Here is an 87,127-nt window from a genome sequence, read left to right as displayed (position 1 = left end):
CGCGGCGCCGCCGGGGACGAGGCCCCGGCGGCCAGCCGCTGCGGAGCGCCGGTGCCGTCGGCGGGCACCGACCAGACCGCTCCCCCGTATCCGTACGCGAGGGTCTTCGCGTCCGTCCACAGCGCCTGGTCGTCGAAGCCGCGCCGCTCGGCGACGGGGTGCTCGCGCCCGGTGCGCAGCTCGTACACGTACAGCCGCCACGGCTCGCGCGGGCCGTCGGAGACCCGTTTCTTGAAGGCGATCAGGGTCCCGTCCGGGGAGAGCGAGGGGCATTCGACGTTCTCCCGCAGGGCACGGGCGGACCAGTTCCGCATGTCCCCCTCCACGAGGTGGGTGCGGCCGCCGGTCGAGACGGTGGCGTAGAAGCGGTTGTCGTCGGCGGCGAAGGTGACCCCCCAGTAGTTGACGTCGGGGGCGTGGTGGCGGCGTCCGTCGAGGGTGAGCGGGATCTGCTCGATGTTCTTCACCAGGTAGCCGGTGCGCAGGTCGAGGATCGAGGTGCGGGTGGCGAAGGACGAGCGGGCGTACGAGTCGCCGGTGGCGAACATCGTCCAGGCCAGCATGCGTCCCGAGGCGGAGACCCGGGCCCGGCTGGGGATGCCCGGCAGGCCGATGCGGCGGACCTCACGGAGGCGCCGGTCGAGCACGAGGACGTACGAGCGGACGGGGACGCCCGGCCGCCGCTGGAGGCAGAGGGCGGTGCCGCCGGCCGCGTGGAAGCGGTCGCAGGTGGGTCCTCCCGTCACCCGTCCGCCGGGTGCGGCCGGGTCCACGCGCGCGAGGCGGCCGGTGGCGGTGTCCCGGACGTAGAGCGCGCCGGTGCCGCCGTCGAGCGTGAAGCCGGGGTCGGCGGTGCCGGTGGCGGCGGCCCGTCCGGAGGCGGCGGCCCGCAGGGTGTAGGCGGTGGCTCCGCCGCCGAGCAGCAGGAGGGCGAGGACGAGGATCGCCACACGCGCGCGCGTGGACGCGGCGATGTTCATGTCGTGGTCCCTTCGGGGGTGGGGCCGTACGGCAGCAGGCGAGCGGCGCAGCACAGGGCGGCGGCGAGTGCCAGGAGCGCCGCGACGAGCGCCGTCTCGGGTCCGCTCGCCGTCCAGACGGCGCCGAAGGCGACGGCGGCACCGAGCCGGGCGAGGGCCTGCGCGGTCTGGACGACCGCGAGACCGCCGGCCTGCCGCCCCTCGGCGAGGAACGGTCCGGTGAGGGCCATCAGGACGCCGTCGGTGGTGGCGTAGAAGACCCCGAGCAGCAGGAGGACGCCCACGAGGGCCGCGGGGCCGGGCAGGGGCGCCAGGAGCAGGCCGTAGGCGAGGAGCAGGGCCCCGTGCCCGTACAGGAGCGGCCCGCGCCGCCCGAAGCGGTCGGCGAGCCGGCCGGCGGGGACGGCGAGCAGCAGGTAGACGCCCGCCGCGCCGAGCGGCAGGAACGGGAACCAGGTGGCGTCGAGGTCGAGGCGCCGCTGGAGCAGCAGGTAGAGGAAGGAGTCGCCGACGGTGGCGGCTCCGAGGAGGGCGGCGCAGAGCACGATCCGGCGGTACGCGGGCGAGTGCCGCAGGCTCGCGAGGAGTGCGCCACGCGCGCGTGGCTGCGCCATCTGCGTCGGCGACACGCCCCGCGCCTGACCGGGGACGAACAGCAGCCAGAGCAGTACGCCGAACGCGCCGACGCAGAAGCTGACGGCGAAGACCGCCTCGTACGTCTCGGCCGTCGCCCACAGCAGTGCGAAGGCGGCGAGGGGGCCGAGGAGGGCGCCGGTGGTGTCCATGGCGCGGTGGGTGCCGAAGGCGCGGCCGAGGTCCTCGGGCGGGCTGTGCAGGGTGATGAGCGCGTCGCGCGGGGCGGTGCGGACGCCCTTGCCCAGCCGGTCGGCGGCGAGGGCCGCGGCGATCCCGCCGGTCGCCCCGCCGGCGAGGAGGAGGCCGAGCCGGGAGCAGGCGGAGAGGGCGTATCCGAGTCCGGCGACCTGCTTGTGGCGGCCGCCGCGGTCGGCGGACGCGCCGCCGAGCAGCCGTACGAGCGCGGTGGCGCCGGTGGACAGGCCGTCGAGGAGTCCGAACTGCAGCGGGGAGAGGCCGAGTCCGAGGACCAGGTAGAGCGGCAGGACGGCGGTCACCATCTCCGAGGAGACGTCGGTGACGAGGCTGACCGCGCCGAGGACGAGGACGGTGCCGGGGACGCGCCGCCGGGTCCCGGTGGGACGGGGCGGCGCGTCGCGGCGACCGGTGGTCGCGAGGTACATCAGTGGCAGGTGTAGGTCGGGCCGGAGTCCTTGACCTGGTCGTCGGTGCCGACGTACTGCCAGGTGTAGGTGGTGTCGGTGAGGTCCAGCTTGAGGACGCCGTACGTGCCGCTGATCCGCTTCTGGCTGTTCGGCTGGACCGTCTCGATGGGGTAGGGCTCGGCGCCGCCCATGCCGCCGACGATCTCGACGATGCCGTCGGCGGTGGCCCGCCCGTCCGGGTCCTGCGGGGCGAAGCGCTCGTAGTGGTGGTCGTGTCCGTTGAGGACGAGGTCGGCCTTGGCCGCGTACAGGATCCGCCAGACGGGCTGGGAGACGGGGTCGTTGCCGTGGCCGCCGGAGGAGTACAGCGGGTGGTGGAAGTAGGCGGCGACGCAGCCCTTGGTGTTGCGGGCGAGGTCGTCCTTGAGCCACTGGATCTGCGCGGCGTCGTCGAAGGTGTTGGAGTCGAGGGCGACGAAGTGCCAGTTGCCCTGGTCGTAGCTGTAGTACGGCTTGCCCTGCGGGTAGGCGATGGCGCCGAAGTACGACTTGTAGCCGGAGAACGCGCCGGCCGGGTCGTAGGACTCGTGGTTGCCGGGCACGGGCCGGGTCTGCGCCTTGAAGACGCCCCAGGTCTTGTCGTAGTAGTTGCGGAAGTCCGACAGACGGGCGTCGTCGTACTGGTTGTCCCCCATCGTCAGGTAGAAGGACGGCGCGATCCGCTGGGCCAGGGCGGCGGTCTTCGGGTGGGCGCAGGAGCTGCTGGAGGCGGTGCACTGGGCGGCGATGTCGCCGGCCGCGACGACGGTGAAGGAGCCGGTGGGCGGGGGCGTGGTGCTGGTGGTGCCGTAGACCTCGACCGTCCAGAGGGAGTAGCCGTACGAGGTGCCGCGGGCGGTCCCGTAGACGCGCAGGTAGCGGCCGGTGCCGGTGAGGCCCGTCCAGTCGTCCGTGCCGCCGTTGCCGGCGGTCTCGGTGGCGAGCCGGGTCCAGGTGGTGCCGTCGGCGGAGATCTCGACGCGGTAGGCCTTGGCGTAGGCGACCTCCCAGACGAGCTTGACGCGGGAGACGGTGGCCGAGGGGCCGAGGTCGACCTTGATCCACTGCGGGTCGATGCCTTCGGCGCTGGCCCAGCGGGTGGTGGAGATGCCGTCGAAGGCCTTCTCGGGGCCGAAGGTGGAGTCCTCGACGGAGGAGGACGTGGCCGGCCTGCCCTGGGAGATCAGGGTGTCGGCGGCGGCTCCGGCCCGGTCCGGGAGGGCGAGCAGGAGTCCGCCGACGAGCAGCAGCACGGCGGCGAGGACGAGGGGCAGACGGTCGGTGGTGCGGCGGGGTGGGGCGGAGGCGAACGGGCGCATACCTGGGCTCCCTGGCCTGAGGGGTCGGCGAGAGCTGGACACCGGTGCGGGGCACCACGACCGCGCCGCGGGGCACGGACCGGGCGCCCGTGCCGCGTGGTGCGCGCACGGGCGACCGGCCGGGTGGCGATGCGGGGCGCCACGCGGCGGGTGGTGCTCGGCGGCCGGGTCAGAGCTCTCGCTGAGCGCGTCACGTCCCTGGGGTGGAGCTTGGGAGGGAACTGGGGTGGAGCTTGGGGCGCCGCGCCGAGCCGCTGCCGGGGAGGATAGCGGACAGGAAGGTTTCCTACCAGACCCCCAACACCCCGCCGTCCACCCCGACTTCAGGCGACGCGGGGAGGCCTCAGAGGCTGATGTGGTACGCCTTGCGCAGGGTCTCGTGCACGGTCCAGGTCGTGCGGTCGCCCTCCCGCAGCACGCACGCGTCGCCGGGGCCGATCTCCAGGGTCTCGCCGCCCTCGACGGCGACGGTCGCGCGTCCGGAGACCACCACGAACAGCTCGTTGGCCTCGGTGTCGGTGACGACGCCGGGCGTGATCTGCCAGATGCCGCGCAGCTGCCTGCCGTCGGGCGACTCCCACAGCACCTTGCCCGTCACCTCGGGCGCGCCGGAGACGATCTGGGCGGGGTCGAGGGGCTCGGCTTCGAGCTCCGCGTCGGGGATGTGCACGGCGAAGGAGGGCACGTCATGAGTGGTCATGGGCGGTGACTGTAGCGGGGGTCCGGGGGCGCTCCCAGGCCGGGACCGGGTGGAGGAACAGCCTCCGTTTCGGCTCCCACCAGGCGCGATGCCGAGAACCCACCGCGGCGACGAAATCCGCACCGGCTCGCGGTCACGGCGCCCCAAGGGCGTCGCGGCCGTCCCCGCCCTCACGGACCGGTGGCCCGTCACGGATTCCGCAGGCACCTGCCGGCGTGTGGCAGGAGGTCGCCAACGAGGTTTGCGGGGCCGGTGATCGCGCCAAGGAATGGGACATGTCCACACAGGTGTCCGAAGAGGTACGGGAGGCGCTCCACGAGGGCCGGCCCGTCGTCGCGCTGGAATCGACGATCATCGCCCACGGCCTGCCGCGCCCGCGCAACCTCGCCGTGGCGACGGAGCTGGAGGAGTCGGTGCGGGCCGGGGGCGCCGTCCCCGCGACGATCGCGGTCGTCGACGGCACGGCCAGGATCGGCCTCGACCGGGCGTCCCTGACGAGGATCGCCGAGGACCCGTCGGTGCGGAAGCTGGGCCACCGCGACCTGGCCCCGGCCCTGGCGACGGGGGTGACCGGGGCGACGACGGTCTCCGCGACGGCCTGGCTGGCCGACGCGGCCGGCATACGGGTGTTCGCGACGGGCGGGCTCGGCGGCGTGCACCGCGAATGGAGCGAGACCCAGGACGAGTCCGCCGACCTGCGGCTGCTCGCCCGGGTCGGGATCACCGTGGTGTGCGCCGGGGTCAAGTCGATCCTCGACGTGCCCGCGACGCTCCAGCGCCTGGAGACCCTGGGGGTGACGGTCGTCGGCTACGGCACGGAGCAGTTCCCCGGCTTCTACCTCTCCTCCTCGGGTGAGCCCGTCGACTGGACCCTGCGCACCCCGGCGGAGGTGGCCGGGGTGATACGCGCGCAGGACGCGCTGGGCGGTCCCAGGGCGGCGCTCGTCGTGGCCAACCCGGTGCCGGTGGCGGAGCAGTTGGATCCCGCGCTGCACGACCGGGTGCTGGCGCGGGGCCTGGCGGCGGCGAAGGAGAAGGGGATCACCGGGCAGGCGGTGACGCCGTTCCTCCTCGAATACCTGACGGTGCACACGGAAGGAGCGTCCCTGGAGGCCAATCTCGCGGCGGTACGGGGCAATGTGCGGCTCGCGGCGAGCATCGCGGGTGCGTACGCGTCGGGGGCGGGGCACGGCGCGCAGGCCCCGGACACGGAGGCCGTCCCCGAGACGGCGGCCCCTGACTCCGCGGCCCGGGGCTCGGCGGCGTCCGGCGACGGCGGCCGGTGACCCGGGCCGGGGGCGCGCTGCTCGTCGTCGGGGACGTGGTCACGGACGTCGTCGCCCGGCACCGGACCCCGCTCGCCCCGGCGACGGACACGGCGGCGGAGATACGGACCCTGCCGGGTGGCGCCGGTGCCAACGCGGCCTGCTGGGCGGCGCGTTCGGGCGGCGGGGAGGTGCGGCTGCTCGGCCGGGTGGGGACGGACGCGGCCGGCTGGCACGAGCGGGCGCTGCGGAGGGCGGGCGTGCGCCCGCTGCTCGTCCCGGACGCGGACGCGGCGACGGCTACCGTGATCGCGCTCGTGGACGGCTCGGCGGAGCGCACCTTCCTGACGGACAGCGGCGCGGCGCTGCGCCTCTCCCCCGCCGACTGGTCGCCGGGACTCCTGGAGGGCGTGGCCCGGCTGCACCTCTCGGGGTACCTGTTCTTCGCCGCGCCGAGCCGCGAGACGGCCTGCCGGGCGCTGCGGGACGCGCGGGCGGCGGGGGTCCCGGTGAGTGTGGACCCGGCGTCGGCGGGGTTCCTGGCGGAGCTGGGCGCGGACCGGTTCCTCGCGGCGGCGGACGGCGCCGAGACGCTGCTGCCCAATGCCGACGAGGCCCGTTCGCTCACCGGGTGCGGCGAACCTGAGGCGGCGGCCGCGGCGTTGAGCCGGCGGTTCCCGCTGGTCGTAGTGACCCTCGGGGCGGCCGGGGCGCTGGTCGCCGAGGGCGGAGCGGTCACCGCGCGGGTGACGGCGCCTCCGGTGCGGCCGGTGGACTCGACGGGCGCGGGCGACGCGTTCACCGGGGCCTTCCTGGCGGCGCGGCTCGCGGGCGAGGACGCGGTGCGGGCCGCCGGGGCGGGCTGCCGCGCGGGCGCGGAGGCGGTCACCACGGTGGGCGGCAGACCCCCGACCGGCCGGGGCGAGGACTGAGCGGGAGCGCGGCGTCGGCACCGCCCGGCCCCTGCCCCCGCGCGTCACGTCCGCAGGCCCGTCCAGGCCGGGTGGCGAGGGTCGTCGGCGCGCACGACCGCGTCCGCCGCCTCGGTGGGGCCGACCTCCATCTCGTACCGGGCGAAGGCGGGCAGGGTCCAGGCCTCCTCGGTGCGCCGGGCGAGGGCGCCGGGCGTGAGGCGCAGATGCACGGTGAGGTCGAAGGGGAACCAGTGGCCGAGCAGGAAGGGCCCGTGCAGCACGAGCACCCCGCGCGGCGGCAGCGTGACGTACGGGCTGCGGGTCGCCCGGTCCGTGACCGGGTCCCACAGGTCGGGGAGCACGCGCCCGGTGCCGCCGGGGTCCAGCGGCCCGAAGACCTCCCGCCACAGGGCCCCGGTGTCGGTCCACCCGCTGTAGTACGCGTCGGGATCCTGCTTCCCGTACTCGTACCGGAGGGAAGCCGGCCGCAGGAAGCCGCCGGTGCTCACGACCTGGACCGCCCGCCCACGCGTGCGCAGCGCCTCGGCGAGGAGCCCGGCGAGTTCGCCGCCCGGCGCGGCGGGCGGGCCGTCGATGCCGACCTTGAGCCAGTCGTCGCCCGCCCCGGCGGTCGACGCGTCGAGGTGGCCGGCGAGCGTCTGCGCCAGCCGGTCCCAGGTGATCGCCTCGTATCGCATGCGCCCATCCTGCCTGCCCCGCCCGCCCCTGACGTGTACCGGCCGACGTCTTCGGCCGTACGGTGGCCTGGCCGCGCGGCCGCACGGCAGCCACGGACGAGAGGACCGGTTCCCCATGAGCCGCCGTCAGGAAGCACTGCCCTACGAGACCACGGAGGCGACGACGCCCTTCGGCCTCGGGCTGCACCATGTGCAGCTCTCCCTGCCGCCGGGCGAGGAGGAGGTGTGCCGCCGCTTCTACGTGGACGTGCTCGGCATGACCGAGATCCGGAAGCCGCCGGTGCTCGCGGCGCGCGGCGGCCTGTGGGTGCGCTCGGACGCGCTGGAGATCCATCTGGGCGTCGAGGACGACTTCCGGCCGTCCCGCAAGGGGCACCCGGGCATCCTGGTCGCCGACATCGACGGCCTGGCGAAGCGGCTGGCGGGCCTGGGCGTCGAGGTGACGTGGGACGACAACTTCCCTGGTCACCGGCGCTTCTACGTCGCGGACTGCCACGGGAACCGGCTCGAGTTCCTCTGCCCACAGAGCTGACCCCTCGTCTCGGGCTTGACCTTGTCACTGGCGTCACGGTTCGACCCTCGGGGCATGGACACCACCACACCCACCAGGGTCGTCGTCGTCACCGGCGCGGGCACCGGCATCGGCCGGGCCACCGCGCGCTCCTTCGCCGGGCAGGGGGCCACGGTCGTCGCCGTCGGCCGCCGGGCGGAGCCGCTGCGGGAGACCGCCGAGGGGCATCCGGGCATCCGTCCGTTCACGGCGGACATCACCGCGGACGGCGCGGCCGAGGAGATCGTCCGCGCCACGCTGGCGCACCACGGCCGGCTCGACGTCCTCGTCAACAACGCCGGGATCTCCGCCGGCGGCCCGCTCGGCACCCTCGACCGTTCCGTCATGGCCCCGCTGCTCGAGACGAACCTCGTCGCCCCGGTCCTGCTGACCCAGGCGGCCGTCCCCGCGCTCCGGGAGTCCCGGGGCGTCGTGGTGAACGTGACGACGACGATCGGTCAGCGCGGCTGGCCCGCCAACTCCTTCTATCCGGCGACCAAGAGCGCCCTGGAGACCCTGACCCGCTGCTGGGCGGTCGAGCTCGCGCCGGACGGCGTCCGGGTCGTGGCGGTCGCGCCCGGCGCGATCGAGACGCCGATCGCCGACCACATGGGCCTCTCCCCCGAGCAGCGCAAGGCGGTGCGGGAGTGGCAGCTCGCGCACACCCCGCTGGGGCGGGTCGGCAGGCCCGAGGAGGTCGCCTGGGCGATCACCTCGCTCGCCGCTCCGGACGCCGCCTTCCTGACCGGCACCGTACTGCCCGTCGACGGGGGCGCGCTGGTCTCGTGATACGACCGCGCGAGGAGGTGGCGTCCTTGCGCATCGGTGAACTGGCCCGGCGGACCGGGGTGTCGGCCCGGGCGCTGCGGCACTACGAGCAGGCGGGGCTGATCGCGTCGGTCCGCGCGGCCAACGGGTACCGGGTGTACGAGGAGACCGCCGTCACGCGGGTGTCGAACATCCGGTACCTGCTGGACGCGGGGTTCACCCTCGACGACGTGTCGGCGTTCCGTACGTGTCTGGACGGGGACATCTCGGCGGCTCCGCCGTCCCCTCGCGCCCTGGAGATCGCCCGCGAGCGGCTCGCCGTGATCGACGCACGCATCGCGGCCCAGACGGCGGCCCGAGACCGCCTGGCGAAGGCCCTGGCGGCACAGTCCTGAGCTCAGGCTCTCCATCACAGCACCCGAGCTCAGGCCCTCATCGCGCCACCCGGGCCCAGGCCCCGGTCGCCCCGCCCCGTTCTCAAGCCGACGCGACGGCCGACACGTCCGCCCCCACCGGCCCTTCGAGTGTGGCGCGGCCCGACTCGACCGCCTCGCCGAGCGTCAGCTCTCCCGCCGCGAGGGCCCGGCAGGTCGCCGCGTCGGTCCGCAGCCGGGCGTCGGGGGCCTCCACCGCCCCGTCCCCGTAGGCCACGGCCCCGTCCGCCCCGAGCTGTACATGGAACTCGCCCTCGTCCAGCGTCACTTGGACGACCCCCGCGCCGAGCTCCGTCAGCACGCCGAGGAGCGGGATCGCGTACCAGTGGGCGCGCACCGCGTCGGTGGGTCGCGGCTCGCCGAGGTCGGGCGCTCCCCAGGCGGCGAGGGTGCGCAGGACGGGCAGCAGGTCGCGTCCGCGCGGGGTGAGTTCGTACACGTACGCCGAGACGGGCGGGGGCAGCCGGCGCCGGGTCACGAGCTCGGCGCCCTCCATGTCCTTGAGGCGGCCGGCGAGCATGTCGGTGCTGACGCCCGGCAGGTCGGCGTGGAGGTCGGTGTACCGGCGCGGTCCGGCGAGGAGTTCGCGGACGACGAGCAGGGTCCAGCGGTCGCCGACGAGGTCGAGGGCGCGCGCGGCGGCGCAGTGCTGGTCGTAGCTGCGGCGGCGTGGCTGACGTGGCATGCGACGCAGTCTAGACATGTTGTTGGACTTTCCAAGCTCGAACTTGGTAAAACCAAGCAACACTCATTCCGGGGACCTGGGAGGTCGGACATGGAGTTCCGGCAGTCGAGCAAGCTGAACGAGGTCTGCTACGAGATCCGCGGCCCGGTGATCGAGCACGCCAACGCCCTGGAGGAGGCAGGCCACAGCGTCCTGCGCCTCAACACCGGCAACCCGGCCCTCTTCGGCTTCGAGGCCCCCGAGGAGATCGTCCAGGACATGATCCGGATGCTCCCCAAGGCCCACGGCTACACCGACTCGCGCGGGATCCTCTCCGCCCGGCGCGCGGTCGCCCAGCGCTACCAGTCCATGGGCCTGCCGGACGTGGACGTCGACGACATCTTCCTCGGCAACGGCGTGTCCGAGCTGATCTCCATGGCCGTGCAGGCCCTCCTGGAGGACGGCGACGAGGTCCTCGTACCCGCCCCGGACTACCCGCTGTGGACGGCCGTGGTCACGCTCGCGGGCGGCAAGCCCGTGCACTACCTGTGCGACGAGTCCGCCGACTGGTACCCGGACCTCGACGACATGGCGTCGAAGATCACCGACCGCACCAAGGCCATCGTCGTCATCAACCCCAACAACCCCACGGGCGCCGTCTACCCGAAGGAGGTCCTGGAGGGCATCTTCGAACTCGCCCGGCGCCACGGCCTGATGGTCTTCGCCGACGAGATCTACGACCAGATCGTCTACGACGAGGTCGTCCACCACCCGGCCGCCTCGCTCGCCCCCGACCTGGTCGTCCTCACCTTCGGCGGGCTCTCCAAGACGTACCGTGTCGCGGGCTTCCGCTCCGGCTGGCTGGTCGTCACCGGCCCCAAGCAGCACGCGAAGAACTACCTGGAGGGCCTCACCATGCTGGCCTCCATGCGGCTCTGCCCCAACGCCCCCGCCCAGTACGCCATCCAGGCCGCGCTCGGCGGCCGGCAGTCGATCCACGAGCTCACCGCCCCGGGCGGTCGGCTGCGCGAACAGCGCGACCGGGCCTGGGAGAAGCTCAACGAGATCCCCGGCGTCTCCTGCGTGAAGCCGAAGGGCGCCCTGTACGCCTTCCCGCGCCTCGACCCCGCCGTGCACAAGATCCACGACGACGAGAAGTTCGTCCTCGACCTGCTGCTGCGCGAGAAGATCCAGGTCGTGCAGGGCACCGGCTTCAACTGGCCGCGCCCGGACCACTTCCGCATCCTGACCCTGCCGTACGCCGACGACCTCGACGCCGCCATCAGCCGCATCGGCCGCTTCCTCAGCGGCTACCGGCAGTGACGCCCGACCCCCTCTGCTGTCATGATCTAGAGGTCTGAAGGCCGAGGAGAACGGGAGGGCGGCCGGTCATGGATGCGGCGCTGATAGCCGTGGCGGGAACCCTGTTGGGCGTCGTCTTCACGCACTGGTTCCAGGGGCGGGCGACCGAGCGCACGGCCGCGCTCGCCCGCACCGAACAGCTCCGGCAGGAACGGATCGCGACCTACAGCGCCTTCGCGGGCGCCGTCGTCGACTACCGGCACAGCCAGAACGACCGCTGGTTCCGGATGCGGCAGCAGCCCGGCTCGGAGGAGGCGGAGGAGTCCCGGCACGCCTCCTACCGGCAGCGCACCGCCGCACGCCAGGCGCTCTTCCGCGTCCAGTTGGTGTGCGACGACCCGGAGGTCCGGCGGCTCGCCGAGGCGGCCTTCGTGGATTCCCACTGCATGCACGAGGCCGTCGACGAGGCGGACCGCGCCCGCCGCTCCGAACAGGCCAAGGAGGCGCTCGCCGTGTTCATCGCCGCCGCCGCGCCCGGCGTCCGCTGATCGGGGACCGGCCGTGGACCTCGTCGCGCCCGTCGTCGTCGAACCGCTCAGGCGCCGCCGCTGCTCCGAGTGCCACCGGGGGCCGCTGGAGCGGATGATCGTCGAGTTCAACGCTCCGGTCTGCCTGGACTGCGCCGACCTCGGCCATCTGGTCTTCCTGCGCCGGGGCGACACGGCGCTCACCCGCCGCGCCCGGGAGGCCAGCACCCTCTGGGCGGTGGTCGTACGGCACAACCGGCGCCGTACCCGGTACGAGCGCCAGGGCCTGCTCGTCGAGGAGGCCGCCCTCGCCGAGGCGGAACGGGCCTGCCTGGCGGACGCGGACGCCCGGGCCGCGCGGCGGGCCCGGGACGCGCTGCGGCGCGCCGCCCTCGACGCCGAGGTCACCCAGGTGCTCCGGGCGGAGATCCTGCGGCTCTTCCCGTCCTGCCCGGCGGACCGGGCCACGGAGATCGCCGTCCACGCCTCGGCGAAGGGCAGCGGACGGGTGGGGCGCACGGCGGCGGGCCGCTCGCTCGACCGCGGCGCGGTCACCGCCGCGGTACGAGCCTCCGTACGGCATGTGGACACGCCGTACGACTCCCTGCTGATGCAAGGGGTCCCGCGGCACCAGGCCCGGACTCGGATCGCGCCCGCCATCGAGGCGGTGCTCCGGACCTGGCGCCAGGACGGCGGAACCGTGAACGGCCGGGAACGCGGCTGACGGCTCGGGCGTCAGCCGCGTAGGGCGGACAGTCAGGCCTGGTCGGCGGAGCGGCGGGCGCGGCGGTACAGCAGGGCGCCGCCGAGGAGCAGCGCGGCGCTCGCGGGGACGGCGTAGCCCATGGCGTCCGAACCCGTGGCGGCCAGCGAGACGGTGCTGGTCTCGCCCTGCGGCGTGTGGACCGGGGCGGCCGGGGGCACGGTCTCGGCGCGCGGCGCCGGCACGTTGCGCACGGGGGTCTGCGGGCGCGGCGTCGGCGTCTCGATGGGCTGCTCGGGCTTGGCCGGGCCGTTCACCGAGGTGTTGCCGAAGACGGGGTTGAGGATGCCGACCACGTTGGCCGAGTTCCCGCTGAGGTTCACGGGGAGGTCGACGGGCAGCTGGAGGCCGTTCCCGGAAAGCACGCCGGGGGATCCCGCGGCGTGGGTCTCGGCGGTGGACCCGCCGCCGTTGGAGGAGCCTCCCCCGTGGGAGCCGCCGCTCTGGGAACCGCCGGCCTGCTCGCCGCCGCGCGGGGTGGCGGGCTGGTCCTTGTGGGTGCCGCTGCCGCCCTCGTCCCCGTAGCCCCCGGTCTCGGGCTCGGTGGAGTGGTTGGCGCAGCTGTTGCCGAAGGCCGGGTTGAGCAGCCCGACGACGCTGACGGTGTTGCCGCAGGCGTTGACCGGCACGTGCACCGGCAGCTGGATCGTGTTGCCGGAACCGACTCCCGGCGAACCGACCGCGGCGCCCTCGGCGCCGGCGTCGGCGTGCGCGGCGCCCGCCGAGAGGGCGAGCGCTCCGCCCGTGACCAACAGTGTGGCCAGACCACTTCGGCGAATCTGCCTCATGGCTTCCTGCCTTCCGGAGGTGTGCACGGGCAAGTGCCCGTACCGGAATCAACGCGACAAACGTGTGCGCCGGATCCGGCCGTTGACCGGATTCACTCCATCGAGTGGGAATCCGTTCGAGTGTCGGGTCAACCTCCGTCGGCGTCCGTCACACCGGCCGGCGTCCCTGAATGCCCGTCGGCGGGCGTCAGCGCCCCAGGAGGTCGGTGAGGGCGCCGACCGGGTCCGGGTCGGGGGCACCGCGCGGCCACCAGTCCTCGCGGCCGGCGTCCGACTCGTACCCGTACCAGAGACCGTCCCGGCCCAGCCGGAGCTGGAGGGACTCCCCGGAGAGCCGGTTGCGCCAGGGACGGAACGCCGGGAAGTCGGCGGCGAGCAGCGCGGGTCTGGCCCGGTCGAACGGGCCGGCCGGCGGGTCCCAGGGCTCTTCGAGGACGGCGAGGCCAGCCGCACCGCCCTGCCGCCAGGCGGCGACGGCGCGGGCGAGGTCCGTGGGCGTGCGGTCGAGGGCATACGCCAGGTCGCGGTAGAGGGCGCGCGACGAGGCGGTCAGTCCGGAGCCGGGGTGCGCGGCCGCCAGCCGGACCGCGTCCTGCCAGGGGGTGAGCGCGGCGACCGGGTCGTGGCCGGTGGCGAGGAAGACGTGGGCCCGGGCGGCGGCCTCGGTGGCGAGGAGGTCGAGGGCGAGCGGATCGGGGGCGTCCGGGTCCGGCGGGAAGACGGCGGGGCGGCCGGGCCGGTCCGGAACGGGCAGCTCGGGCGGCAGCGGCGGCAGTCCGGGCGCGGTGGCCGCGTCGAGCGCGATCCGGGCGGGGACCGTGGGCATCGGCGGGGCGGCGGCGCCCGCCTCGGCGGCGCCCCGGGCGGCGTTCCGCCGGGTGAGTTCGGCCAGGAGCTCCTGCTCCCCGCGGCCCCGCATCAGGAAGAGGACGAAGGGGTCCTCGTCGAGGAGACGGGCGGCCTGGTAGCAGAGGGCGGCGGCGTGCTTGCAGGGGTAGCCGTCGTCCGGGCAGGAGCAGTCGGGGACCAGGTCGCCCGGCGCGGGCAGCAGTCCGGTGACCGCCTCCAGGGCGTGCGGCACGTCCTTGTCGAGGAGGGCGGCGATGTGGTCCGGGCGGGCGGCAGCCTCGTCGAGGAACCGCTCCCAGCCGTCGTCGCCGAGGGTCCGCATCCTGATCTCGGTGCGGTACGGGCGGGGCCGGGTGCCGTGCACGTAGGCGACGACCCGGCCGGGGGTGACCGTGATCGCGTCGACGTGACCGCGCCCCGCGTACGCCTTGCCGCGGGCGAGCCGGGCCGGGTCGAGTGCGGTGTTCTCCAGGGCCGCGACCCAGGCGTTCCCCCACCAGGTGGCGGCGAACCGGCCGTCGGGGGCCGAGCGCGGCGCGAGCTGCGGGAAGCTGCGGCGGCGGTCGTCGTGGCGGGGTGCGGCGCCCCGTGCGGCCCGGGCGCCCCGGATGTGGTTCACGAGGGCCTCCTCAGGGACACCAGGTCGGCGAGCTCCCGGTCGGTGAGTTCGGTGAGGGCGGCCTCGCCGGAGCCGAGGACGGCGTCGGCCAGGGCCCGTTTGGCGCGGAGCATCTCGGCGATGCGGTCCTCGACGGTCCCCTCGGCGACCAGCCGGTGGACCTGCACCGGCTGGGTCTGCCCGATGCGGTAGGCCCGGTCGGTGGCCTGCTCCTCGACGGCCGGGTTCCACCAGCGGTCGTAGTGGACGACGTGGCCGGCCCGGGTGAGGTTGAGGCCGGTGCCCGCGGCCTTCAGGGAGAGCAGGAAGACGGGGACCTCGCCGGCCTGGAAGCGGTCGACCATCCGCTCCCGCTCGGCCACCGGCGTGCCGCCGTGCAGGAGTTGGGCGGGGATGCCGCGCGCGGCCAGGTGGTCGGCGAGGAGCCGCGCCATCGACACGTACTGGGTGAAGACGAGCACGGACCCGTCCTCCGCGAGGATCGTGTCGAGGAGCTCGTCGAGCAGGGCGAGCTTTCCGGAGCGGCCGGCGAGGCGCGCGGTGCCGCTGCCGCGCGGGGCCTGCTCCTTGAGGTACTGCGCGGGGTGGTTGCAGATCTGCTTGAGGGAGGTCAGCAGGCTCATGACGAGGCCGCGCCGGGCCATGCCCTCGGCGCCCTCGATCCGCGTCATGGTCTCGCGGACGACCGCCTCGTAGAGCGAGGCCTGCTCCCGGGTGAGGGCGACGGGATGGTCGGACTCGGTCTTCGGCGGGAGTTCGGGGACGATGCCGGGGTCGGACTTGCGGCGGCGCAGCAGGAAGGGCCGCACGAGCCGGGCGAGCCGCTCGACGGCCTCCTCGTGCTCGATCTCCTCGTGGTTCTCCACGGCCCGGGCGTGCCGGGAGCGGAAGGCCTTCAGCGGGCCGAGCAGGCCGGGGGTGGTCCAGTCGAGGAGCGCCCAGAGTTCGGAGAGGTTGTTCTCCACGGGGGTGCCGGTGAGGGCGACCCTGGCGGGCGCGGGGATCTCGCGGAGCGCCTTGGCGGTCGCGGAGAACGGGTTCTTGACGTGTTGGGCCTCGTCGGCGACGACCATCCCCCATTCCCGCTCGGCGAGGCGGGCGGCGCTGGTGCGCAGCGTGCCGTAGGTGGTGAGGACGAAGCCGCCCTCGGTGCCGTCGAGGTCCCGGTCCGTGCCGTGGAAGCGCCGGACGGTCACGTCGGGGGCGAACTTCCGGATCTCCCGCTGCCAGTTGCCGAGGAGGGAGGCCGGGCACACGACGAGGGTGGGGGCGCGGCGGGCACGGCGCAGGTGGAGGGCGATGAGGGTGACGGTCTTGCCGAGGCCCATGTCGTCGGCGAGGCAGCCGCCGAGGCCGAGCGAGGTCATCAGGTCCAGCCAGGCGAGGCCGCGGAGCTGGTAGTCGCGCAGGGTGGCGGTGAGGCCCGGCGGGGCCTGCACGTCCTCGGGACCGGCCAGGAGCCGGTCGCGGAGCGCGGCGAGGGCGCCGACGGGGACGGCGGGGACGGACTCGCCGTCCACCTCCGCGGTGCCGGTGAGCGCGGCGGCGAGCGCGTCGACCGGTTCGAGGAGGCCGAGCTCGCGCTTGCGTGCCTTGCGGACGAGGGCGGGGTCGACGACGACCCACTGGTCGCGCAGCCGCACGATGGGCCGGTGGGCCTCGGCCAGGAGGTCCATCTCGCGCTCGGTGAGCGGGTCGCCGTCGAGCGCCAGCTGCCAGTTGAACCGCAGGAGCTCCTCGCTGTCGAAGAACGAGGTGCCGTCGGTGGCGGAGCCGGGCGCGGCCTGGGCGGGGCGGACGACGGCGGAGGCGCTGAGCGAGCGGGCGAGCTCGCGCGGCCAGTGCAGGGCGACCCCGGCGTCGGCGAGCCGGGCGGCGGCCGGGCCGAGCAGTTCGTACAGCTCGTCCTCGGTGACGGCGAGGACGTCGGGCACGTCCCGCTCAAGGAGCCGGGAGAGCGGGGGCCAGACGCGGGCGGCCCGGCGCAGGGCGAGGACGGCGTCGATCCGGGCGCGGGGCCCGAAGTGCTCCCCGTCCCCCGCCCACAGGTCGGTGGCGTCGATGACGAGGGTCGGGTCGGCGAGGCTGTGGATCTGCAGGAGCGCTGCGGCGGCGTGCCGGTCCCCGTCGGCGATGCCGGAGGGGTCGGCGGCATCGGCGGTGTCGAAGAGTTCGTACGGCGAGAGGTCGAGGCGGAGCGAGACCCGCACCCCCGCGTCCATCCCCGCCGCGGCCTCGGCGGCCCAGGCACGCGCGCGGGGCAGGTGCTGTGGGGCGCGCGCCGCGAACGGCGCGCCGACGGCGTGGGCGGCGGCGGGCGTGCGGGGCAGCACGTCGGCGACCGCGTCGAGGAAGGCCCGCACCAGGGCCTCGGGCTCGGGCAGCCGCAGCGGACCGCGCCCCGGCACGGGCACCGCGTACCCCTCGTACGGCAGGGCGGCGGCGACGGCCCGCAGGTGGGCGATGTCCTCGGCGTCCAGGGGCCCGGCCCGCCAGGCGTCCAGGTCGTCCGCGGTCAGCCCCGGCAGGAGCCGCCCGCGCGAGGCGAGGTGCAGGGCGTGCAGGGCGGCTGCGCCCCAGCCGGCGGTGGCGGGGTGCGCGGCCGGATGGTGGCGGGCCGCGACGAGATGCGGCAGGGCGGCCTCGACGGGCAGGATCACGGCGGGCACCGAGCGGCCCCGGGCGCCGCTGCCGTGCCGCCGGGCCACGGTCAGCTCGGCCCGCTCCGCCCCGCTCGCCGCCGGGTCCGGCAGCGGACCGCCGTCGGGGGCCCAGAAGGCGACCCGGCCGTCGCGGGGAAGGGCGGCCGGCAGGAAGACGGCGGCGCTGCTCGTCCAGCTGGGTGTCACGGCTCCGCTCCCTTCCTGTCGGTGGTGCTTTCTCCTGGACCTCCGACCTTACGGGTGGGGTCTGACAACGGCGGTCGGACGGGTTCCCCCGGGCGGCCCAACAGCGGATGACAGCCGTCCGCGCGGGCGGCATGGTGGCCTGAAACGACTCGACAGAAGAGGATCCGCCATGTCCGTTCGCCGGCGTCTCACGACCGCCACCGGGGCCGTGCTGCTCACTCTCGCCGTCGCCGGCTGCTCGGGCCTCGGCCGCAGCACCGTGGGCACGATCGAGTACGAGACGCAGCGTGAGCTCGTGGTGACCGTCACCAGCCCCTCCGTGAACGGCTGCCACCGGCTGGCGCCGTCGGGCGTGACCAAGGTCCGGAACAACTCCCTGACCGACATCGTGATGTACCGGACCCGCGACTGCACGGGCGGGAACTCGATCTACGTGGCCACCAACACCGCGAACTGGACCGCTCCGGACACCCTGCCCTGGCGCAGCTACAGCGTCGTCCACTGAGAGGCCGGCCGGGCCGCCCGGCGCGCGTTCCCTTTCCCCCACCCCGGGTACATGCTGGAAGAGACCTCGGGGACCCGAGGGGAGATGCGACCGTCATGCGGAGCGGGAACGAGCCGGTGAACGCGCGCAGTGCGCTGCGCCTGCGGTTCTGGCTGAGCATGTGGGGGCTGCTCTGGGCCGCCTTCGGCACCACCGTGTTCTCCCTGCTGGAGCGCCCCGGCTGGGCGGCGGCCTGCGGGGTGCTGTTCCTGGTGGCCGCCGTCGACCTCATGGTGGTGCTGCACCACATCCACCAGGGCCCGCACTGGCAGCCGGGCCGGGGCATCCCGCCGTACGAACCCGACCACGGCCGTCCGAGACGCTGACGCCCGCGCCGGGTCCGCCCGCTCAGGCCCCGTCCGAGACGCTGACGCCCGCTCCGGGTCCGCCCGCTCAGTTCCGGGTGTCGAAGCCCGCCGCCTGGAGGTACTCCGGCTTCGGGTCCAGGGCCGCCGCCAGGCGGAAGTGCCGCGTGGCCTGGGCGGTCTGCCCGGAGCGCTCGAAGGTGCGGGCGAGTGCGAAGTGGGCGAAGGCGTTGTCCGGCTCGCGCTCCAGGACCAGCTCGAACTCCAGCTGCGCCGGACGGAGCTGGGCGGCGGCGAAGAACGCCCGGGCGCGCAGCAGGCGCGCCGCCGTGTTCTCGGGGTGGGCGGCGATCACCGAGTCCAGCAGCTTGACGGCCCCACGAGGGTCCCGCGCGGCCAGCAGGTGCTCGGCGGCGCGGAAGTCGATGACGTGCGTTTCCGGGTTGCTGTCGGCCACGATGGCATCCTTCCCCTCGACCGGTGGTTGAACACCGGACCCGGCGACCGCATTCCGCCGCCACCTGCCGGGGTGTGGCCTAGGCCTCTTCGGCGGGGGCCGCGGCGCGGCGCTCCAGCTCCTCCCACACCTTCCGTACCTGGGGCTCCAGAGCGCCGAGCGGTCCGTCGTTGTCGATCACAAGGTCGGCGACGGCCAGCCGCTGCGCGCGCGTGGCCTGCGCGGCCATCCGGGCCTCCGCCTCGGCCGCGGCCATGCCCCGCAGCCGTACGAGCCGGTCGAGCTGGGTCTCCGGTGACGCGTCCACGACCACGACCAGGTCGTACAGCGGGGCGAGCCCGTTCTCGGTGAGCAGCGGTACGTCGTGGACGACCACGTCGCCGGCGCCCGCACGGCTCTCCAGCTCCGCCGACCGGGCCCCGACCAGGGGGTGGACGATGGCGTTGAGGGTGGCGAGCCGCTCGGCGTCGGCGAAGACGATGGAGCCCAGCTTCGGCCGGTCGAGCGTCCCCTCCGCGGTGAGGACGCCGTCCCCGAAGGCCGCCACGACGGCCGCGAGCCCCGGGGTCCCGGGCTCGACGACCTCGCGGGCGATCCGGTCCGCGTCGATCAGTACGGCTCCGTACGAGACGAGCAGCCGTGACACTTCGCTCTTGCCGGCGCCGATCCCGCCGGTCAGGCCCACCTTCAGCATGAGCGGCAGCTTAGGGCCTGCCCCGGGAGGGCTAGGCGTCGCCCTCCCGCTCGGCGAGGAAGCGCTCGAACTCACGGCCGAGCTCGTCGGCCGACGGCAGGTCGACCGGCTCGGCGACGAGGCTGCCGCGCGTCTCGGCGCCGGCCGCCGCGTCGTACTGGTGCTCAAGACCCTGCACGAGCGCGACCAGCTCTTCGTCGCCCTCGCCGATCTGGCGGTCGATCTCGGTCTGGGTGCGGCGGGCCTCGGTCCGCAGGGAGTGGGCGACGCCCGGAAGGACGAGGCCGGTGGCGGCGGTGACGGCCTCCAGGGCGGTCAGGGCCGCGTCCGGGTACGGCGAGCGGGCCACGTAGTGCGGGACGTGGGCGGCGACGCCGAGGGTGTCGTGGCCGGCTTCGGTGAGCCGGTACTCGATGAGGGACTCCGCGCTGCCGGGGACCTGGGCCTCGTCGAAGGGGCTGCGGTGGCCGGGCATGAGGTCGGTGCGGCTGCCGTGCGGGGTGAGGCCGACCGGGCGGGTGTGCGGGACGCCCATGGGGATGCCGTGGAAGTTGACCGAGAGGCGCACGCCGAGCCGCTCGACGATCTGCCGGACGGCGACGGCGAAGCGCTCCCACTCGACGTCCGGCTCGGGGCCGGAGAGGAGGAGGAAGGGCGCGCCGGTGGCGTCCTGCACGAGGCGGACCTCGATGGACGGCGTCTCGTACGCGGTCCAGCGGTCACGCCGGAAGGTGAGCAGCGGGCGGCGGGCGCGGTAGTCCACGAGCCGGTCGTGGTCGAAGCGGGCCACCAGCTGGTGCGGGAGGGTGTCGAGCAGCCGGTCGACGATCTGCTCGCCGGTCTCACCCGCGTCGATGTAGCCGTCGAAGTGGTACAGCATGACCAGCCCGGCCGACTCCTGCGCCAGGGCGAGGTCGACGACGGCCACGCCCTTCGGGTCCCATTCGTACAAATCCTGGGGATCAAGCACGATTACCGCTCCTCCTCGTGTTCATTCTGGAAACGCCGCGCGGGGCACGGCCATTCCCGGCTCGCGCGATCTTCCGGCGGAGGAGGGTGCGGGGTGCGGAGAACGACCGAGGCCCGCTCCCCCGAAGGGGAACGGGCCTCGGTTTCGCTAGCGGCTAGCGCTCAGCGGAGAGCCTGTTCAGCTCTGGCCGCCGGCGAGCTTCTCGCGGAGGGCGGCGAGCGCCTCGTCCGACGCCAGGGCGCCGGAGTTGTCGTCCGACTCCGAGGAGTACGAACCGCCCGAGATGCCCGCACCGGCGTTGCCGGCGGCCGGGGCGGCAGCGCCCTCGGCAGCGGCGGCCTCGTCGGCCTCGCGGGACTTGATGACCTGAGCCTGGTGCTGCTCGAAGCGAGCCTGCGCCTCGGCGTACTGGGTCTCCCAGGCCTCGCGCTGAGCCTCGTAGCCCTCGAGCCAGTCGTTGGTCTCGGGGTCGAAGCCCTCGGGGTAGATGTAGTTGCCCTGGTCGTCGTAGGACGCGGCCATGCCGTACAGGGTCGGGTCGAACTCGACCGAGGCCGGGTCGGCACCGAAGGACTCGTTGGCCTGCTTCAGCGAGAGGCTGATGCGACGACGCTCGAGGTCGATGTCGATGACCTTGACGAAGATCTCGTCGTTGACCTGGACGACCTGCTCCGGGATCTCCACGTGGCGCTCGGCCAGCTCGGAGATGTGGACCAGACCCTCGATGCCCTCGTCCACGCGGACGAACGCACCGAACGGAACCAGCTTGGTGACCTTACCCGGGACGACCTGGCCGATCTGGTGGGTCCGGGCGAACTGCTGCCACGGGTCCTCCTGCGTCGCCTTCAGCGACAGGGAGACACGCTCGCGGTCCATGTCGACGTCGAGAACCTCGACGGTGACCTCCTGGCCGACCTCGACAACCTCGGACGGGTGGTCGATGTGCTTCCAGGACAGCTCGGAGACGTGCACGAGGCCGTCGACGCCACCCAGGTCCACGAAGGCACCGAAGTTGACGATCGAGGACACGACGCCGGAGCGGACCTGACCCTTCTGGAGGGTCGTGAGGAAGGTCTGGCGAACCTCGGACTGGGTCTGCTCGAGCCAGGCGCGGCGGGACAGGACCACGTTGTTGCGGTTCTTGTCCAGCTCGATGATCTTGGCCTCGAGCTCCTTGCCCACGTAGGGCTGGAGGTCGCGGACACGACGCATCTCGACGAGGGACGCCGGCAGGAAGCCACGGAGGCCGATGTCGAGGATGAGACCACCCTTGACGACCTCGATGACGGTACCGGTGACGATGCCGTCCTCTTCCTTGATCTTCTCGATGGTGCCCCAGGCGCGCTCGTACTGGGCACGCTTCTTCGAGAGGATCAGGCGGCCTTCCTTGTCCTCCTTCTGGAGAACCAGGGCCTCGATCTCGTCGCCGACCTTGACGACCTCGTTCGGGTCGACGTCGTGCTTGATCGAGAGCTCGCGGCTCGGGATGACACCTTCGGTCTTGTAACCGATGTCGAGCAGGACCTCGTCCCGGTCGACCTTCACGATGACGCCGTCGACGATGTCGCCGTCGTTGAAGTACTTGATCGTCTCGTCGATCGCGGCGAGGAAGGCTTCCTCGTTACCGATGTCGTTGACCGCAACCTGCGGGGTGGTGGCGGTGGTCTCGGTGCTGCTCGTCATGTGGGAAAGGGCTCCGGTTACGGACAGAAAGTCGTAGGTACTGCTACGCCGAGAGCCCGTATCGCACCAAGAAGCCGGACAGCCAATGAAGCGCCCTTCCGCGAACGGGAGGGAACCTCGAAAACCGAGGGGACATACAACAGGTGCGAGCACGGCCTGCTCCGTCTGAGGCGCGCAGGCCCGCAGCGCAACCTTTAGCATACGGGGGCAGCCGGACAGGGTCAATGCGCGAAGCGCGCACCCAGGGCAGATCTGCTCAATTCCGGCAGCACTCACGGCCCTTGCGTCACCACGGCGGGGGTCCGCCGCACGGCGGCACTGAGCGCAAACTACATCGGCGGGCGAGATGAACCAAGAGTACGGACACGAAGACGCGGTCGACGGGGACGCCGAGGAGGCCGAGGCGACCCGGCGTGACGCGGGGGACGCGGAGAGCAGCCGGGCGAGCCGGGGCTGGTGGGACCGGAACGCCGACGAGTACCAGAGCGAGCACGGCTCCTTCCTGGGCGACGACCGGTTCGTCTGGGGCCCCGAGGGGCTGGACGAGGCCGAGGCCGGGCTCCTCGGTCCCGCCGGCTCGCTGAAGGGCCTGGACGTCCTGGAGATCGGCGCGGGCGCGGCGCAGTGCTCGCGGTGGCTGGCCGCCCAGGGCGCGCGGCCCGTGGCCCTCGACCTCTCGCACCGGCAGCTGCAGCACGCGCTGCGGATCGGCGGGGAGGTGCCGCTGGTGGAGGCGGACGCGGGGGCGCTGCCCTTCCGGGACGGCTCCTTCGACCTGGCGTGCTCGGCGTACGGCGCGGTGCCGTTCGTCGCGGACCCGGTGCGGGTCTTCCGCGAGGTGCGGCGGGTGCTGCGACCGGGCGGCCGCTGGGTGTTCTCGGTGACGCACCCGATCCGCTGGGCGTTCCCGGACGAGCCGGGTCCCGAGGGCCTCTCGGTGGCCGCCTCGTACTTCGACCGCACGCCGTACGTCGAGCAGGACGAGCAGGGGCGGGCGGTGTACGTGGAGCACCACCGGACCATCGGGGACCGGGTGCGGGACGTGGTCGCCGGCGGTTTCCGGCTGGTGGACCTGGTCGAGCCGGAATGGCCGGCCTGGAACAGCCAGGAGTGGGGCGGCTGGTCCCCGCTGCGGGGGAACCTGATCCCGGGGACGGCGATCTTCGTCTGCGAGCGGGACGACTAGTCGGTTCGTCCTACTTATAGAGGGCCCTGTGGACAATGGGGCCCTCTCTTTTCTTCGCACGTACGAGACTGAGTGCGTGATCCGAAACGACGCACTCGACCGTCTCCCTGTCCGCCATGCCGTCCCCGAGCTGCTCGCCGCGCTCGCGGAGCGCGGCACGGCGGTGCTGTCCGCTCCTCCCGGCACCGGCAAGACGACGCTGGTGCCGCTGGCTCTCGCGGGGCTCATAGGGGACGGACCGGAGCGCCGGGTGCTGGTGGCCGAGCCGCGCAGGATGGCGGTGCGGGCGGCGGCCCGGCGGATGGCCTGGCTGCTCGGCGAGGAGGTCGGCGGCGCGGTCGGCTTCTCGGTGCGCGGCGAGCGGCGGAGCGGCCCCGCGACCCGGGTCGAGGTGGTGACCACGGGCATCCTGCTCCAGCGCCTCCAGCGCGATCCGGAGCTGGCGGATGTGGACGTGGTGCTGCTCGACGAGTGCCACGAGCGGCATCTCGACGCCGACACGGCCATGGCGTTCCTGGTGGACGTGCGCGCGACGCTGCGGCCCGAGCTGAAGCTGATCGCGGCCTCCGCGACGAGCGACGCCGAGGCCTGGGCGGAGCTGCTCACGGTCCTGGACGGCAGCGGGCCCGCGCCGATCGTGTGGAGCAAGGGCGAGGGGCACGGGTACCTGGTGCGGTTCGCCGCGCCGCCGGCCGGGATCAGGCCCGCGCACGGCACCTGGGTGGATCCCGCCCTGCTGCGCCATGTGGCGTCGACGGTCCGGCTGGCGCTGGAGCGGCACGAGGGCGACGTTCTCTGTTTCCTGCCGGGTACGGGCGAGATCGCGCGGACGGCGGCGCTGCTCGACGGGGTCGACGCGGAGGTGCTCCAGCTGCACGGGCGGGCTCCGGCGGCCGTGCAGGACGCGGTGCTGCGGGGCGGCGGGCCGGGCGGGCGGCGGCGGGTGGTGCTCTCGACGTCGGTGGCGGAGTCGAGCCTGACGGTTCCGGGGGTGCGGATCGTCGTGGACTCGGGGCTCGCGCGGGAGCCCCGGACGGACCACGCCCGGGGTCTCGGGTCCCTCGCGACGGTGCCGGTGTCGACGGCGGCGGCGACCCAGCGGGCAGGGCGCTCGGGCCGTGAGGAGTTCGGTGTGGTCTACCGCTGCTGGGCGGAGGCGGAGGACGGCAGCCGGGCGCGGTACCCCTCGCCGGAGATCAGGATCGCCGACCTGGCGGACTTCGCCCTGCGGGTCGCCTGCTGGGGCGACCCGACGGCCGAGGGGCTCGCGCTCCTCGACGCTCCGCCGGCCGGGGCGATGGCGGCGGCCCGGCAGGTCCTGGGGTCGATCGGGGCCGTGGACGGGGACGGCCGGGCCACGGAGCGGGGTGTACGGATGTCCCGGCTCGGGCTGCACCCCCGGCTGGGGCGCGCGCTCCTGGACGGCGCGCCGGAGGTCGGGGTCCGGCGGGCCGCGGAGGTGGTGGCGCTGATCGGCGAGGAGCCGCCGCGCGAGTACGGGGACGACCTCGTGGCTGCCTGGCGGACGGCTCGCCAGGGCTCCGACGGGTACGGCGCGCGATGGCGGACGGAGGTAAGGCGGCTGGAGCGGTCGGCCGGGGAGGTGGTGGCGCGGGGCGCCGTGAGCGGAGGCGCCGTGAGCGGAGGCGTCGTGGACGGGGCTGGGTCTAGGTCCGGGGCCGGGGCTGGCGCGGGGGCCGGGGCGGGGTCCGGGGCCGGGGCCTCTGTCGACGACGACGCGGTGGCCGGGCTTGTGACGGCGCTGGCGTTTCCCGAGCGGGTGGCTCGGGCGCGGGAGCAGGGGGGCTATCTGATGGTGTCGGGGAGCGGGGCCAGGCTTGCCGAGGGGTCCCGGCTGCGGTCGAGTCCGTGGCTGGCCGTGGCGGTGGCGGACCGCACCGCCAGGGACGCCACGGCGCGGGTGCGGCTCGCGGCGGTGGTGGACGGGTCCACGGCGTGCCGGGCGGCCGGGCATCTGCGGAGCACGGGCGAGGAGGTCCGTTGGGAGGACGGTGACGTGGTCGCGCGGTCCGTGGACCGTCTGGGCGCGGTCGAGCTGACGGTCCGGCCGCTGGGTTCCGGGGCCGAGCCCGCTCTCGTACGGGAGGCGCTGCTCGACGGACTGCGGCGCGAGGGGCTCGGGCTGCTGCGGTGGCGCCGGGAGGCCGGGGAGCTGCGCGAGCGGCTCGCCTTCCTCCACCGGGAGCTGGGAGAGCCCTGGCCGGACGTGTCGGACGGCGCGCTGGTCGACCGGGCCGGGGAGTGGCTGGAGCCGGAGCTGTCCCGGGCGTCGCGCCGGGCCGATCTCGGGCGGATCGACGCCGGGGAGGCGCTGCGGCGGCTGCTGCCGTGGGCTTCGGGCGAGGCGGTCCGTCTGGACGAGCTGGCGCCGGAGCGGATCGAGGTGCCGAGCGGTTCGCGGATACGGGTCGAGTACGGGGGCGAGCGGCCGGTGCTCGCGGTGAAGCTCCAGGAGATGTTCGGTCTGGCCGAGACGCCCCGGGTGGCGGGGGTCCCGGTGCTCGTCCACCTCCTTTCCCCCGCGGGCCGGCCGGCGGCGGTCACGGCCGACCTGGCGTCGTTCTGGCGGGACGGCTACCGCGCGGTGCGGGCGGAGCTGCGGGGGCGGTACCCGAAGCACCCGTGGCCCGAGGATCCGTCCGCGGCGGTGCCGACCCGGCACACCAGTGCCCGTCTCAGAGGGGAGCGCTGACGGGGGCCGGGACGGGGACGGCGGGGGGCTCCGGCTCGGGGCGCCGCCCGCGGGCCTCCAGCCAGAGGGCGAGGGCGAGGAGGGCGAGGGCCAGGACGGTGAGGCTCCAGGGAATGTAGGAGACGAGCATGAGGACCATGAGGCGGTTGGAGGAGACCAGTTCGCCGACGCTCTCGAGGTAGTCCTCGCGCATCTTCACGTGGCCCGCGAAGACGGTGAGGGTGTCCTGTCCCATCAGCTTCCTGGCGTTGCGGAGCTCCTCCTTGTGGATCTCCTCGCCGTTCACGGGGGCTCCGGTGACCGGCTCGATCCAGAACATGCGCTTGGTCGTGTACCAGCGGGTGAGGCCGGAGTCGGCGAGGACCTTCGGGGTGATGCCCTTGACCGGCATGGTCTTGGGCATGGGGACCTTGGTCCAGGGGATGGTCTGCTCGAAGTAGTAGACCTCCATGCCGCGGAAGGTGCGGGTGCCCTTGTAGTGGATGGGGGCGGCGGTGCGGGTCTGGGCGTCGAAGTACTGGTAGTCGCGCTTCTCGGTGAGGAAGGGGAACTTGAACTCGATGCCCTCGCGGCGGACCGGGTCGCCGTCGACGGATTCGCCGGTGGCGTGGACGGGGTCCTGGGTGTGGGCGTCGAAGACGTACCGCTCGGGGACCTGGGAGACCATCTTGCCGTCGGGGCCGGTGACGTAGGCGAGGGCGTCCCAGACGACGACGTCGCGCCCGGCGTCGCGTTCGATTCGCCGCGACTCCTCCACGTTGCCCTTGAGGGTCTGGATGATCGTGATCTTGTCGACCTTCTCGGCCTTGAGGGTGGAGTAGTTGAGGAGGGTCGCGGGCCGCGCCTCCAGAACGGTGTCCTGGTACTGGTTCGGCGGGATCTTCGCCAGGCGGGGGAAGGCGTACCAGCGCAGGGTCGGGGCCATCGCGGCGCAGAAGACGGCGAGGGCGAGCAGGACGAGGCTGGCTCGGCGGCGCACGGTCGTCCCCCTACTTCTTGGCGCCGGGGTCGGCGGTCAGGAGGGGCTTGGGCGAGGTGGGTCCGTCGGGCGGCAGATCGACCACGGAGAGGAGCAGGACGAAGAGGAGGACTGGGGCGAGTCCGATGGCGGCGGCGACGAGGGCGCGCATGGTCGGCCTCCCGGGGTGCGATCTGATAGGTCGTCAGGGCTGGGGCACCGTAGCAACGCGACCGCGAGATGAGAACACGTTGCACCCGGGTAACGCGAAGCGCCGTCCCCCGTCCGGTGCGGAGGGGAGACGGCGCGGGAGGAACGCGGCGCGAGGAGCGCGGCTCGGTGGAGCGCGGCTCGCTGGCGGGTTCGGTGGCGGGTTCGGTGGCGGGTTCGGTCAGGCCGAGGGAGAGGGGGTGGGTTCGGGCGAGCCGCTCTCGGAGGGCGAGGGCTCCGGCGTCGGCGTCGCGGGAGCCGCGACCGTGAGGTCGACGAAGGTGGTGCCGCCGCCCGGCGCGGTGAGCTGGAGGTAGAAGGTGCCGGCCATGCCGCCCGCGAGGATGTCGCCCGACTCGAAGGTGAGCAGTCCGTTCGTGCCGGTCTTCAGGGTGACCGTACGGACCGTCGTGCCGTCCGTGGTCTTGAAGGACGGGCCCTCGGTGCTCTCCTTGGGGTCCGTCTTCGAGGTGACGATCACCGCGGTGACGAGCACGCCGGGGGCGAGGGCTCCCTTGTCGGTGGCCTTCACCTGGACCTGCTGGGTGAAGGAGGTGCCGGTCGCGGCGGACAGGGCGTCTCCGGGGACCCGGGTGAGGGTGTCCGCCCGGCGCTCCGTGACGGTCGCGGCGAAGTCGGCCGGGCTCAGGGTCCGGCCCACGACGGTGGCCCGCACGGTGAAGGTGCCCGTCTTCTCGCCGGCGCGGAGGGCGGGCGAGGTGGCGAGGCCGGTCGACCCGGTGGTGACGGTGGCGGTGGTCGCGCCGTCGGCGAAGCGGGTGTCGGTGGTGCCGGTGATCTCGAAGCGGATGCTCACGCCGGCGACCGGCTTGCCCGAGGCGTCGAGCGCGGCGACCCGGGGGGAGCCCGTGAAGGCGCTGCCGGTGGTCGTGGTCAGCTGCTGGTTGGCCACGATCGCGAGCTGCGCGACCTTGGCGGCCGGCGGGACGGTGGGCGGCGTCACCGGCGGGGTGACCGGCGGCTTGGTGGGAACCGTCGGCGGCTTGACCGGACCGGGGGTGTTCGCCGGCGGCTTCGGCTGCTGGGTGCCCGGGTTCGGCGGCGGAGTCGTCGGCACGGTCGGGAGCTGAGTGGCGGGGTGGGAGCCGTTGCCCCGGTTGCCTTCGTCGCTGCGACCGACCGGCAGCACGCCCGTGCCGTCCGGGATCTGGTGGCTGCCGCGCTCGTAGAAGGCCTTCCAGGACAGGACCGTGTTCAGGTACTCCCTGGAGCGGTTGTAGCTGAGGATCGCCTGGTCGAGGTCGGCCTTGACCGCGAGGTTGCGGTCGTTGGCGCAGAGGTAGAGGGCGGCGGCCTGCGCCGCGTCGTAGATGTTGTTCGGGTCCTTCTTCCCGTCGCTGTTGGCGTCCTGGCCCCAGGTGGCCCAGGTGGACGGGATGAACTGCATCGGGCCGACGGCCCGGTCGTGGACCTTGTCGCCGTCGAAGGCGCCGCCGTCGGTGTCGGCGATCATGGCGAAGCCGTTGCCGTCGAGAGCGGGACCGAGGATCCGGGGCGACGCCGTGCCGTTGGCGTCGACCCTGCCGCCGTTCGCCTGGCCCGACTCGACCTTGCCGATGCCGGCGAGCAGCTGCCACGGCAGGTTGCAACCGGGGTCGGTCGAGCGTATGGACAACTCGGCGCGCTTGTAGGCGGAGTAGACGGACGCGGGTATGCCGGCCTCGGCGGGGCCGGCGATGACCGGCAGATTGGTGGTCGCGCCGGGCTTGTTCGGCGTGTTCAGCGGCGGCAGCTTCGTGTAGTACGGGGAATCGCCGGTCGCCGAGCCGTTCCCGGACGGCGGGGCCGTGTCACCGGCACCGATGGCGGTGTCTCCGCCGGCGTTGTCCGCGGCCGGCGGTATCGCCTCCGGCCCCTGCGAGGCGGCGAGCGCGGCGACCGCCGCGGCCATCACGACACCACTGGTGGCTCCCTTGCGCAGCCGGTGGCCGATGTGCGCTGCCATGTCCGTCGTCCCCTCCCCATCGACGCGGTTCCGCGCTCCCCGCGTGAAACCTCTGGCGACCCTATGCCAACTCCGGACCGACGAATACCGGCAGCTGACCGTGTTTCACGGTTTCGTCACCTCTTGGCCGCCTGCCGACCAGGTGAGCCAGGGAACCGACCGGAGCCTCGCGCCCCTCTTGCACTCCGGCCGACCGTGCGCACCGCTGCCTCACGGACGCCGGCCGCCGTCGCCACCGGACCCTGGGGGAACTCCCGTTGCCGTTCACGCTGAGCCATGCCGCCGCCGTGCTGCCCGCGCTGCGCCGGGACGGGACCGCGCGCGGGCCGCTCGTCGCGTCCGCGCTCGTCGCCGGGTCCTTCTCGCCGGACATGACCTACTTCGCCGCGACCGCGTTTCCCGGGGTGATGGTCCTCGGGGACGTCACCCACTCCCCCGTCGGGATCGTCACGGCCGACGTACTGATCACCGGCGCGCTCGTGGCCCTGTGGCTGACCGTGCGAGAGCCGCTCGTCGCGCTGCTGCCCGCCCGTTGGCGCGGCAGGGTGTACGGGCTGGTGCGCGGCCGCCCCTGGCGGGAGCGGCACCCGGCCGCGCTCGCCGGGTGGTTCTGCCTGTCGGCGATCCTCGGCGCCACGACCCACGTCGTATGGGACTCCTTCACCCACCTGGACCGCTGGGGCACCCGCGCGATCCCCTACCTCGGCGACATCGTGGCCGGGTTCCCGGTCTATCTCTACGCGCAGTACGGGGGTTCGGCGGTGGCCCTCGTGCTCCTCGGCTGGTGCACGGCGCGGGCGTTGCGCTCCTCCGTGCAGGGGGCGGAGCTCCCGGCCGGGGTCCCGGTCCCGGGCCGGCGCGGGCGGCTGCTCGCCGCCGGGCTGATCGGCGGCTGCGTCCTCGCGGGGGTCGCCCACCGGGTGCTGCGCTGGGCCGCGTACTGGGGCTGGGACCGGATCGGGACGCCCCTCGCCGTCATCCCGACGGCCTGCTTCGGTGCCGGCGCGGGGCTCGCCGTGGGGCTCGTGCTGTACGGGACGGGGGTGCGGGTCCTCGGGTCACGGCGGGCCCGGACGAACCCGGCCACGCCGGCCCCGGAACCGGTCCTTCGGCCGGAGCGCTCCCGTCGGGGATCTCGCTGATCTTCTCCGGCGGGGTGAAGCCGCGGGCGGCCGCGCCGCCGGAGAGTCTGCGGTGGACGGCGAGGGAGATGCGCTCCAGGGTGCGGACGCCGTAGCGCATGGTGGGGTTGTCGTGGCTCAGGAGGACGATGCGGTAGTCGACGGCGGGGGTTTCCGTCGCGTCCGTGGCGGTGTCCGTGCCCGTCCCCGTGTCCGCGGCAAGGTCCTTCTCCGTGTCGGTGCTCGTGCCCGTGCCCGTCGCCGCCGCCGGGCGCACGATGCCGACGCTGTGGACCCGCCACGCGTGGGTCGCGCGGGGCAGCCAGCCGTTCTTGAGGTGCACCTTGACCGTGCGGGGCGCCCCCGCCGTCACGCCCCACGCCTGGGCCCGGACGACCTGCCCCATCAGCGACAGGGCCTCGGTGCGGTGCGACACCGCGGCGAGGAGGGCGAGTTGGTCGCGTGCGGTGGTGCGGGTGAGGCCCCAGTAGCGGCCGTGGCCGAGGACGGTGTCCTGGGCTCCGGCCTCCCGCAGCACCCTGTTCAGCCGGGCGCGTGACAGTCCGTCCCACAGCTCGGTCGCGGCCTTGTTGTCGGAGCGGGTGATCATCGCCTTCAGCCGCCGCGCCTCCAGCGGGGTCGGCGCGCGGCCGAGCTCCTCCGCCCGGCCGAGCACGGCCTGCATGATCAGGACCTTGGCGATGCTGGCGGAGTCGTACGCGAGGGTGTCGTCGAGCCGGCAGCGCAGTCCGCGCGCGGGGTCGTGGATCGCGAGGGAGACGGTGCTGTCGCGGCCCTTGAGCGCCGCGGTGATGTCCTGGGACAGGTGGGCGGCGAGGGCGGGTTCGCGGGGCGAGGTGCAGAGGGCGGGCGCGGGGTGTGCCTCGGCGGGGCTGGGAAACGCGGTGCCCGACGCGCCTAGGAGGGCGCCGAGGAGGGTCCAGGCGCGGAGGCGGGAGCGGTGGATCATGCCCACCAGTTTCGGGAGCGGTGCGTGGGGGGCGCCCCTCGACTGGTCCACCTGGACGCACGCCACGCCCGGGCGGGCGGCGCCGGCCTCGCCCCGTGTGGCCCGCGCCCTGAGTAGCGGCCCACGCCCGTGTGTGCCCGCGCCCCGGCGGGCGGTGCCCCACCGCCGTGTGTGCCCGCGCCCGCGTCGGGGCGGTGCCCCCGCCGTGTGGGCAATCGTCCCGCAGGGCGATGGGGGTCCCCCAAGCTCTCGGCTTCGCTCGAGCAGGGGGCCCCCATCGCCCCTTGCGGAACGCCTGCCCACAACGGGCGTGGGCGCCGTTCCGTTGCGGGTGGGCACCGCCCCGGCGGAACGCATGCCCACAACGGAACGACTGGCGCGGAACGCCTGCCCACAACGGGGGGGCGCGTCAGTGGGCCGCTGAGTCCCAGTTCGGGCCTACTCCGACCGAGACGTCCAGGGGCGCGCGGAGGTCGGCCGCGGCTGACATCTGTTCGCGGACCAGGGTCTCGACCCGCTCGCGCTCGCCGGGGGCGAGTTCGAGGACGATTTCGTCGTGGACCTGGAGGAGCATCCGGGAGGCGAGGCCCGCCTCCGTCAACGCCCGGTCGACGTTCAGCATGGCGACCTTGACGATGTCCGCCGCCGTGCCCTGGATCGGGGCGTTGAGCGCCATCCGCTCGGCCGCCTCGCGGCGCTGACGGTTGTCGCTGTTCAGGTCCGGGAGGTAGCGGCGGCGGCCGAGCATCGTCTCGGTGTACCCGGTCGCGCGGGCCTCGTCGACGACGCGCCGCAGATAGTCCCGTACCCCGCCGAAGCGCTCGAAGTAGGTGTCCATCAGGCCGCGGGCCTCGCCCGGGTCGATGCTCAGCTGCTGCGAGAGGCCGAACGCCGACAGGCCGTAGGCCAGGCCGTACGACATGGCCTTGATCTTGCGGCGCATCTCGGCGTCGACGGCGGACCGCTCGACGCCGAAGACCTGGGAGGCGACGGTGGTGTGCAGGTCCTCGCCGGAGGCGAAGGCCTCGATGAGGCCCTCGTCCTCGGAGAGGTGGGCCATGACGCGCAGCTCGATCTGGCTGTAGTCGGCGGTCATGAGGGCCTCGAAGCCCTCACCGACGACGAAGCCGTGCCGGATGGCGCGGCCCTCGTCCGTCCGCACCGGCACGTTCTGCAGGTTGGGGTCGGTGGAGGACAGGCGGCCGGTCGCCGCGACGGTCTGGCTGAAGGTGGTGTGGATCCGGCCGTCCGCCGCGACCGTCTTGATCAGGCCTTCGACCGTGGAGCGCAGGCGGGCCTGCTCGCGGTGGCGGAGCATGATCACGGGCAGTTCGTGCTCGGTCTGGCCGGCCAGCCAGGCGAGCGCGTCGGCGTCCGTCGTGTATCCGGTCTTGGTCTTCTTGGTCTTCGGCAGGTTCAGCTCGCCGAAGAAGACCTCCTGGAGCTGCTTGGGCGAGCCGAGGTTGAACTCGTGGCCGACGGAGGCGTGGGCCTCCTTCACGGCCTGCTGGACCGCGCCGGCGAACTGCTGCTCCATGGCCTCCAGGTGGTCGCGGTCGGCGGCGATGCCGTGCCGCTCCAGGCGGGCGAGGAGCGCGGAGGTGGGGAGCTCGACCTCGTGGAGGAGCTCGCGGGCGCCGACCTCGGCGAGCCGCTCGTCGAAGGCTCCGCCGAGGTCGAGGACGGCCCGGGCCTGGCTCATCAGGGCCTCGGCCTCGGCGGTGTCGTCGGCGCCGAAGGCGAGCTGACCGTCGGCGGCGGCCGCCGGGGCGAGCTCGCGGCCGAGGTACTCGACGGTGAGCGCGTCGAGGGCGAAGGAGCGCCGGCCGGGCTTGACCAGGTAGGCGGCGAGGGCGGTGTCCATGGTGACGCCCGCGATGGACCAGCCGTGCTCGGGGAAGACCCGCATGGCGCCCTTGGCGTTGTGCATGATCTTCGGCCGCTCGGGGTCGGAGATCCACGCGGCCCAGGCCTGCTCGTCGGCCTCGTCGAGGGCGCTGGGGTCGAACCAGGCGGCGGCTCCCCCGGCGGCGGCGAGGGCGATCTCCGCGACGTTCCCGGTGCCGAGGGCCCAGCTGTCGACGGTGGCGATGCCGAGGGGCTCGGTGCCGTGCTCGGCGAGCCAGGGGGCGAGCTCGCCCGCGCCGAGGACGGTGAAGTCGAGGTCGACGCCCGCGGCGGGGGCGGGTGCGGCCTCCTCGGCGGCGCCGGGGTCGACGGCGAGGAGCCGCTCGCGCAGCGAGGGGTTGCGGATCTCCAGGGTGTCGAGGACGAGGGCGACGGCCGTGCGGTCGTACGGCTCGCGGGCGAGTTCCGTGACGGTCTTCGGCAGCTCGACGTCCCGGACCATCTCGGTGAGGACGCGGTTGAGCTTGACGGACTCCAGGTGGTCACGGAAGTTCTGGCCGGCCTTGCCCTTGACCTCGTCGGCGCGCTCGACGAGCTCGGCGAAGGAGCCGAACTGGTTGATCCACTTGGCGGCGGTCTTCTCGCCGACGCCGGGGATGCCCGGCAGGTTGTCCGACGGGTCGCCGCGCAGGGCGGCGAAGTCGGGGTACTGCGAGGGGCTCAGGCCGTACTTCTCCTGGACCTTCTCCGGGGTGAAGCGGGTGAGCTCGGAGACGCCCTTGGTCGGGTAGAGCACGGTGGTGTGGTCGGTGACGAGCTGGAAGGAGTCCCGGTCGCCGGTGACGATGAGGACCTCGAAGCCCTCGGCCTCGGCCTGGGTGGCGAGGGTGGCGATGACGTCGTCGGCCTCGAAGCCGTCGACGGCGAAGCGCGGCGCGCGCATCGCGTCGAGGAGCTCGCCGATCAGCTCGACCTGCCCCTTGAACTCGTCGGGGGTCTTCGAGCGGTTCGCCTTGTACTCCGGGAACTCCTCGGAGCGCCAGGTCTTGCGGGACACGTCGAACGCGACCGCGAAGTGGGTGGGCGCCTCGTCGCGGAGCGTGTTCGCCAGCATCGAGGCGAACCCGTAGATCGCGTTCGTCGGCTGTCCCGTCGCGGTGGTGAAGTTCTCCGCGGGCAGCGCGAAGAACGCCCGGTACGCGAGCGAGTGCCCGTCCATGAGGAGCAGGCGGGGGCGGGTGTCTGCGGGGGTCTTCGATGCTGTCTCGGCCACACGACGATCCTGCCACGGCCCACTGACAATCCCGTCCACAGCGGCCGGGGGTGCCGGTCCGCCGGTGCCGCGTGACAGGATCGGAGACGTACGCCACAGGATTACCGCTCAAGGGAGAGCGCGATGGTCAGCAAGCCCCCGGCCGGTGACCCGGTTCAGGACGCACCGCAGGTCACGCCGCCGCAGCACGCCGCAGCCGGCCTGCCCGCCATCGGGCACACCCTCCGGATCGCGCAGGAGCAGATGGGTCTGCGGCGCACCGCGCGGACCCTGCTCAAGGTCAACCAGAAGGACGGCTTCGACTGTCCCGGCTGCGCCTGGCCGGAGGGCGACAAGCGGCACGTGGCGGAGTTCTGCGAGAACGGCGCGAAGGCGGTCGCCGAGGAGGCGACGCTGCGCCGGGTGACGCCGGAGTTCTTCGCCGCCCATCCGGTGGCCGACCTGGCGACCCGCAGCGGGTACTGGCTGGGCCAGCAGGGCCGGATCACGCAGCCGATGCTGCTGCCGGAGGGCGGCGAGCGGTACGAGCCGGTGAGCTGGGAGCGGGCGTTCGCGATCATCGCGGAGGAGCTGCGGGCGCTTGGCTCGCCCGACGAGGCCCTCTTCTACACCTCGGGGCGGACGAGCAACGAGGCGGCGTTCCTGCTGCAGCTCTTCGCCCGCGAGTTCGGCACGAACAACCTGCCGGACTGCTCCAACATGTGCCACGAGTCCTCGGGCTCGGCGCTGACGGAGACGATCGGCATCGGCAAGGGCAGCGTCTCCCTGGAGGACCTGCACCGGGCGGACCTGATCATCGTGGCCGGGCAGAACCCGGGGACGAACCATCCGCGGATGCTCTCGGCCCTGGAGAAGGCGAAGGCGGCGGGCGCGCGGATCATCTCGGTGAACCCGCTGCCCGAGGCGGGCCTCGAGCGCTTCAAGAACCCGCAGACCCCGCAGGGCATGATCAAGGGCGCGGCGCTCACGGACCTGTTCCTGCAGATCCGGATCGGCGGCGACCAGGCCCTCTTCCGGCTGCTCAACAAGCTGGTCCTGGAGACGGCCGGGGCGGTCGACGAGGGGTTCGTACGCGAACACACCCACGGGTACGAGGAGTTCGCGGCGGCGGCGAAGGCGGCCGACTGGGACGAGACGCTCGCCGCGACCGGTCTGGAGCGCTCGGAGATCGAGCGGGCCCTGGAGATGGTGCTCGCCTCGGAGCGGACGATCGTCTGCTGGGCGATGGGCCTCACCCAGCACAAGCATTCCGTGCCGACGATCCGCGAGGTGGTCAACTTCCTGCTGCTGCGCGGGAACATCGGGCGGCCGGGCGCGGGTGTGTGCCCGGTGCGCGGCCATTCGAACGTGCAGGGCGACCGCACGATGGGCATCTTCGAGCGCCCCGCGCCCGCCTTCCTCGACGCCCTGGACAAGGAGTTCGGGATCGTCTCGCCGCGCCACCACGGCTTCGACGTGGTGCGTTCGATCCAGGCGCTGCGCGACGGCGAGGCGAAGGTGTTCTTCGCGATGGGCGGCAACTTCGTGGGGGCGACGCCCGACACGGAGGTGACGGAGGCGGCGATGCGCAACGCGCGGCTGACCGTGCACGTCTCGACGAAGCTGAACCGCTCGCACGCGGTGACGGGCACGCGCGCGCTGATCCTGCCGACGCTCGGCCGCACCGACAAGGACGTCCAGGAGAGCGGCAGGCAGTTCGTGACGGTCGAGGACTCGATGAGCCTCGTGCACGCCTCCCGGGGCAACCTGCCGCCGGCGAGCCCGCACCTGCTGTCCGAGCCGGCGATCGTGGCGCGGATGGCGCGGGCCGTGCTCGGCGAGGGATCGGCCACCCCCTGGGAGGAGTTCGAGGCGGACTACGCCCGGATCCGGGACCGCATCGCGCGCGTGGTGCCCGGTTTCCAGGACTTCAACGCCCGGCTCGCGGCGAACCCGGGCGGCTTCGCGCTGCCGCACGGCCCGCGCGACGAGCGCCGCTTCCCCACGAAGACCGGCAAGGCCAACTTCACGGCCGCCCCCGTCGAGTACCCGAGGGTGCCCGAGGGCCGGCTGCTGCTGCAGACGCTGCGCTCGCACGACCAGTACAACACCACGATCTACGGCCTGGACGACCGCTACCGGGGGATCAAGGGCGGCCGCCGGGTGGTGCTCGTGCACCCGGCGGACGCGGCGGCGTCCGGCCTCGCGGACGGGGCGTACGCGGATCTGGTCAGCGAGTGGACGGACGGCACCGAGCGGCGGGCGCCCGGCTTCCGGGTCGTGCACTACCCGACGTCCCGGGGGTGCGCGGCGGCCTACTACCCGGAGACGAACGTGCTGGTGCCGCTGGAGTCCACGGCGGACGTCAGCAACACCCCCGCCAGCAAGTCCGTGATCGTGCGCCTCGTCCCCGTGGGGGCGGGCGACTGACCGCAGGGGCAGGGCGGCGGGGCAGCCGATGGCCGGTTACGTACTGACCCGAGCCGTGGGGGCGGGGATACCCTCCACTCCCACTCGCGCGTGCCACGGGGGCCCCGTTGTCCACTCCTCCTCCCGCTTCACCGCCGCCCGACCGCCCACCGGCCTCGGCCCCGCCGCCGAACCCTCCGACGCCAGACCGTCCGACGGACCGTCCGGCGCCCGACCGTCCGGCGCCCGACGGCCCACCGGCTCCGGCCACGGCTCCGATTCCGGCCCCTCCGCCCCCGGCTTCACCCCCGGCCCCGCCCCCACCACCGGCTCCCGCATCGTCGGCACCCGTGGCGGGCCCCGTGCCGGCTCCCCCGCCGCCGGAACCCGAGCCGCCGGAACCCTCGCTGAGCGAGCTCGCCCTGGAGCGGATCCTGCCCGGGGCGGCGCAGCTGCCGCCCGCGCGGCGGGGCCGGATGCTGGCCCGGGGGCTGCTGGTGATCGCCGCCGGACTGCTCGCCACCGCGGCCCTCGGGCAGGTCGTCACCTACGTCTACGACACCGTGTTCGCCGCATCGCGGGTACGGGCCGAGGACGACGCCGGGAAGAGACTGGACCAGGAGGAGGCCCCCTTCACGACGGCGGTGGACGCCGATCTGTCGGCCCTCGACCGGGACGAGTGGTCGATCGTCCTGGACCGGCCGCTCACCCCGGCCGAGCAGCGCGCCCTCCAGGCGGTGCCGATCACGCCCACCGGATACGGGCGGGACGTGTGGCGGATCCTGGGGCCGCTCGGGGCGAGGGTCATCGGCACGACCCCTCACCTCGGCGGGGACGCCGAGATCCGCTCCGGCCCCACGACCTCCTTCAGGCTGAACCTCTTCAGCGAGCGCGCCTCCCAGCTGTCGGTCACCGACATGCGCGCGGTCGACGTCGACTGCCGCCCCTCGGCCGCCCGGTTCCTCCTCAGTCACCCCGCCCAGGGCGAGGCGCCCTATCCGGGCGTCTTCTTCGATCTGCGGCGCCAGGACCCGGCTCCCGTCATCACCGACGAGGGCGACGACCAGGGCGAGCGGTACTTCGACCGCCGGAAGATCGATCTCGGCGGCGGCAGCACGCCGGGCGCGCTGCGGGTCGCGGCCACGGTCGGTGCGGAGAGCTGCGACTGGAAGATCGCGGCGGCCTACCGGGACGCGGCGGGCACGCGCGGCGAGCTCGTGATCCAGGACGGGGCGAAGCCGCTGCGCGCGGAGGCCCCGCCGACCGCGCCCGAGCAGTTCTTCCTCGTCCAGATCGGCCCGGTCCGGCTCACCCCCTGCCACGAGCCGCGTTTCGCGGCCGATCACCTCTGTCGGCTCTTCATGGGCGGCGATTAGACTCACGATGCGCCTAAGCGTTTGCTCAGGCAGATCAGCCGTACGAAGACGAACGGAGCCGGGTCCATGGGTGAACAGCAGCACGTGAAGTTCCCGCAGGAGGTCATCGACGAATACGCGGCGCTCGGCGTCGACCTCCCGGCGCTCTTCTCGGCCGGGCACCTCGGGACCCGCATGGGCGTGCAGATCCTGGAGGCCTCGGCGGAGAAGGTCGTCGGCACGATGCCGGTGGAGGGCAACACCCAGCCGTACGGGCTGCTGCACGGCGGCGCGTCGGCGGTGCTCGCGGAGACGCTCGGCTCCGTCGGCTCCATGCTGCACGGCGGGGTCTCGAAGATCGCCGTCGGCGTGGACCTGAACTGCACCCACCACCGCGGTGTGCGCAGCGGTCTGGTGACCGGTGTGGCGACCCCGGTCCACCGCGGGCGGACCACCGCCACGTACGAGATCGTGATCAGCGACGAGCAGGGCAAGCGGGTGTGCTCGGCGCGACTGACCTGCCTGCTGCGCGAGGTCACCGCGAAGGACGCGGGCGACCTGCCGACGGCGGGTCACGCGCAGTCCTGAGCGGAGCGGACGGCGCGGCGGGGAACGGGGAACCGTTTCGCGCCGCGCCGTTCGTGTGTCAACTGCCTTGTCTCCGGAACCTCTTGCCCCGCGCGGCCGCAGCCGCTTCACTGGCGAATCTCCCCCACAGGAGGACACCCGATCCACTCACACACCGAGGGGTTCTTCGTGACCGCCAGTCGCACCACCTATGCGATGACCATCGTCACCGCCGCCGCCTGCGCCGCCGTGCTCGCCACCGCGATCCCGTCGTCCGCGATCAACTCGTACAACGCGACCCCGGCCCCCGAGCGCACCGAGGTCGGCGCGCTCGTCGCGACCTGGGACAACGACGACGACCCGGCGACGCCCGACCGTGTCGACTGGGTCTGCTCCGGCACCATGGTCGACGCGGACACCTTCCTGACGGCCGCGCACTGCACCACCGACTGGCCGGCGAACGTCCGCTTCTACGTCTCGCTCGACCAGGACGTGCAGTCCGGCCTGGACCGGGCCGCAGCCGAGCACCCGGGCGACCCCGCCGCCGTCGCACGGAGCGTGGCCGTCGAGGGCACCGCGATCAGCCACCCCGCGTACCCCGGCCCGGCCTCCGACAGCCATGACATCTCGGTCATCGAACTGCCGGCGAAGGCCGTGAAGGCCCGCTGGTCCTTCACCCCGGCGACGCTCCCGAAGGCGGGCTCCCTGGCCACCCTCGGTCCTCAGGGCCTGAACTCCACCTCGTTCCTCGTCGCCGGTTACGGCACCCAGGAGGCGGAGCGGGGGCCGGGCGGCCAGACCCACCCGGGCGGCGGGGTCCGCATGAAGGCGCCGGTCACGTTCGACGCGCTCAACGACGCCTGGGTGCGGCTCGCCATGACCGCGCCCCAGGGCAACGGCGGTGCCTGCTACGGCGATTCGGGCGGCCCCAACTTCGCCACGCTGGGCGGGAAGCTGACCCTGGTCGCCACCACGATCACGGGCGACACCCCCTGCTACGCGACGAACGTCTCGTACCGCCTGGACACCGCCGGTGCCCGTGACTTCCTGAAGCCGTACGTCCAACTCCCGTGACGTCCAGGCGTTTTCGACCGGTCGGGGCCGCACTCGCCGCGGCCCTGACCGGGTGCGTCCTGACCCTCGCCACGGGCTGCGACCGGGCCCCCGAGCCGGCGCCCGCACCCCGCGCCAGCACCCCCGCGGACGTCTGCACGAGCCTGGTGTCGTACTGGGTGAAGGAGGCCCTCAAGGGCAGCAGGTGGGCCGGGCTCGACTGGGAGCAGAAGGGCCTCTCCAACGAGCAGTACGAGATCCACGACGAGGTGCTCGCGGCGGCACGGGCGGAGGAGCGGCGCGCGGGCCGCGAGGCGGCGCTCGCACTCGCCGACCGGGAGTCGCGGCGGCGCTGCGAGGCGGCGAAGGGGGCGACCGGAAGCTCGGAGAACTGGCGTCCGCCCGACGAGCAGAGCGCTTCCCCGTCGCCCTCGAAGAGCTGATCTCGGCCATGATCACCGTAACGCTACGTGACATTCGTGCCATCCGGCGACCGGAAGACGAGCTCGACCCGCGACCGGCTTCTCGTCCGCTGACGCCCGCACCCCTGTCCGGTATCCGGACACCCTCACACGGGAGGCGTCAGGAGTGTGATCCGCTCAAGCCCCTTAGCGGAACTGCGGGTTCTCACGATGTGAACACCGCGCTACCAACCGCTTTGCCCGATTTTGTCCACCCCTTGCACACGGCATCCGCCCGTCGGCATAACAAGACAGTCACATCCTGACCTGGGCGCTCCCCGCCGTTCCCCACCTGCGCCTAGAGTCACGGCCAGTCACCGCGCCGCTGGGCGCTTCCACTGCACGGCCCAGCTCGACCCAGTACGGCCCGGCATCGAAAACGGCACCTCTAGCTTCACAGCTTCACGGCACCGCCTCAGCTTGAGGGGGCCGCGCCAGGGAAAGGATTCTTCGTGCGACACCGTTCTTTGCTCATCCTCACCAGCGTGCTCACCACGGGAGCGCTCACTCTCACCGCATGCGGTTCGCGTGACGACAAGGGCGGCAGCGACAACAACGCGGACGGCGGCAACGTGACCGTCGTCATCGGCGTCGACGCTCCGCTGACCGGCTCCCTCTCTGCGCTCGGCCAGGGCATCAAGAACTCCGTGGACCTGGCGGTCCAGACCGCCAACAAGAACAAGGAAGTCCCCGGCGTCACCTTCAAGATCGAGGGCCTCGACGACCAGGCCGTCCCCGCCTCCGGCCAGGCCAACGCCACCAAGCTCGTCGGCAACAAGGACGTCCTCGGCGTCGTCGGCCCGCTGAACTCCGGCGTCTCGCAGCAGATGCAGGGCGTCTTCGCCGCCGCCAACCTGGCGCAGGTCTCCCCGGCCAACACCAACCCGGCGCTCAGCCAGGGCGACAACTGGGGCAAGGGCGAGTTCAAGCGTCCCTTCAAGACCTACTTCCGTACCGCCGCCACCGACGTGGTCCAGGGCAAGTTCGCCGCCCAGTACCTCTTCAAGGACGCCGGCAAGAAGAAGGTCTTCGTCGTCGACGACAAGCAGACCTACGGCGCCGGCCTCGCGGCGATCTTCTCCGACGAGTTCAAGCGCCTCGGCGGCACGGTCGTCGCGACCGACCACGTCACCGTGAAGGAGACCGACTTCTCCTCCACCGCCGACAAGGTCAAGGCCTCCGGCGCCGACTCCGTCTACTTCGGCGGCCAGTACCCCGAGGGCGGTCTGCTCTCCGACCAGATCAAGAAGACCGGCGCCAAGATCCCCGTCATGGGCGGCGACGGCATCTACGACCCGGCCTTCATCAGCGCCTCCGCCGAGGCCAACGACGGTGACCTGGCCACCTCGATCGGCTACCCGGTCGAGAAGCTGGACACCGCCAAGAAGTTCATCGCGGACTACAACGCGGGCGGCTACAAGGACCCGTACGCGGCCTACGGCGGCTACTCCTACGACGCCGGCTGGGCCCTCATCCAGGCCGTCAAGGCCGTCGTCCAGGCCAACAACGGCAAGCTGCCGTCCGACGCCCGCGCCAAGGTCACCGAGGCCCTGGGCAAGGTCTCCTTCGACGGCGTGACCGGCAAGGTCTCCTTCGACGAGTACGGCGACACCACCAACAAGCAGCTCACGGTCTACAAGGTCGAGGGCGGCAAGTGGGTCGACGTCAAGAGCGACACCTTCAACCAGTAGTCCCCGGCCCGGTGCCGCGCCGAGAGCCCCGGCACCGGGAACCCCGCACCACCTGAACCAAGCCGCGCGAGGGCGCAAACAGCGCCCTCGCGCGGAGTCATATCCGACAAGCTCATCGGAGGCCTGCGGTGCACGAACTGCCGCAACAGCTGGCCAACGGCCTGGCCCTCGGTGCCCTCTATGGCCTCATCGCCATCGGGTACACCATGGTCTACGGCATCGTCCAGCTCATCAACTTCGCCCACGGCGAGATCTTCATGATCGGGGGCTTCGGTGCCCTCACCACCTACACCGCTCTCCCGAGCGGAACGTCCCTGCTGGTGGCGATACCGCTCATGATCGTCGGTGGCGCGATAGCCTCCGTGGCCGTCGCCACCGCCGCCGAGCGGTTCGCCTACCGCCCGCTGCGCAGCGCGCCGCGACTGGCCCCGCTCATCACCGCGATCGGTCTGTCCATCGCCCTCCAGCAGCTGATCTGGCAGTTCTACCCGGACGCCAAGAAGGCCGTGAGCTTCCCCGAGTTCAAGGGCGAGGCGTTCCAGATCACGGACAGCCTCTCGATCCAGCGCGCCGACGCCTTCATCCTCGTCCTCGCCCCCCTGTGCATGCTCGCCCTCGGCGTCTTCGTCTCCAAGAGCCGCAGCGGCCGCGCCATGCAGGCCACCGCGCAGGACCCGGACACCGCGAAGCTGATGGGCATCAACACGGACCGCATCATCGTCATGGCCTTCGCCATCGGTGCCGCCTTCGCCGCCGTCGCCGCCGTCGCCTACGGCCTCGACAAGGGCCAGATCAACTTCGAGATGGGCTTCATCCTCGGCCTCAAGGCCTTCACCGCGGCCGTCCTCGGTGGCATCGGCAACATCTACGGCGCCATGGTCGGCGGCGTGGTCCTCGGCCTCGCCGAGGCCCTCTCGATCGCCTACATCCAGGACATCCCCGGCATGCAGCAGCTCGGCGGCGGTGCCTGGTCCAACGTGTGGGCGTTCGTCCTCCTCATCCTCGTACTCCTCGTGCGGCCCCAGGGCCTGCTCGGCGAGCGCGTCGCGGACAGGGCGTGAGCACCATGACCGAGAACCAGAGCAAGACCTCCAGCGCGCCGAAGCCGGCCGCGCTCCTCTGGACCGTCGTCGGCGGCAGCATCGCCACCGTCGTCAGCGCCTTCCTCGCCTGGACGTGGACCCCCGCCTTCCCCGGCAACCTCACGATCTACGGCAACCCCGCCCCGCTCCAGCTCCTCACCCTGGTCGGCGCCGTCCTCACCGCCGCCCACGCGCTCTCCGCGCTCGGCGTGAAGGGCCTGGGCTGGCTCACCCCCGCCGGCTCCCGCAAGGCCGTGTGGATCCTGGCCCTCGGCACCTTCGCCACCACCCTCTTCACCGCGATCTCGATCATCGTGGAGCTGGGCGCCCTGGTGGACCTGGAGCCCGGCGCCGGTGTCGCCGTCCTCGCCTCGGCCGTGCCCGCGGTCGCCGCGTACAAGCTGCCCGACGACACCCGCAAGGCCGCTCCCGCCAAGCAGCTGCCCTCCTGGGCCGAGATCCTGATCGTCGTCGCGGTCTTCGCCCTCGGCCTGTACGTCGTCACCTTCGGCATCGACACCGACGACTCCGAGCCGCAGCTCTTCATCGCGTACCTGATCCTGGTCGGCTTCTCCGCCACCGCTCTGGTCAAGTCCGGGCTGACCCAGCGGCTCTCCACGATCACCGCGCGCAACCGCCAGGTGACCATCACGGCCGCCATCGTCATGGCGATCGCCTTCCCGTTCATCCAGCAGAGCGGCGACACGTACACCCTGATCGCGGTCAACATCCTGATCTTCGCGACCGTCGCCCTCGGCCTGAACATCGTCGTCGGCCTCGCCGGTCTGCTCGACCTCGGTTACGTCGCGTTCCTCGGTGTCGGCGCGTACACGGCGGCCCTCGTCTCGGGCGCCACCTCCTCCGCCTTCCACGTGCAGTTCCCGTTCTGGGCGGCGGCGCTCACCGGCATGGCGGCCTCGCTGGTCTTCGGTGTCGTCATCGGCGCCCCGACCCTGCGGCTGCGCGGTGACTACCTCGCCATCGTGACCCTCGGCTTCGGAGAGATCTTCCGCATCGCCATGGGCAACCTCGACGGCACCTCCGGCCCGCAGATCACCAACGGCCCGAACGGCATCCCGAACATCCCGCAGCTGGAGTTCTTCGGGTACAACTTCGGCGAGCCGCACACGGTGTTCGGCATCGAGCTCGGCGCCTACGCCAACTACTACCTGCTCATGATCCTCATCATGGCGCTGGTCGTGGTCGTCTTCTCCCGCGCCGGCAACAGCCGCATCGGCCGCGCCTGGGTCGCCATCCGCGAGGACGAGACCGCCGCCACCGCGATGGGCATCAACGGCTTCCGGGTCAAGCTCGTCGCCTTCGCCCTCGGCGCGTCCCTCGCCGGCCTCGCCGGTACGGTGCAGGCGCACGTCAACACCACGGTCGTCCCCGAGAACTACGTCTTCGCCGGCCCCGTCCCGCCGAACTCCGCGTTCCTCCTCGCGGCCGTCATCCTCGGCGGCATGGGCACCATCAACGGCCCCATCGTCGGCTCCGCGCTGCTCTTCCTGATCCCGGCCAAGCTGTCCTTCCTCCAGGACTACCAGCTGCTCGGCTTCGGCATCGCCCTGATCCTGCTGATGCGCTTCCGCCCCGAGGGCCTCATCGCCAACAAGCGGGCGCGGCTGGAATTCCACGAGAACGACGAGCAGCCCGACGTACCGGAACAGCGGGTGTCCGCCGAGTCCGGCGTCGGTACGGCGAAGGCTGGGGCGTGAACGCCATGACGACCACCACCACGGAAACCACCACGGGCACCATCACCGCCGCCCCGGTCCTGGAGGCCAGCGGGGTCACGATGCGCTTCGGCGGTCTGACCGCCGTCCGCGGGGTCGACCTGACCGTCCGCGAGGGCGAGATCGTCGGCCTGATCGGCCCCAACGGCGCCGGCAAGACCACCTTCTTCAACTGCCTGACCGGCCTGTACGTCCCGACCGAGGGCCAGGTCAGCTACAAGGGGACGGTCCTGCCCCCGAAGCCGCACCTGGTGACCCAGGCCGGCATCGCCCGTACCTTCCAGAACATCCGCCTCTTCTCCAACATGACGGTCCTGGAGAACGTCCTCGTCGGACGCCACACCCGGACCAAGGAGGGTCTCTGGTCCGCGCTCCTGCGCGGGCCCGGCTTCAAGCGGGCGGAGGCCGCCTCGCGCGAACGGGCCATGGAACTCCTGGAGTTCGTGGGCCTCGCGCACAAGGCGGAGCACCTGGCGCGCAACCTGCCGTACGGCGAGCAGCGCAAGCTGGAGATCGCTCGCGCGCTCGCCAGCGACCCCGGTCTGCTGCTGCTCGACGAGCCGACCGCCGGCATGAACCAGGCCGAGACCCGGACCACCGAGGAGCTCGTCTTCGCGATCCGCGACCGCGGCATCGCGGTCCTGGTCATCGAGCACGACATGAAGTTCATCTTCAAGCTGTGCGACCGGGTCGCCGTCCTCGTCCAGGGCGAGAAGCTCGTCGAGGGCACGTCCGAGGTCGTCCAGGGCGACGAGCGCGTCGTCGCCGCGTACCTCGGTACGCCGTACGAGGAGGCGCCCGGCGCGGAGGAGGCGGCCGAGGTCGAGGCCGCGGAGCAGGCCGCGGACGCGGCTGCCGACGAGGCCGAGGCTGCGGACGACGCCGCTGACGAGGCCCCCGAGGCTCCCGCCGCCGAGGCGGACGACGCCCCGGAGGCCGACGACGCCCCCGAGGCCGAGGCCGACGACACCCCCGCCGACGAGGCTCCGGCCGCCGACGCGGACAGCACCACCGAAGGAGACTCCAAGTGACCGCACTTCTGGAGGTCGAGGACCTCAGGGTCGCCTACGGCAAGATCGAGGCCGTCAAGGGCATCTCCTTCTCCGTCGAGGCGGGTCAGGTCGTCGCCCTGATCGGCACCAACGGCGCCGGCAAGACCACGACCCTGCGGACCCTCTCCGGTCTGCTCAAGCCCACCGCCGGAAAGATCACCTTCGACGGGCAGCCGCTGGCCAACATCCCGGCCCACAAGGTGGTGTCGCTGGGCCTCGCGCACTCCCCCGAGGGGCGGCACATCTTCCCCCGGCTCTCCATCGAGGAGAACCTCCAGCTCGGCGCCTTCCTCCGCAAGGACAAGGACGGCATCGAGAAGGACATCCAGAAAGCCTACGACCTCTTCCCGATCCTGGGCGAGCGTCGCAAGCAGGCCGCGGGCACGCTGTCCGGCGGTGAGCAGCAGATGCTGGCGATGGGCCGCGCCCTGATGTCCCAGCCGAAGCTGCTGATGCTGGACGAGCCCTCGATGGGTCTCTCCCCGATCATGATGCAGAAGATCATGGAGACCATCGCGGCGCTCAAGGCCGAGGGCATGACGATCCTGCTCATCGAGCAGAACGCGCAGGCCGCGCTCTCCCTCGCGGACTACGGGTACGTCCTGGAGGTCGGCACGATCAAGCTGTCCGGCACCGGCCAGGACCTGCTCGTGAACGACGACGTCCGCAAGACGTACCTCGGCGAGGAGTAGCACCTCCCCTCAGAGCGAGAAGGCCCGCCCCACAGTGACGTGGGGCGGGCCTTCTTCCGTACGGAAGGCGTGGGGCTACTGCCCCTTGGCCGCCTTCTTCTCCTCGGCGTCCTCGATGACGGCCTCGGCGACCTGCTGCATCGACATGCGGCGGTCCATCGAGGTCTTCTGGATCCAGCGGAAGGCCGCGGGCTCCGTCAGGCCGTACTGGGTCTGCAGGATGGACTTGGCGCGGTCGACGAGCTTGCGCGTCTCCAGGCGCTGGGAGAGGTCGGCGACCTCCTTCTCCAGGGCGCGGAGCTCGGCGAAGCGGGAGACGGCCATCTCGATGGCCGGCACCACGTCGCTCTTGCTGAAGGGCTTCACCAGGTACGCCATGGCGCCGGCGTCCCGGGCCCGCTCGACGAGCTCGCGCTGCGAGAAGGCGGTCAGCATGAGGACCGGGGCGATGGACTCGCCGGCGATCTTCTCGGCGGCCGAGATGCCGTCGAGGACGGGCATCTTCACGTCGAGGATGACGAGGTCGGGGCGGTGCTCACGGGCGAGCTCGACGGCCGTCTGGCCGTCCCCGGCCTCGCCGACGACCGTGTAGCCCTCTTCTTCCAGCATCTCTTTGAGGTCGAGGCGGATGAGGGCCTCGTCCTCGGCGATGACGACGCGGGTCGTCAGCGGCGGGACGTGCGACGGCTCGGCGTCGTCGGCGGGCTGGGGCGACTCGGGGGCGGTCACGCGGGCTCCTCGTTCGATGGCCTCGTTCCGAGGCGGATACAGCTCCCCATGAGCCTACCTACCTCCTGTAAGGTAGGGACACGGCGGGTGATCACCGACCTTCGTTTCGAAGGATGCCCCGGTAGCCCAGCGGAAGAGGCAGTGGTCTCAAACACCATACAGCGTGGGTTCGAATCCCACCCGGGGCACTTTACCTTTGATTCCAAGGATTGAGACCCTGGCCCTAGGCGAGTGGTTCTCCGATGTGGTGCACACGCACCAGGTTCGTCGAGCCCGCGACACCCGGCGGGGAGCCCGCCGTGATGACCACGATGTCGCCCGGCCGGCAGCGGCCGATCCTCAGCAGCTCCTCGTCGACCTGGGCCACCATCGCGTCCGTGGAGTCCACGTGCGGGCCGAGGAAGGTCTCCACGCCCCAGGTCAGGTTGAGCTGGGAGCGGGTCGCCGGGTCCGGCGTGAAGGCCAGCAGCGGGATCGGCGACCGGTAGCGGGAGAGCCGCTTGACCGTGTCGCCGGACTGGGTGAAGGCCACCAGGAACTTGGCGCCCAGGAAGTCGCCCATCTCGGCGGCCGCGCGGGCCACGGCACCGCCCTGGGTGCGGGGCTTGTTGCGCTCGGTGAGCGGCGGGAGGCCCTTGGCGAGGATGTCCTCCTCGGCAGCCTCGACGATCCGGCTCATGGTGCGGACCGTCTCGATCGGGTAGCGGCCGACGCTGGTCTCGCCGGAGAGCATCACGGCGTCGGTGCCGTCGATGACCGCGTTCGCCACGTCGCTCGCCTCGGCGCGCGTGGGGCGGGAGTTGTCGATCATCGAGTCGAGCATCTGGGTGGCGACGATGACCGGCTTGGCGTTGCGCTTGGCCAGCTTCACGGCGCGCTTCTGGACGATCGGCACCTGCTCCAGGGGCATCTCGACGCCCAGGTCGCCACGGGCGACCATGATGCCGTCGAAGGCGGCGACGATCTCGTCGATGTTCTCGACGGCCTGCGGCTTCTCGATCTTGGCGATGACGGGGAGCCGGCGGCCCTCCTCGTCCATGATCCGGTGGACGTCGTCGATGTCCCGGGCGCTGCGGACGAAGGAGAGGGCGATGACGTCGGCGCCGGTGCGCAGCGCCCAGCGCAGGTCCTCGATGTCCTTCTCGGAGAGGGCGGGGACGGAGACGGCGACCCCGGGCAGGTTGAGCCCCTTGTGGTCGGAGACCATGCCGCCCTCGATCACCCGGGTGCGCACCCGCGGGCCGTCGACGGAGGTGACCTCCAGGGTGACGCGGCCGTCGTCGACGAGGACGCGCTCGCCCGCGGTGACGTCCCCGGCGAGGCCGGCGTAGGTCGTCCCGCAGCCGTGGCGGTCGCCCTCCCTGGGCTCGACGGTGATGGTGAACTCGTCGCCGCGTTCAAGGAGTACGGGCCCCTCGCGGAAGCGGCCGAGGCGGATCTTCGGGCCTTGAAGGTCGGCGAGGACGCCGACGCTGCGGCCGGTCTCGTCGGCGGCTTTCCGGACGCGCTGGTAGCGCTCCTCGTGCTCGGCATAGCTGCCGTGGCTGAGGTTGAAGCGGGCCACGTCCATTCCGGCCTCGATCAACGCCTTGATCTGGTCGTATGTTTCGGTGGCGGGCCCAAGGGTACAAACGATTTTCGCTCGGCGCATAAGGCGAGCCTAGGCCTTACCCATCAGTAGGAAATTGGCTCGGCATGACTACTCAACAACCTTTCCATGAAAGGTTGTTGACAAGTCTTGAATCTGTGCGGCGGGCTGCTCCGATGAGCGGATTACGGGCCGAAAAGCCGTTCGTCTCAGAGTGCGGGAGGCAGCATCGTGAACCGTGCGACGACCTCGGCCATGACCGTCTGCCGCTGCGGTTCGAGGTCGAGCGGCGGCGCCTCGCCGGCCGCCTCCGCCGAGTAGGCCACGGCCGCCGCGCCGAAGCCGCCGCGCCTCGGCCGCGGGGGCTCCGCGAGGCCGGCGTCCGACAGTTCGAGGAGTGAGTCGAGCGAGGTGCCGAGCGCCTCCGCGTAGGCCCGGGCCCGCTGCACCGCCCCGTCGACCGCGCGCCGGCGCGCCTCCGCGTACACCGGGGAGGCCGGCCGCAGCTCCCACCACGGCCCGTCGACGCTGGTCATCTCCAGGTCCGCGAGCCGGGTGACCAGCTCGCCGAGCGCGGCGAAGTCGGTCAGTTCGACCGTGACCCGCACCCGGCCCGTATAGGCGTGCACCCGCTCCCCCCGCCCCTTCCGGGTCAGCTCGGGGGCCAGCGAGAAACTGCCCGTCTCCAGCTTCTGGACCGCGTCGCCGAGCGCCTTGACCAGGTCGAGCACCCGTGCGTTGCGGCGGGTCAGGTCGGTGAGCGTCTCCGCGCGGTCCGTGCCGCGGGCGGACACGGTCACCCAGATCCGGGCGAACTCCGGCTCGACCTCCAGACGGCCTTCGCCACGGACCGTCACCTGGGGCGCGTCGGGGGTGGGGTGGGGATGTGTCATACCGAACACTTTCCCACTCCGTAACCCGGGAGGGCTGTTGCGACGGTGCGGTCTGAGCCAGAATCTACGCGCGTTGTGCGCCATGGCAGCGCCGTACCTAGGGGAGAGAACACATGCCGCTGAACCGCCGGGCCTTCCTGGAGGGCTCCGCCGCCGTCGGAGCCGGAGTCGCCCTCACCGCCGGGGTCGCCGCCCCCGCCGAGGCCCGTGAAGCAGGCCCCCGGCCGGCCAAGCGGTACTCGTTCACCGTGATGGGCACCACCGACCTGCACGGCAACGTCTTCAACTGGGACTACTTCACGGACAAGGAGTTCGACGACAAGGCGCACAACGACGTCGGCCTCGCCAAGATCTCCACCCTGGTCAACCAGGTGCGCGCCGAGAAGGGCGAGGAGAACACCCTCCTCATCGACGCCGGTGACACCATCCAGGGCACCCAGCTGTCCTACTACTACGCCAAGGTCGACCCGATCACCCAGACCGGCGGCCCCGTCCACCCGATGGCCCAGGCCATGAACGCCATCGGCTACGACGCCGCCGCGCTCGGCAACCACGAGTTCAACTACGGCATCCCGGTGCTCCGGAAGTTCGAGGAGCAGTGCGACTTCCCGCTGCTCGGCGCCAACGCGCTCGACGCGAAGACCCTGCGCCCGGCCTTCGCGCCGTACAGCATGCACTGTCTGCGCACCCCGCACGGCAGGGACGTCAAGGTCGCGGTCCTCGGCCTGACCAACCCGGGCATCGCCATCTGGGACAAGGCGAACGTCACCGGCCAGATGGTCTTCCCCGGCCTGGAGGAGCAGGCGGCCAAGTGGGTGCCGAAGCTGCGCTCCATGGGCGCCGACGTCGTGGTCGTCTCGGCGCACTCCGGCTCCTCCGGCACCTCCTCGTACGGTGACCAGCTCCCGTACATCGAGAACGCCGCCGGGCTCGTCGCCGAGCAGGTGCCGGGCATCGACGCCATCCTCGTCGGCCACGCGCACACCGAGATCCCCGAGTACCGGGTGAAGAACAAGGAGACCGGCAAGGACGTCGTCCTGTCCGAGCCGCTGAAGTGGGGCCAGCGCCTCACCCTCTTCTCCTTCGACCTGGTGTGGGAGAAGGGCCGCTGGGTGGTCGAGAAGGCCGGCGCGCAGGTCCTCAACTCCAACACGGTCGCCGAGGACCCGGAGATCACCGGTCTGCTCGTCGACGAGCACAAGAAGGTCGTGGAGTACGTCAACCAGGTCATCGGCACCTCCACGGCGGCCATGACCACGGCCGACGCGCCGTGGAAGGACGAGCCGATCATCGACCTGATCAACGTCGTCCAGGCCGAGACGGTGAAGGCGGCCCTGGCGGGCGGCCAGTACGCGAACCTGCCGGTGCTCTCGCAGGCCTCCTGCTTCTCCCGCACGGCCCGCATCCCGTCCGGGCAGATCACCATCAAGGACGCCGCCGGGCTCTACCCCTTCGAGAACACCATGGAGGCCCGTCTGATGACGGGCGCCCAGCTGAAGGACTACCTGGAGTACTCGGCGCGGTACTACGTCCAGACCCCGGCGGGCGCGCCCGTCGACACCGCGAAGCTCACCAACGCGGACGCCACGCCGGACTACAACTACGACGCCGTGTCGGGTCTCACGTACGACATCGACATCGCCAAGCCGGCCGGCTCGCGGATCGTGAACCTGTCCTTCCAGGGCAAGCCGCTCGACCCGGCGGCGCAGTTCGTCTTCGCCGTCAACAACTACCGGGCGAACGGCGGCGGCGCCTTCCCGCACGTCGCCACCGCCCCGAAGCTCTGGTCGAACTCGGACGAGATCCGCAACACCATCATCCAGTGGGTGAAGGCCAAGGGGACGGTCGACCCTGGCACCTTCGCGTCGGTGGACTGGAAGCTGACCCGGGACGGCGTGCCGGTCTTCTAGCTCCTGGAGCTCCTACTGCTGTACGAGAGGCGTCAGCTTCCGGTCCTGGGCCGGGATGCTCGGCGCCTCTCGCGTCTCCAGGCCGAAGGTGGTGAAGGCGGTGCGGCGCGGCAGCGGGTACGGCTCCTTGCCGGTGACCGAGTTGAGGATGGCCGCGCTGCGCCAGGCCGCGAGGCCCAGGTCGGGGGCGCCGACGCCGTGGGTGTGGCGCTCGGCGTTCTGGACGTACACGGAGCCCGTGACGGACGGGTCGAGGACCAGCCGGTACCGCTCGTCGACCCGCGGGCGGCCCGAGGAGTCGTGCCGCAGGTACGGGTCGAGTCCGGCGAGCATCCGCTCCACCGGGCGCTCCCGGTAGCCGGTCGCGAGGACGACGGCGTCGGTCGTGAGCCGCGAGCGGGTGGACTGCTGCACGTGCTCCAGGTGCAGCTCGACCTGGGTGGTGGCGACCCGCCCCGCGGTGCGGACCCGGACGCCGGGGGTGAGGACGGCGTCGGGCCAGCCGCCGTGCAGGGTGCGGCGGTAGAGCTCGTCGTGGATGGCGGCGATGGTGTCCGCGTCGATGCCCTTGTGCAACTGCCACTGGCGGGGCATGAGTTCGCCGCGCACCGGCTCGGGGAGGGCGTGGAAGTAGCGGGTGTAGTCGGGCGTGAAGTGCTCCAGGCCGAGCTTGGAGTACTCCATGGGGGCGAAGGCCTCGGTGCGGGCCAGCCAGTGGATGCGCTCGGCTCCGGCGGGGCGGGCGCGCAGCAGGTCGAGGAAGACCTCGGCGCCGGACTGGCCGGAACCGATGACCGTGACGTGCCCGGCGCGCAGGAGCGTCTCGCGGTGGCTGAGGTAGTCGGCCGAGTGGAACACCGGGACGCCGGGGGCGTCGACGAGCGGGCGGAGCGGCTCGGGGACGTACGGCTCGGTGCCGACGCCCAGGACGACGTTGCGGGTGTAGGCGCGGCCCAGGGCCTCGGCCTCGCCCTCCGGGTCGATCTGGGTGAAGTCGACCTCGAAGAGGCGCCGCTCCGGGTTCCAGCGGACGGAGTCCACCTGGTGGCCGAAGTTCAGTCCGGGGAGCCGCTCGCTGACCCAGCGGCAGTAGGCGTCGTACTCGGCGCGCTGGATGTGGAACTTCTCGGCGAAGTAGAAGGGGAAGAGGCGCTCGCGGCTCTTCAGGTAGTTGAGGAAGGTCCAGGGACTCGCGGGGTCGGCGAGGGTCACCAGGTCGGCCAGGAAGGGGACCTGGAGGGTGGCGCCGTCGAGGAGGAGCCCCGGGTGCCAGTGGAAGGCCGGCCGCTGCTCGTAGAAGGTGGCCGCGAGGCCGCCCGGGACGCCGTGCGCGAGGGCGGCGAGCGAGAGGTTGAAGGGGCCGATGCCGACGCCCACCAGGTCGTGGGGTTGGTCGAGGTCCTGCTGGGGGGTGCTGCCGGTCATCGGTGCGTGCTGCCTTCCACGAGGGTGAGGAACCGGGCGAGGTCGCCGGAGGTGGTGTGCGGGTTGAGCAGGGTGGCCTTGAGCCAGAGAACGCCCTCGGCCCGCGCCCGGCCGAGGACCGCGCGGCCTTCGGCGAGGAGCGTGCGGCGGATCGCGGCGACGGTCGTGTCGTCGGCGTCGGTGGGCCGGAAGAGGACGGTGGTGAGGACCGGGCGGGCGTGGAGGTCGAACCCCGCGGCCTTCTCCACCAGATCGGCGAACTCCTGGGCGAGGTCCATGCACCGGTCGACGAGCGCGCCGACTCCGCTGCGGCCGAAGGCCCTCAGAGTCACGGCCGTCTTGAGGACGTCGGGGCGGCGGGTGGTGCGCAGGGAGCGGCCGAGGAGGTCGGGGAGGCCGGCCTCGGTGTCGTCGTCGGCGTTGAGGTAGTCGGCGGTGTGGCCGAGGACGGCGAGGTCCTGCGTGTCGCGTACGGCGAGGAGTCCGGCGGCGGCCGGCTGCCAGCCGAGTTTGTGCAGGTCGACGGTGACGGTACGGGCCCGGTCGAGGCCGTCGAGGAGGCGGCGGTGGGTACGGCTGAGGAGGACGGGGCCGCCGTACGCGGCGTCGACGTGCAGATCGGCGCCGGCGCCCGCGGCCGCGCAGACGTCGGCGATCTCCGGGAGCGGGTCGATGAGGCCCTCGTCGGTGGTGCCGGCGGTGGCGGCGACGAGGACGGGCCCCGTCTCCCGGTCGAGGGCCTCCGCGAGGGCCGCCGGGTCCATGACCCCCGTCGGCGTGGGGACGGTGACCGGCTCGGGCAGGCCGAGGAGCCAGGCGGCGCGGCGGAAGGAGTGATGGGCGTTGGCGCCGACCACGATCCTCACGTCCGGGTGACGCTCCCGGGCGAGGAGCAGGGCGAGCTGATTGGACTCGGTGCCGCCGGTGGTGACGAGCGCGTCGGGGGCCTTCGCCGCGGGGAAGACCTCGGCCGCCAGGGCCGCCGTCACCTCGGCCTCCAGGGCGGAGGCCGCGGGCGCCTGGTCCCAGGAGTCCATGGACGGGTTCAGCGCCGAGGCGGCCAGATCGGCGGCCGCGGCGAGCGCGAGGGGCGGGGTGTGGAGGTGGGCGGCGCACAGGGGGTGAGCCGGGTCCGCGGCGCCCTCCGCGAGGGCCCGCACGAGGGTACGGAGGGCTTCGTCGGGTCCCGTGCCGGTGTCGGGGAGTACGGCTCCGAGCGCCGCGACCTTACGGGCCACTGCCTCCGGACCCCCCGCCGGCAGGGGTCCGCTCCTGACCTGCGCCCCTTCACGAAGGGCATCGAGAGCCGTGCCCAGGAGGCGGCTCAGGGCGGTGGGGTCGGAGGCGAGGGGCGGGGGTGCGGCACGCATGGACGACAGGGTGGCGGGCGGGGCGGGTCGTTGTCCGGGGAGTCGGGGGACGTGACCCGAACGAGGGACGCGGAGCGGTGCCCGCGCTCCCGCCGTGCTGGGCGGCGCCCCGCTGCGGTCCGGGCCCGCGCCCGGCGGGGCGGCGCCCTTCAGCGGCGCCTCCGCGTTCCGCGCCCTGGCCCGCACCAGTCGCTCGGGGCCCTTCGTCAGCACCCGCGCGGGCCACTGGCAGCGCGGGCTCCCCGACCGGCTCTTCGCGGGGAACGGCCTGGCGCCGCCGAGGATCGTCCGCGAGGGCGACGCGCCCAGCGCCACCGCGATCCTGGTGGCCGCCGGGCGTCGGACTCATCCCGGACACGGCCCGGCGCAGCGCCATCCGCGCCCCGGTCGCCCGGATCGCCGTCGACAGCGCCGACAGCCGGCCGGTGGGCGCCGCGCGCCTGATGCACGCGGCGCTGACCGGCCGAAACTGGTCGGGCGGACCGGTCCGGGCCGTCTCTTCCGGACGCCTAGCCGCGCACGCGCAGAGCCCGGCGCAGGTCGTCGAGCTGGTCGACGAGCTTGCGGTGGAGGGCCGGGATCATCGTGTCGTCGGCGAGGTGGGACTCGCCCAGGGCCAGGGCTTCGGCGTCGATCGCGTACGACGGGAAGGCGTAGCGGCCGGCGGCCTCGGCCATCGCGGGGCCCCGGCGGTCGCCGAGCGCGACGGCCGCCTCGTAGAAGCGCGGCACGTACTCCCGTACGAGCTCGGCCTGTTCGGGCTGCCAGAAGCCCTGGGCGGTGGCGGTGAACAGGTAGTTGGAGAGGTCGTCCGAGGCGAACATCGCCGACCAGGCGGTGGCCTTCGCCTCCGGGTCCGGCAGGGAGGCCCGGCAGCGGACCGCTCCCTCCTGGCCGGTGGCGCTCGGGTCCCGCTCCAGTTCGGCGGCGATCACGGTCTCGTCGGTGGCGCCGAGGACGGCGAGGCGGGCGAGGATCCGCCAGCGCAGCTCGGGGTCGAGCTCGGGGCCGCCGTGGACGGTGCCCTCGTCGAGCCAGGAGGCGATCTTGTCGGGGGTGGTGGCGCTGTCGATGCAGGCGCGGACGGCGGTGAGGCGCAGTCCGGGCGCCTCGCCGTCCTCGGTGCGGCGCAGCAGGGCGCGGGCGATCTCGCCGATGGTGGCGAGGGCGGCCGGGCGCTGCTCCTCGGTGACGTACCGGTCGGCGATCTGGGTGCGGGCGAAGCCGAGGACGCCTTGGACGAGGGCGAGTTCGGTCTCCTCGGGCAGGTGCGCGAGGGCGGTCTCCAGGTAGGCCGCGGGCTCCAGTTCGCCGTCCCGGACCATGTCGCGCAGGGCGTTCCAGATCACGGCGCGGGTCAGCGGGTCGGGGATGCGGGAGAGGCCGCGCAGGGCGCTCTCCTCGGAGACCTCGTCGAAGCGGAGCTTGGCGTAGCTGAGGTCGCCCTCGTTGAGGACGACGAGGGTGGGGCGCGGGCCGGTCAGCTCGACGGGCGCCTCCTGCGGGACGTCGAGCTCGTGGCGCTCGCGCAGGGTGAGCTCGCCGTCGGGCTGCCGGTCGTAGACCCCGGCCTGGACGCGGTGCGGGCGGCTGCCGTGGCGGTCGACGGTGAGCCGCCAGTGGGTGCCCTCGCCGTCGAGGCGGGGGGTGAGGGTGTCGACGCCCGTCGTGCGCAGCCACTGCTCGGCCCAGGCGTGGACGTCGCGGTCGGTGGCGGCGGCGAGGTTGTCGATGAAGTCGGCGAGGGTGGCGTTGCCGAACTTGTGGCGCTTGAAGTGGATGTTGATGCCGGCGAGGAAGTCCTTCTCGCCGAGCCAGGCGACGAGCTGGCGCAGGGCGGAGGCGCCCTTGGCGTAGGAGATGCCGTCGAAGTTGAGGAGGGCGGAGGCGGTGTCGGGGACGGCCTCCGGGTCGGGGGCGACGGGGTGGGTGGAGGGGCGCTGGTCCGCCTCGTACCCCCAGGCCTTGCGGGTGACGCCGAAGTCGATCCAGGTGTCGGGGAAGAGGTCGGAGCAGGCCTCGTTGACGGTCTGGAAGCCCATGTACTCGGCGAAGGACTCGTTCAGCCAGATGTCGTCCCACCAGCGCAGGGTGACGAGGTCGCCGAACCACATGTGGGCCATCTCGTGGGCGATGACCATGGCGCGGGTCTGCCGCTCGGTGACGGTGACGGCGGAGCGGAAGACGAACTCGTCGCGGAAGGTGACGAGTCCGGGGTTCTCCATGGCGCCGGCGTTGAACTCGGGGACGAAGGCCTGGTCGTACGAGTCGAAGGGGTACGGCTCGTCGAACTTCTCGTGGTAGCGGTCGTAGCAGGCCTTGGTGACGGCGAGGATCTCCTCGGCGTCGGCGTCCAGGTGGGCGGCGAGGGAGCGGCGGCAGTGGATGCCGAAGGGCAGGCCGGCGTGCTCGGTGCGGATGCTGTGCCAGGGGCCGGCGGCGACGCAGACGAAGTAGGTGGAGAGGAGCGGGGTGGGGGCGGCCTGCCAGCGGCCGTCCTCCTGCTGTTCGGTGATGCCGTTGGAGAGGACGGTCCAGCCCTCGGGGGCCTTGACGTTCAGCTCGAAGACGGCCTTCAGGTCGGGCTGGTCGAAGGCGGCGAAGACGCGCTGGACGTCCTCCATGAACAGCTGGGTGTAGACGTACGACTCGCCGTCGGTGGGGTCGGTGAAGCGGTGCATGCCCTCACCGGTGCGGGAGTACCGCATGGTGGTGCTGATGCTGAGGGTGTGCTCGCCCTCGGCGACGTGGAGCGGGAGCCGGTTGCCGTCGAGGGTGGTGACGTCGAGGGGCTCGTCGTCGAGGAGCGCGGAGTGCAGGGTCTCGGGCTTGAGCTCGACGAAGGTGTCCCCCGCGGCGCGGGCCGTGAAGCGGATGAGGCTCCGTGAGTCGAAGGTCTCGTCTCCGGTGGTGAGGTCGAGGTCCACGCGGTAGTGGTGGACGTCGAGGAGCTGGGCACGGGTCTGCGCTTCGTCGCGCGTCAGTACGGACATGGGCCCTATGCTGCCCGATCGCTCTCTTCCGGGGCAGGGGGTGTACGGAGCTCAGGCCAGGCCCGAGCCGTTCAGGTGGGTGAAGACGGCGGCGATGCGGGGGCGGTCGTAGCCCGCCGGTCCGGCGGCGCCACTGGAGATGAGGGTGTGGAGCAGGATCCGGGCCTTGGCGGGGTCGAGCGGACCGGCGGGGATCAGTCCGTGGTGCAGCAGGTCGTGCTCGGAGCCGGGGCTGCGGTAGGTGTGCGAGAGGGTGGGGCCGCCGCCCGTGCGGGAGGCGAGGACGACGGGGATGCGACGGGCGATCTCGGCGAGGGGTTCGACGAGCGGGGCGGGGGCGTGTCCGGCGCCGAAGGCGGCGACGACGAGGCCCTGGAAGCGGTCGTCGACGGCGTCGAGGAGTTCGCCGCGGTCGCCGAGGGAGAGGGTCACCAGGGCGACGCGGACGGAGGGGTCGAACTTCAGCGGGCAGAGCGCGGTGGGGGCGGCGGGGCGGAGCAGGATCCGCGGTTCGCCCTCGACGACGGTGCCGATCGGTCCGGCGCCCGGCGAGGCGAAGGTGGCGATCGAGGTGGTGTGGGTCTTGCGGGCGAGGCGGGCGGCGTGGATCTCGTCGGCGAGGACGACGAGGACGCCGAGGTTCCGGCAGGCGGGGTGGGCGGCGACGGCGAGCGCGGCGGCGAGGTTGGCGGGGCCGTCGGCGCCGGGCAGGTCGGGGCGGCGCATGGCACCGGTGACGACGATCGGCTGCTCGGTGGTGCAGAGCAGGTCGAGGAGGAAGGCGGTCTCCTCCAGGGTGTCGGTGCCCTGGACGACCACCACGCCGGAGCCGGCGGCGACGGCCGCGCGGACCTCCTCGGCGAGGGCCGCGAGGTCCTCGAAGGAGAGGGTGGAGCTGGGGACGCGGCGGAAGTCCCGCAGCTCGACGTCCTCGGGGGCGCCGAGCCCGGCGAGGACCTCCTGGCCGGTCATACGGGCCGCGTCACCGCCTCGCGCGGAGATGGTCCCTCCGAGGGTGAAGACCGTGACGCGGCTCATCAGCGTGCTCCGTCCGCAATCGTCTCGTGGTGGCGGATGACCTCGGCGATGATGAAGTTGAGGAGTTTCTCCGCGAAGGCCGGGTCCAGTTTCGCGCTCTCGGCGAGCTCCCGCAGCCGGGCGATCTGGCGGGCCTCGCGGGCGGGGTCGGCGGGCGGGAGCTGGTGCTCGGCCTTGAGGACGCCGACCTGCTGGGTGCACTTGAAGCGCTCGGCGAGCATGTGCACGACCGCCGCGTCGATGTTGTCGATGCTTTCGCGCAGCCGGGTCAGTTCGGCGATGACGGTCGGGTCGATGTCGCTGGTGTCGCTCATGATCTGCGAGCTTAGACGGATCTGGCCCGGATGGTGGGCGGGTGTTCGGGATCCGGAACGACGTTGCTCCAGCCGCCGTGCACGGACCGTCCCTGCTGTTCGCGGAAGCGGATGGGCGCGGTGCCGACCCGGCGGGTGAAGAGCCGGGAGAAGTAGGCGGGGTCGTCGTAGCCGACGCGGCGGGCGACGGCGGCGACGGGCAGCTCGGTGGCGGCGAGGAGTTCCTTGGCGCGGCCGAGGCGGACGGTGAGCAGGTAGTCCTTGGGGCTGCATCCGGCGGCGCGGCGGACGGCGGTGCGCAGCTCGGCGGGGGTCATGCCGTGCCGGGCCGCGTGGTCGGCGACGGAGAGCGGCTGGAAGGCGTCGCGGGCGAGGGCGGCGAGGACGGGGTCGCCGTCGGGGTTGGTGTCGGCGCGGGCCCGGCGCAGGGCGACGAGCAGTTCGTGGACGGCGGCGCCGGTCTCGACCTCCAGGAGGGGGTTGCCGGGGCGGGCGGCGCGGGCGATGCGGCCGATGGCGGCGCGGGCGGGGGCCGCGTCGGAGAGCGGGACGACGGGCCGGTCGGGCTCGATGTAGCCGAGTTCGGTGTAGGTGGCGGTGGCGGGTCCGGTGAAGTCGACGAAGGCCTCGTCCCAGCCGGTGGCGGGGTCGGCGGCGTAGTGGTGGGGGGTGCCGGGGGTGAGCCAGAGGAGGGCGGGGGCGGTGACGGTGGTGCGGCGCCCGTCGGCGCCCCGGTACCAGCCGCTGCCGGCGGAGACGACGACGGCGACGTGGTGGTCGAGGGTGCGCGGGCCGACGGTGGGCAGGGTGCCGTGCTGGAGTCCGACGCCGAGACAGACGAGGCCGAGGCGGTGGTGGACGGGTCCGGGCGTGAAGTAACGCATCCAGGTGTGGTACATCGCCGGGCCTCCGTAACGTCCAAACTGCGACGATCTTTGTCCATGGACCGCGCCGCCGCCAGGGGGTCAGGGTGAGGCCATGAGCACGTTCGCTGTGGGTGACGAGGACTTTCTGCTGGACGGACGGCCGGTGCGGCTGCTCTCGGGTGCGCTGCACTACTTCCGGGTGCACGAGGGGCACTGGGAGCACCGGCTCGGGATGCTGCGCGCGATGGGCCTCGACTGCGTGGAGACGTACGTCCCGTGGAACCTGCACGAGCCGGAGCCCGGCCGGTACGCGGACGTGGAGGCGCTCGGGCGGTTCCTGGACGCGGTGGGGCGGGCCGGGATGCGGGCGATCGTGCGCCCGGGTCCCTACATCTGCGCCGAGTGGGAGAACGGCGGTCTTCCGCACTGGCTGACCGGCCCGCTCGGGCGGCGGGTGCGGAGCCTCGACCCGGAGTTCCTGGCGCCGGTGGAGGCCTGGTTCCGGCGGCTGCTCCCCCAGGTGGTGGAGCGGCAGGTGGACCGGGGCGGTCCGGTGGTCCTGGTGCAGGTGGAGAACGAGTACGGGAGTTACGGGAGCGACCTGGGCTATCTGGAGTGGCTGGCGGGGCTGCTGCGGGAGTGCGGGGTGAGCGTGCCGCTGTTCACCTCGGACGGGCCCGAGGACCACATGCTGACGGGCGGTTCGGTGCCGGGGGTGCTGGCGACGGCGAACTTCGGCTCGGGGGCGCGGGAGGGCTTCGCGACGCTGCGCCGGCACCAGCCGTCGGGGCCGCTGATGTGCATGGAGTTCTGGTGCGGCTGGTTCGACCACTGGGGCACGGAGCACTCCGTACGGGAGGCGGCGGACGCGGCCGCGGCGCTGCGGGAGGTCCTGGAGTGCGGGGCCTCGGTCAATGTGTACATGGCGCACGGCGGGACGAACTTCGGCGGCTGGGCGGGCGCGAACCGGGACGGTGAGCTGCACGACGGTCCGCTGCGGGCGACGGTGACCTCGTACGACTACGACGCGCCGGTGGACGAGGCGGGGCGGCCGACGGAGAAGTTCTGGGCCTTCCGCGAGGTGCTCGCGCAGTACGCGCAGGGGCCGCTGCCGGAGCTGCCCGAGCCGCCGGCCCGGCTCGGCGCGCCGGTCTGCGGCGTGTTCGACGGGTGGGCGCCGCTGGACGGGGTCCTGGACGTCCTCGGCGGCGAGGAGACGGTGACGCCGGTGCCGCCGGCCTTCGAGGAGCTGGGGGTGGACCGCGGTCTGGTCCGCTACCGGGTGGCGGTGCCGGGACCCCGGCAGCCGTATCCGCTGGGTGTGACGGGGCTGCGGGACCGGGCGGTGGTGTACGTCGACGGGCTGCGGGCGGGGGTGCTGGACTCCTCGGACGGGGAGGACCCCGTCCTTCCGGAGCCGGTGGCCGGCCCCGCGGTGGTGGACCTGTGGGTGGAGTCCCTGGGCCGGGTCAACTACGGGCCGCGGGTCGGGGAGCCGAAGGGGATCACGGGCGGGGTACGGCACGAGCGGCAGTATCTGCACGGGGTACGGGCCAGGGGGCTGCGCCTGGACGCCTTCGAGCCGGCGGCGGTCGGCAAGGTGCCGTTCGGGCCGGTCTCCGGGGGGCCGGGCCTGCACCGGGGGGCGCTCGACGTGACCGGGGCCGGGGACGCGTGGCTGCGGCTGCCGGGCTCGACCCGTGGGTTCGTGTGGGTGAACGGTTTCTGCCTGGGCCGCTACTGGGTGGCGGGCCCGCAGGAGGCGCTGTTCGTGCCGGGCCCGGTGCTGCGGGAGGGCTCGAACGAGGTGTGGGTCCTGGAGCTGGAGGGCGGGGCGCCGGCCTCGGTGGAGCTGGACGTCCTCTGACACGGCGCACTGAATGGGTGAATCCAGCATGTGAAGGCGCCCCGGAGCCGAGGCCGCTCCGGGGCACCCGTTCACGAGCCGGCCGCTACAGCGTGGCGGCGGCGGACTTGATGGCGGAGGCGAAGGTCGAGACCTCCGTGTAGACGCCGGGGTAGCCGGCCCGGGCGCAGCCCTCGCCCCAGCTCACGATGCCGACCTGGATCCAGGCGCCGTTGTCGTCCTTGCGGAACATCGGGCCGCCGGAGTCGCCCTGGCAGGTGTCGACCCCGCCCTGGCTGTAGCCGGCGCAGATCTCCTCGGACGGGATGAGGTCGCTGCCGTAGGCGGTCTGGCAGGAGGCGTCGGAGACGAACGGGACGTTCGCCTTGAGCAGGTAGCGCTGCTGCGAGCCGCCCTCGCGGGCGGCGCCCCAGCCGGCGACGGTGAAGGTGCCGCTGTTGTACGCGGTGGTGTCGGCGATCTTCAGGTTGGGCAGCGAGGTGATGGGGCTGGCGAGCTTGATGAGCGCCCAGTCCTTGCCCTGGCCGTTGTAGCCGGGGGCCTGGAGGACCTTGGTGGACCGGACCTTGATGGCGCTGCTGGACTGGAGGTCCACGACTCCGGCGGTGGCGGTGATGCTGGTGTTGGTGCCGGAGCCGCTCACACAGTGGGCGGCGGTGAGGACGACCTGAGGGGTGATCAGGGAGCCGCCGCAGCCCATGGAGAGCCTGACCATCCAGGGGAACTCGCCCTGGGCGGCGCGGGTGCCGCCGACCACGGGGGCCGGGGCGGCGGAGGCGGTGGTGGTGGGCTGCAGGCTGACGGCCGCCAGGACGACGGCGCCGGCCGCGGCCAGCTTCTGGAGGGCACGGACCATGCGGTTCTGCTGCTTCACGTGTCTTCCTTCTCTCGTGGGGGGTCGGCCCCGACGGGCGGCGACACCGGCACCGCATTGGTGACATGCGCTCGTCAAGGTACGTCCGGATTATGGACAGCGCTCAACTGCCGCCACAAGAAAGCCTTTTCGGCCAGATCCGGTGGGTGGACCGTACAGTGGTCGGGAGAGGGGATCCGGCATGCAGAACCGTCATGAGGCCGACCGTGTCATCCACGGCTTTCCGCACCGCGCCGCCGTGCGGGCCTCGCTCACCGCGCTCTACCGCCGTCTCTCCCCCGACGGCGTGCACCGCTACCCCGGCAGCGTGACCGCCGCCGACGTCGCCCTCGGCGACGACGAGGACCTCCATCTGGGCGCCCAGCGGGTGGCCCACGCACTCGTCCGGCACCTGAGACTGCCCGAGGCGCGCATCGTGGTGAGCTTCCGGCCCATGGAGTACGCGGCGGCCGTCGAGCTCACCGCGGGCCCCGAGTACTTCGTGGAGCTCAACGACCGCTTCCGGACCCGCCGCCGGGACATCGGCGCGGCCCTCGCCCACGAGATCACCCACGTCCTGCTGCACCGGCTCGGCCTCGGCTTCCCCTCCACCGCCGAGAACGAGGTCCTCACCGATGTGACGACCACCTATCTCGGCGCCGGCTGGCTGCTGCTCGACGCCTACCGGCGCGACGGCGTCGAGAGCCAGAAGCTCGGCTATCTGACCCCGGAGGAGTTCGGCCACGTCCTCGCCAAGCGGGCCGAGGTCTTCGGCGAGGACCCCTCGCCGTGGTTCACCAGCGCGGTGGCGTACGAGGCGTGGGTACGGGGCCGGGCGGAGGCCGAACGGGAGCGGACCGCGCCGCCGCTCGCCGGGGCCGGCTGGGCCGAGCGCCGGCGGTACGCCGCGCAGCGGCGCCGGGGCCGGGCCGCCGAGGACGCCCCGTACGCCTTCGAGGGCGGCGCACCGGCGACCGGTGTCTCCTTCCCCTGCCCGGTCTGCGCCCAGCGGCTGCGGATCCCGGCGGGACGGGCGCTGCGGGCCCGGTGCGGGGTGTGCGGCTCGGTCCTCGACTGCGCCTCCTGAGACGGGGACGCGCGAATCGATTTGCGCCGTGCGCCGACGGCGCGTCAGGGTCGGGGCATGAGCACGTTGTTCGACGCCATCCGGGACGGGGACGAGAACGGGGCCGTACGGCTCCTGCGGGACGGGGCGGACCCCGAGGGCCGGGAGGACGGGGAGAGCGCCCTGTACCGTGCGGCCGTCGACGGCGAGGCGGGGATCGTGCGGGTCCTGCTCGCCGCCGGGGCCGACCCGGCCCGGCCCAGCGGCGAGGACGACGGCGACCTGCCGCTGTGCGGCGCGGCCTGCGGCGGACACACCGAGGTGGTGCGGGCCCTGCTCGCGGCGGGCGCGGCGGCCGACCAGGAGGAGTCGTACGGGTTCACGGCCCTCGCCTGGACGCTCCGTCTCGGCCATGCCGACACGGCACGGGTCCTCCTGGAGCACGGCGCCGACCCGGACCGGCCCGGACCCGACGGGCTCCTGCCGCTCGTCGCCGCGGCCCGGCGCGGCTCCAGCGGCTGTGTGCGGGCGCTCCTCGACCACGGGGCACAGGCCAGGGAGGCCGCGCTGCGGGAGGCCCGGCGGTGGATCGGCGCCGACATCGCGGCCGAGCTGCGGCGCGGGCTCGTCGCCGGGAACGAGGGCGGGCAGACGTACGAGGCGGTCGTCCGGCGGATCCGGGAGGAGGGCGGGATCACGGTGTGCGTCGAGCTGCTGCGGGAGAACGGCGCGCCCGGGCGCGGCGACGACCGGCAGACCGGGCACGCGGCGATCGCCACGCTCCTGGAGGCGTCGCTGGGCCTGCGCACCCCGCACGAGGAGCTCGCGGCGCGGGCGCTGCGCTGCGGCGACCCGGAGCTCGACGACTGGACGACGGCGGTGGCCGAACTGGCGGGCCGGGCCGACGAGGAGACCTTCGTGGCGGCGGCCGGGTGGTGCGCCTACCGGGATCCGCTGCGGCGGGCCCTCGGCGCGCGGGTGCTCGGTGCGCTGCCCGGCTTCGGTCCGGGCGCGGTCCCGGTCCTCCGCCGGCTCGCGGCGGAGGCGGCGCCCCCGGCGCGGGAGCCGGTGCTCTCGGCGGTGACCGCGCTCGGGGAGTGCGCGGACGCGGCCGCCGTGCCGGAACTGCTCGCGGCGGCCGGGCATCCCGACGCTGTGGTCCGCCGGGCGGTCGCGTCGGCGCTCGCCGGGATCGTGCCGGCCGGGCACGTCGAGGCGCTGGGGGTGGTCCTCGCGCTGAGCCGGGACGGCGACGCCCGGGTGCGGGACTGGGCGACGCTCGCGCTCGCCGAACTGCCGGACGACAACCCCCTCGTACGGGAGGGGCTCGCGGAGCGGCTCGGCGACACCGATCCGGAGACCGCGGCGGAGGCGGCGCGCGGTCTCGCGATCCGTCAGGACCCGCGGGCCGTCGACGCGCTGGCGTCGATCCTCGCGGACGGGGAGGCGGACGGCGCGGCGCGCGAGACGGCACTGGCCGCCCTGGAGCACGTGCACGACCGGCGGGTCAGGACCCGTCTGGAGTGGACGACGCCGCGCCGGAGCTGAGCCTTCCCGGCAGCGGGGGCAGCCGGGCGCGCCGGGACCCGTCCGGGTCCCGGCGCGCGCGTGCGGGTGAGAGGGGCGTCACCGGCCGCCGGCGGGGAGCCGCAGGCTCAGCAGGGCGGCGCCGGCGTAGGCCGCGAGGACCCAGGGCATCGCGGCGGAGAGGGAGAGGTCCGCGAAGTACGCGGTGCCGATGGCGGCCGCGCCGAGGGCGCCGCCGAACTGCTGGGCGGTGGAGAAGACGCCCGACGCTCCGCCCGCGAGTTCGGCCGGGGCGGCCGAGAGGACGATGCCGACGAGCGGGACGACGAGGAGGCCGAGGCCGGCGCCCGCGACGGCGAGGCCGGGCGCCAGGGGCCAGGCGCCGGTGTGGACGGGGGCCGCGGTGTCCATCGCGTACCAGACCCAGCCGTAGCCGCCGGCCATGAGGAGGGCGCCCGCGGTGGGGACGTACCGGCCGAGCCTGGCGGCGAGCGGTTCGGCGGCCGGGGCCGTGAGGAAGCCGCCCGCCGAGAAGGCGGCCATCAGGACGCCCGCCTGCGTCGGGGTGTAGCCCTGGCCGCCCTGCAGCCAGATCGCGAGGACCAGGAAGAAGCCCTGCATCCCGAGGGCGAAGAGCAGCTGGACGGCGAGCCCGTACGAGAAGGCCGGGACGGTGAAGATCCGCCGGGGCAGCACCGAGCCGCGTGCGGCGACCCCGGCCACCGCGAGGGCGCCGGCGGCGAGGAGGCCCCAGCCCCACAGCGGCCAGCCCCAGCCGCGGCCCTGGACGAGCGGCAGGACGACGGCGACGAGTCCGGCGGCGAGGACGAGGCTGCCGAGCAGCGGGGGCCGGGTGGCGGCCTGCTCGCGGGTGCCGGGGACGAGGACGACGGCGGCGGCGAGGGTGAGGACGGAGACGGGCACGTTGACGAGGAAGACGCTGCGCCAGCCGAGCCCGAAGAGGTCCGCGTCGGTGAGGACCCCGCCGAGCAGCAGCCCGATCGCGGAGGCGAAGCCGGCCACCGCGCCGTACATCCCGAAGACCTTGCCGCGGTCCTTGCCGCGGAAGAGGCTCTGGAAGGAGCCGAGCACCTGCGGCATCAGCACGGCGGCGGCCACGCCCTGCACCGCGCGGGCCGCGATCAGCCCGCCGGGGCTCTGGGCGAGGCCGCAGGCGAGGCTGGCGAGGCCGAAGCCGGCGGTGCCGGCGAGGAAGAGCGCCTTCCGGCCGTACCGGTCGCCGAGCCGTCCCGCGACGACGAGGGTCGCGGCGAAGCCCAGGAGGTAGGCGGAGACGGTCCACTGGAGGGCGCTCTCGGAGGCGCCGAGGCCGCGCCCGAGGGAGGGCAGGGCGACGTTGACGATGGTGACGTCCACCAGGTCCATCAGGGCGGCGACCATCATGACGACGGCGGCGGCCCAGCGGCGCGGGTGGACGGTGAAGTGGTCGCCGGTGGCGGCGGTCGTGGTGGTCGTGGACATCTCGCCCCTCCCATCGTGATTTATTTCGTTCGGGCGAACGAAATAAAGATGACAGGGGCTCGGCCTTGATCGCAAGCCTTTCGTTCGGCCGAACGAAATGAATTTTGCTAGGCTGCCGCCATGAGCGAGCAGGACACCGCACAGGACCAGGAACGGGACGCGGTCGTCGCCGCCCTCACCACCGCCGGCCGGGACTCCAGCGCCGCCTCCGTCGCCTTCCACTCGGCGGTCGCGGCCCAGCAGGACCTGGGCCCGACCGAGACCAAGACGCTCGACCTGCTCGAACGGCACGGCCCCCTCACCGCCAAGGAGCTGGCCGAGCACTCGGGCCTGGCCCCCGCCTCCGTCACCGGGCTCGTCGACCGCCTGGAGCGCAAGGGCTTCGTGCGCAGGGTGAAGCACCCGACGGACAAGCGCCGGGTGCTCGTGGAGCCCCGCCCCGAGAAGCTCGCCGAGCTCGCCCCGCTCTTCGACGACTGGGCGCGTGAGGTGCACGAGCTCTACGAGGAGTTCACGACCGAGGAGCTGGCGACGATCACCCGCTTCCTCACGGGCGCGACGGAACGCCAGCGGGCCGCCACCAAGCGCCTCACGGAGTAGCCCGCGCGGCCCGATGGCCGCACACCCCTCCCCTTCGGCCCTCCCGGCTGCTACGTTCCTCGCCAGCACGCCACCTAACTAACGTTAGGTGGAAGAGCGGCCCCGCGGGCCCGTCCGCCCACGGCTGTCCCACCCGTGTCCGTCTGCCGTACGGCCCTCCGCCGTACGTCCGTCAGTCCGTAAGGGAGTCCAGCCATGCCCTTGTCCCGACGCGCACTGCTCACCACCACCGGCGCCGCCGCCCTGCTGTCGGTGCTGCCCACGGAGGCGAGCGCCCGCACCCGCACCCGCACCCGCACGGCGACCGCGATCCGGCAGATCCCGCTCCAGGGCGCCGTCAACGTCCGCGATCTCGGTGGGTACCTCACCTACGACGGCGCCCCGGTCCGGCAGGGCCTCGCCTACCGCGGCGACCACCTCGCCAAGCTCACCGACGCCGACCTCACGACCCTCGCCGGACTCGGCCTCGGCACCGTCGTCGACCTGCGGATCCCGCTGGAGGTCCAGTACGACGGCGCCGACCGGCTGCCCGCCGGCACGGCCCCCGTCGCCCGGCCCGTCACCGACAACGGGCTCTTCGGGCAGCTGATGGCCGCGATCGGCTCCCGCGACCCGGTGCGCCAGGAGGAGATGCTCGGCGGCGGGCGGGCCGCCGCCTTCATGCGCGAGGTGTACCGCACCTTCGTGACCGACGCCGCGAACCGGGCCGCCCTCGCGGCCACCCTGCGGGACCTGGCCGATCCCCGCCGGGGGCCGCTGCTTCTGCACTGCACCTCCGGCAAGGACCGCACCGGCTGGACGAGCTGGCTCCTGCTCACCCTCCTCGGGGTGCCCGAGACCTCCGCCCGCGCGGACTACCTGGCCTCCAACACCTTCCGCGCCGCCTACGACGCACGGGTGCGGGAGGGCCTCAAGCAGAGCGGGCTCATGCAGAACCCGGACCTGATCGTGCCGCTCCAGGAGGTGCGGGACGCATACCTGGACACCGCCCTCGACCAGGTCCGCACCTCCTACGGGAGCCTCTTCCGTTACGTGTCGGTCGGCCTCGGCCTGGAGCTGCGCGAGCTCGCGGCGCTCCGCGCACGGCTCGTGCCGGACGCCTGACGCCCGCCCCGGCCCGCGCCGGCCGCCGCACCGCGCCCGGCACCCGAGCCGGAACCCCGGCCGGCGCCGGAGCCGCGCCCCGCACCGCCCGCTCCCCGGCCGGAGCCGCCCGCGCCGCCGGAAGCCCGGCCCGTGCCCGTCGCGGCGCCGGAGCCCCGGCTTCCGGAGGGGGCGGCGGACCCGCGGCCGCCGGACGTGCCGGAGCCGCGGCCCGACGACGGTGCGGCCGTGTCCGTACCACCGCTTCCGGAACCGGCCGGACGGCGACGACGACGGCCGCCCGTGCCACCGGTTCCCGTCGCCTTGCGCGGCGGGGTCGGCTGCGGGGTCTCGATGACGACCGGGACGCCCGAGGGCTCCCGGGCGCCGGTCAGCTCGGCGAGCTCCTCGTCGCTGGACCTGATCTGCGCCGTACGGGGGCTGATGCCCGCGTTCGACATCAGCCGGCCCATGTCCCGCTTCTGCTCGGGCAGGACCAGCGTGAAGACGCTGCCGGACTCGCCGGCGCGGGCCGTGCGGCCGCCCCGGTGCAGGTAGTCCTTGTGGTCGATCGGCGGGTCCACGTTCACGACCATGTCGAGGTCGTCCACGTGGATGCCGCGCGCCGCCACGTTCGTCGCGACCAGCGTGGTGACCTGGCCGGTCTTGAACTGGTCCAGGGTCCGGTTCCGCTGCGGCTGCGAACGGCCGCCGTGCAGCCCCGAGGCCCGCACGCCGTTCGCCAGGAGCCGCTTGACCAGCCGGTCCACCGACCGCTTGGTGTCCATGAACAGGATCGTGCGGCCTTCACGGGCCGCGATCCGCAGCGTGACGGCCTTCTTGTCCGTCTCGTCGAGCACGTAGAGCAGGTGGTGCTCCATCGTGGTCACCGCACCGGCCGACGGGTCGACCGAGTGCACGACCGGGTCGTCCAGGAACATCTTGACGAGCTTGTCGATGTTCCGGTCGAGGGTCGCCGAGAACAGCAGTCGCTGCCCGCCCGGCTCGACCTGCTTCAGCAGCTTCGTGACCTGCGGCAGGAAGCCCATGTCGGCCATCTGGTCGGCCTCGTCCAGGACCGTGACGGCCACCTGGTCCAGTCGGCAGTCGCCCCGCTCGATGAGGTCGTGCAGCCGGCCGGGCGTCGCGATGAGCACCTCGGCGCCGCGCCGCAGGGACGAGGACTGCCGGGAGATCGACATGCCGCCGACGACCGTGGCGATCCGCAGCCGCAGCGCCGAGGCGTACGGGGTGAGCGCGTCGGTCACCTGCTGCGCCAGCTCGCGGGTCGGCACCAGGACCAGCGCGAGGGGCGCGGTCGGCTCGGCCCTGCGGCCGGCGGTGCGGGCGAGGAGCGCGAGCCCGAAGGCGAGGGTCTTGCCGGAGCCGGTACGCCCCCGGCCGAGCACGTCGCGCCCGGCGATCGAGTTCGGCAGGGTCGCGGCCTGGATCGGGAACGGCTCCGTCACACCCTGCTCGGTGAGCGTCCGCAGCAGCGCGGCCGGCATGTCCAGGTCCTCGAAGGACGCCACGGGCGGCAGCGCGGGCGTCACCGTCTCCGGCGGAGTGAACTCCTGCGGCGGCGGGGGCGCGGCGGGACGACGGCCGCCGCGGGGGCCCTTCGGCTGGGACGTGGACTTCGCCTGGGCGGTGCGGGGGCCGCGCTTGTGGGGGCGTTCGGAGCGGGTCATTCGTGCCTTCCTGGCCGGTGCGCGGCACAGCCGGGGCCCGCACCTGCGCGATGCGGGCCCCGGCTGTTCTCCCGGAACACGCGGTGCGGGCCCCGGCTGTTTCTCCCCGGAACACGCGGTGCGGGCCCCGGCTGTTTCTACCCGGAACAATAGTGCGCCCCGGGACCTTCCCGCCCCGGTCGACCCCTCGTCCGCCCCGTTCCGGGTCCCGCCGTGAGCGGCGTCACAGCGGTCCGGTCGATGACGGTCCCGGCGGTCCGGTCGGTGACGGCACCACGACCCGATCGGTGACGGTCCCGGCGGTCCGGTCAGTCGCGGCGTACGGCGACCCCGTCCAGGACCATCGACAGGTACTGGCGGGCGATCTCCTCCGGGCTGTGCTGTCCGCCCGGCCGGTACCAGGACGCGGCGACCCAGACGGTGTCGCGCACGAAGCGGTAGGTCAGCCGGACGTCGAGGTCGCCGCGGAAGACCCCCTCCGCGACCCCGCGCTCCAGGGTTCCGAGCCAGGCCTTCTCGAACCTGCGCTGCGAGTCGACGAGGTAGCCGAAGCGGGGCTGGTCGACGAGGTGCTGGGACTCCTTCTGGTAGATCGCGACGGCGGCACGGTGCCGGTCGATCTCCCGGAAGGACTCGGTGACCAGGGCCTCGATCGTCTCGCGGGGGCCGAGCCCGGCGCCGAGGACGGCGTCGTACCCCTCCCACAGCTCGTTCAGGAAGGTGGAGAGGATCTCGTCGAGCATCGACTCCTTGGAGTCGAAGTGGTAGTAGAGGCTGCCGGCGAGCATCCCGGCGGCGTCCGCGATCTTGCGGACGGTGGTGGCGTTGTACCCCTGGGCGGCGAACACCTCGGCCGCCGTGTCGAGGAGTTCACGGCGCCGCTCGGGCCCGCCGCTCACCTGGGTCTTCTTCTTGCTTGCAGTGTTCGGCACGTGCCCATTGTGGTCCTCCGCGCGCCGCGCCGGTCACGGGTCAGGCGTCCTCGCGGGGCGGACTGTCGTCGTTGCCGCGCCGCAGCGACTTGGTCGGGCGTCCCGGCGCCCAGCTGCGGAAGCGGATCTCCTCGCCGTCCACCCAGGTCCGTACGACCTCGGTCGGCTCCACGCGGAAGAGGTGGAAGGGCTGTGGTTCGCCCGCCTCTGCCGCGTACCGGTCCAGCTTCTCCGGGTCGGTGACCTCGACCGCCCGCCCCGAGATGCGGACGTCCCCGCCGCCCATGTCGGTGCCGGGACCCGGGTTGGCGAGCAGCGCGAACCGGGGGTCGCGGCGCAGGTCCAGCGCCTTGCGGGAGTTCGGCATCATGCCGAGCCAGAGCTCCCCGTCGCGGAAGTCGGCCTCGATGCCGCTGAGCCGGGGCGAGCCGTCCCTGCGGAGGGTGGCGAGGGCGTGGTGCGTGTACTGCCCGAAGCGCTCGCGCACGGTCGCGGCGAACTCGGGCTCGGCGGCCTCGAAGGCCGCCCAGGTGGTTCCGGTGTCTCCCATGGCCGTGTCTCCCATGGTTGCGTCTCCCATGAGTCCAGGAAACACCGGATACCCGACAGCCACTGTCCGGATTGCTCCGGACTCACCGGCGGATTCAGGCGGTCGCCGCGCGCTCCGCCTTGCTGCGCTCCACGCAGAACTCGTTGCCCTCGGGGTCCTTCAGGGTCGCCCAGCCGGTGCCGTCCGGGTTCCGGTGGTCCTCGAACAGCGTGGCGCCGAGCCCGAGGAGCCGCTCGACCTCCTCGTCCCGGGTGCGGTCCTGGGGCTGGAGGTCGAGGTGGACCCGGTTCTTCCCCGCCTTCCCCTCGGGGACCTGGATGAAGAGGAGGTTCGCGCCGGGCGACTCGAGGAGCGCCTCCGGGTCGCCGGGGAAGTCGTCGTCTGCGAGCTTCGCGTCGAGGGCGGAGGCCCACCAGCTCCCCAGGGCGTAGGCGTCGGCGCAGTCGATGGTCACGTGGCGTACGAGAGAGGTCATGGGCCGCATGATCGCGCGCTTCGTCGTCCCGGGCCACCGAATTCCCCCAACGATCAGTCCGCGGTGGCGAGTTGCCTTCCCTCGGTGACCGCGACGAGCGCGGCGAGCGAGGAGCGCGTGCCCTGGAGGTCCTGGATCTTCTCGTCGATGGCGTCGAGCTGGGCGACGAGCATCGGGCTGAGGCAGGGCTCGATCTCCGCCTCGCTGCCGCAGACGCAGTCGAGGACCTCGGCGATGACCCGGGTCGGCAGTCCGGCGCCGAGGAGGGCGCGGATGCGGCGGACGACGGCGGGGGCGTCGGGGCCGTAGACCCGCTGGCCGCCGGGGGTGCGCTCGGAGGCGAGGAGGCCCTGCTCCTCGTAGTACCGGAGCAGCCGGACGCTGACCCCGGTCTCGCGCGCCAGCTCACCGATCTTCATGTGACCCCCCTCACATTCGCCCGTCCGCGCTTGAACCTCACATCCGTGTGAGCTCCTACGGTTCCGGGCATGACGAACGACATCAACTCCTCGGACACGACGATATTCCAGCTCGGCGGCGACCTCCCGGTCCGGCGTGTCGGGTACGGCACGATGCGACTCGCCGACGCTCCCGGCGACCCGACCGGCCCGGAGGCCCGCATCTGGACGGCCCCGGCCGACCGGGCGGCGGCGGTGGCTCTGCTGCGGACGGCCGCCGAGGCGGGGGTGACCCTCTTCGACACGGCCGACGCGTACGCCCTGGGGGCCGGCGAGGAGCTGCTCGCCGAGGCCCTGCACCCGTACGGCGAGGGGGTCGCGGTGGCCACCAAGGTCGGCGTGGTCCGGCCCTCCCCCACCGAGTGGGTGCCGCTCGGCCACCCCGCCTATCTGCGCCAGCAGGCCGAGCTGAGCCTGCGCCGGCTGCGTACGGAACGGATCGACCTCCTCTATCTCCACCGTCTCGACGAGAACGTCCCGGTCGCCGAGCAGGTCGGCGCCCTGAAGCGGCTCCAGGAGGAGGGCAAGGTCCGGCACATCGGGCTCTCGGAGGTGACGGTGGAGCAGCTCACCGAGGCCGAGGCGACGGCGCCGATCGCGGCGGTGCAGAACCTCTACAACCTGGCGGCCCGCGAGCACGACCCGGTCGTCGACCACACGGCCGGTCGCGGGATCGCGTTCGTGCCGTTCTTCCCGGTCGCCATGGGCGGGCACGCGGGCCCGGACGGGCCGGTCGCCCGCGTGGCGCGCGAGCTCGGTGCGACGCCGTCCCAGACGGCCCTGGCGTGGCTGCTGCACCGGGCCCCGCACGTCCTCCCGATCCCCGGCACGTCCTCGGCGGCCCACCTGGTGGAGAACCTGGGCGCGCTCGACCTCGCCCTCACCGAGGAGCAGTTCGACCGCCTGGGAGCAGCTGCGGGTTCATGACCGGACGACGCCCTGGGCCCGGGCCGCGGCGAGCCAGGCGGGGAACTCCGAGACGAGCCGGTCGTACAGCTCGGCGTCGGGGACCCGGCTCGGGTCCTGGCCGGCGTGGAAGAAGCCGGCGTTGTCGAGGGGGCGCTTCGCCGGCACGTCCAGCTCGTCGAGCCGGCGCAGGAACTCGAACTGCCGGCTTCCGGGGTCGCCGAAGCCGATGAACTGCCAGAAGATGGGCAGCCGGGCCGCCTTGCAGACGTACCGCTCGGCGGCGAGCTTGTTGATCGGCCCTCCGTCGGTCTGGAAGACGACGAGCGCGGGCGCGGTGGAGCCGCTGTCGAGGTAGTGGTCGATGACGGCGTCCATGGCGAGGTGGTAGCTCGTCTTGCCCATGTGGCCGAGCCCGGCGACGATCCGGTCGATCCGGCCGACGTGGTCGTCGAGCCGGATGTCGGTCTCGGCGTCGATGTCGGTGGAGAAGAACACCACCGGCACCCGCCCGTCGTCGTCGAGGTGCGCGGAGAGGCCGAGGACCCGGTCCGCCAGGGCCTGCACGGCGCCGCTGTTGTAGTACGGCTTCATGGACCCCGAGTAGTCGACCACGAGGTACACGGCGACCCGCTGGCCGCCGATGCCGTGCCGGGCCAGGGAGGCACCCGCCTCCTTGTAGAGACTCACCAGCGCGGGCGCGGTCTCCTCGACCTTCCGCAGGCTCAGTGCCATCTACTGCTCCCCCTCCAGTTCTTCGATGTCCGCGAGCATGGCGTCGGCCAGGTCGCGTTCGGCCGTGTAGTACCGCTCGGCCCAGGTGAGGGTGAGCCGTGGGTACGCCCAGGCCTCGTCGGCCCCCGCGTCGGCCACGTCCGCCTCGGCGCGGCGCCGCATGCCCTCGGCGTACTCCCGGTGCGCGGCCAGGATCTCCCGCATCCGTTCGGGTTCGAGGAGGTGGCCGAGCCAGAGCCGCAGCATCGGCCCGTGCTTGAGGACGGGCGGGTCGAGGGGGGCCGTGCGGGCCCAGGTGCGGACGGCGTCGAGGCCCTCGTCGGTGATGCGGTAGACCCGCTTGTCGCGGGTGCCGGCCTCGGGGGCGACGAGCCGCGAGGTGGCGTAGCCGCTGTTCTCCAGGCGCTTGAGCTCGCTGTAGATCTGACTGAAGGAGGGGCTCCAGTAGAAGAGGCCGAGGGACCGGTCGGACCACTTCTTGACGTCGTAGCCGGACAACTCCCGTCCGTGGGAGAGCAGTCCGAGCACGGCCCAGCTGGTCGCGGGAAGCTCTGGCACGCTCTCTCGGTCCACCACGACCGGCAGTCTACGACCCTTCCTTCCTCCCTCTATGCCTGCTAGAAGTATTTCGATTAGGCATAAAGCCGGTCCGCGCCGGGAGGAGCGCCCGTGAAGTTCTCCATGATCTTCGAAGCACAGCTCGTCGACCCCACCCCCGCCCGCGAACACCAGGTCCTCCACGACTGCGTCGAACAGGCCGTCCTCGCCGAGGAGATGGGCTTCGACCGGATCTGGGCGGTCGAGCACCACTCCCTCGTCCAGTACGCCCACATGAGCGCGTCCGAGATCTTCCTGACCTGGGTCGCCGCCCGCACCCGGACCATCCGCGTCGGCCACGGCGTGGTCACCATGCCCTTCGGCTACCAGCACCCGGTCCGGGTCGCCGAACGCGCCGCCATGCTCGACGTGCTCTCCGGCGGGCGGGTCGACGTCGGCGCCGGCCGGGGCGCGACCCGCCAGGAGACCCGGATGTTCGGGGTCCGTCCCGAGGACACCCGCCCGCAGACCGAGGAGGCCCTGCGGATCTTCGCCTCGGCCTGGCGGGAGCCGGAGCTGGAGTGGCACGGCACCCTGGACATCGGCCCCGGCGCCGTCCTCCCCCGCCCCGTACAGGCCCCGCACCCGCCGCTCTTCATGGCCTGCTCGCAGCACGACTCGCTCCGGCAGGCCGCCGAACTCGGCATCGGGGCCCTGGTGATGGGCTTCGCGGGCGCCGACGACGTCCGGGCGATGCGCGCGGTGTACGACGAGGCCATCGCCTCCCGGGACGGATCCCGGTTCGTCTCCACGGAGGTCAACGACCACTTCTCCGCCCTCTGCCCGACGATCGTCCTGGACGACCCGGCCCGCGCCCTCCGGCTCGGCGCGCGCGGCCAGCGCTTCTTCGCCGAGTCGATCGCCCACTGGTACGGCGGCGCCCCCGCCCCCACGGGCTACGCGGAGGACGAGGACCACGCGGGGGCGCTCGACGAACAGCGCCGGAAGCTGATCGCCCGCCTGCACGAGGCGGACATCCCCGCCCGCCCGGTCGACACGGGCACGTACAACACCGACCACGCCTACGGGAACGCGGCGACGGCGACCGCCTACGTGGAACGGCTCCGGGAGATCGGCGTGGACGAGGTGATGTGCCTGATCCAGATGGGCACGGTGCCGCAGGAGGTCTGCCTGGAGACGATCCGGCAGTGGGGGGAGCACGTGATCCCCGCCTTCCGCGCGCCGGGGCCCCCCTCTCGGTAAGCCGGCACGAGAACGCGCCGAAGCCCCCCCGGCCCGAACCGGTCCACCTGCCGCGGCCCCACGCGCATCGCTCGGGCACCGCCCGAGCCGAGACGGGCCTTCGCGCACCCGCACAACGAGCACCAGCACCTCCCAGGCGTCCGGTCGGGGACATTCGGGAGGTGCTGCGCTCAGTTCCGCACGTCGTTGTACGGGACGTTCTCGGGGTGATCCGGCCGGGTCAGACCGTCAGTGCGCGGTCCGTCGGGCGGATCGGGGCCGGCAGCGAGCTGGCTCCGGTCAGGTAGCGGTCGACGCCTCGGGCGGCCGAGCGGCCCTCGGCGATGGCCCAGACGATGAGGGACTGGCCGCGGCCGGCGTCGCCGGCGACGAACACGCCGTCGACGTTGGTGGCGAAGTCCGCGTCACGGGCGATGTTACCCCGCTCGTCCAGGTCCAGACCGAACTGGGCGACCAGGCCGTTCTCGACGTCCGTGCCGGTGAAGCCCATGGCCAGGGTGACGAGCTGGGCGGGGATCTTCCGCTCCGTGCCCGGCTTCTGGGTCAGCTTGCCGTCGACGAACTCGACCTCGACGAGGTGGAGGAACTGGACGTTGCCGTCCTCGTCGCCCTCGAAGTGGGTGGTGGAGACGGAGTAGACCCGCTCGCCGCCCTCCTCGTGCGCCGAGGTGACCTTGTAGAGCATGGGGAAGGTCGGCCAGGGCTGGCCGGCGTTCCGCTCGTCGCCCGGCTTCGGCATGATCTCCAGCTGCGTGACCGAGGCCGCGCCCTGGCGGTGCGCCGTACCGACGCAGTCCGCGCCGGTGTCGCCGCCGCCGATGACGACGACGTGCTTGCCCTCGGCGGTGATCGGCGGGGCCACGAAGTCGCCCTCGACGACCTTGTTGGCGAGCGGCAGGTACTCCATCGCCTGGTGGATGCCGTTCAGCTCCCGGCCCGGGACGGGCAGGTCGCGGGCGGTGGTGGCGCCGGCGGCGATGACGACCGCGTCGTACCGGTTGCGCAGCGCCGTCGCCGGCATGTCACGGCCGATCTCGACGCCCGTGCGGAACTTGGTGCCCTCCGCGCGCATCTGCTCGATGCGGCGGTTGATGTGCCGCTTCTCCATCTTGAACTCGGGGATGCCGTAGCGGAGGAGGCCTCCGATGCGGTCCGCGCGCTCGTAGACGGCGACGGTGTGGCCGGCCCGGGTCAGCTGCTGGGCGGCGGCGAGACCGGCCGGGCCCGAGCCGATGACGGCGACGGTCTTGCCGGAGAGGCGCTCGGGCGCCTGCGGCTTGACGTCACCCCCGTCCCAGGCCTTGTCGATGATGGAGACTTCGACGTTCTTGATGGTGACGGCCGGCTGGTTGATGCCGAGCACGCACGCGGACTCGCAGGGCGCCGGGCAGAGGCGGCCGGTGAACTCCGGGAAGTTGTTGGTGGCGTGCAGGCGCTCCTGCGCCGCCGACCAGTCCTCGCGGTAGGCGTAGTCGTTCCACTCGGGGATCAGGTTCCCGAGGGGGCAGCCGTTGTGGCAGAACGGGATGCCGCAGTCCATGCAGCGGCCGGCCTGCTTGCTGATGATCGGCAGCAGGGAGCCGGGGACGTAGACCTCGTTCCAGTCCCTGACGCGCTCGCCCACCGGTCGGGTCTGGGCGACTTCGCGCCCGGTGGTCAGGAAGCCCTTGGGGTCAGCCATGGGACGCAGCCTCCATCATCTTCTCGGTGGTCTCGGTCTCGGAGAGACCGGCGAGCTCAGCGGCGTCCTTGGCGGCGAGCACTGCCTTGTACGTGGTGGGGATGATCTTGCTGAACCGGGCCGCGGCAGCGTCCCAGTCGGCGAGGAGCTTCTCGGCGACCGTGGAGCCGGTCTCCTCGAAGTGGCGGCGCACGACGTCGTGCAGCCAGGTCTTGTCGGTGTCCGACAGGGCCTCGATCGCCTCCAGGTTCCCGGAGTTGACGTTGTCCCGGTCGAGGTCGATCACGTACGCGACACCGCCCGACATGCCGGCCGCGAAGTTGCGGCCGGTCTCGCCGAGGACGACCGCCGTGCCACCGGTCATGTACTCGCAACCGTGGTCGCCCACGCCCTCCGAGACGACCAGGGCGCCGGAGTTGCGGACGCAGAAGCGCTCGCCGGTGCGGCCGCGGAGGAACAGCTCGCCGCCGGTGGCGCCGTAGCCGATCGTGTTGCCCGCGATGGTGGAGTACTCGGCCAGGTGGTCGGCGCCCCGGTCGGGGCGGACGATGACACGGCCGCCGGAGAGGCCCTTGCCGACGTAGTCGTTGGCGTCGCCCTCCAGACGGAGCGTGACACCGGCCGGCAGGAAGGCGCCGAAGGACTGGCCCGCGGAGCCGGTGAAGGTGATGTCGATGGTGTCGGCCGGGAGGCCGGCGCCGCCGAACTTCTTCGTCACCTGGTGGCCGAGCATGGTGCCGACGGTCCGGTTGATGTTGCGGATCGGGACCTGGGCGCGGACCGGCTGGGCCTCCTCGGCGGAGGCGGCGTTCAGGGCCTCGGCGGCGAGCTGGATCAGCTCGTTGTCGAGGGCCTTCTCCAGGCCGTGGTCCTGCTCGACCAGGGCGTGGCGGACCGCGCCCTCGGGCAGCTCGGGCACGTAGAAGAGCGGCTCCAGGTCGAGACCCTGCGCCTTCCAGTGCGTGACCGCGCGGCTGGTGTCGAGCAGCTCGGCGTGGCCGACGGCCTCTTCGAGGGTGCGGAAGCCCAGCTCGGCGAGGAGCTCGCGGACCTCCTCGGCGATGAACTCGAAGAAGTTGACGACGAACTCGGCCTTGCCGGAGAAGCGGTCGCGCAGGACCGGGTTCTGGGTGGCGATGCCGACCGGGCAGGTGTCCAGGTGGCAGACGCGCATCATGACGCAGCCGGAGACGACGAGCGGCGCGGTCGCGAAACCGAACTCCTCGGCGCCGAGCAGCGCGGCGATGACCACGTCACGGCCGGTCTTCAGCTGACCGTCGGTCTGGACGACGATCCGGTCGCGCAGGCCGTTGAGCAGCAGCGTCTGCTGGGTCTCGGCGAGGCCGAGCTCCCAGGGACCGCCCGCGTGCTTCAGGGAGGTCAGCGGCGAGGCGCCCGTACCGCCGTCGTGGCCGGAGATGAGGACGACGTCCGCGTGGGCCTTGGAGACACCGGCGGCGACCGTGCCGACGCCGACCTCGGAGACCAGCTTCACGTGGATGCGGGCGACCGGGTTGGCGTTCTTGAGGTCGTGGATCAGCTGAGCCAGGTCCTCGATGGAGTAGATGTCGTGGTGCGGCGGCGGCGAGATGAGGCCGACGCCCGGCGTCGAGTGACGCGTCTTGGCGACCCACGGGTAGACCTTGTGGCCGGGCAGCTGGCCGCCCTCGCCGGGCTTGGCGCCCTGGGCCATCTTGATCTGGATGTCGTCCGCGTTGACCAGGTACTCGCTGGTGACGCCGAAGCGGCCGGAGGCGACCTGCTTGATCGCGGAGCGGCGCGCCGGGTCGTACAGGCGCTCCGGGTCCTCGCCGCCCTCACCGGTGTTGGACTTGGCGCCCAGCTGGTTCATGGCGATCGCGAGCGTCTCGTGCGCCTCGCGGGAGATGGAGCCGTACGACATGGCGCCGGTGGAGAAGCGCTTGACGATCTCGGAGACCGGCTCGACCTCGTCGATGGAGATCGGGGTGCGGCCTTCGGTGGCGAAGCCGAAGAGGCCGCGGAGCGTCATGAGGCGCTCGGACTGCTCGTTCACCCGGTCCGTGTACTTCTTGAAGATGTCGTACCGCTTGGTGCGCGTGGCGTGCTGCAGGCGGAAGACGGTCTCCGGGTCGAACAGGTGCGGCTCGCCCTCGCGGCGCCACTGGTACTCGCCGCCGATGTCCAGGGCGCGGTGCGCCGAGGGGACGCCGGAGACGGGGTACGCCTTGGCGTGGCGGGCGGCGACCTCCTTGGCGACGACGTCGAGACCGGCGCCGCCGATCTTGGTGGCCGTGCCGTTGAAGTACGTGGCGACGAAGGTCTCGTCGAGGCCGACGGCCTCGAAGACCTGGGCGCCGCGGTAGGAGGCGACGGTGGAGATGCCCATCTTGGACATGACCTTGAGGACGCCCTTGCCGAGGGCGTAGATCAGGTTCCGGATGGCCTGCTCGGGCTCCAGGCCCTCGATGAAGGTGCCGGCGCGGACCAGGTCCTCGACGGACTCCATCGCCAGGTACGGGTTGACCGCCGCGGCGCCGTAGCCGATGAGCAGGGCGACGTGGTGGACCTCGCGGACGTCGCCGGCCTCGACGAGCAGACCCACCTTGGTGCGCTGCTTGGTGCGGATGAGGTGGTGGTGGACGGCCGCGGTGAGCAGCAGCGAGGGGATCGGCGCGTGCTCGGCGTCGGAGTGCCGGTCGGAGAGCACGATGAGGCGGGCGCCGCCCTCGATGGCGGTGTCGGCCTCGGCGCAGATGGCCTCGATGCGGGCGGCGAGGGCCTCGCCGCCGCCGGAGACCCGGTAGAGGCCGGAGAGGGTCGCGGCCTTCATGCCGGGCATGTCGCCGTCGGCGTTGATGTGGATGAGCTTGGCGAGCTCGTCGTTGTCGATCACCGGGAAGGGCAGCGTGACGCTGCGACACGACACGGCGGTCGGCTCGAGGAGGTTGCCCTGCGGGCCGAGGGAGGACCGCAGCGAGGTGACGAGCTCCTCGCGGATGGCGTCCAGCGGCGGGTTCGTGACCTGCGCGAAGAGCTGCGTGAAGTAGTCGAAGAGCAGCCGCGGGCGGGCGGACAGGGCCGCGATCGGCGAGTCCGTGCCCATGGAGCCGATGGGCTCGGCGCCGCTGCGGGCCATCGGGGCGAGGATGACGCGGAGCTCTTCCTCGGTGTAGCCGAAGGTCTGCTGGCGGCGGGTGACCGAGGCGTGGGTGTGCACGATGTGCTCGCGCTCGGGGAGGTCGGAGAGCTCGATCTCGCCGGTCTCCAGCCACTCCTCGTAGGGGTGCTCGGCGGCGAGGGCGGCCTTGATCTCGTCGTCCTCGACGATGCGGTGCTCGGCGGTGTCGACGAGGAACATCTTGCCGGGCTGGAGGCGGCCCTTGCGGACGACCTTGGCGGGGTCGATGTCGAGGACGCCGACCTCGGAGGAGAGGACGACGAGGCCCTCGTCGGTGACCCAGTAGCGGCCGGGGCGCAGACCGTTGCGGTCGAGGACCGCGCCGACCTGGACGCCGTCGGTGAAGGTGACGCAGGCCGGGCCGTCCCAGGGCTCCATCATCGTGGAGTGGTACTGGTAGAAGGCGCGGCGGGCCGGGTCCATGGTCTCGTGGTTCTCCCACGCCTCCGGGACCATCATCAGGACCGCGTGCGGCAGGGAGCGGCCGCCGAGGTGGAGGAGCTCCAGGACCTCGTCGAAGGAGGCCGAGTCGGAGGCGTCCGGGGTGCAGATCGGGAAGATCCGCTCCAGGGAGCCCTCGCCGAAGACGGTGGAGTCGAGCTGCGCCTCGCGGGCGGTCATCCAGTTCCGGTTGCCCTTGACGGTGTTGATCTCACCGTTGTGGGCGACGAAGCGGTACGGGTGGGCCAGCGGCCAGCTCGGGAAGGTGTTGGTGGAGAACCGGGAGTGGACCAGGGCCACGGCCGTGGCGCAGCGGCGGTCCGACAGGTCCGGGAAGAAGGGCTCCAGCTGGCCGGTGGTCAGCATGCCCTTGTAGACGATGGTGCGGGCGGAGAGCGACGGGAAGTACGTCGCGGCCTCGCGCTCGGCGCGCTTGCGCAGCACGAAGGCCTTGCGGTCGAGCGCGATGCCCGTGTGCTCGCCGTCGGCGACGAAGAGCTGGCGGAAGACCGGCATGGTGGCGCGGGCGGAGGCACCGAGCAGCTCGGGGGCGACGGGGACCTCGCGCCAGCCGAGGACGGTGAGGCCCTCTTCGGCGGCGATCGTCTCGATCTTCGCGGCGGTCTCGTCGGTGCCGTCCTCGGGGAGGAAGGCGATGCCGACGGCGTACGCGCCGGCCTCGGGGAGGGCGAATCCGGCGACCTCGCGGAGGAAGGCGTCCGGGACCTGGAGCAGGATGCCGGCGCCGTCACCGGAGTCGGGCTCGGAGCCGGTGGCGCCGCGGTGCTCGAGGTTGCGCAGTACGGTCAGCGCCTGCTCGACCAGCGCGTGGCTGGCTACACCGGTGAGGGTGGCCACGAACCCGACACCACAGGCGTCGTGTTCGTTACGGGGGTCGTACATCCCCTGCGGAGCGGGGCGACCGTCCATGGGCGACCAGGCGTCGGAACGCATCGGCTCTCCCGTCGTCGTCGTGGCATATGGAGCTGCCGAGGGACGACGTTGGCCCTCCGCGAAATTTCGTGCAGGTTACATGATGGCTGGCTTCTCGCGAAGTGGATAGCTCATTCCAGCATGCGGACACCGCCGATACGGAGCGGTGGTGTGGGTTCACCTGTGGGGTGCGGCGACAGAGGCTGTCCCGCGGGGGACGGATCGATGGTCCGGAGATTGTTCGGGTCTCCGACGACCCGCCACTGGGGGTGGGCTTCGTTGCCCGGTGACGCTCAGGCCTCTTTCCCGTTGGTCACGGGTTCGAAACCGCCGAGTAACCGGCTACTTATGTGGCGTCCTGCATAGTGTCTCATCGAGGTGGCGGATCGGGCCAGGGATATACGTCACAGCCGATCCGCGCCGTATGTCCCGAAAAGGTGCCACGAAAAGACCGAGAGGCCCTTTTCGGGGGCCTCTCGGTCTTGCGTCCGGGTGCGAAATCCGCACGTGAGCCGCTGCGCTACAACGCGGCCCCGAAGAGCATGCCGAGCCCGTACGTGACGGCCGCGGCGGCACCACCCAGGACGAGCTGGCGCATACCGCTGAAGAGCCAGCCGCGGGCGGTCACGCGGGCCACCAGGGCGCCGCAGGCGAAGAGCCCGAGGAGCGCGAGCAGCACGGCCGGCCAGAGCGCGGTCGCACCGAGCAGGTACGGCAGGACGGGCAGGAGCGCGCCGAGCGCGAAGGAGCCGAAGGACGACACGGCGGCGACCGTCGGCGACGGCAGGTCGTCCGGGTCGATGCCGAGCTCCTCGCGGGCGTGGATCTCCAGGGCCTGCTCCGGGTCCTTCGACAACTGCATCGCGACCTCGCGGGCGAGCGCGGGCTCGACGCCGCGGGAGACGTAGAGCGCGGCGAGCTCCTCCATCTCGTCGATGGGGTGCTTGCGCAACTGGCGGCGCTCGACGTCCAGTTCGGCCTGGACGAGCTCGCGCTGCGAGGCGACGGAGGTGTACTCGCCGGCCGCCATGGAGAAGGCGCCCGCGGCGAGGCCCGCGAGGCCGGTGATGACGATGGTCTGCGAGGAGACCGCGCCACCGGCGACGCCGGTCATGAGGGCGAGGTTGGAGACGAGTCCGTCCATCGCGCCGAACACCGCCGGGCGCAGCCAACCGCCGTTCACGTCACGGTGCGTGTGGTTGTCGCGGTGGGCCTCGTGCAGTGGCGCGTGCGCTTCGATGATGGACATGGTTCTCCCCTCGTTCCGGCGGGCCGGGATGCACCCGCCGCCCCCAACACCGTCGAAAATACGCCCGATGTAAGGGGCGCGCCAGCAAGCCAGGCCGTACTTACTAAGGCCCGCCTCAGTGAGGTGAACCCAACCTGGCGAGGTGTCAGGCGGGTGACAGAGACGTTTCTTCGGCGAGTTCGCGGCCCGTGGTGGCACAGATCCAGGCAACGGGGCGCCGCTGGCGGCGCCTCCACCGAGGAAGGGGCGCGAGATGGTGAACAGCACGGCCTGCGACACGCGTGAACGGGCGAGAGGGGCACTGCTCGGCCTCGCCGTCGGCGACGCGCTCGGCGCGCCCGCGGAGAACATGCGGCCCTCCGAGATCCGCCGCCGCTGGGGCCGCATCGAGGGCTTCGTGACGGACAGTCCGGCGGGCACCGACGACACGGAGTACGCCATCTTCTCGGCGCTGCTCCTCGCCCGGCACGGCTCGGCCCTCACCGTCCACCACGTCGAACGGGCCTGGCACCACTGGATCGCCGACCTCGACGAAGGCCCCTTCCGCGGCGCGGGCTTCTCGGAGCGCGGCACCCTGGAGAACCTCCGCCGGGGCCTGGCGGCGCCAATCTCGGCCCAGCACCGCCACGCGTGGTCGGACGGCCTGGCCATGCGCGCGGCGCCCTTCGGCGTCTTCGCGGCGGGGCGCCCGGCGGAGGCGGCCCGGCTGGTCGCGATCGACGGCAGCGTCAGCCACGACGGGGAGGGCATCTACGGCGGCCAGGCGGTGGCGGCGGGAGTCGCGGCGGCGATGACGGGAGCGACGGTCACGTCGGTGATCGCGGCGGCCCTGTCCGTGGTCCCCATGGACTCCTGGACGGCCCGCTCGCTGCGCCGCGCGGTCGTCGCGGCGCAGCGGGTCCAGCCGGACCCGCTCACCCGCGAACGCCAGGTCCGCTCGGCCGTCGTCATCGGCGGCTACCCGTGGACGGACCTCGCCCCGGAGGCGGTGGGCCTGGCCTTCGGCGCCTTCGCGGCGGCCCGCGGCGACTTCCGCACGGCGGTCCTGACGGCGGTCAACATGGGCCGCGACGCGGACACGACGGCAGCGGTGGCGGGCGCGCTGGCGGGCGCGGCGGGCGGAGTGGACGCGATCCCGGCGGACTGGGCCTCGGCCATCGCCCCGGTGACGGGCAGCTGCCTGCCGTCGATGCGCGGCTACCACGTCCTGGACGTGGCCGACCTCCTGACCCCGGAGGAGGCAGCATGAGCGCGGACGTGACGACGACGGCGACCGAAACCGCCGGTGGCGCCACGGGCCTCGCGGACGCCGCGGACGCCGCGGGCCTCACGGGCGCCATGGGCGCCGCCGCCCCCGCTGTGGGCGATCGTTCCGCAGGGCGAGAGCTTGGCGGAGGGTGGGCACAGCCCCCGATGCCGGGCTCCGACCCGGCGATCGATGCCCTGCTGGACCCCGCCCCGGTGCGGGGCAAGGACCCCGAGGTCGGCGCGCTCCGGGCCACCGCCCCGGTGCGGGGCAAGGACCCCGAGGTCGGCGCGCTCCGGGCCACCGCCCCGGTGCGGGGCACCGGCTCCTGGGGCGGCGCCCGGAAGGCCCCGCAGGAAAACGCGCCCCACAGGGCGACCCGCGACAAGACCGAGGGCCTCCTCCTCGGGCTCGCCGCAGGCGACGCCGCCGGCTGGCCCGCCGCCCGCCACCGCGCCGCCCGCATGCCCGAATGGACCCGCCGCCTCACCCGAGAACTCGACACCTTCGCCGAGCAGAACGCGACGACCACCCTCCCCGTCCCCATCGCCCTCAACCAGCCCCCCGAGCCCCTCCGTCTGGGCCCCTCCGACGACGCCGAGTGGGCGGTCTTCACCGCCGAGGCGATCCTCACCTCCGACGGCCCCGTCTTCGCCGCCCTCCCCCCGGACCGCCGCCTCCGCGCCGCCGTCGACCTCGCCTGGAACTCCCTCGCGGGCCAGATCGCCGCCGCGGCCGACCGCGCCCCCGAGGTCGAGTCGGCCGTACTCCCCCTCCGGGCCCGGATCTCGGTCCGCGCGGGCCTCGGCAACCTCGCCACCGGGCTGCGCCCGCCCGCCACGGGCCACGACAACCCGCACTTCTTCGACGACGCCGCCTGCGTCCGCGCCGCGGTCCTCGCCGTCGTCCACCCCGGCGACCCCCACGCGGCCGCCGAACTCGCCGAGTTCGACGCGCGGTACACCCAGGACGGCGACGGGGTGCACGGCGCCCGCGCCACGGCGGCGGCCGTCGCCGCGGCCCTGGGCGGGGCGACGGTCGACGAGGCCGTCGAGGCGGCGCTCGCCGAACTCCCGCCCGTCACCGAGATCGGCCGCAACGCCCGGCACGCCATGAAGCTCGCCCAGGCCGCCGACTCCGCCTTCGAACTGGTCCCCCTCCTGGAGCACCAGATCGTGGACCACGTCTACAGCTACGGCATCGCCGCCGCCGAGACCGTCCCGGTCGCCCTGGCCCTCGCCACCGCAGCCCGGGGCGAGATGACGGCCGCGGTACCGGCCGCCGCCTGTCTCTCCCGGGTCGCCGACTCGGCCCCGGCACTCGCGGGCGCGCTCACCGGCGCGCTGGGCGGCGGCCGTTCGGTCCCGGCGAGCTGGCGCGAGACGTGCAGGACGCTCGCGGGCTGCGCGCTGCCCCGTCTCGCGGGCACGGACCTGGTGGAACTCGCCGGGCTGCTCGGAGCCACGGAACCGGCCGCCCCAGGTGGACAATTCCGACATGACACCCACACTGGATGTGCCCAGCCTGGATGACCGGATCACCGGCAGTCTCCTCGGGGCCGCCGTCGGCGACGCCCTCGGCGGCCCCGTCGAGGGCTACACCCCCGACCAGATCCTGGAACGCCACGGCGGCCGCGTCACCGGGATCGTCGGCCCCTGGAACGGCGGCGACTGGCGCACCGCCCGGCCCATCGCGCCGTACCACAAGGGCGACGGGCACGTCACCGACGACACCTTGATGACCCACGCGCTGATCCGGGTGTACGAGAAGGTCCGCGGCCACCTCGACGCGTACGCCGTCGCGGACCACCTCGTCCCCGAACTCATCGGCTCCCCCGTCTGGATCCCGGAGCTGGAGGCCGAGGCGCTCCCCCTCCAGCGGATCTTCCTCGCCGAGAAGTGGATCGTGGCCCGGCTCCACTACGGCCATGCGGACCCCCGCGAGGCGGGCACCGGAAACATCGTCAACTGCGGTGCCGCGATGTACATGGCGCCGGTCGGCCTGGTCAACGCCGCCCACCCGGCGGCCGCCTACGCCGAGGCGATCGACCTGACGGGCGCGCACCAGTCCTCGTACGGACGGGAGGCGGCGGGCGTCTTCGCGGCGGCGGTCGCGGCGGCCTGCGTGCCGGGCGCGACGCCGGCCTCGGTGGTGGAGACGGCCCTGTCGCTCGCGAAGGACGGGACGTACGCGGCGATCAAGGCGGTCACCGAAGCGGCCGCCGGGCACCGGGACTTCGAGTCCGCGCTCGTTCCGCTCCGCAGGGCGGTGGCCCCCTTCGACACGGTCGGCCCCGACTACCGGGCCCCGTCCCTGGGCGCCCGCCGCCCCTCCCGCCTGCACGCGATCGAGGAACTCCCCGTGGCCCTCGGCATGCTCCTGGTCGGCGAGGGCGACTACCGCCGTACGGTCCTGGGCGCGGTCAACTACGGCCGCGACTGCGACTCGATCGCCACGATGGCGGGCGCGATCGCGGGAGCGCTGCACGGCGAGTCCGCGGTCCCCGCGGAGTGGGCGAAGCGGGTGGCGGAGGCGAGCCGGCTGGACCTGCACGGACCGGCGAGGGCGCTGGCGGAGGTGACGCGCGAGATCTTCGCCGGGGACGCGGCCGTCCGCCGCTCCCACGAGGCGGCCTTCGCGACGCTGACGAGCGCGGACCGATGACCCTCCGCGTGACCTGGGTCCAGCCGGAGGACCTGGTGGGCCACGAACTCCGCCTGGCGTCGGAGGACGGCCGCGAGGCCGGTGCTCTGGCGGCCCGCTGGACGGCGGCGGGCGGCCCCCCGGCGCCGACGTCGGCCGGCGCGTCGGCGGTCCCCCGCCCGGACCTCCGCCCCCTGGCGGAAGAACTCCTGGACGCCCTGGCGTCCCTCCCGTCCCCCCTGTCACCCCACGAGCCCACGCCCCTACCCGTGATCCAGGCCCTGACGACGGCCCCCCGTGTGGGCAATCGTCCCGCAGGGCGGGACAGGTGGGCACACGGGACGGCGCCCCCGGCGGCGCCTCCGCGTTCCGGGCCTGA

73 protein-coding genes, 1 tRNA gene and 1 pseudogene (1 of these 75 only partly in view) are annotated in these 87,127 nt (G+C 73.0%); 36 read left to right on the top strand and 39 right to left on the bottom strand.

The annotated features are described in order from the left end of the window. The 4 genes from ABT041_RS08475 to ABT041_RS08460 all read right to left on the bottom strand — a co-directional run. Positions 1–980: TolB-like translocation protein (locus ABT041_RS08475; protein ID WP_351181016.1), on the bottom strand; the 980-nt coding region annotated here is incomplete at its 3' end. Next, a complete protein-coding gene (locus ABT041_RS08470; protein ID WP_351181013.1) occupies positions 977–2,239 on the bottom strand; it encodes an MFS transporter in 1,263 nt (420 codons plus the stop codon). The genes ABT041_RS08470 and ABT041_RS08475, both read right to left, overlap by 4 nt. After that, positions 2,239–3,579 carry a discoidin domain-containing protein gene (locus ABT041_RS08465; protein ID WP_351181010.1) on the bottom strand — a complete coding sequence of 447 codons (1,341 nt, stop codon included), beginning with the start codon at positions 3,577–3,579 and terminating at the stop codon, positions 2,239–2,241. Before ABT041_RS08465 ends, ABT041_RS08470 begins: the two co-directional genes overlap by 1 nt. Positions 3,580–3,922: 343 nt before the next feature. Next, positions 3,923–4,279 (bottom strand): cupin domain-containing protein, encoded by a 357-nt coding sequence (locus ABT041_RS08460; RefSeq protein WP_351181007.1) that lies wholly within the window; start codon positions 4,277–4,279, stop codon positions 3,923–3,925. A 275-nt stretch (positions 4,280–4,554) separates the two neighbouring features. Between ABT041_RS08460 and ABT041_RS08455 the strand changes: the two genes are divergently transcribed. Together ABT041_RS08455 and ABT041_RS08450 are read left to right on the top strand one after the other, a co-directional pair. Beyond that, complete coding sequence (locus tag ABT041_RS08455) at positions 4,555–5,565, top strand: pseudouridine-5'-phosphate glycosidase (protein WP_351181004.1); 1,011 nt, start codon at positions 4,555–4,557, stop codon at positions 5,563–5,565. Next, a complete protein-coding gene (locus ABT041_RS08450) occupies positions 5,562–6,476 on the top strand; it encodes a carbohydrate kinase family protein (protein ID WP_351181001.1) in 915 nt (304 codons plus the stop codon). Before ABT041_RS08455 ends, ABT041_RS08450 begins: the two co-directional genes overlap by 4 nt. 44 nt (positions 6,477–6,520) lie before the next feature. Here ABT041_RS08450 and ABT041_RS08445 read toward each other — a convergent pair whose 3' ends face one another. Beyond that, positions 6,521–7,156, bottom strand: coding sequence for a nucleoside/nucleotide kinase family protein (locus ABT041_RS08445; RefSeq protein ID WP_351180998.1), 636 nt, complete (start codon positions 7,154–7,156; stop codon positions 6,521–6,523). A gap of 115 nt (positions 7,157–7,271) precedes the next feature. Between ABT041_RS08445 and ABT041_RS08440 the strand changes: the two genes are divergently transcribed. The 3 genes from ABT041_RS08440 to ABT041_RS08430 are packed head-to-tail and all read left to right on the top strand — an operon-like array spanning position 7,272 to position 8,869. After that, a complete protein-coding gene (locus ABT041_RS08440; RefSeq protein ID WP_351180995.1) occupies positions 7,272–7,688 on the top strand; it encodes a VOC family protein in 417 nt (138 codons plus the stop codon). Positions 7,689–7,742: 54 nt separating this feature from the next. Continuing rightward, positions 7,743–8,495, top strand: a complete 753-nt coding sequence (locus tag ABT041_RS08435; protein ID WP_351180992.1) for an SDR family NAD(P)-dependent oxidoreductase — start codon at positions 7,743–7,745, stop codon at positions 8,493–8,495. Positions 8,496–8,521: 26 nt separating this feature from the next. Then, positions 8,522–8,869 carry a MerR family transcriptional regulator gene (locus ABT041_RS08430; RefSeq protein WP_351180989.1) on the top strand — a complete coding sequence of 116 codons (348 nt, stop codon included), beginning with the start codon at positions 8,522–8,524 and terminating at the stop codon, positions 8,867–8,869. A gap of 82 nt (positions 8,870–8,951) precedes the next feature. Here the strand turns inward: ABT041_RS08430 and ABT041_RS08425 are convergent, their stop codons facing one another. After that, a complete protein-coding gene (locus ABT041_RS08425; protein WP_351180986.1) occupies positions 8,952–9,593 on the bottom strand; it encodes a winged helix-turn-helix transcriptional regulator in 642 nt (213 codons plus the stop codon). Positions 9,594–9,683: 90 nt separating this feature from the next. On the opposite strand from ABT041_RS08425, the gene ABT041_RS08420 reads away from it, so the two are divergent. The 3 genes from ABT041_RS08420 to ABT041_RS08410 all read left to right on the top strand — a co-directional run bounded on the left by ABT041_RS08420 (position 9,684) and on the right by ABT041_RS08410 (position 12,125). Then, entirely contained in the window at positions 9,684–10,895 is a 1,212-nt protein-coding gene (locus tag ABT041_RS08420) for a pyridoxal phosphate-dependent aminotransferase (RefSeq protein ID WP_351180983.1), read from the top strand. 68 nt (positions 10,896–10,963) lie between these two features. After that, positions 10,964–11,422: a plasmid transfer protein KilB gene (gene kilB, locus ABT041_RS08415; RefSeq protein WP_351180980.1), complete on the top strand. Its 459-nt coding sequence runs from the start codon at positions 10,964–10,966 to the stop codon at positions 11,420–11,422. 13 nt (positions 11,423–11,435) lie between these two features. Beyond that, entirely contained in the window at positions 11,436–12,125 is a 690-nt protein-coding gene (locus ABT041_RS08410) for a DUF2293 domain-containing protein (RefSeq protein ID WP_351180977.1), read from the top strand. Positions 12,126–12,157: 32 nt separating this feature from the next. On the opposite strand, the gene ABT041_RS08405 is transcribed toward ABT041_RS08410, so the two are convergent. From ABT041_RS08405 to ABT041_RS08395, 3 genes are all read right to left on the bottom strand, one after another. Continuing rightward, positions 12,158–12,952 (bottom strand): chaplin, encoded by a 795-nt coding sequence (locus ABT041_RS08405; RefSeq protein ID WP_351180974.1) that lies wholly within the window; start codon positions 12,950–12,952, stop codon positions 12,158–12,160. Positions 12,953–13,139: 187 nt separating this feature from the next. Next, positions 13,140–14,411 (bottom strand): SWIM zinc finger family protein, encoded by a 1,272-nt coding sequence (locus ABT041_RS08400; RefSeq protein ID WP_502976410.1) that lies wholly within the window; start codon positions 14,409–14,411, stop codon positions 13,140–13,142. A gap of 5 nt (positions 14,412–14,416) precedes the next feature. Next, positions 14,417–17,269 carry an SCO1167/SCO6262 family helicase gene (locus ABT041_RS08395; RefSeq protein ID WP_351180968.1) on the bottom strand — a complete coding sequence of 951 codons (2,853 nt, stop codon included), beginning with the start codon at positions 17,267–17,269 and terminating at the stop codon, positions 14,417–14,419. Positions 17,270–17,438: 169 nt separating this feature from the next. Here ABT041_RS08395 and ABT041_RS08390 point away from each other — a divergent pair, with 169 nt between their 5' ends. Continuing rightward, a complete protein-coding gene (locus ABT041_RS08390; protein WP_351180965.1) occupies positions 17,439–17,774 on the top strand; it encodes a hypothetical protein in 336 nt (111 codons plus the stop codon). A 95-nt stretch (positions 17,775–17,869) separates the two neighbouring features. After that, positions 17,870–18,139, top strand: a complete 270-nt coding sequence (locus ABT041_RS08385; protein ID WP_351180962.1) for a DUF6343 family protein — start codon at positions 17,870–17,872, stop codon at positions 18,137–18,139. A gap of 67 nt (positions 18,140–18,206) precedes the next feature. Here ABT041_RS08385 and ABT041_RS08380 read toward each other — a convergent pair whose 3' ends face one another. The 4 genes from ABT041_RS08380 to rpsA form a co-directional block, all read right to left on the bottom strand. Next, complete coding sequence (locus ABT041_RS08380; RefSeq protein ID WP_351180959.1) at positions 18,207–18,575, bottom strand: tetratricopeptide repeat protein; 369 nt, start codon at positions 18,573–18,575, stop codon at positions 18,207–18,209. A 79-nt stretch (positions 18,576–18,654) separates the two neighbouring features. After that, positions 18,655–19,269 (bottom strand): dephospho-CoA kinase, encoded by a 615-nt coding sequence (gene coaE / locus ABT041_RS08375; RefSeq protein ID WP_351180956.1) that lies wholly within the window; start codon positions 19,267–19,269, stop codon positions 18,655–18,657. Positions 19,270–19,300: 31 nt separating this feature from the next. After that, positions 19,301–20,239, bottom strand: a complete 939-nt coding sequence (locus ABT041_RS08370; protein WP_351180953.1) for a PAC2 family protein — start codon at positions 20,237–20,239, stop codon at positions 19,301–19,303. Positions 20,240–20,416: 177 nt separating this feature from the next. Then, entirely contained in the window at positions 20,417–21,922 is a 1,506-nt protein-coding gene (gene rpsA / locus ABT041_RS08365) for a 30S ribosomal protein S1 (protein WP_030692649.1), read from the bottom strand. A gap of 346 nt (positions 21,923–22,268) precedes the next feature. On the opposite strand from rpsA, the gene ABT041_RS08360 reads away from it, so the two are divergent. Beyond that, positions 22,269–23,108 carry a class I SAM-dependent methyltransferase gene (locus tag ABT041_RS08360; protein WP_351180949.1) on the top strand — a complete coding sequence of 280 codons (840 nt, stop codon included), beginning with the start codon at positions 22,269–22,271 and terminating at the stop codon, positions 23,106–23,108. 76 nt (positions 23,109–23,184) lie between these two features. Then, positions 23,185–25,821 carry an ATP-dependent RNA helicase gene (locus tag ABT041_RS08355; RefSeq protein WP_351180946.1) on the top strand — a complete coding sequence of 879 codons (2,637 nt, stop codon included), beginning with the start codon at positions 23,185–23,187 and terminating at the stop codon, positions 25,819–25,821. Here ABT041_RS08355 and pgfA read toward each other — a convergent pair. From pgfA to ABT041_RS08340, 3 genes are all read right to left on the bottom strand, one after another. Then, on the bottom strand, positions 25,805–26,800 hold the full coding sequence (pgfA, locus tag ABT041_RS08350; RefSeq protein WP_351180943.1) for a cell envelope lipid trafficking protein PgfA: 996 nt from the start codon (positions 26,798–26,800) through the stop codon (positions 25,805–25,807). The two genes, ABT041_RS08355 and pgfA, sit on opposite strands and share 17 nt — an antisense overlap. 10 nt (positions 26,801–26,810) lie before the next feature. Beyond that, a complete protein-coding gene (locus ABT041_RS08345; protein ID WP_351180940.1) occupies positions 26,811–26,951 on the bottom strand; it encodes an SPW_0924 family protein in 141 nt (46 codons plus the stop codon). A 219-nt stretch (positions 26,952–27,170) separates the two neighbouring features. Beyond that, complete coding sequence (locus tag ABT041_RS08340) at positions 27,171–28,955, bottom strand: lytic transglycosylase domain-containing protein (protein WP_351180937.1); 1,785 nt, start codon at positions 28,953–28,955, stop codon at positions 27,171–27,173. Between the two features lie 257 nt (positions 28,956–29,212). Here ABT041_RS08340 and ABT041_RS08335 point away from each other — a divergent pair, with 257 nt between their 5' ends. Then, positions 29,213–30,097: a DUF4184 family protein gene (locus tag ABT041_RS08335; RefSeq protein WP_351180934.1), complete on the top strand. Its 885-nt coding sequence runs from the start codon at positions 29,213–29,215 to the stop codon at positions 30,095–30,097. Positions 30,098–30,353: 256 nt separating this feature from the next. On the opposite strand, the pseudogene ABT041_RS08330 reads toward ABT041_RS08335, so the two are convergent. Together ABT041_RS08330 and polA are read right to left on the bottom strand one after the other, a co-directional pair. Then, a pseudogene (locus ABT041_RS08330) lies at positions 30,354–30,686 on the bottom strand (serine hydrolase); the annotation flags it as partial. Positions 30,687–31,455: 769 nt separating this feature from the next. After that, on the bottom strand, positions 31,456–34,167 hold the full coding sequence (gene polA, locus ABT041_RS08325; RefSeq protein ID WP_351180931.1) for a DNA polymerase I: 2,712 nt from the start codon (positions 34,165–34,167) through the stop codon (positions 31,456–31,458). A gap of 123 nt (positions 34,168–34,290) precedes the next feature. Here polA and ABT041_RS08320 point away from each other — a divergent pair, with 123 nt between their 5' ends. The 10 genes from ABT041_RS08320 to ABT041_RS08275 all read left to right on the top strand — a co-directional run bounded on the left by ABT041_RS08320 (position 34,291) and on the right by ABT041_RS08275 (position 46,244). Further along, on the top strand, positions 34,291–36,576 hold the full coding sequence (locus ABT041_RS08320; RefSeq protein WP_351180928.1) for an FdhF/YdeP family oxidoreductase: 2,286 nt from the start codon (positions 34,291–34,293) through the stop codon (positions 36,574–36,576). 329 nt (positions 36,577–36,905) lie between these two features. After that, the gene (locus tag ABT041_RS08315; protein WP_351180925.1) at positions 36,906–37,931 is read left to right on the top strand and encodes a hypothetical protein; all 1,026 of its coding nucleotides are present in this window, start codon (positions 36,906–36,908) and stop codon (positions 37,929–37,931) included. A gap of 66 nt (positions 37,932–37,997) precedes the next feature. After that, positions 37,998–38,498 carry a hotdog fold thioesterase gene (locus ABT041_RS08310; protein ID WP_351180922.1) on the top strand — a complete coding sequence of 167 codons (501 nt, stop codon included), beginning with the start codon at positions 37,998–38,000 and terminating at the stop codon, positions 38,496–38,498. A 168-nt stretch (positions 38,499–38,666) separates the two neighbouring features. Beyond that, positions 38,667–39,551: a trypsin-like serine protease gene (locus ABT041_RS08305; protein ID WP_351180919.1), complete on the top strand. Its 885-nt coding sequence runs from the start codon at positions 38,667–38,669 to the stop codon at positions 39,549–39,551. Continuing rightward, the gene (locus ABT041_RS08300; RefSeq protein ID WP_351180916.1) at positions 39,548–39,973 is read left to right on the top strand and encodes a hypothetical protein; all 426 of its coding nucleotides are present in this window, start codon (positions 39,548–39,550) and stop codon (positions 39,971–39,973) included. The genes ABT041_RS08305 and ABT041_RS08300 overlap by 4 nt, the downstream gene beginning before the upstream one ends. Positions 39,974–40,443: 470 nt before the next feature. Next, the gene (locus tag ABT041_RS08295; RefSeq protein ID WP_351180913.1) at positions 40,444–41,682 is read left to right on the top strand and encodes a branched-chain amino acid ABC transporter substrate-binding protein; all 1,239 of its coding nucleotides are present in this window, start codon (positions 40,444–40,446) and stop codon (positions 41,680–41,682) included. 128 nt (positions 41,683–41,810) lie between these two features. Beyond that, a complete protein-coding gene (locus ABT041_RS08290; RefSeq protein ID WP_351180910.1) occupies positions 41,811–42,743 on the top strand; it encodes a branched-chain amino acid ABC transporter permease in 933 nt (310 codons plus the stop codon). 5 nt (positions 42,744–42,748) lie between these two features. Then, complete coding sequence (locus ABT041_RS08285; RefSeq protein WP_351180907.1) at positions 42,749–44,482, top strand: branched-chain amino acid ABC transporter permease; 1,734 nt, start codon at positions 42,749–42,751, stop codon at positions 44,480–44,482. Positions 44,483–44,487: 5 nt separating this feature from the next. Continuing rightward, positions 44,488–45,531: an ABC transporter ATP-binding protein gene (locus ABT041_RS08280; protein ID WP_351180904.1), complete on the top strand. Its 1,044-nt coding sequence runs from the start codon at positions 44,488–44,490 to the stop codon at positions 45,529–45,531. Then, complete coding sequence (locus ABT041_RS08275) at positions 45,528–46,244, top strand: ABC transporter ATP-binding protein (protein WP_351180901.1); 717 nt, start codon at positions 45,528–45,530, stop codon at positions 46,242–46,244. The genes ABT041_RS08280 and ABT041_RS08275 overlap by 4 nt, the downstream gene beginning before the upstream one ends. 75 nt (positions 46,245–46,319) lie before the next feature. Here ABT041_RS08275 and ABT041_RS08270 read toward each other — a convergent pair whose 3' ends face one another. Next, positions 46,320–46,973, bottom strand: coding sequence for an ANTAR domain-containing response regulator (locus ABT041_RS08270; protein ID WP_351180898.1), 654 nt, complete (start codon positions 46,971–46,973; stop codon positions 46,320–46,322). Positions 46,974–47,088: 115 nt separating this feature from the next. On the opposite strand from ABT041_RS08270, the gene ABT041_RS08265 reads away from it, so the two are divergent. Then, a tRNA-Leu gene (locus ABT041_RS08265) sits at positions 47,089–47,161 on the top strand. A gap of 35 nt (positions 47,162–47,196) precedes the next feature. Here ABT041_RS08265 and pyk read toward each other — a convergent pair. Both pyk and ABT041_RS08255 read right to left on the bottom strand, forming a co-directional pair. Then, positions 47,197–48,624: a pyruvate kinase gene (gene pyk / locus ABT041_RS08260; RefSeq protein ID WP_351180895.1), complete on the bottom strand. Its 1,428-nt coding sequence runs from the start codon at positions 48,622–48,624 to the stop codon at positions 47,197–47,199. 146 nt (positions 48,625–48,770) lie between these two features. Next, positions 48,771–49,454 carry an SIMPL domain-containing protein gene (locus ABT041_RS08255; RefSeq protein WP_351180893.1) on the bottom strand — a complete coding sequence of 228 codons (684 nt, stop codon included), beginning with the start codon at positions 49,452–49,454 and terminating at the stop codon, positions 48,771–48,773. A 113-nt stretch (positions 49,455–49,567) separates the two neighbouring features. Here ABT041_RS08255 and ABT041_RS08250 point away from each other — a divergent pair, with 113 nt between their 5' ends. Further along, positions 49,568–51,364, top strand: coding sequence for a 5'-nucleotidase C-terminal domain-containing protein (locus tag ABT041_RS08250; protein WP_351180891.1), 1,797 nt, complete (start codon positions 49,568–49,570; stop codon positions 51,362–51,364). Positions 51,365–51,376: 12 nt separating this feature from the next. Here the strand turns inward: ABT041_RS08250 and ABT041_RS08245 are convergent, their stop codons facing one another. The 6 genes from ABT041_RS08245 to ABT041_RS08220 form a co-directional block, all read right to left on the bottom strand. Then, a complete protein-coding gene (locus tag ABT041_RS08245) occupies positions 51,377–52,789 on the bottom strand; it encodes a lysine N(6)-hydroxylase/L-ornithine N(5)-oxygenase family protein (RefSeq protein ID WP_351180889.1) in 1,413 nt (470 codons plus the stop codon). Further along, positions 52,786–54,159: a pyridoxal phosphate-dependent decarboxylase family protein gene (locus ABT041_RS08240; protein WP_351180886.1), complete on the bottom strand. Its 1,374-nt coding sequence runs from the start codon at positions 54,157–54,159 to the stop codon at positions 52,786–52,788. Before ABT041_RS08240 ends, ABT041_RS08245 begins: the two co-directional genes overlap by 4 nt. Before the next feature lie 509 nt (positions 54,160–54,668). After that, a complete protein-coding gene (gene pepN / locus ABT041_RS08235) occupies positions 54,669–57,152 on the bottom strand; it encodes an aminopeptidase N (protein WP_351180883.1) in 2,484 nt (827 codons plus the stop codon). Between the two features lie 51 nt (positions 57,153–57,203). Next, positions 57,204–58,190, bottom strand: coding sequence for an asparaginase (locus ABT041_RS08230; RefSeq protein WP_351180880.1), 987 nt, complete (start codon positions 58,188–58,190; stop codon positions 57,204–57,206). Continuing rightward, positions 58,190–58,504 carry a chorismate mutase gene (locus ABT041_RS08225; RefSeq protein WP_351180877.1) on the bottom strand — a complete coding sequence of 105 codons (315 nt, stop codon included), beginning with the start codon at positions 58,502–58,504 and terminating at the stop codon, positions 58,190–58,192. The genes ABT041_RS08230 and ABT041_RS08225 overlap by 1 nt, the downstream gene beginning before the upstream one ends. Positions 58,505–58,515: 11 nt before the next feature. Then, positions 58,516–59,403: a helix-turn-helix transcriptional regulator gene (locus ABT041_RS08220; RefSeq protein ID WP_351180874.1), complete on the bottom strand. Its 888-nt coding sequence runs from the start codon at positions 59,401–59,403 to the stop codon at positions 58,516–58,518. A 79-nt stretch (positions 59,404–59,482) separates the two neighbouring features. Between ABT041_RS08220 and ABT041_RS08215 the strand changes: the two genes are divergently transcribed. After that, on the top strand, positions 59,483–61,237 hold the full coding sequence (locus tag ABT041_RS08215) for a glycoside hydrolase family 35 protein (protein WP_351180871.1): 1,755 nt from the start codon (positions 59,483–59,485) through the stop codon (positions 61,235–61,237). Positions 61,238–61,322: 85 nt separating this feature from the next. Here ABT041_RS08215 and ABT041_RS08210 read toward each other — a convergent pair whose 3' ends face one another. Continuing rightward, entirely contained in the window at positions 61,323–62,093 is a 771-nt protein-coding gene (locus tag ABT041_RS08210) for a S1 family peptidase (RefSeq protein ID WP_351181064.1), read from the bottom strand. A 199-nt stretch (positions 62,094–62,292) separates the two neighbouring features. Here ABT041_RS08210 and ABT041_RS08205 point away from each other — a divergent pair, with 199 nt between their 5' ends. Next, positions 62,293–63,177, top strand: coding sequence for a hypothetical protein (locus ABT041_RS08205; RefSeq protein ID WP_351180868.1), 885 nt, complete (start codon positions 62,293–62,295; stop codon positions 63,175–63,177). A 57-nt stretch (positions 63,178–63,234) separates the two neighbouring features. Continuing rightward, on the top strand, positions 63,235–64,704 hold the full coding sequence (locus ABT041_RS08200) for an ankyrin repeat domain-containing protein (protein WP_351180865.1): 1,470 nt from the start codon (positions 63,235–63,237) through the stop codon (positions 64,702–64,704). A gap of 78 nt (positions 64,705–64,782) precedes the next feature. Here the strand turns inward: ABT041_RS08200 and ABT041_RS08195 are convergent, their stop codons facing one another. Beyond that, entirely contained in the window at positions 64,783–66,165 is a 1,383-nt protein-coding gene (locus tag ABT041_RS08195; protein WP_351180862.1) for an MFS transporter, read from the bottom strand. A gap of 120 nt (positions 66,166–66,285) precedes the next feature. Here ABT041_RS08195 and ABT041_RS08190 point away from each other — a divergent pair, with 120 nt between their 5' ends. Further along, positions 66,286–66,765, top strand: coding sequence for a MarR family winged helix-turn-helix transcriptional regulator (locus ABT041_RS08190; protein ID WP_351180859.1), 480 nt, complete (start codon positions 66,286–66,288; stop codon positions 66,763–66,765). Between the two features lie 195 nt (positions 66,766–66,960). Further along, complete coding sequence (locus ABT041_RS08185) at positions 66,961–67,869, top strand: tyrosine-protein phosphatase (RefSeq protein ID WP_351180856.1); 909 nt, start codon at positions 66,961–66,963, stop codon at positions 67,867–67,869. Here the strand turns inward: ABT041_RS08185 and ABT041_RS08180 are convergent. From ABT041_RS08180 to ABT041_RS08160, 5 genes are all read right to left on the bottom strand, one after another. Beyond that, positions 67,794–69,539 carry a DEAD/DEAH box helicase gene (locus tag ABT041_RS08180; RefSeq protein WP_351180853.1) on the bottom strand — a complete coding sequence of 582 codons (1,746 nt, stop codon included), beginning with the start codon at positions 69,537–69,539 and terminating at the stop codon, positions 67,794–67,796. The genes ABT041_RS08185 and ABT041_RS08180 overlap by 76 nt on opposite strands. 308 nt (positions 69,540–69,847) lie before the next feature. Further along, positions 69,848–70,471, bottom strand: coding sequence for a TetR/AcrR family transcriptional regulator (locus ABT041_RS08175; protein WP_351180850.1), 624 nt, complete (start codon positions 70,469–70,471; stop codon positions 69,848–69,850). A 40-nt stretch (positions 70,472–70,511) separates the two neighbouring features. Then, complete coding sequence (locus ABT041_RS08170; protein WP_351180847.1) at positions 70,512–71,021, bottom strand: pyridoxamine 5'-phosphate oxidase family protein; 510 nt, start codon at positions 71,019–71,021, stop codon at positions 70,512–70,514. Between the two features lie 94 nt (positions 71,022–71,115). Next, complete coding sequence (locus tag ABT041_RS08165) at positions 71,116–71,496, bottom strand: VOC family protein (RefSeq protein WP_351180844.1); 381 nt, start codon at positions 71,494–71,496, stop codon at positions 71,116–71,118. Positions 71,497–71,549: 53 nt separating this feature from the next. Continuing rightward, positions 71,550–71,915 carry a MerR family transcriptional regulator gene (locus ABT041_RS08160; RefSeq protein WP_351180841.1) on the bottom strand — a complete coding sequence of 122 codons (366 nt, stop codon included), beginning with the start codon at positions 71,913–71,915 and terminating at the stop codon, positions 71,550–71,552. Positions 71,916–71,984: 69 nt separating this feature from the next. Between ABT041_RS08160 and ABT041_RS08155 the strand changes: the two genes are divergently transcribed. After that, positions 71,985–72,881 carry an aldo/keto reductase gene (locus ABT041_RS08155; RefSeq protein WP_351180838.1) on the top strand — a complete coding sequence of 299 codons (897 nt, stop codon included), beginning with the start codon at positions 71,985–71,987 and terminating at the stop codon, positions 72,879–72,881. On the opposite strand, the gene ABT041_RS08150 is transcribed toward ABT041_RS08155, so the two are convergent. Together ABT041_RS08150 and ABT041_RS08145 are read right to left on the bottom strand one after the other, a co-directional pair. Beyond that, the gene (locus ABT041_RS08150) at positions 72,876–73,595 is read right to left on the bottom strand and encodes a VWA domain-containing protein (RefSeq protein ID WP_351180835.1); all 720 of its coding nucleotides are present in this window, start codon (positions 73,593–73,595) and stop codon (positions 72,876–72,878) included. The two genes, ABT041_RS08155 and ABT041_RS08150, sit on opposite strands and share 6 nt — an antisense overlap. Then, complete coding sequence (locus tag ABT041_RS08145; RefSeq protein WP_351180832.1) at positions 73,596–74,171, bottom strand: PadR family transcriptional regulator; 576 nt, start codon at positions 74,169–74,171, stop codon at positions 73,596–73,598. A 93-nt stretch (positions 74,172–74,264) separates the two neighbouring features. On the opposite strand from ABT041_RS08145, the gene ABT041_RS08140 reads away from it, so the two are divergent. Next, on the top strand, positions 74,265–75,395 hold the full coding sequence (locus ABT041_RS08140; RefSeq protein ID WP_351180829.1) for an LLM class flavin-dependent oxidoreductase: 1,131 nt from the start codon (positions 74,265–74,267) through the stop codon (positions 75,393–75,395). 220 nt (positions 75,396–75,615) lie between these two features. On the opposite strand, the gene ABT041_RS08135 is transcribed toward ABT041_RS08140, so the two are convergent. The 3 genes from ABT041_RS08135 to ABT041_RS08125 all read right to left on the bottom strand — a co-directional run bounded on the left by ABT041_RS08135 (position 75,616) and on the right by ABT041_RS08125 (position 82,859). After that, positions 75,616–77,076: a glutamate synthase subunit beta gene (locus ABT041_RS08135; RefSeq protein ID WP_351180826.1), complete on the bottom strand. Its 1,461-nt coding sequence runs from the start codon at positions 77,074–77,076 to the stop codon at positions 75,616–75,618. Beyond that, entirely contained in the window at positions 77,069–81,631 is a 4,563-nt protein-coding gene (gene gltB / locus ABT041_RS08130) for a glutamate synthase large subunit (RefSeq protein ID WP_351180823.1), read from the bottom strand. Before gltB ends, ABT041_RS08135 begins: the two co-directional genes overlap by 8 nt. 499 nt (positions 81,632–82,130) lie before the next feature. Beyond that, positions 82,131–82,859, bottom strand: coding sequence for a VIT1/CCC1 transporter family protein (locus ABT041_RS08125; RefSeq protein WP_351180820.1), 729 nt, complete (start codon positions 82,857–82,859; stop codon positions 82,131–82,133). Positions 82,860–83,112: 253 nt separating this feature from the next. Between ABT041_RS08125 and ABT041_RS08120 the strand changes: the two genes are divergently transcribed. The 4 genes in view from ABT041_RS08120 to ABT041_RS08105 are tightly spaced (each overlapping or abutting the next) and all read left to right on the top strand, a layout consistent with a single transcriptional unit that may run on beyond the window. Then, positions 83,113–84,108, top strand: coding sequence for an ADP-ribosylglycohydrolase family protein (locus ABT041_RS08120; protein WP_351180817.1), 996 nt, complete (start codon positions 83,113–83,115; stop codon positions 84,106–84,108). Next, positions 84,105–85,637: an ADP-ribosylglycohydrolase family protein gene (locus tag ABT041_RS08115; protein WP_351180815.1), complete on the top strand. Its 1,533-nt coding sequence runs from the start codon at positions 84,105–84,107 to the stop codon at positions 85,635–85,637. The genes ABT041_RS08120 and ABT041_RS08115 overlap by 4 nt, the downstream gene beginning before the upstream one ends. Beyond that, on the top strand, positions 85,603–86,769 hold the full coding sequence (locus ABT041_RS08110; protein WP_351180812.1) for an ADP-ribosylglycohydrolase family protein: 1,167 nt from the start codon (positions 85,603–85,605) through the stop codon (positions 86,767–86,769). Before ABT041_RS08115 ends, ABT041_RS08110 begins: the two co-directional genes overlap by 35 nt. After that, on the top strand, positions 86,766–87,127 hold the 5' portion of the coding sequence (locus ABT041_RS08105; RefSeq protein WP_351180809.1) for an ADP-ribosylglycohydrolase family protein. It continues 1,231 nt past the right edge of the window; 362 of the gene's 1,593 nt are visible here — the first part of the coding sequence; its start codon is at positions 86,766–86,768; its stop codon lies beyond the right edge, outside the window. The genes ABT041_RS08110 and ABT041_RS08105 overlap by 4 nt, the downstream gene beginning before the upstream one ends.

The sequence above is a fragment of the Streptomyces sp. NPDC002825 genome, from assembly GCF_040295385.1.
Lineage (GTDB): Bacteria > Actinomycetota > Actinomycetes > Streptomycetales > Streptomycetaceae > Streptomyces.
The sequence above is the reverse complement of the archived record's forward strand: the minus strand, read 5'-3'. Positions and strand labels throughout refer to the sequence as shown.

Coding starts and splice junctions, on each gene's coding strand:
- ABT041_RS08470 (WP_351181013.1), bottom strand. CDS start 2,239: ATGTACCTCGCGACCACCGGTCGCCGCGACGCGCCGCCCCGTCCCACC.
- ABT041_RS08465 (WP_351181010.1), bottom strand. CDS start 3,579: ATGCGCCCGTTCGCCTCCGCCCCACCCCGCCGCACCACCGACCGTCTG.
- ABT041_RS08460 (WP_351181007.1), bottom strand. CDS start 4,279: ATGACCACTCATGACGTGCCCTCCTTCGCCGTGCACATCCCCGACGCG.
- ABT041_RS08455 (WP_351181004.1), top strand. CDS start 4,555: ATGTCCACACAGGTGTCCGAAGAGGTACGGGAGGCGCTCCACGAGGGC.
- ABT041_RS08445 (WP_351180998.1), bottom strand. CDS start 7,156: ATGCGATACGAGGCGATCACCTGGGACCGGCTGGCGCAGACGCTCGCC.
- ABT041_RS08440 (WP_351180995.1), top strand. CDS start 7,272: ATGAGCCGCCGTCAGGAAGCACTGCCCTACGAGACCACGGAGGCGACG.
- ABT041_RS08435 (WP_351180992.1), top strand. CDS start 7,743: ATGGACACCACCACACCCACCAGGGTCGTCGTCGTCACCGGCGCGGGC.
- ABT041_RS08425 (WP_351180986.1), bottom strand. CDS start 9,593: ATGCCACGTCAGCCACGCCGCCGCAGCTACGACCAGCACTGCGCCGCC.
- ABT041_RS08420 (WP_351180983.1), top strand. CDS start 9,684: ATGGAGTTCCGGCAGTCGAGCAAGCTGAACGAGGTCTGCTACGAGATC.
- kilB (WP_351180980.1), top strand. CDS start 10,964: ATGGATGCGGCGCTGATAGCCGTGGCGGGAACCCTGTTGGGCGTCGTC.
- ABT041_RS08405 (WP_351180974.1), bottom strand. CDS start 12,952: ATGAGGCAGATTCGCCGAAGTGGTCTGGCCACACTGTTGGTCACGGGC.
- ABT041_RS08390 (WP_351180965.1), top strand. CDS start 17,439: ATGTCCGTTCGCCGGCGTCTCACGACCGCCACCGGGGCCGTGCTGCTC.
- ABT041_RS08385 (WP_351180962.1), top strand. CDS start 17,870: ATGCGGAGCGGGAACGAGCCGGTGAACGCGCGCAGTGCGCTGCGCCTG.
- coaE (WP_351180956.1), bottom strand. CDS start 19,269: ATGCTGAAGGTGGGCCTGACCGGCGGGATCGGCGCCGGCAAGAGCGAA.
- rpsA (WP_030692649.1), bottom strand. CDS start 21,922: ATGACGAGCAGCACCGAGACCACCGCCACCACCCCGCAGGTTGCGGTC.
- ABT041_RS08360 (WP_351180949.1), top strand. CDS start 22,269: ATGAACCAAGAGTACGGACACGAAGACGCGGTCGACGGGGACGCCGAG.
- ABT041_RS08345 (WP_351180940.1), bottom strand. CDS start 26,951: ATGCGCGCCCTCGTCGCCGCCGCCATCGGACTCGCCCCAGTCCTCCTC.
- ABT041_RS08340 (WP_351180937.1), bottom strand. CDS start 28,955: ATGGCAGCGCACATCGGCCACCGGCTGCGCAAGGGAGCCACCAGTGGT.
- ABT041_RS08320 (WP_351180928.1), top strand. CDS start 34,291: ATGGTCAGCAAGCCCCCGGCCGGTGACCCGGTTCAGGACGCACCGCAG.
- ABT041_RS08310 (WP_351180922.1), top strand. CDS start 37,998: ATGGGTGAACAGCAGCACGTGAAGTTCCCGCAGGAGGTCATCGACGAA.
- ABT041_RS08285 (WP_351180907.1), top strand. CDS start 42,749: ATGACCGAGAACCAGAGCAAGACCTCCAGCGCGCCGAAGCCGGCCGCG.
- ABT041_RS08280 (WP_351180904.1), top strand. CDS start 44,488: ATGACGACCACCACCACGGAAACCACCACGGGCACCATCACCGCCGCC.
- pyk (WP_351180895.1), bottom strand. CDS start 48,624: ATGCGCCGAGCGAAAATCGTTTGTACCCTTGGGCCCGCCACCGAAACA.
- ABT041_RS08255 (WP_351180893.1), bottom strand. CDS start 49,454: ATGACACATCCCCACCCCACCCCCGACGCGCCCCAGGTGACGGTCCGT.
- ABT041_RS08250 (WP_351180891.1), top strand. CDS start 49,568: ATGCCGCTGAACCGCCGGGCCTTCCTGGAGGGCTCCGCCGCCGTCGGA.
- ABT041_RS08245 (WP_351180889.1), bottom strand. CDS start 52,789: ATGACCGGCAGCACCCCCCAGCAGGACCTCGACCAACCCCACGACCTG.
- ABT041_RS08240 (WP_351180886.1), bottom strand. CDS start 54,159: ATGCGTGCCGCACCCCCGCCCCTCGCCTCCGACCCCACCGCCCTGAGC.
- pepN (WP_351180883.1), bottom strand. CDS start 57,152: ATGTCCGTACTGACGCGCGACGAAGCGCAGACCCGTGCCCAGCTCCTC.
- ABT041_RS08230 (WP_351180880.1), bottom strand. CDS start 58,190: ATGAGCCGCGTCACGGTCTTCACCCTCGGAGGGACCATCTCCGCGCGA.
- ABT041_RS08225 (WP_351180877.1), bottom strand. CDS start 58,504: ATGAGCGACACCAGCGACATCGACCCGACCGTCATCGCCGAACTGACC.
- ABT041_RS08220 (WP_351180874.1), bottom strand. CDS start 59,403: ATGTACCACACCTGGATGCGTTACTTCACGCCCGGACCCGTCCACCAC.
- ABT041_RS08215 (WP_351180871.1), top strand. CDS start 59,483: ATGAGCACGTTCGCTGTGGGTGACGAGGACTTTCTGCTGGACGGACGG.
- ABT041_RS08210 (WP_351181064.1), bottom strand. CDS start 62,093: ATGGTCCGTGCCCTCCAGAAGCTGGCCGCGGCCGGCGCCGTCGTCCTG.
- ABT041_RS08205 (WP_351180868.1), top strand. CDS start 62,293: ATGCAGAACCGTCATGAGGCCGACCGTGTCATCCACGGCTTTCCGCAC.
- ABT041_RS08200 (WP_351180865.1), top strand. CDS start 63,235: ATGAGCACGTTGTTCGACGCCATCCGGGACGGGGACGAGAACGGGGCC.
- ABT041_RS08195 (WP_351180862.1), bottom strand. CDS start 66,165: ATGTCCACGACCACCACGACCGCCGCCACCGGCGACCACTTCACCGTC.
- ABT041_RS08190 (WP_351180859.1), top strand. CDS start 66,286: ATGAGCGAGCAGGACACCGCACAGGACCAGGAACGGGACGCGGTCGTC.
- ABT041_RS08185 (WP_351180856.1), top strand. CDS start 66,961: ATGCCCTTGTCCCGACGCGCACTGCTCACCACCACCGGCGCCGCCGCC.
- ABT041_RS08180 (WP_351180853.1), bottom strand. CDS start 69,539: ATGACCCGCTCCGAACGCCCCCACAAGCGCGGCCCCCGCACCGCCCAG.
- ABT041_RS08170 (WP_351180847.1), bottom strand. CDS start 71,021: ATGGGAGACACCGGAACCACCTGGGCGGCCTTCGAGGCCGCCGAGCCC.
- ABT041_RS08165 (WP_351180844.1), bottom strand. CDS start 71,496: ATGACCTCTCTCGTACGCCACGTGACCATCGACTGCGCCGACGCCTAC.
- ABT041_RS08160 (WP_351180841.1), bottom strand. CDS start 71,915: ATGAAGATCGGTGAGCTGGCGCGCGAGACCGGGGTCAGCGTCCGGCTG.
- ABT041_RS08155 (WP_351180838.1), top strand. CDS start 71,985: ATGACGAACGACATCAACTCCTCGGACACGACGATATTCCAGCTCGGC.
- ABT041_RS08150 (WP_351180835.1), bottom strand. CDS start 73,595: ATGGCACTGAGCCTGCGGAAGGTCGAGGAGACCGCGCCCGCGCTGGTG.
- ABT041_RS08135 (WP_351180826.1), bottom strand. CDS start 77,076: ATGGCTGACCCCAAGGGCTTCCTGACCACCGGGCGCGAAGTCGCCCAG.
- gltB (WP_351180823.1), bottom strand. CDS start 81,631: ATGCGTTCCGACGCCTGGTCGCCCATGGACGGTCGCCCCGCTCCGCAG.
- ABT041_RS08125 (WP_351180820.1), bottom strand. CDS start 82,859: ATGTCCATCATCGAAGCGCACGCGCCACTGCACGAGGCCCACCGCGAC.
- ABT041_RS08120 (WP_351180817.1), top strand. CDS start 83,113: ATGGTGAACAGCACGGCCTGCGACACGCGTGAACGGGCGAGAGGGGCA.
- ABT041_RS08115 (WP_351180815.1), top strand. CDS start 84,105: ATGAGCGCGGACGTGACGACGACGGCGACCGAAACCGCCGGTGGCGCC.
- ABT041_RS08110 (WP_351180812.1), top strand. CDS start 85,603: ATGACACCCACACTGGATGTGCCCAGCCTGGATGACCGGATCACCGGC.